General features: G+C 66.8%; 120 protein-coding genes, 1 pseudogene and 1 riboswitch (2 of these 122 running past the window's edge). Of the genes and pseudogenes, 69 read left to right on the top strand and 52 right to left on the bottom strand.

Annotated elements, in window-relative coordinates; genetic code table 11:
* Positions 1-845, bottom strand: partial view of an alpha/beta fold hydrolase gene (locus AU192_RS20240; RefSeq protein WP_207544960.1) — the 5' portion only. Its footprint begins 118 nt before the window's first position; only the first 845 of its 963 coding nucleotides appear in the window; it begins with the start codon at positions 843-845; the stop codon falls past the left edge of the window.
* 268 nt (positions 846-1,113) lie between these two features.
* Between AU192_RS20240 and ftsH the strand changes: the two genes are divergently transcribed.
* The 17 genes from ftsH to AU192_RS20155 all read left to right on the top strand — a co-directional run bounded on the left by ftsH (position 1,114) and on the right by AU192_RS20155 (position 17,368).
* The gene (gene ftsH / locus AU192_RS20235) at positions 1,114-3,423 is read left to right on the top strand and encodes an ATP-dependent zinc metalloprotease FtsH (protein WP_064399294.1); all 2,310 of its coding nucleotides are present in this window, start codon (positions 1,114-1,116) and stop codon (positions 3,421-3,423) included.
* Between the two features lie 28 nt (positions 3,424-3,451).
* A complete protein-coding gene (gene folE, locus AU192_RS20230) occupies positions 3,452-4,060 on the top strand; it encodes a GTP cyclohydrolase I FolE (protein WP_064399293.1) in 609 nt (202 codons plus the stop codon).
* Between the two features lie 20 nt (positions 4,061-4,080).
* The gene (gene folP, locus AU192_RS20225; RefSeq protein ID WP_064399381.1) at positions 4,081-4,878 is read left to right on the top strand and encodes a dihydropteroate synthase; all 798 of its coding nucleotides are present in this window, start codon (positions 4,081-4,083) and stop codon (positions 4,876-4,878) included.
* Positions 4,871-5,248, top strand: a complete 378-nt coding sequence (folB, locus tag AU192_RS20220) for a dihydroneopterin aldolase (RefSeq protein ID WP_064399292.1) — start codon at positions 4,871-4,873, stop codon at positions 5,246-5,248. The genes folP and folB overlap by 8 nt, the downstream gene beginning before the upstream one ends.
* Positions 5,245-5,757, top strand: coding sequence for a 2-amino-4-hydroxy-6-hydroxymethyldihydropteridine diphosphokinase (gene folK / locus AU192_RS20215; RefSeq protein WP_064399291.1), 513 nt, complete (start codon positions 5,245-5,247; stop codon positions 5,755-5,757). Before folB ends, folK begins: the two co-directional genes overlap by 4 nt.
* Positions 5,757-6,233, top strand: coding sequence for a DUF3180 domain-containing protein (locus tag AU192_RS20210; protein WP_064399290.1), 477 nt, complete (start codon positions 5,757-5,759; stop codon positions 6,231-6,233). Before folK ends, AU192_RS20210 begins: the two co-directional genes overlap by 1 nt.
* Before the next feature lie 77 nt (positions 6,234-6,310).
* Complete coding sequence (locus AU192_RS20205; protein ID WP_064399289.1) at positions 6,311-7,465, top strand: DUF6779 domain-containing protein; 1,155 nt, start codon at positions 6,311-6,313, stop codon at positions 7,463-7,465.
* A gap of 89 nt (positions 7,466-7,554) precedes the next feature.
* Positions 7,555-8,514, top strand: a complete 960-nt coding sequence (locus AU192_RS20200; RefSeq protein WP_064399380.1) for a Rossmann-like and DUF2520 domain-containing protein — start codon at positions 7,555-7,557, stop codon at positions 8,512-8,514.
* Positions 8,511-9,443 carry a pantoate--beta-alanine ligase gene (gene panC, locus AU192_RS20195; RefSeq protein WP_064399288.1) on the top strand — a complete coding sequence of 311 codons (933 nt, stop codon included), beginning with the start codon at positions 8,511-8,513 and terminating at the stop codon, positions 9,441-9,443. The genes AU192_RS20200 and panC overlap by 4 nt, the downstream gene beginning before the upstream one ends.
* The gene (gene panD / locus AU192_RS20190; protein ID WP_064399287.1) at positions 9,443-9,850 is read left to right on the top strand and encodes an aspartate 1-decarboxylase; all 408 of its coding nucleotides are present in this window, start codon (positions 9,443-9,445) and stop codon (positions 9,848-9,850) included. The genes panC and panD overlap by 1 nt, the downstream gene beginning before the upstream one ends.
* A 4-nt stretch (positions 9,851-9,854) precedes the next feature.
* A complete protein-coding gene (locus AU192_RS20185) occupies positions 9,855-10,670 on the top strand; it encodes a type III pantothenate kinase (protein WP_064399286.1) in 816 nt (271 codons plus the stop codon).
* 89 nt (positions 10,671-10,759) lie between these two features.
* Positions 10,760-12,298, top strand: a complete 1,539-nt coding sequence (lysS, locus tag AU192_RS20180; RefSeq protein WP_064399285.1) for a lysine--tRNA ligase — start codon at positions 10,760-10,762, stop codon at positions 12,296-12,298.
* A gap of 108 nt (positions 12,299-12,406) precedes the next feature.
* Positions 12,407-12,748, top strand: coding sequence for a histone-like nucleoid-structuring protein Lsr2 (gene lsr2 / locus AU192_RS20175; RefSeq protein WP_064347878.1), 342 nt, complete (start codon positions 12,407-12,409; stop codon positions 12,746-12,748).
* A 274-nt stretch (positions 12,749-13,022) separates the two neighbouring features.
* The gene (gene clpC1 / locus AU192_RS20170) at positions 13,023-15,566 is read left to right on the top strand and encodes an ATP-dependent protease ATP-binding subunit ClpC (RefSeq protein WP_064399284.1); all 2,544 of its coding nucleotides are present in this window, start codon (positions 13,023-13,025) and stop codon (positions 15,564-15,566) included.
* Positions 15,567-15,785: 219 nt separating this feature from the next.
* Positions 15,786-16,004 (top strand): CbtB domain-containing protein, encoded by a 219-nt coding sequence (locus AU192_RS20165; protein WP_064399283.1) that lies wholly within the window; start codon positions 15,786-15,788, stop codon positions 16,002-16,004.
* 18 nt (positions 16,005-16,022) lie between these two features.
* The gene (locus AU192_RS20160) at positions 16,023-16,820 is read left to right on the top strand and encodes a CbtA family protein (RefSeq protein WP_064399282.1); all 798 of its coding nucleotides are present in this window, start codon (positions 16,023-16,025) and stop codon (positions 16,818-16,820) included.
* Complete coding sequence (locus AU192_RS20155; RefSeq protein WP_064399281.1) at positions 16,817-17,368, top strand: histidine phosphatase family protein; 552 nt, start codon at positions 16,817-16,819, stop codon at positions 17,366-17,368. Before AU192_RS20160 ends, AU192_RS20155 begins: the two co-directional genes overlap by 4 nt.
* Here the strand turns inward: AU192_RS20155 and AU192_RS20150 are convergent, their stop codons facing one another.
* Together AU192_RS20150 and mhuD are read right to left on the bottom strand one after the other, a co-directional pair.
* Positions 17,369-18,742: a serine hydrolase gene (locus AU192_RS20150; protein WP_423202719.1), complete on the bottom strand. Its 1,374-nt coding sequence runs from the start codon at positions 18,740-18,742 to the stop codon at positions 17,369-17,371.
* Positions 18,723-19,046 carry a mycobilin-forming heme oxygenase MhuD gene (mhuD, locus tag AU192_RS20145; protein WP_064399378.1) on the bottom strand — a complete coding sequence of 108 codons (324 nt, stop codon included), beginning with the start codon at positions 19,044-19,046 and terminating at the stop codon, positions 18,723-18,725. Before mhuD ends, AU192_RS20150 begins: the two co-directional genes overlap by 20 nt.
* A gap of 54 nt (positions 19,047-19,100) precedes the next feature.
* On the opposite strand from mhuD, the gene AU192_RS20140 reads away from it, so the two are divergent.
* Complete coding sequence (locus AU192_RS20140; protein WP_064399377.1) at positions 19,101-19,886, top strand: alpha/beta fold hydrolase; 786 nt, start codon at positions 19,101-19,103, stop codon at positions 19,884-19,886.
* On the opposite strand, the gene AU192_RS20135 is transcribed toward AU192_RS20140, so the two are convergent.
* Positions 19,860-20,114: a hypothetical protein gene (locus AU192_RS20135; protein ID WP_064399280.1), complete on the bottom strand. Its 255-nt coding sequence runs from the start codon at positions 20,112-20,114 to the stop codon at positions 19,860-19,862. The genes AU192_RS20140 and AU192_RS20135 overlap by 27 nt on opposite strands.
* A 71-nt stretch (positions 20,115-20,185) precedes the next feature.
* Here AU192_RS20135 and AU192_RS20130 point away from each other — a divergent pair, with 71 nt between their 5' ends.
* Entirely contained in the window at positions 20,186-21,181 is a 996-nt protein-coding gene (locus AU192_RS20130) for a GlxA family transcriptional regulator (protein WP_064399279.1), read from the top strand.
* A gap of 17 nt (positions 21,182-21,198) precedes the next feature.
* Here the strand turns inward: AU192_RS20130 and AU192_RS20125 are convergent, their stop codons facing one another.
* Positions 21,199-22,068 (bottom strand): HhH-GPD family protein, encoded by an 870-nt coding sequence (locus AU192_RS20125; protein ID WP_064399278.1) that lies wholly within the window; start codon positions 22,066-22,068, stop codon positions 21,199-21,201.
* Here AU192_RS20125 and AU192_RS20120 point away from each other — a divergent pair.
* Both AU192_RS20120 and AU192_RS20115 read left to right on the top strand, forming a co-directional pair.
* On the top strand, positions 22,067-22,687 hold the full coding sequence (locus AU192_RS20120; protein ID WP_064399277.1) for a carbonic anhydrase: 621 nt from the start codon (positions 22,067-22,069) through the stop codon (positions 22,685-22,687). The two genes, AU192_RS20125 and AU192_RS20120, sit on opposite strands and share 2 nt — an antisense overlap.
* A gap of 58 nt (positions 22,688-22,745) precedes the next feature.
* Positions 22,746-23,507: a hypothetical protein gene (locus AU192_RS20115; protein WP_064399276.1), complete on the top strand. Its 762-nt coding sequence runs from the start codon at positions 22,746-22,748 to the stop codon at positions 23,505-23,507.
* Between the two features lie 14 nt (positions 23,508-23,521).
* On the opposite strand, the gene disA is transcribed toward AU192_RS20115, so the two are convergent.
* From disA to AU192_RS20100, 3 genes are all read right to left on the bottom strand, one after another.
* Complete coding sequence (disA, locus tag AU192_RS20110; RefSeq protein WP_064399275.1) at positions 23,522-24,640, bottom strand: DNA integrity scanning diadenylate cyclase DisA; 1,119 nt, start codon at positions 24,638-24,640, stop codon at positions 23,522-23,524.
* 30 nt (positions 24,641-24,670) lie between these two features.
* Positions 24,671-26,062, bottom strand: coding sequence for a DNA repair protein RadA (radA, locus tag AU192_RS20105; RefSeq protein WP_064399274.1), 1,392 nt, complete (start codon positions 26,060-26,062; stop codon positions 24,671-24,673).
* Positions 26,063-26,137: 75 nt separating this feature from the next.
* The gene (locus AU192_RS20100) at positions 26,138-26,704 is read right to left on the bottom strand and encodes a copper chaperone PCu(A)C domain-containing protein (RefSeq protein ID WP_064399273.1); all 567 of its coding nucleotides are present in this window, start codon (positions 26,702-26,704) and stop codon (positions 26,138-26,140) included.
* Between the two features lie 340 nt (positions 26,705-27,044).
* Between AU192_RS20100 and carD the strand changes: the two genes are divergently transcribed.
* From carD to rlmB, 4 genes are read left to right on the top strand one after another with little or no spacing between them, the layout of a single operon-like run.
* A complete protein-coding gene (gene carD / locus AU192_RS20095) occupies positions 27,045-27,533 on the top strand; it encodes an RNA polymerase-binding transcription factor CarD (protein WP_003888533.1) in 489 nt (162 codons plus the stop codon).
* Positions 27,534-27,538: 5 nt separating this feature from the next.
* Positions 27,539-28,018, top strand: a complete 480-nt coding sequence (gene ispF / locus AU192_RS20090) for a 2-C-methyl-D-erythritol 2,4-cyclodiphosphate synthase (RefSeq protein ID WP_064399272.1) — start codon at positions 27,539-27,541, stop codon at positions 28,016-28,018.
* Between the two features lie 19 nt (positions 28,019-28,037).
* Positions 28,038-29,447 (top strand): cysteine--tRNA ligase, encoded by a 1,410-nt coding sequence (cysS, locus tag AU192_RS20085; protein ID WP_278183972.1) that lies wholly within the window; start codon positions 28,038-28,040, stop codon positions 29,445-29,447.
* The gene (gene rlmB / locus AU192_RS20080) at positions 29,448-30,392 is read left to right on the top strand and encodes a 23S rRNA (guanosine(2251)-2'-O)-methyltransferase RlmB (protein ID WP_064399271.1); all 945 of its coding nucleotides are present in this window, start codon (positions 29,448-29,450) and stop codon (positions 30,390-30,392) included.
* On the opposite strand, the gene AU192_RS20075 is transcribed toward rlmB, so the two are convergent.
* The 3 genes from AU192_RS20075 to mrf form a co-directional block, all read right to left on the bottom strand.
* Positions 30,389-31,627 (bottom strand): SLC13 family permease, encoded by a 1,239-nt coding sequence (locus AU192_RS20075; RefSeq protein ID WP_064399270.1) that lies wholly within the window; start codon positions 31,625-31,627, stop codon positions 30,389-30,391. The two genes, rlmB and AU192_RS20075, sit on opposite strands and share 4 nt — an antisense overlap.
* On the bottom strand, positions 31,618-32,538 hold the full coding sequence (locus AU192_RS20070) for an MBL fold metallo-hydrolase (protein WP_064399269.1): 921 nt from the start codon (positions 32,536-32,538) through the stop codon (positions 31,618-31,620). Before AU192_RS20070 ends, AU192_RS20075 begins: the two co-directional genes overlap by 10 nt.
* A gap of 61 nt (positions 32,539-32,599) precedes the next feature.
* Positions 32,600-33,781 carry a ribosome hibernation factor-recruiting GTPase MRF gene (mrf, locus tag AU192_RS20065; protein WP_064399268.1) on the bottom strand — a complete coding sequence of 394 codons (1,182 nt, stop codon included), beginning with the start codon at positions 33,779-33,781 and terminating at the stop codon, positions 32,600-32,602.
* Positions 33,782-33,844: 63 nt separating this feature from the next.
* Between mrf and rpmB the strand changes: the two genes are divergently transcribed.
* The 7 genes from rpmB to AU192_RS20035 all read left to right on the top strand — a co-directional run bounded on the left by rpmB (position 33,845) and on the right by AU192_RS20035 (position 38,245).
* Complete coding sequence (rpmB, locus tag AU192_RS20060; protein WP_064399267.1) at positions 33,845-34,081, top strand: 50S ribosomal protein L28; 237 nt, start codon at positions 33,845-33,847, stop codon at positions 34,079-34,081.
* Positions 34,081-34,245, top strand: coding sequence for a 50S ribosomal protein L33 (gene rpmG, locus AU192_RS20055; protein ID WP_064399266.1), 165 nt, complete (start codon positions 34,081-34,083; stop codon positions 34,243-34,245). The genes rpmB and rpmG overlap by 1 nt, the downstream gene beginning before the upstream one ends.
* Entirely contained in the window at positions 34,245-34,601 is a 357-nt protein-coding gene (locus AU192_RS25210; protein ID WP_423202717.1) for a WhiB family transcriptional regulator, read from the top strand. Before rpmG ends, AU192_RS25210 begins: the two co-directional genes overlap by 1 nt.
* Positions 34,563-34,686, top strand: a riboswitch (cobalamin riboswitch). It overlaps the preceding gene by 39 nt.
* 88 nt (positions 34,687-34,774) lie before the next feature.
* On the top strand, positions 34,775-35,752 hold the full coding sequence (locus tag AU192_RS20050) for an ABC transporter substrate-binding protein (RefSeq protein ID WP_064399265.1): 978 nt from the start codon (positions 34,775-34,777) through the stop codon (positions 35,750-35,752).
* A complete protein-coding gene (locus tag AU192_RS20045; RefSeq protein ID WP_064399264.1) occupies positions 35,749-36,819 on the top strand; it encodes a FecCD family ABC transporter permease in 1,071 nt (356 codons plus the stop codon). The genes AU192_RS20050 and AU192_RS20045 overlap by 4 nt, the downstream gene beginning before the upstream one ends.
* A complete protein-coding gene (locus AU192_RS20040; RefSeq protein ID WP_064399375.1) occupies positions 36,816-37,598 on the top strand; it encodes an ABC transporter ATP-binding protein in 783 nt (260 codons plus the stop codon). The genes AU192_RS20045 and AU192_RS20040 overlap by 4 nt, the downstream gene beginning before the upstream one ends.
* Positions 37,595-38,245, top strand: coding sequence for a (2Fe-2S)-binding protein (locus tag AU192_RS20035; protein ID WP_064399374.1), 651 nt, complete (start codon positions 37,595-37,597; stop codon positions 38,243-38,245). Before AU192_RS20040 ends, AU192_RS20035 begins: the two co-directional genes overlap by 4 nt.
* A 1-nt stretch (position 38,246) precedes the next feature.
* On the opposite strand, the gene AU192_RS20030 is transcribed toward AU192_RS20035, so the two are convergent.
* The gene (locus AU192_RS20030; protein ID WP_064399263.1) at positions 38,247-39,005 is read right to left on the bottom strand and encodes a LamB/YcsF family protein; all 759 of its coding nucleotides are present in this window, start codon (positions 39,003-39,005) and stop codon (positions 38,247-38,249) included.
* The gene (bluB, locus tag AU192_RS20025; protein WP_064399262.1) at positions 39,002-39,673 is read right to left on the bottom strand and encodes a 5,6-dimethylbenzimidazole synthase; all 672 of its coding nucleotides are present in this window, start codon (positions 39,671-39,673) and stop codon (positions 39,002-39,004) included. The genes AU192_RS20030 and bluB overlap by 4 nt, the downstream gene beginning before the upstream one ends.
* A 31-nt stretch (positions 39,674-39,704) precedes the next feature.
* Here bluB and AU192_RS20020 point away from each other — a divergent pair, with 31 nt between their 5' ends.
* Genes AU192_RS20020 through AU192_RS20005 form a run of 4 tightly spaced genes read left to right on the top strand, consistent with a single transcriptional unit; the run spans position 39,705 to position 43,447 of the window.
* Entirely contained in the window at positions 39,705-40,658 is a 954-nt protein-coding gene (locus tag AU192_RS20020) for a metal ABC transporter solute-binding protein, Zn/Mn family (protein ID WP_064399261.1), read from the top strand.
* A complete protein-coding gene (locus AU192_RS20015) occupies positions 40,645-41,448 on the top strand; it encodes a metal ABC transporter ATP-binding protein (RefSeq protein WP_064399260.1) in 804 nt (267 codons plus the stop codon). The genes AU192_RS20020 and AU192_RS20015 overlap by 14 nt, the downstream gene beginning before the upstream one ends.
* Positions 41,448-42,314 (top strand): metal ABC transporter permease, encoded by an 867-nt coding sequence (locus tag AU192_RS20010; protein WP_064399259.1) that lies wholly within the window; start codon positions 41,448-41,450, stop codon positions 42,312-42,314. The genes AU192_RS20015 and AU192_RS20010 overlap by 1 nt, the downstream gene beginning before the upstream one ends.
* Before the next feature lie 32 nt (positions 42,315-42,346).
* Positions 42,347-43,447, top strand: a complete 1,101-nt coding sequence (locus AU192_RS20005) for an Rv3575c family transcriptional regulator (protein ID WP_064399258.1) — start codon at positions 42,347-42,349, stop codon at positions 43,445-43,447.
* Here the strand turns inward: AU192_RS20005 and AU192_RS20000 are convergent.
* Genes AU192_RS20000 through kstR form a run of 3 tightly spaced genes read right to left on the bottom strand, consistent with a single transcriptional unit; the run spans position 43,444 to position 45,745 of the window.
* On the bottom strand, positions 43,444-44,382 hold the full coding sequence (locus AU192_RS20000) for an aminoglycoside phosphotransferase/kinase family protein (RefSeq protein ID WP_064399257.1): 939 nt from the start codon (positions 44,380-44,382) through the stop codon (positions 43,444-43,446). The two genes, AU192_RS20005 and AU192_RS20000, sit on opposite strands and share 4 nt — an antisense overlap.
* A 2-nt stretch (positions 44,383-44,384) precedes the next feature.
* On the bottom strand, positions 44,385-45,137 hold the full coding sequence (otsB, locus tag AU192_RS19995; RefSeq protein WP_064399256.1) for a trehalose-phosphatase: 753 nt from the start codon (positions 45,135-45,137) through the stop codon (positions 44,385-44,387).
* A 2-nt stretch (positions 45,138-45,139) separates the two neighbouring features.
* Entirely contained in the window at positions 45,140-45,745 is a 606-nt protein-coding gene (gene kstR, locus AU192_RS19990; RefSeq protein ID WP_165593330.1) for a cholesterol catabolism transcriptional regulator KstR, read from the bottom strand.
* 272 nt (positions 45,746-46,017) lie between these two features.
* On the opposite strand from kstR, the gene AU192_RS19985 reads away from it, so the two are divergent.
* Positions 46,018-48,162: an acyl-CoA dehydrogenase family protein gene (locus tag AU192_RS19985; RefSeq protein WP_064399254.1), complete on the top strand. Its 2,145-nt coding sequence runs from the start codon at positions 46,018-46,020 to the stop codon at positions 48,160-48,162.
* Here AU192_RS19985 and AU192_RS19980 read toward each other — a convergent pair.
* Together AU192_RS19980 and AU192_RS19975 are read right to left on the bottom strand one after the other, a co-directional pair.
* Positions 48,159-48,647, bottom strand: coding sequence for a hypothetical protein (locus AU192_RS19980; protein WP_064399373.1), 489 nt, complete (start codon positions 48,645-48,647; stop codon positions 48,159-48,161). The two genes, AU192_RS19985 and AU192_RS19980, sit on opposite strands and share 4 nt — an antisense overlap.
* 103 nt (positions 48,648-48,750) lie before the next feature.
* Complete coding sequence (locus tag AU192_RS19975) at positions 48,751-49,809, bottom strand: ferredoxin--NADP reductase (RefSeq protein WP_064399372.1); 1,059 nt, start codon at positions 49,807-49,809, stop codon at positions 48,751-48,753.
* Between the two features lie 202 nt (positions 49,810-50,011).
* Between AU192_RS19975 and hsaA the strand changes: the two genes are divergently transcribed.
* From hsaA to hsaB, 4 genes are read left to right on the top strand one after another with little or no spacing between them, the layout of a single operon-like run.
* Positions 50,012-51,196, top strand: a complete 1,185-nt coding sequence (gene hsaA, locus AU192_RS19970) for a 3-hydroxy-9,10-secoandrosta-1,3,5(10)-triene-9,17-dione monooxygenase oxygenase subunit (protein WP_064399253.1) — start codon at positions 50,012-50,014, stop codon at positions 51,194-51,196.
* Positions 51,197-51,207: 11 nt separating this feature from the next.
* Positions 51,208-52,122, top strand: coding sequence for a 4,5:9,10-diseco-3-hydroxy-5,9,17-trioxoandrosta-1(10),2-diene-4-oate hydrolase (hsaD, locus tag AU192_RS19965; protein WP_064399252.1), 915 nt, complete (start codon positions 51,208-51,210; stop codon positions 52,120-52,122).
* A complete protein-coding gene (gene hsaC, locus AU192_RS19960) occupies positions 52,119-53,018 on the top strand; it encodes an iron-dependent extradiol dioxygenase HsaC (protein WP_064399251.1) in 900 nt (299 codons plus the stop codon). Before hsaD ends, hsaC begins: the two co-directional genes overlap by 4 nt.
* A 19-nt stretch (positions 53,019-53,037) precedes the next feature.
* Positions 53,038-53,604: a 3-hydroxy-9,10-secoandrosta-1,3,5(10)-triene-9,17-dione monooxygenase reductase subunit gene (gene hsaB / locus AU192_RS19955; protein ID WP_064399250.1), complete on the top strand. Its 567-nt coding sequence runs from the start codon at positions 53,038-53,040 to the stop codon at positions 53,602-53,604.
* 5 nt (positions 53,605-53,609) lie between these two features.
* Here hsaB and AU192_RS19950 read toward each other — a convergent pair whose 3' ends face one another.
* Both AU192_RS19950 and AU192_RS19945 read right to left on the bottom strand, forming a co-directional pair.
* Complete coding sequence (locus AU192_RS19950) at positions 53,610-54,377, bottom strand: alpha/beta fold hydrolase (protein WP_064399249.1); 768 nt, start codon at positions 54,375-54,377, stop codon at positions 53,610-53,612.
* Positions 54,378-54,387: 10 nt separating this feature from the next.
* Positions 54,388-55,344: a LysR family transcriptional regulator gene (locus AU192_RS19945; RefSeq protein WP_064399248.1), complete on the bottom strand. Its 957-nt coding sequence runs from the start codon at positions 55,342-55,344 to the stop codon at positions 54,388-54,390.
* 70 nt (positions 55,345-55,414) lie between these two features.
* On the opposite strand from AU192_RS19945, the gene AU192_RS19940 reads away from it, so the two are divergent.
* Genes AU192_RS19940 through AU192_RS19925 form a run of 4 tightly spaced genes read left to right on the top strand, consistent with a single transcriptional unit; the run spans position 55,415 to position 60,934 of the window.
* The gene (locus tag AU192_RS19940; RefSeq protein ID WP_064399247.1) at positions 55,415-56,779 is read left to right on the top strand and encodes an MFS transporter; all 1,365 of its coding nucleotides are present in this window, start codon (positions 55,415-55,417) and stop codon (positions 56,777-56,779) included.
* Complete coding sequence (locus tag AU192_RS19935) at positions 56,776-57,522, top strand: 3-hydroxybutyrate dehydrogenase (RefSeq protein ID WP_064399246.1); 747 nt, start codon at positions 56,776-56,778, stop codon at positions 57,520-57,522. The genes AU192_RS19940 and AU192_RS19935 overlap by 4 nt, the downstream gene beginning before the upstream one ends.
* Positions 57,519-59,414 carry an acetoacetate--CoA ligase gene (locus AU192_RS19930; protein ID WP_064399371.1) on the top strand — a complete coding sequence of 632 codons (1,896 nt, stop codon included), beginning with the start codon at positions 57,519-57,521 and terminating at the stop codon, positions 59,412-59,414. Before AU192_RS19935 ends, AU192_RS19930 begins: the two co-directional genes overlap by 4 nt.
* Positions 59,415-59,473: 59 nt before the next feature.
* Positions 59,474-60,934, top strand: a complete 1,461-nt coding sequence (locus AU192_RS19925) for an HNH endonuclease signature motif containing protein (protein WP_082694222.1) — start codon at positions 59,474-59,476, stop codon at positions 60,932-60,934.
* A gap of 26 nt (positions 60,935-60,960) precedes the next feature.
* On the opposite strand, the gene AU192_RS19920 is transcribed toward AU192_RS19925, so the two are convergent.
* Entirely contained in the window at positions 60,961-62,136 is a 1,176-nt protein-coding gene (locus AU192_RS19920) for a pyridoxal phosphate-dependent aminotransferase (protein WP_064399370.1), read from the bottom strand.
* On the bottom strand, positions 62,136-62,567 hold the full coding sequence (locus AU192_RS19915) for a MerR family transcriptional regulator (protein ID WP_064399244.1): 432 nt from the start codon (positions 62,565-62,567) through the stop codon (positions 62,136-62,138). Before AU192_RS19915 ends, AU192_RS19920 begins: the two co-directional genes overlap by 1 nt.
* Before the next feature lie 55 nt (positions 62,568-62,622).
* Between AU192_RS19915 and AU192_RS25205 the strand changes: the two genes are divergently transcribed.
* Together AU192_RS25205 and AU192_RS19910 are read left to right on the top strand one after the other, a co-directional pair.
* Positions 62,623-62,925: a hypothetical protein gene (locus tag AU192_RS25205; protein WP_064428177.1), complete on the top strand. Its 303-nt coding sequence runs from the start codon at positions 62,623-62,625 to the stop codon at positions 62,923-62,925.
* Entirely contained in the window at positions 62,922-63,287 is a 366-nt protein-coding gene (locus AU192_RS19910) for a SpoIIAA family protein (protein ID WP_064399243.1), read from the top strand. The genes AU192_RS25205 and AU192_RS19910 overlap by 4 nt, the downstream gene beginning before the upstream one ends.
* Before the next feature lie 3 nt (positions 63,288-63,290).
* On the opposite strand, the gene ipdE2 is transcribed toward AU192_RS19910, so the two are convergent.
* Genes ipdE2 through fadD3 form a run of 4 tightly spaced genes read right to left on the bottom strand, consistent with a single transcriptional unit; the run spans position 63,291 to position 67,870 of the window.
* Positions 63,291-64,232 carry an acyl-CoA dehydrogenase IpdE2 gene (gene ipdE2, locus AU192_RS19905; RefSeq protein WP_064399242.1) on the bottom strand — a complete coding sequence of 314 codons (942 nt, stop codon included), beginning with the start codon at positions 64,230-64,232 and terminating at the stop codon, positions 63,291-63,293.
* Positions 64,232-65,185 (bottom strand): acyl-CoA dehydrogenase family protein, encoded by a 954-nt coding sequence (locus tag AU192_RS19900; RefSeq protein WP_064399241.1) that lies wholly within the window; start codon positions 65,183-65,185, stop codon positions 64,232-64,234. Before AU192_RS19900 ends, ipdE2 begins: the two co-directional genes overlap by 1 nt.
* 4 nt (positions 65,186-65,189) lie before the next feature.
* Positions 65,190-66,326, bottom strand: coding sequence for an acyl-CoA dehydrogenase family protein (locus AU192_RS19895; protein WP_064399240.1), 1,137 nt, complete (start codon positions 66,324-66,326; stop codon positions 65,190-65,192).
* Positions 66,326-67,870, bottom strand: a complete 1,545-nt coding sequence (fadD3, locus tag AU192_RS19890; RefSeq protein ID WP_064399239.1) for a 3-((3aS,4S,7aS)-7a-methyl-1,5-dioxo-octahydro-1H-inden-4-yl)propanoate--CoA ligase FadD3 — start codon at positions 67,868-67,870, stop codon at positions 66,326-66,328. The genes AU192_RS19895 and fadD3 overlap by 1 nt, the downstream gene beginning before the upstream one ends.
* 47 nt (positions 67,871-67,917) lie before the next feature.
* Between fadD3 and ipdE1 the strand changes: the two genes are divergently transcribed.
* Positions 67,918-69,069 carry an acyl-CoA dehydrogenase IpdE1 gene (gene ipdE1, locus AU192_RS19885; RefSeq protein WP_064399238.1) on the top strand — a complete coding sequence of 384 codons (1,152 nt, stop codon included), beginning with the start codon at positions 67,918-67,920 and terminating at the stop codon, positions 69,067-69,069.
* Complete coding sequence (ipdF, locus tag AU192_RS19880; protein WP_064399237.1) at positions 69,066-69,854, top strand: (5R,7aS)-5-hydroxy-7a-methyl-1-oxo-2,3,5,6,7,7a-hexahydro-1H-indene-carboxyl-CoA reductase; 789 nt, start codon at positions 69,066-69,068, stop codon at positions 69,852-69,854. Before ipdE1 ends, ipdF begins: the two co-directional genes overlap by 4 nt.
* Here the strand turns inward: ipdF and AU192_RS19875 are convergent.
* Genes AU192_RS19875 through AU192_RS19865 form a run of 3 tightly spaced genes read right to left on the bottom strand, consistent with a single transcriptional unit; the run spans position 69,851 to position 72,297 of the window.
* Positions 69,851-70,447, bottom strand: coding sequence for a hypothetical protein (locus tag AU192_RS19875; protein ID WP_064399236.1), 597 nt, complete (start codon positions 70,445-70,447; stop codon positions 69,851-69,853). The two genes, ipdF and AU192_RS19875, sit on opposite strands and share 4 nt — an antisense overlap.
* The gene (locus AU192_RS19870) at positions 70,447-71,979 is read right to left on the bottom strand and encodes a putative alpha/beta hydrolase (RefSeq protein ID WP_064399235.1); all 1,533 of its coding nucleotides are present in this window, start codon (positions 71,977-71,979) and stop codon (positions 70,447-70,449) included. Before AU192_RS19870 ends, AU192_RS19875 begins: the two co-directional genes overlap by 1 nt.
* Positions 71,980-71,985: 6 nt before the next feature.
* A complete protein-coding gene (locus AU192_RS19865; protein ID WP_064399234.1) occupies positions 71,986-72,297 on the bottom strand; it encodes a DUF2563 family protein in 312 nt (103 codons plus the stop codon).
* 172 nt (positions 72,298-72,469) lie between these two features.
* Between AU192_RS19865 and kstR2 the strand changes: the two genes are divergently transcribed.
* On the top strand, positions 72,470-73,054 hold the full coding sequence (kstR2, locus tag AU192_RS19860; RefSeq protein ID WP_064399369.1) for a TetR family transcriptional regulator KstR2: 585 nt from the start codon (positions 72,470-72,472) through the stop codon (positions 73,052-73,054).
* Positions 73,055-73,061: 7 nt separating this feature from the next.
* Entirely contained in the window at positions 73,062-74,219 is a 1,158-nt protein-coding gene (gene fadA6, locus AU192_RS19855) for a steroid 3-ketoacyl-CoA thiolase FadA6 (protein ID WP_064399233.1), read from the top strand.
* Here fadA6 and AU192_RS19850 read toward each other — a convergent pair.
* From AU192_RS19850 to echA20, 8 genes are read right to left on the bottom strand one after another with little or no spacing between them, the layout of a single operon-like run.
* Positions 74,216-75,103: a hypothetical protein gene (locus AU192_RS19850; protein WP_064399232.1), complete on the bottom strand. Its 888-nt coding sequence runs from the start codon at positions 75,101-75,103 to the stop codon at positions 74,216-74,218. The genes fadA6 and AU192_RS19850 overlap by 4 nt on opposite strands.
* A gap of 18 nt (positions 75,104-75,121) precedes the next feature.
* Entirely contained in the window at positions 75,122-76,237 is a 1,116-nt protein-coding gene (locus tag AU192_RS19845) for an NDMA-dependent alcohol dehydrogenase (RefSeq protein ID WP_064399231.1), read from the bottom strand.
* A 57-nt stretch (positions 76,238-76,294) separates the two neighbouring features.
* Positions 76,295-77,020 carry a hypothetical protein gene (locus tag AU192_RS19840; RefSeq protein WP_064399230.1) on the bottom strand — a complete coding sequence of 242 codons (726 nt, stop codon included), beginning with the start codon at positions 77,018-77,020 and terminating at the stop codon, positions 76,295-76,297.
* Positions 77,017-77,670 (bottom strand): SatD family protein, encoded by a 654-nt coding sequence (locus AU192_RS19835; RefSeq protein ID WP_120275724.1) that lies wholly within the window; start codon positions 77,668-77,670, stop codon positions 77,017-77,019. Before AU192_RS19835 ends, AU192_RS19840 begins: the two co-directional genes overlap by 4 nt.
* A gap of 43 nt (positions 77,671-77,713) precedes the next feature.
* Positions 77,714-78,784: a (3aS,4S,5R,7aS)-5-hydroxy-7a-methyl-1-oxo-octahydro-1H-indene-4-carboxyl-CoA dehydrogenase gene (gene ipdC, locus AU192_RS19830; protein ID WP_064399367.1), complete on the bottom strand. Its 1,071-nt coding sequence runs from the start codon at positions 78,782-78,784 to the stop codon at positions 77,714-77,716.
* A 2-nt stretch (positions 78,785-78,786) separates the two neighbouring features.
* Positions 78,787-79,533 (bottom strand): cholesterol ring-cleaving hydrolase subunit IpdB, encoded by a 747-nt coding sequence (gene ipdB, locus AU192_RS19825; protein ID WP_064399229.1) that lies wholly within the window; start codon positions 79,531-79,533, stop codon positions 78,787-78,789.
* The gene (gene ipdA / locus AU192_RS19820) at positions 79,530-80,405 is read right to left on the bottom strand and encodes a cholesterol ring-cleaving hydrolase subunit IpdA (RefSeq protein WP_064399228.1); all 876 of its coding nucleotides are present in this window, start codon (positions 80,403-80,405) and stop codon (positions 79,530-79,532) included. The genes ipdB and ipdA overlap by 4 nt, the downstream gene beginning before the upstream one ends.
* Positions 80,402-81,157, bottom strand: a complete 756-nt coding sequence (gene echA20, locus AU192_RS19815; protein WP_064399227.1) for a (7aS)-7a-methyl-1,5-dioxo-2,3,5,6,7,7a-hexahydro-1H-indene-carboxyl-CoA hydrolase — start codon at positions 81,155-81,157, stop codon at positions 80,402-80,404. The genes ipdA and echA20 overlap by 4 nt, the downstream gene beginning before the upstream one ends.
* Before the next feature lie 82 nt (positions 81,158-81,239).
* Here echA20 and AU192_RS19810 point away from each other — a divergent pair, with 82 nt between their 5' ends.
* Complete coding sequence (locus tag AU192_RS19810; RefSeq protein ID WP_174522714.1) at positions 81,240-81,995, top strand: SDR family oxidoreductase; 756 nt, start codon at positions 81,240-81,242, stop codon at positions 81,993-81,995.
* Between the two features lie 18 nt (positions 81,996-82,013).
* Positions 82,014-82,919 (top strand): SDR family oxidoreductase, encoded by a 906-nt coding sequence (locus AU192_RS19805; RefSeq protein WP_064399225.1) that lies wholly within the window; start codon positions 82,014-82,016, stop codon positions 82,917-82,919.
* A gap of 16 nt (positions 82,920-82,935) precedes the next feature.
* Here the strand turns inward: AU192_RS19805 and AU192_RS19800 are convergent, their stop codons facing one another.
* Positions 82,936-83,391, bottom strand: a complete 456-nt coding sequence (locus AU192_RS19800; protein ID WP_064399366.1) for a nitroreductase family deazaflavin-dependent oxidoreductase — start codon at positions 83,389-83,391, stop codon at positions 82,936-82,938.
* A gap of 23 nt (positions 83,392-83,414) precedes the next feature.
* Between AU192_RS19800 and AU192_RS19795 the strand changes: the two genes are divergently transcribed.
* Positions 83,415-83,795, top strand: a complete 381-nt coding sequence (locus AU192_RS19795; RefSeq protein ID WP_064399224.1) for a DUF8021 domain-containing protein — start codon at positions 83,415-83,417, stop codon at positions 83,793-83,795.
* Positions 83,796-83,843: 48 nt separating this feature from the next.
* Here AU192_RS19795 and AU192_RS19790 read toward each other — a convergent pair whose 3' ends face one another.
* Positions 83,844-85,007, bottom strand: a complete 1,164-nt coding sequence (locus AU192_RS19790) for a steroid 3-ketoacyl-CoA thiolase (RefSeq protein WP_064399223.1) — start codon at positions 85,005-85,007, stop codon at positions 83,844-83,846.
* Between the two features lie 129 nt (positions 85,008-85,136).
* Here AU192_RS19790 and AU192_RS19785 point away from each other — a divergent pair, with 129 nt between their 5' ends.
* The 7 genes from AU192_RS19785 to AU192_RS19755 are packed head-to-tail and all read left to right on the top strand — an operon-like array spanning position 85,137 to position 91,928.
* Positions 85,137-86,390 (top strand): cytochrome P450, encoded by a 1,254-nt coding sequence (locus tag AU192_RS19785; RefSeq protein WP_064399222.1) that lies wholly within the window; start codon positions 85,137-85,139, stop codon positions 86,388-86,390.
* A 51-nt stretch (positions 86,391-86,441) separates the two neighbouring features.
* Positions 86,442-87,467 carry an acyl-CoA dehydrogenase family protein gene (locus AU192_RS19780; protein ID WP_064399221.1) on the top strand — a complete coding sequence of 342 codons (1,026 nt, stop codon included), beginning with the start codon at positions 86,442-86,444 and terminating at the stop codon, positions 87,465-87,467.
* Between the two features lie 2 nt (positions 87,468-87,469).
* On the top strand, positions 87,470-88,633 hold the full coding sequence (gene fadE29 / locus AU192_RS19775) for an acyl-CoA dehydrogenase FadE29 (RefSeq protein WP_064399220.1): 1,164 nt from the start codon (positions 87,470-87,472) through the stop codon (positions 88,631-88,633).
* A complete protein-coding gene (locus AU192_RS19770) occupies positions 88,630-89,613 on the top strand; it encodes a bifunctional MaoC family dehydratase N-terminal/OB-fold nucleic acid binding domain-containing protein (protein ID WP_064399219.1) in 984 nt (327 codons plus the stop codon). Before fadE29 ends, AU192_RS19770 begins: the two co-directional genes overlap by 4 nt.
* Positions 89,610-90,014 (top strand): MaoC family dehydratase, encoded by a 405-nt coding sequence (locus tag AU192_RS19765; RefSeq protein WP_064399218.1) that lies wholly within the window; start codon positions 89,610-89,612, stop codon positions 90,012-90,014. The genes AU192_RS19770 and AU192_RS19765 overlap by 4 nt, the downstream gene beginning before the upstream one ends.
* The gene (locus AU192_RS19760; RefSeq protein WP_064399217.1) at positions 90,014-91,180 is read left to right on the top strand and encodes a lipid-transfer protein; all 1,167 of its coding nucleotides are present in this window, start codon (positions 90,014-90,016) and stop codon (positions 91,178-91,180) included. Before AU192_RS19765 ends, AU192_RS19760 begins: the two co-directional genes overlap by 1 nt.
* Before the next feature lie 43 nt (positions 91,181-91,223).
* Positions 91,224-91,928, top strand: a complete 705-nt coding sequence (locus AU192_RS19755; RefSeq protein WP_064399216.1) for a hypothetical protein — start codon at positions 91,224-91,226, stop codon at positions 91,926-91,928.
* Between the two features lie 34 nt (positions 91,929-91,962).
* Here AU192_RS19755 and AU192_RS19750 read toward each other — a convergent pair whose 3' ends face one another.
* The 3 genes from AU192_RS19750 to kstD form a co-directional block, all read right to left on the bottom strand.
* Positions 91,963-92,892, bottom strand: a complete 930-nt coding sequence (locus tag AU192_RS19750) for an MPT63 family protein (protein ID WP_064399215.1) — start codon at positions 92,890-92,892, stop codon at positions 91,963-91,965.
* A gap of 294 nt (positions 92,893-93,186) precedes the next feature.
* Positions 93,187-94,047: a MaoC/PaaZ C-terminal domain-containing protein gene (locus AU192_RS19745; protein WP_064399214.1), complete on the bottom strand. Its 861-nt coding sequence runs from the start codon at positions 94,045-94,047 to the stop codon at positions 93,187-93,189.
* A gap of 3 nt (positions 94,048-94,050) precedes the next feature.
* Complete coding sequence (gene kstD / locus AU192_RS19740; RefSeq protein WP_064399365.1) at positions 94,051-95,733, bottom strand: 3-oxosteroid 1-dehydrogenase; 1,683 nt, start codon at positions 95,731-95,733, stop codon at positions 94,051-94,053.
* A gap of 73 nt (positions 95,734-95,806) precedes the next feature.
* Here kstD and AU192_RS19735 point away from each other — a divergent pair, with 73 nt between their 5' ends.
* Genes AU192_RS19735 through dmpG form a run of 3 tightly spaced genes read left to right on the top strand, consistent with a single transcriptional unit; the run spans position 95,807 to position 98,584 of the window.
* The gene (locus AU192_RS19735) at positions 95,807-96,592 is read left to right on the top strand and encodes a 2-keto-4-pentenoate hydratase (RefSeq protein WP_064399213.1); all 786 of its coding nucleotides are present in this window, start codon (positions 95,807-95,809) and stop codon (positions 96,590-96,592) included.
* Between the two features lie 7 nt (positions 96,593-96,599).
* A complete protein-coding gene (locus AU192_RS19730) occupies positions 96,600-97,529 on the top strand; it encodes an acetaldehyde dehydrogenase (acetylating) (RefSeq protein ID WP_064399212.1) in 930 nt (309 codons plus the stop codon).
* A complete protein-coding gene (gene dmpG, locus AU192_RS19725) occupies positions 97,526-98,584 on the top strand; it encodes a 4-hydroxy-2-oxovalerate aldolase (protein ID WP_064399211.1) in 1,059 nt (352 codons plus the stop codon). Before AU192_RS19730 ends, dmpG begins: the two co-directional genes overlap by 4 nt.
* A gap of 12 nt (positions 98,585-98,596) precedes the next feature.
* Here dmpG and AU192_RS19720 read toward each other — a convergent pair whose 3' ends face one another.
* From AU192_RS19720 to AU192_RS25745, 3 genes are all read right to left on the bottom strand, one after another.
* Positions 98,597-99,244, bottom strand: coding sequence for a DedA family protein (locus AU192_RS19720; RefSeq protein WP_064399210.1), 648 nt, complete (start codon positions 99,242-99,244; stop codon positions 98,597-98,599).
* 84 nt (positions 99,245-99,328) lie between these two features.
* Positions 99,329-100,582, bottom strand: coding sequence for a formamidase (fmdA, locus tag AU192_RS19715; RefSeq protein WP_064399209.1), 1,254 nt, complete (start codon positions 100,580-100,582; stop codon positions 99,329-99,331).
* A gap of 9 nt (positions 100,583-100,591) precedes the next feature.
* Positions 100,592-100,873, bottom strand: coding sequence for a zinc ribbon domain-containing protein (locus AU192_RS25745; protein ID WP_165593324.1), 282 nt, complete (start codon positions 100,871-100,873; stop codon positions 100,592-100,594).
* A gap of 106 nt (positions 100,874-100,979) precedes the next feature.
* Between AU192_RS25745 and AU192_RS19710 the strand changes: the two genes are divergently transcribed.
* Positions 100,980-103,058 carry a RecQ family ATP-dependent DNA helicase gene (locus tag AU192_RS19710; RefSeq protein ID WP_064399208.1) on the top strand — a complete coding sequence of 693 codons (2,079 nt, stop codon included), beginning with the start codon at positions 100,980-100,982 and terminating at the stop codon, positions 103,056-103,058.
* A gap of 181 nt (positions 103,059-103,239) precedes the next feature.
* The gene (locus AU192_RS19705; protein WP_064399207.1) at positions 103,240-103,650 is read left to right on the top strand and encodes a hemophore-related protein; all 411 of its coding nucleotides are present in this window, start codon (positions 103,240-103,242) and stop codon (positions 103,648-103,650) included.
* Between the two features lie 58 nt (positions 103,651-103,708).
* Here AU192_RS19705 and AU192_RS19700 read toward each other — a convergent pair whose 3' ends face one another.
* The 6 genes and pseudogenes from AU192_RS19700 to AU192_RS19680 form a co-directional block, all read right to left on the bottom strand.
* A complete protein-coding gene (locus AU192_RS19700) occupies positions 103,709-104,113 on the bottom strand; it encodes a hypothetical protein (RefSeq protein WP_064399206.1) in 405 nt (134 codons plus the stop codon).
* 124 nt (positions 104,114-104,237) lie between these two features.
* On the bottom strand, positions 104,238-106,598 hold the full coding sequence (locus AU192_RS19695; protein WP_242656981.1) for a winged helix-turn-helix domain-containing protein: 2,361 nt from the start codon (positions 106,596-106,598) through the stop codon (positions 104,238-104,240).
* A 33-nt stretch (positions 106,599-106,631) separates the two neighbouring features.
* A pseudogene (locus AU192_RS26300) lies at positions 106,632-106,892 on the bottom strand (BTAD domain-containing putative transcriptional regulator); the annotation flags it as partial.
* Between the two features lie 17 nt (positions 106,893-106,909).
* Positions 106,910-107,314 (bottom strand): AfsR/SARP family transcriptional regulator, encoded by a 405-nt coding sequence (locus AU192_RS19690; protein ID WP_064399204.1) that lies wholly within the window; start codon positions 107,312-107,314, stop codon positions 106,910-106,912.
* Between the two features lie 145 nt (positions 107,315-107,459).
* Positions 107,460-107,882, bottom strand: coding sequence for a hypothetical protein (locus tag AU192_RS19685; protein WP_064399203.1), 423 nt, complete (start codon positions 107,880-107,882; stop codon positions 107,460-107,462).
* Positions 107,883-108,053: 171 nt separating this feature from the next.
* A complete protein-coding gene (locus AU192_RS19680; protein WP_064399202.1) occupies positions 108,054-108,965 on the bottom strand; it encodes an IclR family transcriptional regulator in 912 nt (303 codons plus the stop codon).
* Between the two features lie 85 nt (positions 108,966-109,050).
* On the opposite strand from AU192_RS19680, the gene AU192_RS19675 reads away from it, so the two are divergent.
* From AU192_RS19675 to AU192_RS19665, 3 genes are read left to right on the top strand one after another with little or no spacing between them, the layout of a single operon-like run.
* Positions 109,051-110,178 carry a hypothetical protein gene (locus AU192_RS19675; RefSeq protein ID WP_064399201.1) on the top strand — a complete coding sequence of 376 codons (1,128 nt, stop codon included), beginning with the start codon at positions 109,051-109,053 and terminating at the stop codon, positions 110,176-110,178.
* A 2-nt stretch (positions 110,179-110,180) separates the two neighbouring features.
* On the top strand, positions 110,181-110,963 hold the full coding sequence (locus tag AU192_RS19670) for an SDR family oxidoreductase (RefSeq protein ID WP_064399200.1): 783 nt from the start codon (positions 110,181-110,183) through the stop codon (positions 110,961-110,963).
* Positions 110,960-112,102 carry a sulfotransferase family protein gene (locus AU192_RS19665; RefSeq protein ID WP_064399199.1) on the top strand — a complete coding sequence of 381 codons (1,143 nt, stop codon included), beginning with the start codon at positions 110,960-110,962 and terminating at the stop codon, positions 112,100-112,102. Before AU192_RS19670 ends, AU192_RS19665 begins: the two co-directional genes overlap by 4 nt.
* A 13-nt stretch (positions 112,103-112,115) precedes the next feature.
* Here the strand turns inward: AU192_RS19665 and AU192_RS19660 are convergent, their stop codons facing one another.
* On the bottom strand, positions 112,116-112,142 hold the 3' portion of the coding sequence (locus tag AU192_RS19660) for a sensor domain-containing protein (protein WP_064399198.1). Its footprint extends 618 nt past the window's final position; the window shows 27 of its 645 coding nt (coding positions 619-645); the start codon falls outside the window, past its right edge; the stop codon is at positions 112,116-112,118.

Below are 112,142 nucleotides of genomic sequence, written 5' to 3'. Positions count from 1 at the left end.
TCGCGGGCGCGGTCCCGCCGGGCGAAGGCCTGGGTCGGATCCTCTGTGGCGCCGACGAACAACGCAGGCACGCCGATGGTCGTCGCCGGGGTGTTCGCCGTCAGCTCCCAGTTGCGGTCGAAGCAGCGGTACCAGTTGAGCGCACCGGTGAAGCCCGTGCGGGTGAACTCCTCGACGTAGTGGTCGAGTTCGCGCTCGTTGATCCAGTCGGGCAGGCCGTCGGGCTCGGGGATACGGGACAGGAGCCCAGCCGGTCCCTGCGCGATCATCCGGTCGCCGACGAGCCCGCCCTTCGACGAGGCCGTCGACGCGAGCAGCTTGCGGATCGACGTGGCGGGGTCTCGGTTGAGCTCCGTGTCGGCCGGACCCGGCTCCTGAAAGTAGAGGATGTAGAAGAACTTCTCGCCGAAGATGCGGCGGAACGCCTGCGTCGTGGGCACCCGCGAGCGCGGCACCGGCGGTGTGCAGACACCGACAACGCCGGCGAAGCGGTCCGGATGCAGCAGCGGCGCAGCCCAGGCCACCACCCCGCCGAAGTCGTGCCCGACGATGACCGCGCGGTCGGCGCCGACGTCGTCGAGCAGGCCGACGATGTCGGCGCTGAGCTCGACCACCGTGTAGGCGTCGACGGCATCGGGCTTGGACGACTGCCCGTAGCCGCGCTGATCGGGAGCCAGCACGTGATAGCCGGCCTTGGCCAATGCGGGCATCTGATGGCGCCAAGAGAATGCGAGTTCGGGAAAACCGTGGGCGAGTACCACCAGCGGAGCGCCCGGTTCGCCCGCCTCGAGCACCCGCAGGCGCACGCCGTTGGTGTCGACGAACCGCTCGGTCGAGGTGATCACGATCCCCACCCAAGCACAGTCCTCGGTGCGCGAGTGTGTGGTTGAAGCACGCCGCCGCGGCCGGCAGCGTGCGGGTAACCCACGTTCGCCGGGATGTCGGGAGAACCGTCGGGAACCTTGGTTCGTTGGTCTAGCGGTAGCCTGAACTATTCCAACCGCGTACTTGTTGGAGAGGCTTCGACGGCTTGAAAAGGCATTGAAGGCAGGAGTGGTCGCTGACGGCCGGGGACAACGGCCCGCCACGCGGCCGGACGACGACGGATAGTTGATGAATCGGAAAAATGTCATCCGCACGCTGAGCGTGATAGCGGTCGTGCTGTTGCTGGGGTGGTCCTTCTACTACTTCAGCGACGACACGCGGGGTTACAAGCCCATCGACACGTCGGTGGCGGTCGCCCAAATCAACGGCGACAACGTCAAGAGCGCGCAGATCGACGACCGTGAACAGCAGCTGCGGCTCGAACTCAAGAGCGGCAACGGCGACACCGAGAACAGCGACAAGATCCTCACCAAGTACCCGACCGGGTACGGGGTCACGCTGTTCGAGGCGCTTCAGGACAAGAACGTCAAGACCAACACGGTCGTCAACCAGGGCAGCATGCTCGGCTCGCTGCTGATCTACCTGCTGCCGCTGTTGCTGCTGGTCGGCCTGTTCGTGATGTTCTCCCGCATGCAGACCGGCGGCCGGATGGGCTTCGGGTTCGGCAAGTCCAAAGCCAAGATGCTCAACAAGGACATGCCGAGCACCACCTTCGCCGACGTCGCCGGCGTCGACGAGGCCGTCGAAGAGCTCTACGAGATCAAGGACTTCCTGCAGAACCCGTCGCGGTATCAGGCGCTCGGCGCCAAAATCCCCAAGGGCGTGTTGCTGTTCGGCCCGCCCGGCACCGGTAAGACGCTGCTGGCGCGCGCCGTGGCCGGCGAGGCCGGGGTGCCGTTCTTCACGATCTCGGGCTCGGACTTCGTCGAGATGTTCGTCGGCGTCGGCGCCTCCCGCGTGCGTGACCTGTTCGAGCAGGCCAAGCAGAACAGCCCCTGCATCATCTTCGTCGACGAGATCGACGCGGTCGGCCGTCAGCGCGGCGCCGGCCTGGGCGGCGGCCACGACGAACGCGAGCAGACACTCAACCAGCTGCTGGTCGAGATGGACGGCTTCGGCGACCGTCAGGGCGTCATCCTGATCGCGGCCACGAACCGGCCCGACATCCTCGACCCGGCGTTGCTGCGGCCGGGCCGCTTCGACCGCCAGATCCCGGTCTCCAACCCCGACCTTGCCGGCCGTCGCGCCGTGCTCAAGGTGCACTCCGCGGGTAAGCCGATCGCCCCCGACGCCGACCTCGACGGGCTGGCCAAGCGCACCGTCGGCATGTCCGGCGCCGACCTGGCCAACGTCATCAACGAGGCCGCACTGCTGACCGCCCGCGAGAACGGCACGGTGATCACCGGCCCGGCGCTGGAGGAGGCCGTCGACCGCGTCGTGGGCGGGCCCCGGCGCAAGAGCCGCATCATCAGCGAGCAGGAGAAGAAGATCACCGCCTACCACGAGGGCGGGCACACGCTCGCCGCGTGGGCGATGCCGGACATCGACCCGATCTACAAGGTGACGATCCTGGCCCGCGGCCGCACCGGCGGCCACGCGATGGCGGTCCCCGAGGACGACAAGGGCCTGATGACCCGCTCGGAGATGATCGCGCGGCTGGTGTTCGCGATGGGTGGACGCGCGGCCGAGGAACTGGTGTTCCGGGAGCCGACCACCGGGGCGGTGTCCGACATCGAGCAGGCCACCAAGATCGCCCGCGCGATGGTCACCGAGTACGGCATGAGCTCCAAGCTCGGCGCGGTGCGCTACGGCACCGAGCACGGCGATCCGTTCCTGGGCCGCACCATGGGCACCCAGGCCGACTACAGCCACGAGGTCGCCCAAATCATCGACGACGAGATCCGCAAGCTCATCGAGGCCGCCCACACCGAGGCCTGGGAGATCCTGACCGAGTACCGCGACGTGCTCGACACCCTCGCCGGCGAGCTGCTGGAGAAGGAGACCCTGCACCGCCGTGAGCTCGAGGAGATCTTCGGCGACGTGAAGAAGCGTCCGCGGCTGACCATGTTCGACGACTTCGGCGGGCGGGTGCCATCCGACAAGCCGCCGATCAAGACCCCCGGCGAGCTCGCGATCGAGCGCGGCGAGGAATGGCCGAAACCGGTGCCCGAACCCGCTTTCAAGGCCGCGATCGCCGCGGCCACCAAGGCCGCCGAAGCCACCAAGGTGGCCGAGGGCGGGCCCAACGGCGCCAACGGCAGCGGCAACGGTTCGGCCGGTCCGACACAGCCGGACTACGGCGCCCCCGCGGGATGGCACGCACCGGGCTGGCCGCCGCCGCCACAGCAGCAGCAGCAACAGCCCCCCGTCCAGCAGCCGCACGGCTACTGGTATCCGCCGCCGCACCAGGGTTGGCAACAGCAGCAGCCCTATCCGCCGTATCAGCCGTATCCGCAGCAGGGGCCACCGCAGCAACAGGGTGCGCCACCCCAACCGCACGAGGACAAGGGTCAGGACAACAGCCGGCGTAACGGCTGACAGGCCGACCGGCTCACAGGAGGCTCCATTGGCGCAGTCGCAGCACAACTCTGTCACCTTCAGTCCCGCGAACTTCGACCAGCCGCGCGCTGAGGCGGCGGTCCGCGAACTGCTGCTCGCGGTGGGCGAGGACCCGGACCGCCACGGCCTGGAGTCCACGCCCGCGCGGGTCGCGCGGGCGTACAAGGAGCTGTTCGCCGGCCTCTACATCGATCCGGATTCGGTGCTGGACACCACGTTCGACGAGCAGCACGACGAACTGGTGTTGGTCAAGCAGATCCCGATGTACTCGACATGCGAGCACCACCTGGTGTCGTTCCACGGCGTCGCGCACGTCGGCTACATCCCCGGCGAGGACGGCCGCGTCACCGGGTTGTCCAAGATCGCCCGGCTGGTCGATCTCTACGCCAAGCGACCGCAGGTGCAGGAACGGCTCACCGGTCAGATCGCGGACGCGATGATGCGCAAACTCGATCCGCGGGGTGTGATCGTCGTGGTCGAGGCCGAGCACCTGTGCATGGCGATGCGCGGGGTGCGCAAGCCGGGCGCGGTGACGACCACATCGGCCGTGCGCGGGCAGTTCAAGGTCGACGCGGCATCGAGGGCCGAGGCGCTGGACCTGATATTGCGCAAGTGAACTCGACACGGGTGCGAGTCATGGGAGTCGTGAACGTCACCGACGACTCCTTCTCCGACGGAGGGCTGTTCCTCGACCGCGACCGCGCCGTCGAGCACGGGCTCGAGCTGGTGAGCCAAGGCGCGGCGATCGTCGACGTGGGCGGTGAGTCCACTCGCCCCGGCGCGACGCGCATCGAGCCTGACGTCGAGAAATCGCGGGTGTGCCCGGTCATCAGGGAGCTCGCCGCCCACGGCGTCACCGTCAGCATCGACACCATGCACGCCGACGTCGCGCGCGCCGCGCTCGAGAACGGCGCCCAGATCGTCAACGACGTCTCCGGCGGGCGTGCGGACCCGGACATGGCGCCGTTGCTCGCCGACGCGAAAGTGCCTTGGGTGCTGATGCATTGGCGATCGGTGGGCGCGGACCGGCCGCACGCGGTGCCCGCATATCGGAACGTGGTCGACGAGGTCCGGACCGAACTGCTCGCCAGTGTGGACGCCGCGGTGGCCACCGGCGTCGACCCGGCCAACCTGATCATCGATCCGGGGCTGGGCTTCGCCAAGACGGGCGACCACAACTGGATGCTGTTGCGGGCGCTGCCCGAATTCGTCGCCACCGGCATTCCGGTGTTGGTCGGCGCGTCGCGGAAACGCTTCCTCGGAACGCTGCTCGCGGACTCCGAGGGACAACCGCGGCCGCCGGACGGGCGGGAGACCGCGACGGCGGTGATCTCGGCGCTGGCAGGTCTGCACGGCGCCTGGGGCGTGCGGGTGCACGATGTGCGCGCCTCGGTCGACGCGGTGAAGGTGTTGGAGGCCTGGTCGCATGGCTGACCGAATCGAGTTGCGGGGCTTGCGAGTTCGCGGCCATCACGGCGTGTACGAGCACGAGCGTCGCGACGGCCAGGACTTCATCGTCGACATCACGGTCTGGATCGACCTCGCGGCCGCGGCGGCCAGTGACGACCTCGCCGACACCTTGGACTACGGCGGGTTGGCCCAGCGGGCGGCCGACATCATCGCCGGACCACCGCGGGACCTGATCGAGACGGTGGCCGCAGAGATCGCCGACGGCGTCATGGAAGACGAGCGAGTGCACGCCGTCGAGGTGGTCCTGCACAAGCCCGCCGCACCGATCCCGCTGACGTTCTCCGACGTCGCGGTCGTCGCGCGTCGTTCGCGGCGCGGTCGGGGTGGCCCGTGACCACCGCGGTTCTGTCGATCGGATCGAATCTCGGCGACCGGCTGGCGATGCTTCGGTCGGTCGCCGACGGGCTCGGCGGTGCGCTGCGCGCGGCGTCGCCGGTGTACGAGACCGCGCCGTGGGGCGGTGTCGAGCAGGGACCGTTCCTCAACGCCGTCCTCATCGCCGACGATCCCGCGCTCGACGGCCACGGTTGGCTACGGCGCGCCCACGACTTCGAACGAGCCGCCGAGCGGGTGCGCGAACAGCGATGGGGCCCCCGCACGCTCGACGTCGACATCGTGACCTGCCGAACCGGGGGTCGTGAGCTGATCTCACAGGACGCCGAGCTGACTCTGCCGCATCCGCGTGCCCATGAACGCGCCTTCGTGCTGGTGCCGTGGCTGGCGGTGGATCCGGACGCGGTGCTGACGGTCGCAGGCGAGCCGCGCCGGGTCGACGAACTGCTCGGGGCACTCGAAACGGCCGAACGCGAAGGCGTCCACCGCACCGGATTGGTGTTGCGCTGATGGGACCGACGCGCAAGCGCGACCTCGCGGCCGCTGCGCTGCTCACCGCTGTCGTCGGCTATTTGCTCGTGCTCGCGTCGTATCGGTGGTTCCCGCCGATAACCCTGTGGACGGGTGTCTCGCTGCTGGCCGTCGCCATCGCCGAAGCGGGCTGGGCGTTCCATGTGCGAGCCAAGATCAACGACGGCGAGATCGGCGTGGGATCCGGGCGGCTGAACCCCCTCGCGGTGGCGAGGTCCGTGGTGATCGCCAAGGCCTCGGCATGGGTCGGCGCGCTGGTCTTCGGTTGGTGGGTGGCCGTCCTGGTCTACCTGTTGCCGCGTCGCTCCACTCTGCGCGTCGCCGCCGAGGACACCGCGGGCGCCGCGGTGGCAGCCGGGTGCGGACTGGCTCTGGTGGTTGCTGCGCTGTGGTTGCAGCATTGCTGCAAGTCGCCGGGCGAGCCGCCGGAGAACCCCAATGGGGCAACGGATTAACGAAGTTCGGCCGACGCGAGAACGAATCGCCGACGAGGCGACACGCGGAGTGACCTGTGACAGGTACAGTCGCCCCCATGACCGATCCGACCCGCAGCGCACGCTATCGGCGTGCCGGCCGCAGGCCGGGTTGGATGCTGTTGACCGCGTTGCTGGTGCTGGCGATCGCGGCCAGCTCCGCCCTGGTGTTCACCGATCGGGTGGAGCTGCTCAAGCTGGCGGTCATCCTGGCGTTGTGGGCCGCGGTGGTCGCTGCGTTCGTATCGGTCATCTACCGACGCCAGAGCGACGTCGATCAGGCCAAGGTGCGCGACCTCAAGCTCGTCTACGACCTGCAGCTGGACCGCGAGATCTCGGCGCGGCGCGAATACGAGCTGTCGTTGGAGACGCAACTGCGCCGCGAACTTGAAGCCGAGGTGCGCGCCCAGGCCGCCGACGAGATGGCCACCCTGCGGGCCGAACTGTCCGCGCTGCGCGCCAACCTGGAGATCCTCTTCGACGCGGACCTGTCGCACCGGCCCGCCATCGAGCCCGAGCGCACGACGGTGCGCGCCTACAGCGATTGGGCGCGGGATTCGGAGACCACGGGGCGCGTCAGCAGCAGCCGCATCGACGAGTACCGGCCCGACATCGAGGAGCGGACCGAGGAAAGCCCGATCATCGATGTGCCCGCCGAACCCCAACCGCCGGAGTTCGACTGGCAGCAGCCGGCCGCCGAGCGCGGTGGGGCGCACCGCAGAGCCGCCGACGCAGACTGGGGCCGCCAGCCGGCCGAGGAGCCGAGCTCGTGGTCGCCGCCGCCACCACCTCACCAGCCGCCGCCGACGAGCGACTGGCAGCCCGCACCCGCGGACGGGCGCTGGCTTCCGCCGGGCGCCCCGGGCAGCAACTGGGTCTCGCGCGGCAACGGATCGACGACCGAGTACGTCGGTAGGCGCCGGGCCCCAGAACCCGAGGACGATGTGGCCGGCCCGGCCGCCGAGCCCGACGCCTCGACACCGTCGCCCGAACCGCGACGTGGCAGGCATTCGGCGTCGCCGGCCAGCGGCGATCCGGGGAGCCCCGCGCAGCAGACCGTGCCCCCAGAACCGCCGGAACCACCGCCTCCCACAGGGCGGCGGCACCGCAGCGCCGACGACCCCGACACCGCCGGACAGTCCGTCGCCGAACTGTTGGCCCGGCTTCAGGCGAGCCCCACACCGGGCGGGCGTCGCAGACACCGCGAGGAGTGAGTTAATCTCGTAGCGACCGTCCGGTACCCGCACCGCGGGACTGGAACGTACACACATCAACTCGCAGCGAGGTCGACTTCATGGTCGCCATGGGGACCCCACCTGGCGGATTCCGCCCGGCGCGGCTCACTGTCGGCATCGTTTCAGCAGGTCGTGTCGGCTCCGCGCTGGGTGTCGCCCTCGAGCGCGCCGAGCACGTCGTGGTGGCGTGCAGCGGGGTCTCGCGTGCGTCGCGCGACCGCGCCCAGCGTCGGCTGCCCGACACCGCGGTGCTTCCGGTCGACGAGGTGGCGAGCCGTTGCGAACTGCTGATCCTCGCGGTGCCCGACGCCGAGCTCGAGAAGTTGGTGTCCGGTCTGGCCGCGACCGGGTCGGTGCGGTCGGGCACGATCGTCGCGCACACCTCCGGTGCGAACGGAATCGCCGTGCTGACACCGCTGACGTCGCAGGGCTGCATACCGCTGGCGATCCATCCGGCGATGACCTTCACCGGCACCGACGAGGACATCGACCGCCTAGCCGACACCTGCTTCGGGGTGACGGCAGCCGACGAGGTCGGATACGCCATCGCCCAATCGCTTGTGCTCGAGATCGGCGGGGAGCCGTTCCGGGTCCGCGAGGACGCGCGCACGCTCTATCACGCGGCACTGGCGCATGCCAGCAATCACCTGGTGACGGTGCTGCTCGACGCGGTCGAGGGATTGCGGTCGGCGCTGTGGGGCCAGGAGCTGCTCGGCCAGGAACTGGTCGGCGATACGCCTGGAGGTCTGCCCGAGCGGGTCGTCGGCCCGCTGGCGCGCGCGTCACTGGAGAACGCGCTCCAACGCGGTCAGGCGGCATTGACCGGCCCGGTGGCACGCGGGGACGCCGCCGCTGTGGCGCGTCATCTCGAAGCCCTGACGGAGGTGAATCCCGAATTGGCGCAGGCATATCGGGCGAACTCATTGCGCACCGCCCAGCGCGCGCACGCCCCAGACGAGGTGGTCGCCGTGCTCACCGCCGATCCGGACCGCGGCGGGAGCTCGCGACGGACGGAGCCGGGCCGATGACCGCCCGCAAACCGCAGTTCACGGCGGGCGAACTGAACGTCTACTCGAAACCCGGTGACGTCGCGGCAGTCACCAGGGCGCTGCGTGCCACCGGTCGACGCGTGATGCTGGTGCCCACGATGGGCGCTCTGCACGAGGGTCACCGCATGCTCATCCGCTCCGCCAAGCGTGTCCAGGGCGCCGTCGTGGTGGTGTCGATCTTCGTCAACCCGCTGCAGTTCGGGGCCGGTGAGGACCTCGATGCGTATCCGCGCACGCTCGACGACGACCTCGCCGCCCTGGGCGAGGAAGGGGTCGAGATCGCGTTCACTCCGACCGTCGCCGACATGTACCCCGACGGCACCCGCACGTCGGTGCATCCCGGTCCGCTCGGTGCCGACCTCGAAGGCAACTCTCGGCCAACGCATTTCGCGGGTGTGCTGACGGTGGTGCTCAAGCTGCTCAACATCGTCCGGCCCGACCAGGCGTTCTTCGGGGAGAAGGACTACCAGCAGTTGGCGCTGATCCGGCAGATGGTCGACGACCTCAACGTCGACACCAGGATCGTGGGTGTGCCGATCGTGCGGGAGGCCGACGGGCTGGCGATGTCGTCGCGCAACCGGTACCTGGACCCCGAGCAGCGCGAACACGCAGGCGCGCTGTCGGCCGCGCTGCTGGCCGGGATGTACGCCGCTGGGGAGGGGGCCGCGGCAGCGTTGGACGCCGCACGCGCGGTGCTCGACTCGGTGCCGGCCATCGAGGTCGATTATCTCGACGTGCGCGACCCGATGCTCGGGCCCGCACCGGAGGTCGGGGCGGCGCGCATGTTGGTGGCCGGCCGGCTGGGGCCCACCAGGCTGCTGGACAACATCGCCATAGATATCGGGGTGCCGTCGGGGCCTGGCCCGGACGTCGCGTTTGACGAGCACGAACTTCCTTGGAGGAACTGATGTTACGGACAATGCTGAAATCGAAGATCCACCGCGCGACGGTCACGAAGGCCGACCTGCACTACGTCGGATCGGTGACCATCGACGCCGACCTCATGGAGGCCGCCGACCTGCTCGAGGGTGAGCAGGTGACGATCGTCGACATCGACAACGGCGCCCGGCTGGTGACGTATGCCATCACCGGTGAGCGTGGCAGCGGTGTGATCGGGATCAACGGTGCGGCAGCGCATCTCGTTCATCCCGGGGATCTGGTGATCCTGATCGCCTACGGCACCATGGAGGAGGCCGAAGCCAGGGCGTACCAACCGCGGATCGTGTTCGTCGACGCCGACAACAGGCAGGTCGACCTCGGTCACGATCCGGCGTTCGTACCGGCCGACGCGGCCGAGTTGATGTCGCCACGGTGAGACCGTGTTACTAGCCATCGACGTCCGTAACACCCACACCGTCGTGGGTTTGGTGTCGGGTTCCGGAGAGCACGCCAAAGTCGTGCAGCAGTGGCGGATTCGCACCGAATCGGAAGTCACCGCCGATGAACTCGCCCTGACCATCGACGGGCTGATCGGCGACGACTCCGAACGCCTGACCGGGGCGGCCGGGCTGTCGACCGTCCCGTCGGTGATGCACGAACTGCGCGAGATGTTGCGCCAGTACTGGCCGTCGGTGCCGCATGTGTTGATCGAGCCCGGTGTCCGCACGGGGATCCCGCTGCTGGTGGACAACCCGAAGGAAGTCGGCGCCGACCGCATCGTGAACTGCCTGGCGGCCTACCACAAGTACGGCACCGCGGCCATCGTCGTTGACTTCGGCTCGTCGATCTGCGTCGACGTGGTCTCGGCGAAGGGCGAGTTCCTCGGCGGCGCGATCGCTCCCGGTGTCGAGGTGTCGTCTGACGCGGCCGCGGCGCGATCGGCGGCGTTGCGTCGCGTCGAGCTGACCCGACCGCGTTCGGTCATCGGGAAGAACACCGTCGAGTGCATGCAGGCCGGTGCGGTGTTCGGGTTCGCGGGCCTGGTCGACGGCCTGGTGCAGCGCATCCGCGACGACGTCGACGGCTTCGGTGGAACCGACATCGCCGTGGTCGCCACCGGGCACACCGCGCCGCTGCTGCTGCCGGATATGCGCACGGTTCAGCATTACGACGAGCACCTCACCCTCGACGGCTTGCGGCTGGTGTTCGAGCGCAACCGCGACAACCAGCGCGGCCGCCTCAAACAGGCCCGCTGAAAAATGATTTCGGTGCCCAACTGGTTGCCAGGTCAGCGTCGACGCACCGAAATTCCTCGTCGGTACCCGTTCATTTAGGCTGGCACGACGTGACCGAACCCGACCCGTCCCGCACCACACCGGCCGCGGACGCCACATCCGAGCCTGACCTTCCGGAGCAGTACCGGATCCGTCAGGCCAAGCGTGAGCGGCTGCTCGCCGAGGGGCGCGAGCCGTATCCGGTGGAGATCGCGCGCACCCATTCCCTGGCCGAGATCCGCGCGGCCTATCCCGATCTGACCGCCGGTGACGAGACGGGCCAGATCGTGGGTGTGGCCGGACGGGTGATGTTCGCCCGCAACTCCGGAAAGCTGTGCTTTGCCACGCTGCAGGAGGGGGACGGCACACAGCTGCAGGCGATGATCAGCCTCAACAAGGTCGGACAGGAATCGCTGGACGCGTGGAAGGCCGACGTAGACCTCGGCGACATCGTGTTCGTGCGAGGAGAGGTGATCAGCTCCCGGCGCGGCGAACTCTCGGTGCTTGCCGACTCGTGGCAAATGGCTTCGAAGGCCCTCCGGCCGCTGCCGGTGGCGCACAAGGAGATGAGCGAAGAGGCCCGGGTTCGGCAGCGCTACGTCGACCTCATCGTGCGTCCCGAAGCCAGGACCGTCGCTCGCCAGCGGGTCGCGGTGGTGCGCGCGGTGCGGACGGCGCTGGAACGGCGCGGATTCCTGGAAGTCGAAACTCCGATGCTGCAGACACTCGCGGGCGGCGCCGCGGCGCGGCCGTTCGTGACGCACTCCAATGCGCTCGATGCCGACCTATATCTGCGTATCGCACCCGAACTGTTTCTCAAGCGCGCACTGGTCGGTGGATTCGAGCGCGTCTTCGAGTTGAATCGGGTGTTCAGAAACGAAGGCGCCGATTCCACGCATTCCCCGGAATTCGCGATGCTCGAGACATATCAGGCATACGGGACCTACGACGATTCCGCCGTCGTGACCCGAGAGATTATTCAAGAAGTCGCGGACGAGGCGATCGGAACACGCGAGGTGCCATTGCCCGATGGCACTGTCTATGATCTTGATGGCGAATGGCAGTCCGTCGAAATGTATCCATCACTGTCTGAAGCTCTGGGCGAAGAGATCACACCGGAAACACCGGCCGAGAAGTTATGGGCGATCGCCGATCGCCTCGGAGTCGAGATCCCTCGCGACCGGGGTTACGGTCACGGGAAATTGGTCGAGGAACTGTGGGAGCACACCGTCGGGAACACTTTGTGGGCGCCCACGTTCGTCCGTGATTTCCCCGTCGAGACGACCCCCCTTACGCGGCCACACCGCAGTATTGAGGGTGTCACCGAGAAATGGGATCTCTATATCCGGCGTTTCGAACTGGCAACCGGCTATTCGGAGTTGATCGATCCCGTAATCCAACGCGAAAGGTTCGAAGCCCAGGCGAGGGCGGCGGCCGCAGGTGATGACGAGGCGATGGTCCTTGACGAGGATTTTCTGGCAGCCCTGGAGTATGCCATGCCGCCGTCCACAGGGACCGGAATGGGTATCGACAGATTGATGATGGCCCTGACGGGACTGTCGATTAGAGAGACGGTTTTGTTCCCGATTGTTCGGCGCCACGGCAACTGAACGCGGCGGCGTATGATCTTTGTTGTATAGCGCACACAGATATGGCACATTGGTGCCGGGTTCGATACTTTACTGCGGTCCTGTGATCGCGCAGAAGGGCGTGTTTAAATGGCGAAGAAAGTTACCGTCACCTTGGTCGATGATTTCGACGGCGAAGGTGCGGCCGACGAGACTGTTGAATTCGGCCTCGACGGGGTCACCTATGAGATCGACCTTTCTTCGAAGAATGCCGCAAAGCTGCGCGACGCCCTGAAGCCGTGGGTCGATTCCGGTCGTCGGGTCGGCGGCCGTCGGCGCGGACGTGCCGCCGGGTCGGGTCGCGGGCGGGCGGCGATCGATCGCGAGCAAAGCGCGGCGATCCGCGAGTGGGCCCGGCGTAACGGACACAATGTGTCGACGCGTGGGCGCATTCCCGCCGATGTGATCGACGCCTTCCACGCCGCTACGTAGCGGCGATCCTCACGTGCGCCGTGGCGGTTGTTCGCTAGCCGCGAAGCCATCGGGGCTCGATTGGGAAACGAATTGGCCGACCGATGCGTTGCTCTCCCATAGCGGCGGGTATTCGATCCCGTGCGCGTCGAGGCCCCGGGTGTCCGCTTAGAGCAGACCGGCGGGCGGGACGTGCCGCCCTACTGCCCACTAGAGTGGACGGTGGTGTGGTGCGTACTCGAGACCGTTGGGCGCGCGTGGCACCGACCAATTGATGGAGAGCAGGTAACCACCGATGTTTGAGAGATTCACCGACCGTGCCCGCAGGGTCGTCGTCCTGGCTCAAGAAGAGGCCCGGATGCTCAACCACAACTACATCGGCACCGAGCACATCCTGTTGGGACTTATTCACGAGGGTGAGGGCGTAGCGGCCAAGTCGCTGGAGTCGCTGGGCATCTCGCTCGAGGGCGTGCGCAGCCAGGTCGAGGAGATCATCGGCCAGGGCCAGCAGGCGCCGTCGGGCCATATCCCGTTCACCCCGCGCGCCAAGAAGGTGCTGGAGCTCAGCCTCCGCGAGGCGCTGCAACTCGGCCACAACTACATCGGCACCGAGCACATCCTGCTCGGCCTCATCCGTGAGGGCGAGGGCGTCGCAGCCCAGGTGCTCGTGAAGCTGGGCGCCGAGCTCACCCGCGTGCGTCAGCAGGTCATCCAGCTGCTTTCGGGCTACCAGGGCAAGGAGACCGCGGAAGCCGGCACAGGCGGCCGCGGCGGCGAGGCGGGCAATCCGTCCACCTCGCTGGTGCTCGACCAGTTCGGCCGCAACCTGACCGCGGCCGCGATGGAGGGCAAGCTCGACCCGGTCATCGGCCGCGAGAAGGAAATCGAGCGGGTGATGCAGGTGCTGAGCCGTCGCACCAAGAACAACCCGGTGCTGATCGGCGAGCCCGGCGTCGGCAAGACCGCCGTCGTCGAGGGCCTGGCGCAGGCCATCGTGCACGGCGACGTGCCCGAGACGCTGAAGGACAAGCAGCTCTACACGCTGGACCTGGGGTCCCTTGTGGCAGGCAGCCGGTACCGCGGTGACTTCGAAGAGCGCCTGAAGAAGGTCCTCAAGGAGATCAACACCCGCGGCGACATCATCCTGTTCATCGACGAGCTGCACACGCTGGTCGGTGCGGGTGCCGCCGAGGGCGCGATCGACGCCGCTTCAATCCTTAAGCCGAAGCTGGCCCGCGGCGAGCTGCAGACGATCGGCGCCACCACGCTCGACGAGTACCGCAAGTACATCGAGAAGGACGCCGCGCTGGAGCGTCGTTTCCAACCGGTGCAGGTCGGTGAGCCGACCGTTGCGCACACCATCGAGATCCTCAAGGGGCTGCGCGACCGCTACGAGGCGCACCACCGCGTCTCGATCACCGACGGTGCCATCGCCGCGGCGGCCACCCTGGCCGACCGCTACATCAACGACCGGTTCCTGCCGGACAAGGCGATCGACCTGATCGACGAGGCCGGCGCCCGGATGCGGATCCGACGTATGACCGCGCCGCCAGACCTGCGCGAGTTCGACGAGAAGATCGCCGATGCGCGCCGGGAGAAGGAGTCCGCGATCGACGCGCAGGACTTCGAGAAGGCGGCCAGCCTGCGCGATAAGGAGAAGCAGCTCGTCGCGCAGCGTGCCGAGCGCGAGAAGCAGTGGCGCTCAGGTGATCTCGACGTTGTCGCCGAGGTCGACGACGAGCAGATCGCCGAGGTGCTCGGCAACTGGACCGGCATCCCCGTGTTCAAGCTGACCGAGGAGGAGACCACCCGGCTGCTGCGCATGGAGGAGGAGCTGCACAAGCGGATCATCGGCCAGGAGGACGCCGTCAAGGCGGTCAGCAAGGCGATCCGGCGTACCCGTGCAGGCCTGAAGGACCCGAAGCGTCCGTCCGGTTCGTTCATCTTCGCCGGCCCGTCCGGTGTCGGTAAGACGGAGCTGTCCAAGGCGCTGGCCAACTTCCTGTTCGGCGACGACGACGCGCTCATCCAGATCGACATGGGCGAATTCCACGACCGGTTCACCGCCTCGCGGCTGTTCGGCGCCCCTCCGGGCTACGTCGGCTACGAGGAGGGTGGCCAGCTCACCGAGAAGGTGCGGCGCAAGCCGTTCTCGGTGGTGCTGTTCGACGAGATCGAGAAGGCCCACCAGGAGATCTACAACAGCCTGTTGCAGGTCCTCGAGGACGGCCGCCTGACCGACGGCCAGGGCCGCACGGTCGACTTCAAGAACACCGTGCTGATCTTCACGTCGAACCTGGGCACGTCCGACATCTCCAAGGCGGTCGGGCTGGGCTTCTCCCAGGGCGGCGGAGACAACAACTACGAGCGGATGAAGCAGAAGGTCAACGACGAGCTGAAGAAGCACTTCCGCCCGGAGTTCCTCAACCGTATCGACGACATCATCGTGTTCCACCAGCTGACCCGCGACGAGATCATCAAGATGGTCGACCTGATGATCGGCCGCGTGTCCGCCCAGCTGAAGGCCAAGGACATGACGATGGAGCTGACGGACCGGGCCAAGGAGTTGCTGGCCAAGCGCGGGTTCGATCCCGTGCTCGGCGCGCGGCCGCTGCGGCGCACCATCCAGCGCGAGATCGAGGACCAGCTGTCGGAAAAGATCTTGTTCGAGGAGATCGGCCCCGGCCAGCTCATCACGGTCGACGTCGACAACTGGGACGGCGAAAGCGCCGGAGAGGACGCGGTGTTCACCTTCAAGGGCACCAAGCGGCCGGCTCCGGTGGCCGAGCCGGACCTGGCCCAGGCCGGTGCGGCAGGCGCTGTAGGCCCAACCGAATAGCGGCATCACGCAGAGAGAACGGGCGGTACCCACACGGGTGCCGCCCGTTTTCCGTCCGATCCCGCTACCGCTGGACCGAGTGGTTAGGATGTGCGATGTTATCGGCGGGCGAAGGAATCTGGTGAGAATCCAGAACGGTCGCGCCACTGTGTCAAGTCAGACCCGACGCTCGCCGTCACCTTAGAACTCGGGACGCGAAATCCCGGAAAGGACACCGACATGACCTCACCCGACACCCGCAAAAGCGTTGCACCCGCACTCGACCTGTCCGCCACCGGAGCGGCCGTGTGGCTGTCGGCAACCACCTTCCTGGCGCTGTTGGTGCTCTACTTCATCGGCCTGGACCAGGGCGCGACGTCGGTGTTCGGTGCGGACAACACCGCGATCCACGAGTTCGTGCACGACGCCCGGCACCTGCTCGGCTTCCCCTGCCACTGACGGCCGAGGTAACCGAACATGGAAAAGCAGATCATCTGGCGTGGCCTGCTCGCAGGTGCCGTCGCCGGCGTACTCGCGTTCGTCTTCGCGCGCATCTTCGTCGAACCGCAGATCGACCTGGCCATCGCCTATGAGGACGGTGTCGGGGCCGCGCACGAGGCGCTGGAACACGCCGAAGGCGCGGGTCATAGCCACGGCGAGGGCGGCGGATTCGAGCGCGCCGTTCAGATGAACATCGGTATGGGACTGGGCGTATTGCTGTTCAGCCTGGCGATCGGCGCGATCTTCGCGGTGATCTTCGCCGTGGCCTACGGCCGCGTCGGCAATATCTCGGCACGGCTGCTGTCGGTATATGTGGCCGGCGGAATGCTGTTGAGCCTGTACGTCGTTCCCGCCCTGAAGTATCCCCCGAGCCCGCCGGCTCTGAGCCTGGACGAGACCATCCGCCAGCGCACGCTGCTGTACCTGCTGACGGTGGTTTTGTCGGCGGCGCTTCTGGTCGGCGCGGTGTATCTGGGCCGACGGCTGGCCGAACGCCTGGGGACATGGAATGCGGCGCTGGCCGCTGCGGGGTCCTACATCGTCGCGGTGGCGGTCGTGATGCTGGTGCTGCCGAGCATCAACGAGACACCGGGACCGTTGACCGACGACGCCGGAAACATTGTCTACGAGGGCTTCCCGGCGGATGTGCTCTACGAGTTCCGGCTGTACTCGTTGGGCACCCAGATCGTCATGTACACGACGATCGCATTGGTCTTCGGTGCGATGGCCGCGCGGCTGCTCGAACAGAACCGCCGGGAGAGCATCCCTGCGTGAGTGAGGTCGTCCGGCTGACGCTGGTATCGCACGCGCTGACCGATGCGATGTCGGCCGGACGATTTCCCAACGACGAGCCGTTGAACCCGACCGGCCACCGGCAGGTCGACGCGTCGATCAACCTAGGGGTCGTCGACGCGGCTCTGTGCGGTCCCGAGAAGCGCACCAGGCAGACCGCCGAACTGCTCGGCCTGCAAGCCGATGTGGACGGTCGGTTGGCGGACCTGGACTGCGGCCGATGGCGCGGCGACGTGCTGAGCGGGGTGCGACCGGCCGACTTGGCGATCTGGCTGACCGACCCGACCCGGGCGCCGCACGGCGGCGAATCGGTTGTCGAGCTGGTCGACCGGGTTCGCGACTGGATGGACTCGTTGACCGACCGTCGAAGCAGGCTGGTCGCGGTGACACATCCGGCGGTGGTCCGCGCCGCCATCCTCATCGCGTTGGATGCTCCGCCGAAGTCGTTCTGGCGCATCGACATTGCGCCGGTGAGCCGGACGGTGATGCATTTCCGTGGCCACGCCTGGACGCTCCGGTCGAACCGCTGATCAGCCGATCGGCACCAGGTCGAAGGTCTGGCGCACGATCGACAACAACCACCCCGCGGCGGTGGGGCTGCGGTAGCGGGGCCAGTTCAACTGGAAGCTGACCACCCACGGCTGCCCCGTGTGGTCGACGGCATACCAGCTGAACGTGAGGTCACCAGGCAGGTTTCCGCCTTTGGCGCCGATGTAGCCCCACTTGGACCCGTCGAGATCGATGCCGGGTATCGCCGACAGGATGTCCTTCACCGGCGCGGCCTCACCCACGGCGGCGGCCTGTAGCGCGATGTGCACGCGGCAGATGTCGGCGGCGCTGCCGTACCACTCCGCCCCGAAGTTCGACGCCGGGGTATGCGTGCGCTGCGGATCCGGTTCGTACGGGCGCGAATTGGTCTGTGCGAGCAGTTGCGCCCGAACTTGCGGGCTACCCGTCTCGACCGCCTGGCGCCACTGCTCGCGAAGATCGGGCCGCCCCCAGCCGACCGAGAACATCTCGTGCATGGTCGGAAACGGCGTCATGCTGGCCGGGTCGTGATGGCGTGCCATAACCAGTGCCCGCTCAACGGCGCCCGTCCCCAGACGATCGATGAGAAGGTCGGTGGCCATGTTGTCGCTGGCCGAGATCATCTGCTGCGCAGCGGTTCTCACTGACACCCGGGAGCCGGGCGGAAGTTCTTCCAGGCCCGCGGAGCCGACCGCTTTGGCCCGCTTCGTAACGGTCAGCGGGTCGGTCCACTTGAGGGTGCCCGCCTTGACCGCTTCGGCGACCGCGAGCAGCACGTAGAGCTTGAAGATCGATGCCAACGGCAACGACAGTTCGGTGTTGGTCCCGGCCACCACATCGCACTTCGACTGGTCGGCAACGACCTTCGAGACCTGGTAGGAGTAGCGGGCCCCGGACTTCGTGATCTCGGTGTCGATATCGGACCATTCGTCGATCTCCGGCGGGCGCAGCGTCACATCGAACCGGTCGACCATGCCGGCGTCGTTGGTGCGAAGGTCGATCTCCTGGGCGACACCGTACGACGTCAGCACTCCGACTTCGGCTTGTCCGGCCCGGATGTCGACGTCGGTCACCTTGAACGGCCGGTCCCACCAGATCCGGTCGAGCTTGGCGACGATCTCGTCGACCTTCTCGGGCTCCGCCATCGTGCGCACTCCCACGGGCCCGATCGGCCAGTCGGAGTTGAGCATGTCCAGCGTCTGCTTGGCCCGCAGCCCCTGGGGCGTGTTGATCTCGATGGGCGTGCCGTACGCGGCGTCGGCCGGTGCAGGCCCGACTTTCGCGCAGCCGCCGACGGCGACGACCAACGAGGCCGCGACCGTCAGCGCGAGCGCCCGGCACGCGATGAGCGAGCCTCTACTTGTCAGCACCCGCAACGTCGAGGACGACCTCGAACTCGAGCAGAGACGCGCCGGTGGCCACCGGGTTGGCCTGCTGACCCTTGTGGGCTTCGATGGCCGGGCCCGTCGCCCAGGCCTGGAAAGCCTCCTCGGACTCCCACTGCGTCACCACGAAGTAGCGGTCCTCGCCCTTGATGGGGCGCAGCAGCTGAAAGCCGAGGAAGCCGGGCTGGTTGTCGACGGCGTGGGCCCGGTGCGCGAAGCGCTTCTCCAGTTCGGGACCGGCGTCGGGCGGTACCTCGATCGCGTTGATCTTCACGACGGGATTCTGGCTTGCCATGCGCATCAGGCTACCGAATGCATCGGGGTCACCCGGAGGCACGATGATGTCGGGATGCAGTCACCAGGCGGTACGCGGGCCCCGCTCACCCACCGCGGCGGCAGGGGACGACCGCTCGTCCTGGTGCACGGGCTGATGGGGCGCGGCAGCACGTGGTCGCGCCAGTTGCCGTGGTTGACCCGGCTGGGTGAGGTCTACACCTACGACGCGCCCTGGCACCGCGGCCGCGACGCCGATGATGTCCGCCCCATCAGCACCGAACGGTTCGTCGCGGATCTCGGCGACGCGGTGGCGAGCATCGGCCAGCCCGCCGTCATGATCGGTCACTCGATGGGCGGCTTGCATTCATGGTGCCTGGCCGCGACGCGACCCGATCTCGTGGAGGCGTTGGTGGTCGAGGACATGGCGCCGGATTTCCGCGGCCGCACGACCGGGCCCTGGGAGCCGTGGCTGCATGCGTTACCGGTCGAATTCGATGCCGCCCAAAGGGTTTACGACGAGTTCGGTCCGGCGGCGGGTCAGTATTTCCTCGAGGCGTTCGATCGCATTCCGGGCGGCTGGCGCTTGCACGGCCGAACGGATGTCTGGATCGAGATCGCCGCGGAATGGGGCACCCGCGACTACTGGCGCGAGTGGCAGGCCGTCCGCGTGCCGGCATTGTTGATCGAGGCGGGCAACTCGGTCACCCCGCCGGGACAGATGGCCCGAATGGCGGAGTCCGGCCCGCACACGACGTATCTGCGGGTGCCCGAGGCCGGTCACCTCGTCCACGACGATGCGCCGCAGGCCTATCGGCAGGCGGTCGAGTCGTTTCTAGCGACGCTCTCCGAGCGCACCTGAGGAAGGCCAGACGGGGTGGCGCTCGAAACGGGTGCGGATCGCGTCGATGTCGCGCTCGAGACGCAACAGGTCGCGGTCGTCTTCGAACACCCGGCCTGCCATCGGCGCGGCCATGCGGAACTGATCGCGGTGCAACCGCAGGTACCCGGAGCGGCTGGCGGCCCAGGCGAACGCGGCTGCGACCGCGACCGGGAAAACGAGAACCAGAAGTGCCAGTAAAGTGCTCATGGCAGTAACTATTCGTCAGACAAAATCCAGCCAACAGTGGCAGCAATGACACTTTGCGATAAAATGCTGCCATGTCTATCAGGAGCGTATCGACGCTCGTCCTGGACGATCTGGCGATATTCGAGTTTGGCGTCATCTGCGAAGTCTTCGGCATCGACCGCTCCGGCGACGGAGTCCCCAACTTCGACTTCAAAGTGTGCGGTCCGGTTCCCGGCAAACCGCTTCGCACGTCGGTCGGCGCGACGCTGACCCCCGACCACGGCCTGGACGACCTGACCGGCGCCGACCTGGTCGCCATCCCGGCGATCGGAGGGTCCCAGTACCTGCCCGAGGCGTTGGCCGCCGTCCGGGCCGCCGCCGAGTCGGGATCGATCATCCTCACCGTGTGTTCGGGAGCGTTCGTCGCAGGCGCCGCCGGTCTCCTCGACGAAAGGAAGTGCACGACGCACTGGATGCACGCCGACGAACTCGCGCGCAGGTACCCGACGGCCAAGGTCGACCGCAACGTGCTGTTCGTCGACGACGGAAACCTGATCACCAGCGCGGGCACGGCGGCCGGTATCGACGCGTGCCTGCACCTGGTCCGGCGTGAGCTGGGCAGCGAGGTCACCAACAAGATCGCGCGCCGCATGGTGGTGCCGCCGCAACGAGACGGCGGTCAACGCCAGTACATCGACCAGCCGATCCCGGTGCGGTGTTCGGAACGCTTTGCACCGCACCTGGATTGGATACTGAGCAACCTCGACAAGCCGCACACGGTCGCCACCCTGGCCGCCCGCGCGCACATGTCGGCGCGTACTTTCGCCCGCCGGTTCGTGGAGGAGACGGGCCGTACCCCGATGCAGTGGGTGACCGACCAACGCGTGTTGTACGCACGAACCCTGTTGGAGGAGACCGATCTCGACGTCGACCGGATCGCCGAGCGCAGCGGTTTCGGGACAGCGACGCTGTTGCGGCACCACTTCCGCAGGATCATCGGGGTGACACCATCGGACTACCGTCGCCGGTTCTCATGCAGCACATGTGAACCCGAGCCCAACACCGATACGGAAATGGCCTCGGCCTGACCTCGTGCCGTGCGCGCTCAGCCGCCCTCACCGGCGAGCGCGAAGCGGCCATCGGCGGTCTGTTCGACGAGGCCGTCGACCAGAAGCGAGTCCAGCGCGCGGTCGCGTTGTGCGGTGTCGGACAGCCACGCGACGTCCAGCTGGGCCCGGGTCACGGGAGAGGCGTTGTCCCGCAGGACATCGAGCAGTCTGCCGCGGACCTGCCGGTCGGTGCCCGCATAGCGTTGAACGCGCCGCGCCGGCGAGGTCGGCGCAGGGAAGCCCCGAGACCGCCACGCGCACGTACTCAGCGGGCACAGCCCGCACCGGGGCGCCCGCGCGGTACACACCGTCGCGCCCAACTCCATCAAAGCGATCGAGAACTTGGGCGCCAGAGCGGTTTCGGGCAGAAGGGCCTCGACGTCGGCAAGGTCGCGCGTTGACGACGCCGCGTCGGCGCGACCGTGCACGACCCGGGTCACCACCCGCCGGACGTTGGTGTCGACCACCGGTACCCGGTCGCGGTATGCGAAGCAGGCGATCGCCCGCGCGGTGTAGGCCCCGACGCCCGGCAGCGACAGCAGCGTCTCGACGTCCGACGGTACGACGTCGCCGTACTGCTCGGCGATCACCGTCGCGCATTCGTGTAACCGCTTGGCGCGGCGCGGATAGCCGAGCTTGCCCCACGCCCGCAGGATGTCTGCTGCGCTTGCCGCCGCGGTCGCCGATGGTGTCGGCCACCGCTGTACCCACGCGAGCCAGACCGGTTCGACGCGTGCGACCGGCGTCTGCTGCAGCATGAATTCGCTGACCAGGATCTGCCACGGGGTGACCCCCGGCCGACGCCACGGTAGATCTCGGTGTTCGCGGTCATACCAATCGACCAACTGGGGCACAATGTCGGTCATGCCCAACACCAGCCCAGTGACCGCGTGGAAAGCACTCAAGGAGGGTAACGAGCGCTTCGTCGCCGGCAAGCCCCTGCATCCCAGCCAAGGAATTGAGCACCGCGCCAGCTTGGCCACCTCGCAGAAACCCACGGCCGTCGTGTTCGGCTGCGGGGACAGCCGGGTGGCCGCCGAACTGATCTTCGACCAGGGGCTCGGGGACATGTTCGTGGTGCGCACCGCAGGGCACGTGATCGATGCGGCGGTGCTGGGCTCCATCGAGTACGCGGTCGCGGTGCTCGACGTGCCGCTGGTCGTCGTGCTCGGCCACGACAGCTGCGGGGCGGTGAAGGCGACGCTGGGGGCGCTCGACGAGGGCGTGGTGCCCGGCGGTTATGTCCGCGACATCGTCGAGCGCGTGATGCCGTCGATCCTGTTGGGCCGTCGCGACGGCCTGACCCGCGTGGACGAGTTCGAGGCCCGTCACGTCAGCGAGACCGGCTCCCAACTGCTGGCCCGCTCGACGACGGTGTCCGAGCGTGTGGCCGCGGGCGAGCTGGCGATCGTCGGCGTCACCTATCACCTCGCCGACGGCCGGGTGGTGTTGCGGGACCACCTCGGCGACATCGGCGAAAGCTGAGGGCGACACGCCGAGCGACCTCGACCGATAAGGCGTGACCTGGCCTTACCGTGAGCTTGTGCTGGATCTGGAACCGCATGGCCCGCTACCGACGCAGATTTACTGGCGTCGCAGGGCACTGGCGTTGGGCATAGCGGTCCTCGTGATCGGCGTGATCGCGGCCATCGTGGTCGTGGTCGTGAAGAACACCGGGGGCTCCGAGACGAAGGGCGCCGAGGCGTCCGCCCCCGCTGCGGCAGGCGAACCGACGCCGCTGCCGGGGGAGAACCCCGAGGTGAAGACGCCGGTGATGCCGCCGGCGCAGGACGCACCGCCCCCCACCCCGACACCCACCGCGGCCGTCACACCGCCGCCGATCCTCAACGAGGGCGACGACTGCCCCGACTCGACGCTGGCGGTCAAGGGCATCACCAACCAACCGCAGTACGTCGTCGGTGAGCAGCCGAAGTTCACGATGGTCGTCACCAACATCGGGCTCGTCGGCTGCAAGCGTGACGTCGGCGCGGCGGTGCTGGCCGCCTACGTCTACTCGCTGGACAACGCCCGGCTCTGGTCCAACCTCGATTGTGCGCCGTCGAGCGAGACGCTGGTCAAGGCGTTCCAGCCCGGTGAGCAGGTGACCACCGAGGTCACCTGGACGGGCATGGGATCGGCTCCGGGCTGCCCGCTGCCGCGTCAGCCGATCGGGCCGGGCACCTACAACCTCGTCGTCCAGCTGGGCAATCTGCGGTCGGCCACGGTGCCGTTCATCCTCGCCGCGCCGCAGTCGCCGGAGCACGGCCAGGGCGTCGCCCCGCCGCCGGGACCCGTCCCCAACTGAGGTTTGGCGCGGATTCAGGCCAGCCGGTCGGCGATCGTCGACTCAGCCAACTGCGAAAGGCCTTCCCGGATGTGGCGCGCCCACATCGAGCCGATGCCCTCGACCGACTGGAGGTCGCCCGCGCTGGCCGCCAGCAGGCCCTGTAGCGAGCCGAACGAGCGAACCAGCAGGTCGACGTGCGCGAACTGCAGCCGGGGTATGCCGGCCATCGCGCGGTAGCCGCGCGAGCTCATCGCCGAATCTTGCGCCTCGATCGTCGACGGGTAACCGAAAACCCTTGCCAGCGTCGTGAAGTCGAGGAGCTCGCTGTCGGAAAGCCCGTCGAGCTCCTCGAGGGTGGCGCTCACCTGCGCTGCCGATGGAGGGTCCGGGTTGGCGTGATAGTCGCGCACGAGGAGCTCGCGGGCGGTGTCGTTGTCGCCGACGAGCTCGTCGAGCTGCAGTTTGAGCTGGCGGCCGTCTGTGCCGAGTTCGACCACGTACGAGTCGATTTCGAGGCTGATGCGGCGGACCATCTCGAGCCGCTGCACCACGGTCATCACGTCGCGCAGCGTGACGAAGTCTTCGATCTCGGCGGTCGAGAGCTGCCTGCTGACCTCGTCGAGACGCGTCTTGTACCGCTCGAGGGTGTCGATCGTCTGGTTCGCGCGCGACAGGATCGTCGCCGAGTCGGGGATGACGTGCCGCTCACCGGCGACGTACACGGTCACGATGCTCATCGAATGACTCACCGAGATCACCGGATAGCCGGTCTGGATCGCCGTGCGCTCGGCGGAGCGGTGCCGGGTTCCGGATTCCTCGGTCGGGATCGACGGATCGGGCACCAGTTGCACGTTGGCCCGCAGGATGTGGGCGCCGTCGCTGGACAGCACCACCGCGCCGTCCATCTTCGACAGCTCCCGCAAGCGTGTCGGCGCATAGCGGACGTCGAGGGAGAAGCCGCCGTCGCAGATGGCCTCGACGCTCTCGTCGTAGCCGATCACGATCAGGGCGCCGGTGCGGCCGCGCAGGATGCGCTCCAGGCCGTCGCGCAGCGCCGTTCCCGGGGCCAAGCGGGCGATCGTCTCGCGCATGGTGGGCCGCGCCAACGGCACCACCGTGCGTCCCGATCTGCCACCCGACTTCACGGCCATCGTCCCTCCCTAGGATCGGCCGTCATTGCTCTATCTTTGCTGATCTTTGCTGATATCGCGCAAAACTCGCAACGCAGAGCCGATGTCGTGGGCGGTGATCGCCCGCAATCCGGCGGGCACCGATGTCACGCCGGGTGGTACGACCGCCGATGCGAAGCCGAGCCGGGCCGCCTCGGCCAGGCGGCGGTCCATGCCGGTGACCCGCCGTAGATCGCCCGCCAGGCCCACTTCGCCGATTGCCACCGCGGCGGCCGGCACGGGCAGGTCCATCTTCGAAGACGCGATGGCCACCGCGATCGCCAGGTCCGCCGACGGATCGGTCAGCCTCATACCGCCCACGGTCGACAGGTAGATGTCGTGGGCGCCCACCGACAGGCCCGCGTGCTTGTCCAGGACCGCGGTGATCATCGCGGCACGCGAGGAGTCGATTCCGCTGACGGCGCGCCGGGCGGTCCCGTTCGCAGGCGGCCCGATCAGCGCCTGCACCTCTCCGATCAGCGGACGCTTACCGTCCAGGGTGACCGTGATCGCCGTTCCCGCAACGGGTTTGGGTCGTTGGTCGCGAAACAGGCCGGATGGGTCGGCCACGCCTTCGATCCCGTTGTCGTGCAGAAGGAAACAGCCGACTTCGTCCGCGGCGCCGAAGCGGTTCTTGATGCCGCGGACCATCCGAAGCGACGATGCGCGGTCGCCCTCGAAGTGCAGCACGACGTCGACGAGATGTTCGAGCGAGCGCGGCCCGGCGATCGCACCGTCCTTGGTCACGTGGCCGACGAGGATCAGCGCGACGCCGGATGTCTTGGCCGCCATCGTCAAAGCGGTGGTCACCGCGCGTACCTGGGTGACGCCGCCGGTGACGCCGTCCGCCTCGGTGGTGGACATGGTTTGCACCGAGTCGACCACCACCAGGCTGGGCTGCACCTCGTCGATGTGTGCAAGTGCTGTGCCCAGATCCGACTCCGCGGCCAGGTACACCTCGTCGTGAGTGCAGCGCGTGCGTTCCGCCCGCATCCGGATCTGGCCTGCCGACTCCTCACCCGAGAGGTACAGCGCCCGTTTCCCCGCCGCCGCCCACCGGTGCGCGACCTCCAACAACAGCGTCGACTTGCCCACGCCGGGATCACCGGCGAGCAGCGTCACCGATCCGGGCACCAGGCCGCCGCCGAGCACTCGGTCCAACTCGGTGACACCGGTGTGGCAGTGACGGGTGCGCCCGGGATCGATCGAGCTGATCGGCACGGCCGCTGAGGAGGGGGCGACTGAACGTCGCGCTCCGGCTCCGGCCACCGCGGACAACACGGCCACCTCGTCGACGGTGCCCCAGGTGCCGCATTCGGGGCAGCGGCCGACCCATTTGAGGGTTACGTGGTGGCACTCCGAGCAGCGGTACTGCGAGCGCGCTTTGGCGCCACTTTTGGCCACGCGTTGACGGTAGCCGTCGCCTCCGACAGACAGCGACAGAAACTCAGCGCCGAGCGGTCGTGTCGCGGACTTCGCTCAGTGCCCGCCGCCGTGTCCGCCCGCTTCGGCGGCTTCGCCTCGACGCGGCGCCTCACCGGCGGAGATCGGCACCCGCACGGTCGCCTCGCCTGCCTTCTGGAACTTGAACGTGAAGTCGTAGAGCAGGCCGTTGGTGATCGGCTTGCTCAAGGTGACCATGGCTTCGGCGGCTTCTGCGGCCTCGACGCTCTCCAATGGGGTGATCTGCCCGTCCGGTGCGCCAACCGTGAGCATCCCGCCCGCGGGCACAGTGGTGTCACCGGTCAGGGTCACGGTGCCGACCTCGGAAGTGACCGACTCCAACTTGTCGGCCTCTTCAGGCGAGGTGTTGGCCGCCACGAAGATCAGCTCGACCTCTTTGCCCGGCCGGACGAAGTCGGTCACTTGCTCGGCCCGCAGGTGAACGTTGCGCAACGCGATCTCGCCGAGGTTCGCGCTGGTGCCGTTGACGGCCGGCTCCTGCGTGGTCATCTGGGAGACCTGTCCCGAACTGCAGCCGACGAGCGCCCCGCCCACGACAAAGGCAGCAGCCAACCCGCAGGCGGCCAGTTTGAAGCGGTCCACTCTTGCCTCCTGCTCGGCCCGTCGAAGCGACCGATCCGGTCGGTCGCGGGATTCGACTATGCAGAGTAGTAGGTGCGTGCGGGCGGCGGTAGCTGAGGTCCGGCACGTCGTCGGGAATCCGCGGGCGGCGCCGCGAAAGTGGCACCGGAAGTGCCACTGCCCCATGCGCGATGCCCTGCCCCAGCTACTGGATGGACGTCTCGAGGACCCCTGAGCCATGCACGTATTCGTCGGCGTGTCAACCCCTAACGTTCACCCGAGGTGCCCCTGACCTGCACCGTTGGTCCACCCCTGTCTGGGCACCGTGCTAGCATTGAGGTGTGAAAGGGGCTCGAAACTGATGATTTTCAAGGTCGGAGACACCGTTGTTTATCCCCACCACGGTGCTGCGTTGATTGAGGCGATCGAAACCCGGACCATCAAAGGCGAACAGAAGGAATACCTCGTCTTGAAGGTCGCTCAGGGGGACCTCACGGTTCGAGTGCCAGCCGAGAACGCAGAGTATGTCGGGGTGCGCGACGTCGTCGGACAGGAGGGCCTGGACAAGGTTTTCCAGGTGCTCCGTGCCCCCCATACCGAGGAACCGACCAACTGGTCGCGGCGGTACAAGGCCAACCTCGAGAAGTTGGCCTCGGGTGACGTGAACAAGGTCGCCGAAGTGGTCCGCGACTTGTGGCGACGCGATCAGGAGCGTGGCCTGTCGGCGGGTGAGAAGCGGATGCTGGCCAAGGCGCGACAGATCCTGGTGGGCGAGCTTGCTCTCGCCGAGAACACCGATGACGAGAAGGCCGCGACCATCCTCGACGAGGCACTCGCCGCCGCTTCCTGAAGCCGATGACGAGCCTGCCAAGGGTCGGGCTCGGCACCGACGTACACCCCATCCAGGCGGGGCGGCCGTGTTGGCTGCTGTGCCTGCTGTTCGACGGGGCAGACGGCTGCGAAGGCCATTCCGACGGTGATGTCGCGGCGCACGCGCTCTGCGACGCGCTGCTTTCCGCGGCCGGTCTCGGCGACCTCGGCGAGGTCTTCGGCACCGGTCGCGACGAGTGGCGCGGCGCCGGCGGCGCCGACATGCTTCGGCACGTCCATTGGCTAGTCACCGATCAGGGCTTTCGAATCATCAACGCGGCAGTGCAGGTGATCGGTAACCGGCCGAAGGTCGGTCCGCGCCGCGCCGAGGCGCAGAAGCTCCTGTCCGAACTGCTCGACGCCCCCGTGTCCGTCAGTGCGACCACCACCGACGGCCTGGGCCTGACCGGTCGTGGTGAGGGTCTCGCGGCGATCGCGACCGCGTTGGTGGTTGAGGGCGATTAGCCTTGTAAGCTGGCCCGTCGTGAGCGGAGCGGATAACCTGCGGCTGTACGACACCATGAGCGGTGCCGTCCGCGACTTCGTTCCCGTGCGCACCGGGCACGCCTCGGTCTACCTCTGCGGAGCCACAGTTCAGGGTCTGCCCCACATCGGGCACGTGCGAAGCGGAGTCGCATTCGACGTGCTTCGGCGCTGGCTGATGGCCAAGGGCTACGACGTCGCCTTCATCCGCAACGTCACCGACATCGACGACAAGATCCTCAACAAGGCCGCCGATGCGGGACGGCCGTGGTGGGAGTGGGCCGCCACCTATGAACGCGCGTTCTCGGCCGCCTATGACGCGCTCGGGGTGATGCCGCCGTCGGCCGAACCCCGCGCCACCGGCCACATCACCCAGATGATCGAACTGATCGAGCGGCTGATCGAGCGGGACCACGCGTATGTCGGTAACGGTGACGTCTACTTCGACGTGCTCAGCCAGCCGGGCTACGGCAAGCTGTCCGGTCACAAGATCGACGATGTGCACCAGGGTGAGGGCGTAGCGACCGGCAAGCGCGACGAACGCGATTTCACCTTGTGGAAGGGCGCCAAACCCGGTGAACCGTCCTGGCCGACGCCATGGGGCCGCGGAAGACCGGGCTGGCACACCGAATGCGTCGCGATGTGCCAGGCGTATCTCGGCGCGGAGTTCGACATCCACGCCGGCGGCATGGACCTGGTGTTCCCTCATCACGAGAACGAGATCGCGCAGGCGGAGGCGGCGGGCGACCCGTTCGCCAGGTACTGGCTGCACAACGGCTGGGTGACCATGGGCGGCGAGAAGATGAGCAAGTCGTTGGGCAACGTGCTCGCGATTCCCGCTGTGCTGCAACGTGTCCGGGCCGCGGAGTTGCGCTATTACCTGGGCAGCGCGCACTACCGGTCGATGCTGGAGTTCTCGGAGACGGCGCTGCAGGACGCGGCGCGGGCCTACAGCGGTATCGAGGACTTCCTGCATCGCGTGCGCAACCGGGTGGGCGCCGTCGTGCCCGGCGAGTGGACACCGAAGTTCGCCGAGGCGCTCGACGACGACCTGTCCGTTCCGATTGCGCTGGCCGAGGTGCACGCCGCGCGTGCCGAGGGCAATCGCGCGCTGGACGCCGGTGACCACGAAACGGCCCTGACGCAGGCGATGTCGATCCGCGCGATGATGGGCATCCTCGGCGCGGACCCGCTCGACGAGCGCTGGGAATCCAAAGACGAGACGTCGGCCGCACTGGCCGCGGTCGATGTGTTGGTGCGCGCTGAGGTCGAACGGCGCGAGGACGCACGGGCGCGGCGGGACTGGGCCGAGGCCGACGCGATCCGTGATCGCCTCAAGGAAGCCGGGATCGAGGTCACCGACACCGGCGATGGTCCGCAGTGGACGCTGCTCGACGGGCACACGAAGTAGATGGCCGGAAACTCCAAGCGCAGAGGCGCGGTACGCAAGCCGGGAACGAAGAAGGGCCCGACGGTCGGGTCCGGCGGCGTTAGGCGGCGCGGTCTGGAAGGCCGCGGCGCCACTCCGCCCGCGCATATGCGTCCGCACCATCCGGCGGCGAAGCGGGCGGCCAAGGCCGCGAAATCCCAGCCGCGTCGGCAGGGCAAGAAAACCGACGACACCGAGGTGGTGCTGGGACGCAATCCGGTCCTGGAGTGTCTGCGCGCAGGGGTGCCCGCGACGGCGCTGTACGTCGCGCTGGGTGCGGACGCCGACGAGCGGTTGACCGAGTCAGTGCAGATCGCCGCGGACGCGGGAATCTCGATCCTCGAGGTCCCGCGCCACGACCTCGACCGCATCGCCGCCAACGGTCTGCATCAGGGTGTGGCGCTTCAGGTTCCGCCGTACTCGTACGCGCATCCAGACGATCTGCTCGCAGCCGTGACGGCCGACGGCGCCTCGGCGCTGCTGGTCGCATTGGATAACATCTCCGACCCGCGCAACCTCGGTGCGATCGTGCGTTCGGTCGCCGCGTTCGGCGGTCATGGCGTCCTGATCCCGCAGCGCCGGTCGGCCTCTGTGACCGCGGTCGCGTGGCGTACCAGTGCGGGTGCCGCCGCGCGGCTTCCGGTCGCGCGGGCCACGAATCTCACCCGCACACTGAAGAACTGGGCCGACGAGGGCCTGCAGATCGTCGGCTTGGACGCCGATGGCGACATCACGGTCGACGAACTTGACGGTTCGGGACCGATCGTCGTCGTGGTCGGCTCCGAGGGTAAGGGGCTTTCGCGCCTGGTGCGGGAGACCTGCGACGCCGTGGTCTCGATCCCGATGGCCGGCCCCACAGAGTCGTTGAACGCCTCGGTGGCCGCGGGCGTCGTGCTCGCCGAGATCGCCCGTCAGCGCCGAGGCTAGAGGCCGAACAACCGCAGCGCCACCCACAGGCCGGCGACCGCGGCCACCAGCGTGGCGGGTACTGTGCACAGTCCGATGCGGCTGAACTCACCTGCGGTGGTTGTCATTTCGCGGCGTACGACGCTACGCCAGAGCAAGTTGGCCAGCGAGCCGACGTAGGTGAGGTTCGGTCCGATGTTCACTCCGATCAACACCGCCAGCACGGCGCCCGGTCCCGATGCCGACACCAGCGGCAGCAGCACCAGCACCGCGGGCAGGTTGTTGACGACGTTCGACAGCAGCGCCGCGACGGCCGCGATCCCAAGCAGCGCGAGCAGTCCGTGACCGCTGGGCAGCAGGCCGCGCATCGCGTTGTCGAGACCGTTGACCATGACGGCGTCGACCACGATGCCGAGGCACAGCACGAAAAGCAGAAACGGCACATCGGCTGCGGCTGCCATCCGGGCGACGGTCGTGTGGCGTCGCGTCAGGCTCCACCCACCGAGCACGACGACTCCGCCGAGTGCCGCCCAGGCCGGCGAGACTCCGAGCATCGAGGTGACGACGAATCCGGCCAGCGTCAAGCCCAGTACGACAAGGGGAAACACGGGGACGTGCACCGTATCGTCGGGCACCGGCCGGGGCGCGATCGAGAGCTGCTTCCTGAAAAGCCAACGCAGCACGACGAATTCGACGACGATGGCCAACAGCCAGGGCAGTGTCATGAGCGCGGCGAAGTGCAGGAAGGTAATGCCCGCCGCGGTGAACGCCAGCAGATTGGTCAGGTTCGACACCGGTATCAGCAGCGACGCGCTGTTGGCCAGGTGCGCGGTCGCATAGGCATGCGGGGTGGCCGGCACCGACAGCATGCGAGCAGTGGCAAGCACGACGGGGGTCAGCAACAGCACGGTGGCATCCAGGCTCAGGACCGCCGTCGTCGCCGCGGCGATCGCGAACACCCCTGCCAGCAAGCGGTTCTGGCTGCCGTCGGCGGCACGCGCCAACGCCGCACCCGCTGCGCGGAACACTCCCTCGTCGGCGCACAGCCGCGCCAACACCAGAACGACCGCCAAAAAGCCCACCACCGGCACCAGGCGACCGACCTCCGCGGCGGCCTCGTCCAGCGAGATGATGCCGGCGCCGATCAGCAGCGCGGCCACGGGTACCGCCACGACGGCTTCCGGCCACTTGTGCGGGCGGGCCACCGCGAAACCCAGTATGACCGCCAGGGCGGCCACCGCCAGGATCAGATCCACGGATCGGCAGGCTGCCACAGCGTGGGCAGGTGCAATGCGACGCCATCGTCGTAGGCCAGCCGCGACAACACCCGCATCGAGACGTCGAGGTCGTCGGCTGCGTAGGGAAGCGCGCGCAGTGGTTCGTGCAGGGGACGGAAGAAGTCATCCCAGTGGATGAGCACCACGCGGCGCGCGCCCACGGTCCGCACGCTTTCGCGCCAGTAATCACGCAGGTAGCGCTCCGGCTGCAGTCCGAGCTGGCCGACTCCGAGGTACACGACATCGGCGCGGTGTCCGGCCAGTGCGCCGGCAACGAATCCCGCACTGCCGACGATCAGCAGACGACGATCCGACGGACGGTGACGAACCAGCGTGGACCACGCCTCACCGCACCGGTACGCCGACACCCTGACCGGCGGCACGACCGGACCAGTGATGACACCCGGAAACCGGTCGGGCGGGCAGTGATCCCCCTCGATGAGCGTGACCTCGTAAGCGCCCAGCGCGACGGGGTCGCCGGGACTGACCACCACGATGCGGTCCTCGGGCAGCCGGTGGCCGCGGCCCACGTGGGCGGCGGATAGGCCGCCGACAAGTCGCGCGCCGGTCCGCTCGGCGACAGCCGCACTGTCCATCGCGTGGTCGTAGTGGGTGTGTACGGGAAGGACGGCCTCCAGCCGGTCGATCCGCAGGCGGGTGAGGCAGCCGTCGATGCGCGGTTCCGCCGGTGACAGCTGCCGCAGCCCGACTTCGGCCAGGCTCGGGCGTGAGAAGAAGCCGTCGGTCAGCAGCGCCGATTCGCCGTCGTCGATCAGCAGCGTCGTGACGCCCGCCCAGGTGATCGTCAGCGGCGTATCCGCACCCGCCGGCGGGACGTCGAAATAGCGCTCGTAATCCGCCAGGTTCGGCCTGCCGAGCTTGAGACGCATAGCGCCAACTCTAAGTGGCCCACGCGATGGTGCGCTCGATCGTGACTGTCGACCGCGTCCTTCACCGGTCCTCCCCTTCGTGCCTGCTGCTGATTTCGCCGGCATGTTCGGCCCTGTCGTCACACGGATCCTCGTGCCAGTCGCCGAAAGGGTCTGCGTATGCGGACCATTCGTTTGGGCGCGTCCATTCCTCGTCGGTCAGCAGTGCTGCGCGCAACGCGCCGACGATGTCCTCTGGTTCCGCTCCGCGCACCAATACGGTGATCGAAACGTGACGGTCGCCGAGTCGGTCGTCCCAGTCGGCGGCAGCGAGCACAACACGTTGCGGGTCTGCGTAGGTCCGTTCGGTATCGCTCATGGCGGCCAGCCATCGACCGGCATATTCGAACCGCATACCTCCGCCGGCTGATTCGAGCCACATGACATCGTCGAACCGGTTGGCCAACCACAGCCGTCCCCTCGTGCGCACCACGCCGTCGAGAAGCACCTCCAGCGCGTCGTGCAGTCGCTGGGGATGAAATGGCCGACGGGCGGAGAAAAGCAACAACCCGACTTCGCCGTCGGCATCCAGTGACGGCTGTCCGGCGAGCAGCGGGTCGTGCGGGTGGTCGCTGCGTCCGCGCCTGCTGTCAGGCTCGAGGTTGGCCAGCGCCGTCTCGATGCGTTCGGAACCGACCGTCAGGCGCGCACGAGGTGCCAACCGTCGCAGCACTTTCAGCGTCTGCCCATGAGCTTGGTCGACTACGAGCGTGTCGGCGAACTCAGCCTGCCCGACAGCCACCTGCGCCACGGTCCGTCCGTCGTCGAGGTCGTGGTCGCCGGTCGCCTTAGACAGCCACACGGCAGAGTCGACGCAGGTCACCACCGCCTCGATGCGCACGTCACGAGCCGCTGGTCCGTCGATGTAGCCAGGACCCACGTGCACCCGCACGTTGTTGATTGCCCAGCACACCGGTTCGGGCTCGAGCCATGGCATGAGTTGCACCGCAATGCGATTGACATCACCGCGGCGGTGTAGTCGTCGCAGTAGCACCAGCAGGTCCTCGCGCACGGTGCAGGTCACGCATCCGCGGACCAACTCGATCGGCCAAGCCGTGGTGCCCGAAGACGTCGTGACGGTACGCACCACGACTTGACCGTCGTATCCATGTCTGACGACCACCGTGCCGGTCGCCCGGGCCAGCACGGTGGCGACGCCTTCTGTGTCGCCTTGCCCGCAGATCAGCACCAGTGGAGTGCGCACAGCAACCCCTTCCTCAGTTGAAAATGATTTTCATTAACGTTAGGTTACCGCCGAAGGAGGAATATGTCCGCGCACTGTCAGGTCACCGGCCGAGCACCAAGTTTCGGCAACTCGGTATCGCACTCGCACCGACGCACGCGTCGTCGCTGGAACCCCAATATCCAGACGAAGACGTATTACCTGCCGTCCGAATCGCGCCGGATCAAACTGCGGGTGAGCGCGAAGGGCATCAAGGTCATCGACCGAGACGGCATCGAGGCCGTCGTGGCGCGGTTGCGAAAAGAGGGGCAGAAGATCTGATGGCGCGCACCGATATCAGGCCCACCGTGAAACTGCGTTCGACGGCCGGTACGGGCTACACCTATGTCACACGCAAGAATCGGCGCAACGACCCGGATCGATTAGTGCTGCGCAAGTATGACCCCATCGTCCGCCGCCACGTCGACTTCCGAGAGGAACGCTGATGGTGGCCTGTCCTCGTCCTCCGCACAGCCCCGCAGACGATCGGCAGTGGCTGTTGCACGCACGGTGCCGTGGGCTGCCGACAGAGATCTTCTTCGCGGCCGAAGGGGAGCGCGGACAACGTCGAGTAGCACGCGAAGAACAGGCGAAAAGAGTTTGTCGGCCGTGTCCCGTGCAGCCCGACTGCCTGCGGTATGCACTCACAGCCGTGGAGCCATGGGGCATCTGGGGCGCAACGACGCCAACAGAACGACAGCGGCTCACCGAGCCGGCCGAGCCGTCGGGACGAGCGCCCACTGACGCCCGTGTGGCAGGATCGTGCCCGACAGGCGATCGCGACTCGAGGAAGCCGGTGTGAATCCGGCGCGGTCCCGCCACTGTGACCGGCGAGGTCTTTGCGATCTTGCTGGGAGCCAGATACTCACCGCGGTCGCCTCCTCATAAGGCTGGGGCGGATTTCCCCGGTGAGGCTGACCTCGGCGTACCGAGAGCGCTTCCCGTGGCATCCGCGCACGACGGAAGGCACGGCATATGGCGCGTCGACATCTTGCGGCGGCGGTGATCTCGGCGCTGCTGCTCACGGCGTGCGGCACGGCGACCCCGCCGACCGGCGCCACCGCTGCCGAAGCCGTGGCGGGATTCCCGGTGAGCGTCACCAACTGCGGCGTCACCACGACCTACGACCGCCCACCGCGCCGGGCCGTGGCCTTGAACCAGCACTCGGGCGAGACGATGTTGGCGCTGGAACTTCAGAAGTCCATGGTGGGCACCGCATTCCTCGACGATCAGGTGCTGCCCGAATACCGCGACGCCTATGAGGCCATACCGGTGATCGCCGAAGAATATCCGTCGTACGAGACACTGCTTGCCGCTGAACCCGACTTCGTCTACGGCGGTTGGGAAAGCGCATTCGACGAGAAGGAGGGGCGCGGGCGCGAGCGGTTGCGTGATGTCGGCATCGACACCCACCTCAATCCCGAGAACTGCTCTTCTGAGCCGATGACGTTATCTGCGGTGGACGACGAAATACGCACCATCGGACGGATATTCGGTGTCACCGACCGAGCCGAGTGGGTGGTCGAACGCCAGCAGCGGATTCTGCAGGACACCCGCAGGCGCGTGCGCGACCTGGCACCGGTCGAGGTGGCTGTCTACGACAGCGGTGAGACCACCGTGTTCACCTCCGGCGGGCAGGGCATCGGCAACCAGATCATCGAATCCGCGGGCGGGCGCAACCTGTTCGCCGACGTACCGAAGGTGTGGGCCGACGTCTCGTTCGAACAGTTCGCCGAACGGGCGCCCGAGGTCATCCTGATCTACGATTACGGCGACCAATCGGTCGAGCAGAAGAAGCGGTTCCTGCTGGACAATCCGCTGCTGCAGCGGGTACCTGCCGTCCGCGACCAACGCTTCGCGGTGTTGCCGCTGTCCGAGATCACCGCAGGCGTGCGTGTCGGGCGCGCGGTCAAATCGCTTGCTGAGCAGTTGCATCCGGAGCCATCCGGATGACGACCGCCGCCCTGGACAAGCCGGTACGGTCCGTCACCCCGGGTCCGCAACGCGTTCCGTACGGCCTCGTGCTGACCATGCTCGCGGGACTGCTTCTGGTGTGCGCGACCGCAGGGGTCACCATCGGGTCGGTGGCCCTTCCGCCCGGGCAGGTGTGGCAGATCCTGCTCCACCAGCTCAATCCGATGTTGGTCGACCCGACATGGCCGCCGGTGCGTGCCTCGATCGTGCTCGACGCGCGGCTTCCCCGTGTTGCGCTGGCGGCGGTCATCGGGGCCGGCCTGGCGTGCTGCGGGATGGTGCTGCAGGCCGTCGTGCGCAACCCGTTGGCCGACCCGATGCTCTTGGGTGTGTCGTCGGGTGCGTCGGTGGGTGCGGTCGCGGTGCTGGTGGCCGGCGCAGGGCTCGGCTTGTTCGTGCTGCCGCTGGCGGCGTTTCTCGGAGCGTTGATCGCGTTGGTCGCCGTCTACTTTCTCGCTCGTACGGGCGGACGGATGACCACGCTGCGACTGATACTCGCCGGTGTCGCGGTCGCGGAGGTGCTGTCGGCCGTCGCCAGTCTGCTGATCGTCACCTCTGACGATCCGCACAAGGCCCAGTCCGCGGTGCGCTGGATGCTCGGCGGCCTCGGTGGGGCCGCCTGGTCGACAGTGTGGATCCCGGCTGTGGCCGTTGCTATCGGTATCGCTGTGCTGCTCGCCGTCACTCGGCCGCTGAATCTGCTGTACAGCGGTGAAGAGGCCGCTGCGGCACTGGGTTTGGACGTCCATCGCTTCCGCGGGGCGATGTTCGTCGTGGTCGCGTTGATGGTGGGTGCCATGGTCGCGGTCAGCGGTGCGATCGGCTTCGTCGGCCTGATCATGCCGCATATCGTGCGGATGCTCGTCGGCGCCGACCACCGTCGCGCCTTGCCGGCGGTCGCGCTGCTCGGGGCCTCGTTCCTCATCGTGTGCGACATCGCCGCGCGAACCGTCGCGGCACCGGAGGAACTGCCGGTCGGCGTCCTGACCGCCCTCGTCGGCGGCCCGTACTTTCTGTGGCTGATGCGGCGCAGGGTGTCGGCGTGACTGGCGGAGTCCTCATCGACGAAGTGACGGTGACGAAGGGGCGAAAGACGTTGGTCCGCAACGTGTCCATGCGGGTGGAGCGCGGCGAGATGGTGGCCGTCGTCGGACCCAACGGCGCCGGTAAGACCACGCTGTTGCGCACTCTCTACCGTGCTCAGCGGCCGACATCGGGGCGCGTGCTGGTTGGCGGCGAAGACGTCTGGCAGATGCCGGCCAAGCGCGCGGCGCGCCGCATTGCGGCCGTGTTGCAGGACGCGCCGGGCGATTTCGCGCTCACGGTGTTCGACGTGGTCGCGATGGGCCGGACCCCGTACAAGCGCGCGTTCGACGGCGACAACGCCGACGATCGCCGCATCATTGCCGAGGCGCTCGAATCAGTGGATGTATCCGGTCTGGCGAACGAGCCGTTCGACCGGCTCTCGGGCGGTCAGAAGCAGCGCGTGATGATCGCTCGTGCGCTGACACAGAGCACCGACACGATCGTGTTGGACGAGCCGACCAACCACCTGGATCTGCGCCACCAGCACGATGCCCTGCACCTGCTACGGACCACCGGCGCCACCGTCGTCGCGGCCTTGCACGATCTCAATCTCGCTGCGGCATACTGCGACCGGATCTGCGTTCTCGATACCGGCCGCGTGGTGTCGATCGGCACTCCCGCACAGGTCCTGACCGAGGACATGCTCGCCGAGGTCTACGGCGTCGCAGCCAGGGTCGGCCTCGATGCGGGCACCGATCGAATCCGGGTCGACGTGACACCCAAGGAGTGGACCCGGTGAGGATCGACGCTCAACTCACCGAGATCGCCCGCTTCGGAGGGTTCTTCGCCATCGCTCAAGGGAGCGCCGAAGCGGGTTGGCGGCCGGTTAACGCGTACTACACCGAGGGATACCAGGACCTGATCTTGGCGACGGCTACGCGCTACCGCACCCGCGACCTTCGCATCAGTGCGTCGGCGGTGCAGTTGAGCCACGCGTCGAGGCTGTGGTCCCCGGTGCTCGCGTGCGCCGTCGCATACGGTGTGGTCCCCGACCTCACGAGCCTGCAGCGTGCGGAGGACAGCCCAGCACTGAGAGTATCTGTCCCCGAAGGTGATCAGCTCGTCGGAGACCCGTCGGCCACGCTGTACCGCATCGTCGTCGAGGAGCACATGGAGCGGTTGGCCGACGGGTTGCGTGTCAAGGTCGCACCGGGCCTGCTCTACGGCAACATCGCCTCGGCGTTGGTGGCCGCGACCCGAGCGCTCTACTCGGTGCGGCCGCAGCTACGCGATTCCGCGACCGCCCTGGCGCGGTCTCTGTTGGAGACCGGCAAGCTCACCGGAACCGGAACGGTCAAACACAACTTGGCTTTTCGTCGCCGAAGCTGCTGTCTGTACTATCGCGTGAGCGACGGATCCAAGTGCGGAGACTGTGCGTTGCGCTGAATCAGGTGAAGGGGGCGATCTTTACGCGCTCGGCCAACAGCCTGTCGCGTACCGCCGTCGCGATCTGCACGGCGCCCGGTGAATCACCGTGCACGCAAATCGAATCGACGGTGATCGGAATCGTCGAGCCGTCGACCGCGTCGACGCGCCCGTCCGACACCATCGACGCGATCCGGTCGGCGATGACGTCGGTGTCGTGCAGGACGGCACCGCGCTGGCGTCGGTCCACCAACCGGCCGTCGGGACGATAGGCCCTGTCGGCGAACGCCTCGGGCACCGTGCGTAATCCGAGCTGTTCGGCCTCGCGGAAGAACGCCGAGCCGGTGAGCCCGAGCACCGGAAGGGCGGGATCGACGTCGTGCACGGCCTCTGCGACCGCTCGGGCCTGATCGTTGTTGGTCACGATCGAGAAGTACAGCGCCCCATGAGGTTTGACGTAGGTGACGGTGGATCCGGCGGCGTGCGCGATCGCCTGTAGCGCGCCGATCTGATAGATCACGTCGGCCTTGAGATCCTCGGGTGTCGCGTCGATGAACCGGCGGCCGAATCCGGGCAGATCGCGATAGCTCACCTGCGCGCCGATCCGCACGTCGCGCTCGGCCGCCGCCCGGCATGCCCGCAAGAGCAGTGCCGGGTCGCCGGCGTGGAAGCCGCAGGCGACGTTGGCGCTGGTGACGATGTCGAGCATGGCATCGTCGTCGCCGAGGCGCCAGACCCCGAAGCCCTCACCGAGGTCGGCATTCATGTCGACGGTTCTCATGTCGGTAACTCCGCGGATGTCGATGATGGCCACCGGTTTTCGGCGACGAACTCGGTCAACGGACGTCCAGTCGTCCATTCGTCGATCTCGAGCTGGGGACGGTCCGGAAACTCGGGGACCGGGCCAAGGCACAGGATCGCTACGGGCTCAGCGCCGTTCGGCATGTAGAGCAACTCGGCGAGGCTGTCCGGTTCGAAGATCGACACCCAACCCATGCCGAGCCCCTCTGCGCGCGCGGCGAGCCACAGGTTCTGTATCGCGCAGGAGACCGAGGCCAGGTCCATGTGTGGAAGGGTGCGACGCCCGAACACATGCTCGTGTCTGCCTTCGCCCAGCGCGACGACGAGGAGTTCGGCGCACTCCAGGATCCCCTCGACCTTGAGAGCCAGGAACTCCTCGCCACGTGGCCCCAACGCCTCGGCGGTTCGCACGCGCTCCTCGTCGACGAGGTCGTGGATGCGTGCCCGCAGCCGGTCGTCGGTGATCCGGACGAATCGCCATGGCTGCATCAAGCCGACGCTCGGTGCGGCGTGCGCGGCCTGCAGCAGCCGCACCAACATGTCTTCGGGTATCTGCGTGCCGGGCAGGAACCGGCGCATGTCGCGGCGTTCGGCGATCACCCGATAAACCGCGCGGCGTTCTTCGACGTCGAACGCGTGCTGGTTCACGCGGCCAGCTTAGTCCGGGCAGCGCTCACTAATGGAAACGGTTATCGTTATCGGTGTGATCACCCCCCGCATTGTCCGCACGATCCTCGCCAGCGCGGTGCTGGCCGCGCCGTTCGGTGTGGCGGCGTGCGCCGGCGGTGACGAGGCGGCCCAGGAGACGAGTACCGCTCCCTGTCCGGTCCGGCCGGTCGACGTGGTCGTCAGCGTGGATCAGTGGGGTGACATCGTCTCCCAGTTGGGCGGTGCCTGCGCGGAGGTCTCCACGGTGCTGGCCGGCTCGGCGGCCGACCCCCATGACTTCGAGCCCGCACCGTCGGATGCGGCGAAGTTCGACGGCGCGCAGCTCGTAGTCCTCAACGGTGGTCACTACGACGAGTGGGCGGTCAAGCTCGCCGCCAGCACGGCCCCTGATGCGCCGGTCGTGGAGGCGATGGCCGTCGACCACGAAGACGGGGCCAACCCCCATGCCTGGTACGACCCCGCCGCGGTGACGGCGCTGGCCGACGCGGTCACCGCGCGACTGCGTCAACTCGCACCGGAGGCGGCGGGCTACTTCGACGAACGCCGCGTCGCGCTCGCGGACAACCTCAAGCCGTACCATGAGCTCATTGATTCCCTGAGGGCCAAAGCGTCCGGCAAGAGCTATGCGGCGACCGAGACGTCATTCGATGACATGGGTGCGGCGCTCGGTCTGGCCAACCGCACCCCGCGCGGCTATCAGGTCGCGTCGTCCAACGACTCCGAACCGTCCCCGGCCGACCTGGACGCCTTCTTACAACTGCTGTCCGATCGCGGCGTTGACGTCTTGATCTACAACGTGCAGACCGAAGGCTCTGTCCCGCAACAGCTTCGGGTAGCGGCCGAACAGTCGGGGGTTCCGGTGGTCGAGATCACCGAGACGCTGCCCCCGGACGCTGATTCGTTCCAGAGCTGGCAGATCGACCAGTTGATCGCACTGGGCGAGGCGCTCGGTGTCGCCACCTAGTTCCGAACCTGAGGCCGAATCCGTCGTCGAGCAGACGGCGCTGACCTTTGAGGACGTCAGCGCGGCGCGCGGCGGGCGGCTGATCTGGTCGGAGGCGACGTTCGAGGTCCCCGCAGGCGGCATCGTGGCCGTCATCGGGTCGAACGGCGCCGGAAAGACGACGCTGCTGCAGATCGTGCTCGGCCTGGTGCCGCCGGCGTCCGGACACGTCCGCGTTTTCGGCCAACCGGCCGGTGCGCTCAACAAGTCGATCGGTTACGTCCCGCAGAACTACGCGTCGGCCTCCGGCGAGGCGATCCGGGCGCGCGACGCCGTGATGCTCGGCCTCGTCGGGCACCGGTGGGGTTTAGGGTGGCCGAGTCGTGCAGACAACCGTCGCGTGGACGAGGTGCTCGCCGCCGTCGATGCGACCGCGGTGGCGGACAAACGGCTCTCCCAACTCTCGGGCGGCCAGCGCCAGCGGGTCGCGCTGGCCGAGGCGCTGGTCTCCAAGCCCCGCATGTTGATCCTCGACGAGCCGTTGGCCGCACTCGATCTGCGCAGCCAGCGCGAGATCGTCGCCGTGCTCGAGCGGATCAGCAAGGAGTTCGGCGTGACGATCCTGGTCGTCGCACATGACCTCAACCCACTGCTGGGCGTGTTGACCAGCGCCATCTACCTACTCGACGGACACGCGCACTTCGACACCTTCGACGGCCCCGTCGACGAGACACTGCTGAGCCACCTCTACGGCACCCGAGTCGAAGTCGTGCATACGCCGCAGGGCGATCTCTACGTGCGGAGGCCGTGATGAACACGACCATCGTCGCGCTTGGCTACCAAGACAATTGGTGGCCGATCCTCACGTCGTCCTTCATGCGCAACGCGCTGATCGGCGGCACGATCGTCGCCTTGGCCGCCGGCCTGATCGGTTACTTCGTCGTCGTGCGCAACACCGCCTTCGCCGCCCACGCGCTCGCTCACATCGGGCTGCCGGGCGCAACGGGAGCGGTACTCGTCGGCGTCCCCGTCGGGGTGGGACTCGGCGTGTTCTGCATCGGCGGCGCTCTGGTGATCGGAGCGCTGGGTCGCCGGGCGGCCGACCGCGAGGTGGCCACCGGGACCGTACTGGCCATGGCGACCGGTCTCGGGTTGTTCTTCAACTCGCTGGCGACCAAGAGTTCGAGCACGCTGACCAACGTCCTGTTCGGCAACCTGCTGGCGATCTCGCGGCAGCAGATCATCACGTTCGCGGTGCTGGTCGCGGTGCTGGGGGTGTGCATCGCGCTGATCTACCGGCCGCTGCTGTTCACGTCCGTCAACGCCCAGGTGGCCGACGCCAGGGGAGTGCCGGTGCGCGCGCTTTCGGTGGCGTTCATGGCGCTGCTCGGCCTGGCGGTGACGATGGCCGTGCAGGCAGTCGGCACGCTGCTGCTGTTCGCGCTCGTGGTCAGTCCCGCTGCGGCGGCGATCATGCTGACACCGCGACCGGGCAAGGCGATCGCCCTGTCCACGGCGTTCAGCCTCGCAGCGGTGTGGGTGGGTCTCGGGCTCTCGGCGATGTTCAACGCGCCGCCCAGCTTCGTGATCGTGACGGTCGCGTGCAGCGTCTGGGCGGTGGTGTGGGCCGGGCAGCGCGGGCTGCGACGAACCGCCGATCAGGTGCTGGTCACCTGAGCTCGAGGCGTGGTCGGCTACCCTCACGGAGCATGCCGAGGAGTCCCACGCCGCGACGGCGTGCCACGCTGGCTTCTCTGGCCGCCGAACTGAAGGTCTCCCGCACCACGATCTCCAACGCCTACAACCGGCCGGACCAGTTGTCGGCCGAACTCCGCGATCGCGTACTGGCCACCGCGAAGCGGCTGGGATACCCCGGCCCCGACCCGGTGGCGCGTTCGCTGCGCACCCGCAAGGCCGGTGCGGTCGGTCTGATGATCACCGAACCGCTCAACTATTCCTTCAGTGATCCAGCCGCACTCGACTTCGTGGCCGGCTTGGCCGAGTCGTGTGAAGAGGCCGGGCAGGGACTGCTGCTCGTCGCGATCGGCCCCAACCGCAGCGTCAGCGACGGGACGGCGGCGATCCTCGCTGCCGGGGTGGACGGTTTCGCCGTCTATTCGGCCTCCGACGACGACCCGTATCTCGCGACCGTCCAGCAGCGGCACCTGCCGATGGTGGTGATCGACCAGCCCAAGGACGTGCCCGGTGCCTCGCGCGTGTCCATCGACGACCGTGGCGCCATGTGCCAACTCGCCGAACACGTTGTGCAGCTGGGTCATCGGGAAATCGGCCTCCTGACGATGCGGCTGGGCCGGGATCGGCCGAAGGGCGGGGCAGGGCCCACGGTGGCCGACCCCCAACGACTGCAGACTCCGCACTTTCACGTACAGCGCGAACGCATCGCAGGGGTTCGTGACGCGATGACTGCAGCCGGGCTCGACCCCGAATCGCTGACCGTGGTGGAGAGCTACGAGCACCTGCCGACGTCGGGCGGGGCGGCCGCGGCAGTCGCCTTGGCAGCCAATCCCCGGCTCACCGCGTTGATGTGCACTGCGGACGTACTGGCCCTGTCGGCGATGGATTACCTACGGGCGCGGGGCATCTACGTTCCCGGCGAGATGACGGTCACCGGATTCGACGGAGTGCCCGAGGCGCTGCGGCGCGGTCTGGCCACGGTCGCACAGCCCAGCATCGAGAAGGGTCGCCGGGCGGGACGGCTGCTGCACCACCCGCCACGATCGGGTCTGCCGGTCGTGGAAGTCCTCGACACCGAGCTGGTCCGGGGCCGCACCGCGGGACCGCCCTCCTAGAGCGCGGTGACCGGTGGGGACGCCCGCCACTGCTCGACCATCGGTGCGATACCCGAGGTGAGCATCGGCAGCTCGGGAGCCATCGCCAGCGCCGCGACCATCGCGAGTCTGCCGGCCGCCTCGGTGATCCGCAGAACACGTTCATCGGTCGGGCGTAGCCCCATGGAGACCGCCGCCGCGTCGTAGGCGGCGAGCGCGTCGGCGCCCACCAACGCGAGATCCGATTCGACCGCACCGAGCGTCACGAGTTCGAAGTCCGACCACAGCTCGCCGTCCGGTGTGGTGATCATGTTGTGGTATGGCGCGTCACCGTGGATGGGCTGAACGTCGACATCCGGGAAGGCGGTCTGGAAGGCCGCGCGCGACGTCAACACTGGGCCGATGACGTCCCATTCACGTTGCGCCCGTTCGAGATCGGGCGTCGCGATGAGTTCCGGCAGGTCCCTCAATACTGCCAGCCCCTCCGGTATGTAGGAGCCGAACGGCGCCCAGAAATCCAGCTCCCCGTCGTAGTCGCGCAACGCGGCGTGTAGCTGCGCGGTCTGCTCCATGCGGCGACCCAAATCCGGGTTCGAATCGGGGACCTGCTCGACGAACTGCCAGAACGTCATCGACAACCCGTCGCGGCGAACGGGTTCGGCGGGCACCAGCGGGGTCGGTGCCACTACCGGATACCCGCGCTCGGCGAGCCAGCTGGTGACTTCGAGCTCTGCGCGCTGTTGTCGGGTCTGCACATCCGGATTTCGGGTGTACGACGGCGGTAGGACCGTGGGCACCCGGACGACGACCGGCTCGGGATGAAGGTGGACGATCACGGAGAACACGTCGTAGAGCACGCGGGGATCGTCGCTGCGCAGGCCGAGGTCGGCCCCGGCGGCGACGGCCGCGGCGACTGCGGAAGCGGTCCGCTCGGCGATCTCGGCGTCGGTCAGCACCGTCAACCCGATTGCGAGCGGCGCGCGTCGAGCAGGTAAACCAACGCTGCCGCAACGTCTTGCGGCGATTCGACACGGTAGGCCGCCAACGTGTCGCCCGGTCCTACCTTCACCCCGACGTCGTCACCGCGAAGACGGCGGAACGCCTTCTCATCGGTGACATCGTCGCCGAAGAACACCACGGCGTCCGCGTTCTCCTGCTCTCGCAGGATGTCGATCGCCTCGCCCTTGTCCGTCTGGATCACCGCAAACTCCAGCACTTCCTTGCCTTCGGTCAGCTGGGCATTCCAGTCGGTCGACGCCTCGCGAGCCGCGGAGAGCGCGGCCGCGCCGTCGTCTGCCGAGGCGTTGCGCACGTGCAGCGCGACGCTGGCCGGTTTGGTCTCGACCGTGACACCCGGCTTACCGGAGGCGATGTCGCGCAGCTCCGACGTGATGCGCTGCAGCGCAACGTCGTCGACCTCGTGCGTGAATCCCGTGTTGAACTCGGCGCCGTGGCTGCCGACGAGATGCACCGCAGGCGGCATGCCCGACAGCTCGCGCAGCACCTCGAGCGCGCGTCCGGAGATCAGTGCGGAAGCCGTGTCGGGCAGGTCGGCGAGCGCGACCAACGCGTCCGCGGCCTCGGCGAGTGGCCGGGCGTCGCCCGGGTTACTGACGATCGGCGCCAGCGTCCCGTCGAAATCGGTGGTGATCAGCAGCCGTGGCGCCGCAGCGGCCGAAGTGAGCGCGCGCTGCAGATCGGCTGGAAGCACGCCTAGATCTTAGGATGCTCTCCGTCGCCGATCAGCAGCCGCACCGCGAGGTCCAGCCGCTTGCTGACGTCGGTCGCCGACGCCCGCCTGGTCAGCCAGGCGAGCAGGTTGGACAGCCAGACATCGGAGATGACGCGCGCGATGTGGTACTGGTCCTCGGTCGGCTCACCATCGCTCATGGCGCGGGCGAACATCGAGTCCATCAGCTTGCCGACGTGGTCGACCTCACCGGCCGCCGACGCGTCGGCGAACACGAACGCCCGCGTCATCGCCTCGGTCAACAGCGGGTTGCGCTGCATCGCGCGGTTGAGCTTGCCCACCATGATGTTCAGCCGCTGATACGGCGTGCCACCGGCCAGCGAGGCGCGGTCGGTCTTGGCGTCGATGCGCTCGAACTCGCGACCCAGTGCGGACACCAGCAGGTGCACTTTGGACGGGAAGTACCGGTAGAGGGTGCCGACCGCGACATCGGCCCGTTCGGCAACGGCACGCATCTGGACGGCTTCGTAGCCGCCCTTGGAGGCGATGGCCAGCGTCGCGTCGAGGATGCGCTTGCGGCGCTCGCGCTGGGCTTCCGAGCCGAGCTCTGACTCGGACAGGACCGCCACGTTCATCACCTGGCGCGGTCGAGATTCCGACCCCGAGGCCGGGCTGGCGGCTGCTGGCTGAGACGGGCCGGACATGCGGCGGCTTTCTCCTTCGCTATGCGTTCTCGTGGAAACGATACGCATGCCGATGCATTTTTTCTCACCCCGATATCCCCGATGGCACCGACGTGTCCTGCTGTAATGGCGGTCGACTTGACGGTCGGTCGCTGGCACTATTAGAACACGTTCTAGTGAGGAGCACCGCCTTCTCACCCAATAGCTAGGAGTGGACGGTGTCGCTCGCATCCCCGGGGACCATTGCCGACGACCAGGCAGCCGTAAGGGAGCTGGTGCGTGACTGGGCAACAGCTTCTGACGTCGTCACCGCCGCGCGAGACGTCGAGCGGGGGCAGGCGGACGCCTGGCGCCGGGCCTATGCGGGGATGGCCGAACTGGGGATCTTCGGGGTGGCGTTACCGGAGGCGCACGGCGGCGCCGACGGCACGGTCGACGACCTGTGCGCGATGGTCGACGAGGCGGCGGCCTCGCTGGTGCCCGGCCCGGTAGCGACGACCGCACTGGCCACGGTCGTGCTCGAATCGCCGGAAGTGCTGCGGGCGCTGGCTTCGGGTGAGCGGGTTGCAGGGGTGGCGTTGACCGCCGACCTGCGCTTCGCCGACGGCCGCGCCTCGGGCACCGCGGACTACGTGCTCGGCGCCGATGAGGCGGGGGTGCTGCTGCTCCCGGCCGGTGACGTCTTCCTCACGGTCGATGCCGGCGCGGACGGCGTGACCGTCGAGCCGCGCAACGCGACCGACTTCTCCCGGCCGCTTGGGCGCGTCGTGCTCGAGTCCGCGCCTGCCGAGGCGGTCCGCGCTCCGGCGCAGCGAGTGATCGACGTCGCCGCGGCCGTGATGGCGGCCGAGGCCGCGGGTCTGGCCCGCTGGGCGCTGCAGACCGCGACCGAGTACGCGAAGGTGCGCGAGCAGTTCGGCAAGCCCATCGGCAGCTTCCAGGCCATCAAGCACATGTGCGCGGAGATGCTTCTGCGGTCCGAGCAGGCCTCGGTGGCCGCCATGGATGCGGCTAGAGCGGTTTCGGAAGGCGACGAGAACCAGCTCTCGATCGCCGCTGCGGTGGCCGCTGCCGTCGGGATCGAGGCCGCCAAGGCCAACGCCAAGGACTGCATCCAGGTGCTGGGCGGTATCGGGATCACCTGGGAGCACGACGCGCACCTGTATCTGCGCCGCGCCTACGGTATTTCGCACTTCCTCGGCGGGGCGCCGCGCTGGCTGCGCCGGGTCGCGGCGTTGACGCAACAGGGTGTGCGCCGGGATCTGCGCATCGACCTCGAATCGGTCGAGGGTCTGCGACCCGAGATCGCCGCTGCCGTCGCGGAAGTCGCTGCCCTGCCCGTCGAGAAGCAGCAGGCCGCACTCGCCGACGCGGGCCTGCAGGCGCCGCACTGGCCCAAGCCGTACGGCCGCGGGGCCGGGCCCGCCGAACAGCTGCTGATCGACCAGGAGTTGGCGGCCGCCGGTGTCACCCGGCCCGACCTGGTGATCGGATGGTGGGCCGCGCCAACGATTCTCGAACACGGCACCCCCGAACAGATCGAACAGTTCGTGCCCGCGACGCTGCGCGGCGAACTGCTGTGGTGTCAGCTGTTCTCCGAGCCGGGCGCCGGATCGGATCTTGCGGCGCTGCGCACCAAAGCCGTACGCGTCGACGGCGCGACCGCGGGCGGCGCAACGGGCCCGGGTTGGAAGTTGACCGGCCAGAAGGTGTGGACCTCCGCGGCGCACAAGGCCGCGTGGGGTGTCTGCCTGGCGCGCACCGACCCGGACGCGCCGAAACACAAGGGGATCACGTACTTTCTGGTCGACATGAAGTCGCCGGGCATCGACATCCGCCCGCTGCGCGAGATCACCGGCGACAACCTGTTCAACGAGGTGTTCTTCGACGAGGTGTTCGTGCCCGACGAGATGGTCGTCGGTCAGGTCAACGACGGATGGCGGCTGGCCCGCACCACACTGGCCAACGAGCGGGTCGCGATGGCTCACGGCACCGCGCTCGGCAACCCGATGGAGGAGTTGCTCAAGCAGGTCGCCACGCTGGACTTCGACGTGGCCGGTCAGGACCGCTTGGGTTCGTTGATCGTGGCGGCTCAGGTCGGCTCACTGCTGGATCAGAAGATCGCCGAACTCGCTGTGGGAGGGCAGGATCCGGGCCCGCAGGCCAGCGCGCGCAAGCTGATCGGCGTGCGCTACCGGCAGGCGCTGGCCGAACTGCGGATGGAACTGTCCGAAGGTGGCGGCGTCGTCGAGAACTCGACGGTGTTCGACTTCCTCAACACGCGCTGCCTGACCATCGCGGGCGGCACCGAGCAGATCCTGCTCACCCTCGCGGGCGAACGGCTCCTGGGCCTACCCCGCTAACTGAACGAGGCCTGCGCGCAGGCGTCCGGCGAGGTGATGTTGACCCCGCTGTAGACCACCTGGATGTGCGAGCACACGATCAAGGGGACGTCGGTGCGCGGCGCTCCCGTGCGCTGATCGACCGGCCAGGCGATCCCGCGGAGCTGGAACTTCTCGGGCGGTCCTCCCCCGAAGTAGATGGTCGTGAACTCCACGTCGGTGAGCGATTTGAACGACCGGGTGTTCGGGGCGTCGAAGTTGAAGTTTCCGACGTACACGCCCCGGTCCATGGTTCGCAGCGTGGTGGTCTGGCGGGCCCACAGGTCGCCGGGGAAGCCGAGAACGTCCGGGCCGCGGCGCAGATTGGCCCTGGCGTCGAACAAGCACTTGGCCTCGGCCGCGATGCAGTTCGCGGTCGCGTGCATCTCGAGGTTGGTGCCGGGGTCGACCGGGATCGACGAGTCCGCGGTGTCGACGGCCGCGTCCGCCGTCGGGGTGGGTGCCATGAGCGTCAGCGCCAGCAGCACCGCCGAGATCGCCGCAGCGACGCCGGTCAACCGGTTCGTCACGTTGCTCCCCTTCCACGTGCGGCGAATGCTAGCCCGCGCGCTATTCGTCATAGGTGACTTCGACCGAATCCGAGCGGGGTAGGGCCTGGCAGCCCAGGATCAGACCCTCATCGAGGTCGGACTGCTCGAGGACGTCGTTGACGTCCATCTCGACGTCGCCGCTCTTCTTCAGCACGGCGCACGCGCCGCAATGGCCCTCGCGGCAGGAGAACGGCGCGTCGAGTCCCTTGTCGAGCAGCACGTCGAGCAGTTTGGCGTTGCGGGGCCAGCGCACCTCGTGGGTTTCGCCGTCGAGCGTGACGATCGCCGTGGCCGGCCCCTCGTCGCTGTCGTCCTCCTCGATGACCACCGCCGCGAACGGGTCGGAGTCCAGCGACTTGAACACCTCGATGTGCACCCGTTCGGCGGGCAGTCCTGCGCCCTTGACCGCCTCCTCGGCCGCGGCCATGAACGGCCCGGGGCCGCAGATGTAGGCGTCGTGGCTCGTGTAGGGAGCGGTCAACGCGGCCAGCGCCGCCGCGCTCGGCAGACCCTGCACCGTTTCCAGCCAGTGCACGACGACCAACCGTTCCGGGTACTTCTCACTCAGCTCACGCAGCGCCGAGCCGAAGATCACCGACTTTTCGTCGCGGTTGGCATAGATGAGCACGACCTTGCCGCTGCCCTCGGCCAGCGCCGACTTGCAGATCGACATCATCGGCGTGATCCCGGAACCGGCGGCCAGCAGCAGGAAGTCGGTATCCAGCGTCTTGGGCACGAAGGTGCCCGAGGGCGCGAGGACGTGGATCTTCATGCCGGCGTGCGCGTGGTCGCACAACCAGTTCGACGCGTACCCGTCGGCGGTGCGCTTGACGGTGACGGTCAGCCGGTCGTCGGTGAACGGGGAACTGCACAACGAGTAGCACCGCGCCACCGAACCCGTGCGGTCGCTGGGCACGCGCAGGGTCAGGAACTGTCCCGGCGCATACCGCAACCGTTCGGCGGGGATGTCGGCACCGGAGGGCACGCTGAACACCAGCGAGCGCGCATCGTCGGTCTCAGTGACGACATCGGCAAGTTCCAACTCGAGCACGTGGCTGCCGAGTGGCTCGTCGGTCACTTTCGCGTCCACCTCTCACGTCCGCCGGCCCTGCGATCCAGGGCAATAACTAGAACAGGTTACAGAAATGTATGTGTGCAGGTCCAGGTCCTACAGGTATGCCCTACTCGACATGAATCGTAACGTGTTCTAATCTGACGGCTAAGCGGTTCGCGCTTCGCGTGCGTGCTCATCGCAGTCCGTCCTATCGGGAGGCACATCAGTGACGTCCATTCAACAGCGTGACGTGCAGTCGGTCCTAGCCGGGATCGACGACCTCCGGCCGCTGATCGCCAAACGCGCACAGGCGACCGAAGACCTGCGCCGCCTCCCCGACGACACGGTCAACGAATTGAACGAGGTCGGCTTCTTCAAGCTGCTTCAGCCCGAGCAGTGGGGCGGGATGCAGTGCGATCCGACGCTCTTCTACGAGGCGGTACGCCGCCTGGCCAGTGCCTGCGGTTCGACCGGTTGGGTCAGCTCGATCATCGGCGTCCACAACTGGCACCTCGCGCTGTTCGACCAGAAGGCGCAGGAAGAGGTATGGGGCGAGGACCCGGCCGTGCGGATCTCCTCGTCGTATGCCCCGATGGGTGCGGGCACCGTCGTCGACGGCGGTTACATCGTCAACGGCTCGTGGAACTGGTCGTCCGGTTGTGACCACGCCACGTGGACGTTCGTCGGCGGCCCGGTGATCAAGGACGGCAAGCCGGTCGACTTCGGCAGCTTTTTGATCCCGCGCTCCGAATACGAGATCGACGACGTGTGGCACGTGGTCGGCCTCAAGGGCACGGGGAGCAACACGCTCAAGGTCAAAGACGTGTTCGTGCCGCGGCACCGCTTCCTGTCGTACAAGGCGATGAACGACCGCACGGCGGGCGGACTCCAGACCAACACCGCCCCGGTCTACAAGATGCCCTGGGGCACAGTGCATCCCACCACCATCTCCGCTCCGATCGTCGGTATGGCGTACGGCGCGTACGACGCGCACGTCGAACATCAGGGCAAGCGTGTGCGCGCGGCGTTCGCGGGGGAGAAGGCCAAGGACGACCCCTTCGCGAAGATCCGCATCGCGGAGGCCGCCAGTGATATCGACGCGGCCTGGCGCCAGCTGATCGGCAATGTCGGCGACGAGTACGCCCTGCTGAAAGCGGGCGAGGAGATCCCGTTCGAGCTGCGCGCCCGCGCCCGCCGCGACCAGGTCCGCGCGACCGGCCGCGCGATCGCTTCGATCGACCGACTGTTCGAGGCCTCCGGCGCCACCGCGCTCAGCAACGACGCACCGGTGCAACGGTTCTGGCGCGACGCCCATGCCGGGCGCGTGCACGCCGCCAACGATCCCGAACGCGCCTACCTGATCTTCGGCAACAACGAGTTCGGGCTGCCGCCGCAAGACACGATGGTTTAACGGAAGGCCAGATGACCTCATACATCCAGGAGACCGAGCAGCAGGTCGAGGTCACCTTCGAATCGACGTCTCGGTACGCGCAGGTCCGCGCAGGCGAACGAGACATGCGGCTGCACTACCATGAGGCCGGTGTCGGCCACTCCGAGACGGTGGTGCTGCTGCACGGCGGCGGGCCTGGCGCGTCGAGTTGGTCGAACTTCTCCAAGAACATCGCGGTGCTCGCCAGGCATTTTCACGTCATCGCCGTTGACCAGCCCGGGTACGGCCACTCCGACAAGCACACCGAGCACGAACAGTACAACCGCTACAGCGCGAACGCTGTGCTCGCACTGTTCGACCACCTGGGCATCGAACGTGCTGCGCTGGTCGGAAACTCGCTCGGTGGCGGGACCGCGGTGCGGTTCGCGCTCGACAACCCCAAGCGGGCGGGCCGGCTGGTTCTGATGGGTCCCGGCGGGCTGTCGGTCAACCTCTTCGCCCCCGACCCCACCGAGGGCGTCAAGCTGCTGGGCAAGTTCACCGCCGAGCCCACGCGCGAGAACATGGAGAAGTTCCTGCGCATCATGGTTCACGACCAGAACCTGATCACTCCCGAACTGATCGACGAACGGTTCGAGATCGCCAGCCAACCCGAGTCGCTGGCCGCGGCCAAGGCGATGGGAATGTCGTTCGCGGGTGCGGACTTCGAGCTCGGCATGATGTGGCGCGAGGTGTACAAGCTGCGTCAACCGGTGCTGCTGATCTGGGGTCGCGAAGATCGCGTCAACCCGCTCGACGGCGCGCTGGTGGCGCTCAAACAGATTCCGCGGGTTCAGCTGCATGTCTTCGGGCGGTGCGGACACTGGGCTCAGCTGGAGAAGTTCGACGAATTCAACAAGCTCACCATCGACTTTCTGACGGTCAAACCCAAGGAGGTTGCGCGATGACCATCAAATCGCTTGGCTACCTTCGGATCGAGGCCACGGACGTCGCGGCGTGGCGCGAGTACGGCCTGAAGGTACTCGGCATGGTCGAGGGCTCCGGCCAGACCGACGGTGCGCTCTACCTTCGGATGGACGAGTTTCCGGCCCGGCTGGTGATCGTGCCGGGAGAACACGACCGGTTGCTGCAGTCCGGCTGGGAAACCGCCAACGCCACTGAGCTGCAGGACATCCGGAACCGGCTCGACATCGAAGGCGTGCCGTACAAGGAGGCCTCGGCCGCCGAGCTGGCCGAACGCCGCGTCGACGAGATGATCCGCTTCGACGACCCGTCCGGTAACACGCTCGAGGTTTTCCACGGCGTCGCGCTCGAGCACCGTCGCGTCGTCAGCCCGTACGGCCACAAGTTCGTCACCGAGCAGCAGGGCCTGGGCCACGTGGTGCTGACCACCCGTGACGACGCCGAGACGCTGCACTTCTACCGCGACGTGCTGGGGTTCTACCTGCGTGACTCGATGCGGCTACCACCCCAGCTCGTCGGGCGGCCCGCCGACGGCGCGCCCGCGTGGCTGCGCTTCCTCGGGGTCAACCCGCGCCACCACAGCCTCGCGTTCATGCCGGGTGAGACGCCGAGCGGCATCGTGCACCTGATGGTCGAGGTCGAAAGCGCCGACGATGTCGGGCTCTGCCTCGACCGCGCGTTGCGGCGCAAGGTGCCGATGTCGGCGACGCTGGGTCGTCACGTCAACGACAAGATGCTGTCGTTCTACATGAAGACGCCGGGCGGCTTCGACGTCGAGTTCGGTTGTGAGGGTTTGCAAGTCGACAACGAAGACTGGGTCGCGCGGGAAAGCACCGCAGTCAGCCTATGGGGCCACGACTTCAGCGTCGGCTTCAAGTGACGGTGAAGATCACTCGATAATGGCGGCCGAACCGATCGATCCGCGCACATTCCGCAGCGTGCTCGGACAGTTCTGTACGGGCATCACGGTGATCACGACGATCCACGACGGCGTACCGGTCGGGTTCGCGTGCCAGTCGTTCGCCGCGCTGAGCCTGGATCCCCCGCTGGTGCTGTTCTGCCCGACGAAGATGTCCCGGTCGTGGCAGGCGATCGAGGCCAGCGGTAATTTCTGCGTGAACGTGCTGCACGAGAACCAAAAGGACGTCTCGGCGCGGTTCGGCTCCAAGGAACCCGACAAGTTCGCCGAAATCGAGTGGTACCAGTCCAAACTCGGCTCTCCGGTCATCGAAGGCACGCTCGCGCACATCGACTGCTCGGTGCATTCGGTGCACGACGGAGGCGACCACTACGTCGTGTTCGGCGCGGTGCATTCGCTGTCGGACGTCCCGCACCGCAAGCCGCGGCCGCTGCTTTTCTACCGCGGGCAGTACACCGGTATCGAGCCGGAGAAGAACACGCCCGCCCAATGGCGTGACGACCTCGAGGCCTTCCTCACCGCGACCACCGACGACACCTGGTTGTAGGCGCGCTACAACAACCCGTCGATGAAGTCGACGATCGCGGCCGCGACTTCTTGATGCATGGTCTCGTTCAGAACGTCGTGACGAGCCCCCTCGAACTCGGCGAGGCGCAGCGCGTCTATCTGCTCGACGTAGGCACGTACCGCCCCGACCTGGGCGAGGGGGTCGTTCGAACCGTGGACGGCCAGTGTCGGCACCGTCAGCTTCGGCAGCACCGCGCCGAACCGGTCCCAGGCCCTATCGAGCTCCCGCGCCAGCGCCACACCGTCGGCGTCGACGAACGTCAACGGATCGTTCTCCAGCAGATCGAGGTAGAACGGGTCCTCGGACAGCCAACTCGGCTCCAGGGCCAGTGAGGTGTCGTTGTCGAGCATCGCCGCCATCGGCACCAGCGGAGCGCCGGAGACGACGCCGCCGGCGTAACGGTCGGGCTGGTCGAGCAGCCGGAACAACGTGACGATCGAGCCGAACGAATGTCCTTGTGCGATCAACGGTATTCCGGGCGTGGCGCTTTCGGCGAGCGAGATCAGATCGTCGGCCAGTGAGTAGCTGTCCTCGGTCGATCCGAAGTCGCCGCGGGTGCCCGGGCTCAGCCCGTGGCCGAACTGGTCGACCGCCCACAGGTCGAAGCCCGCGGCGTTGAGTGCGTAGCCGTAGCGGTGGTAGAGACCGGTGTGCTCGCCGAAGCCGTGCAGGAAGATCACCGCCGCGCGTGGCTGCGGCGAGGCCCAGTGGCGGTAGTAGGCCCGACCCTTCGGGTGGTCGATGAACGGCATACCGACGACGTTAGCCCGTGCCCAATAACACGTCGTGCTGGTCGCTCATCCGATCGCGAATCGCGTCGACGACGGCCGCCACCTCCGGCCGCCGCAGTGTTTCTCCGCGGGTGACAAGCCAGTACGTCAGCCGCACCGACACCTCGGTGTGCAGGACGCGTACGAGATCGGCGTGGCGGTCGGCCATGAAGCAGGGCAGCAGCCCGAGGCCGGCGGCCGCGCGGGTCGCCTCGACGTGGACGAAAACATTCGTGGACGTGACGGATTCGCGCATGGCGGGCGCGAAGCTCGTCGCCGCATCGAGGTCGTCGACCTGCAACATCGAGTCGATGAAGTACACCAGCGGATAACGGTTCAGGTCGGCGACGGTCCTCGGCGTACCGTGCTCGCCCAGGTAGTCGCGGGAACCGTAGAGGCCGAGGCAATAGTCGCCGAGCCTGATCGCCCTGGCCCGATGGACTCGGGGTTCGCCGACGACGACCTCGACGTCCAGCCCGGACCTCTGCTGGGTCGCGCGGCGGGTGGCGGCGACGATCTCGACCGCCACATTCGGATGCTGCCGTTGTACGCGCGCGGCGGCGGGTGCCGCGATGTAGGCCGAGAAGCCGTCGGTGGCCGAGATCCGGACGACACCCTCGAGCGCGCGCTCGCCTGCGGGATCGAGGGCAAGTGAACGCACGGCCGACTCGATGGCCTCCGCGGCGGCCAGGGCGTCGCGTCCGAGTTCGGTGAGTTCCCATCCGCCCGCGCCGCGGACCAGCACCCGTCCACCCACCGATTCCTCGAGCGCGGCGATACGCCTGGAGATCGTGGTGTGGTTGAGGCCGAGTTCCTCGGCGGCCGCGTTGTACCGCCCCGACCGGCCGACGGCCAGCAGCACCAGGAGGTCATCGGCGCTCGGTCGTCGCCGAGCCGATGGCTGGGTCATGTGTGCATTTTTGCAGATACTCCCTGCGCCTTTCGCCATTGCCCGGGGAGGTATCTGCGGGAATACTCACAGGCGACTTGTCTGCCATCACAACCCGAAGGAGTGTGCGATGGGTGTCACCAATGCCGACAGCGGCGCCGCGCCGGTCCCGACCGGGCTCAAACGCGTCGTGGTCGCCTCGATGGCAGGCACCGTCGTCGAGTGGTACGAATTCTTCCTCTACGCCACCGCCGCCACCCTGGTCTTCAACAAGGTGTTCTTCGCAGAAGGCACCAGTGAGGCCAGCGGCCTGATCGCCGCACTGTTGACCTACGCCGTCGGATTCGTGGCGCGGCCGCTGGGCGGCATCGTCTTCGGTCACTTCGGCGACAAGTACGGACGCAAGAAGCTGCTGCAGTTCGCGATCCTTCTCGTCGGCGCCGTCACCTTCCTCATGGGCTGCCTGCCGACCTACGCGCAGATCGGGGTGTGGGCGCCGATCCTGCTGGTGGTCCTGCGGTTCATGCAGGGGTTCGCGGTCGGAGGTGAATGGGGCGGAGCGGTCCTACTCGTCGCCGAACACAGCCCCAACGACAAACGCGGCTTCTGGGCCAGCTGGCCGCAGGCGGCGGTGCCGGTGGGCAACATGCTCGCCACCGTCGTCTTGCTGGTGCTGACCGCCGCGCTGCCGGAGACGGCGTTCCTGTCCTGGGGATGGCGGGTCGCGTTCTGGCTGTCGGCCGTGGTGGTGCTGATCGGGTACTACATCCGGACCAAGGTCACCGATGCCCCGATCTTCGTGGCCGCACAAGAGGAGGTCGAGCGCGCCAAGGCCGTCTCGTACGGCGTGGTCGAGGTGCTGAAGCGTTATCCGCGTGGCGTTTTCACCGCAATGGGCCTGCGGTTCGCCGAGAACATCATGTACTACCTGGTGGTCACCTTCTCGATCGTGTACCTCAAGACGCACGTCGGCGCCGACACCAGCGACATCCTCTGGTGGTTGCTGGTCGCGCACGCCGTGCACTTCGTGGTGATCCCCCAAGTGGGGCGCTTGTCTGATCGGTTCGGTAGGCGGCCGGTGTACATCGTCGGGGCGATCCTCGGAGGCACGTGGGGCTTCTTCGCGTTCCCGATGATGAACAGCGGTTCCTATGCGTTGATCATGGCAGCCATCATCCTCGGGCTCGTCATCCACGCGCTGATGTACTCACCGCAGCCGGCGATCATGGCCGAGATGTTCCCGACTCGTATGCGGTATTCCGGTGTCTCCCTTGGCTATCAGGTGACATCCATCGTCGCCGGATCGCTCGCTCCTGCCATCGCCACCTGGCTGCTGGACAGGTTCGACTCAGCAGTTCCCATCGCTCTCTACCTCGCGGGCGCGTCGGCGATCACCCTGGTGGCCGCGTTGTTCAACCGTGAGACCAAAGGCCTCGACCTCGGGACGCTCGACGCCGCCGATCGCGATCAACTCGCCAAGGCGGGTGTCGTATGAGCGATCTCGACGGGCGCACCGCGTTGGTCACCGGTGGCGCAAGCGGGATCGGCGCGGCTTGTGCGCATGCCCTCGCCGAGCGCGGGGCGATGGTCACCGTCGCGGATCTGGACGAGGAAGGCGCCAAGAAGGTTGCCGACGAGATCGGTGGAAGGCCATGGGCTGTCGACCTTTCCGACGTGTCGGCGCTCGAGGACCTTCGGCTGCAGACCGACGTCCTCGTCAACAACGCCGGGGTGCAGCACGTCAGCCCGATCCACGAGTTTCCGCCCGAGCGATTCCGCTTAATCCTCGCGTTGATGCTGGAAGCGCCGTTCCTGTTGATCCGCGCGGCGTTGCCGCACATGTACGAGCAGGAGTTCGGACGCGTCATCAACATCTCCTCGGTGCACGGCCTACGCGCCTCGGAGTACAAGAGCGGCTACGTCACCGCCAAGCACGGTTTGGAGGGGCTGTCGAAGGTGACCGCTCTGGAGGGCGCGCCGCACGGCGTCACAAGCAACTGTGTAGACCCCGGCTATGTGCGTACCCCGCTGGTGACCAAGCAGATCGCCGATCAGGCCCGCACCCACGGGATCGACGAGGATAAGGTGGTCGCCGACATTCTGTTGAAGGAGAGCGCGATCAAGCGACTTGTCGAACCCGAAGAAGTTGCCTCCCTGGTTACCTGGCTCGCCTCGCCGGCCGCAGTGATGGTGACCGGAGCGTCGTACACGATGGACGGTGGGTGGAGCGCCCGATGACCGCAACTCCGCAATGGACACCCACCGAGGACGATGTGGCCGGAGCGCGCGTCACCGACTTCGCACAGTTCGTGCAGCGCCGCACCGGCCGAAATCACCCCGACTACGAGACGCTGTGGCAGTGGTCGACCGACGAGCCGGATGAGTTCTGGGCCGCGTTATGGGACTACTTCGACCTTGGCGATCGCCCGGAGCAAGTGCTCACCTCTGCTGAAATGCCTGGAGCGCAGTGGTTTCCGGGCGTGCAGCTCAACTATGTGGATCAGGTGATTCGCAACGCCCGGTCGGACCGGCCCGCCATCCTGTACCTGCGCGAGGGTGGGGATCCCGTCGAGGTGTCGTGGGCCGAGTTGTTGGGACGCACGGCGGCGTTCGCGCAGACGCTGCGCGACCTCGGTGTGAGCGCCGGCGACCGGGTCGTCGGATATCTGCCCAACATCCCCGAGGCCGTGATCGCGTTCCTGGCGACGGCCAGCATCGGCGCGATTTGGAGCGCATGCGGCCAGGACTATTCGGCCAAGGCCGCACTCGACCGTCTCGGTCAGCTCGAACCCACCGTGCTGGTGACCACCGACGGCTATACCTACGGCGGCAAGTTCCATGACAAGGCCGCCGAAATCACCGCGCTGCAGAAGGGATTACCAACGCTGCGTGCGACGGTGATGGCACCCGACATGGCGGGCAGCAGTAGCAAGGAGTTGACCACGACGCCGGTCGACTTCGCCCACCCGCTGTGGATCCTGTTTTCCTCGGGCACCACCGGGTTGCCCAAGGGCATCATTCACGGCCACGGCGGTGTGCTGGTCGAACACCTCAAAGCCGTGAGCCTGCAGTCCGATATCGGACCGGACGACATCTTCTTCTGGTACACCAGTCCCAGCTGGATGATGTGGAACTTCCAGGTGGCGGGCCTGCTGGTCGGATCGACGATCGTCTGCTACGACGGCAGCCCCAATGTGCCGCGTCCGGATGTGCTCTGGGAGATCGCGGCGCGGGTCAAGGCGACGGTGCTGGGGACGAGTCCGGGCTATGTGCTGGGCTGCGTGAAGGCCGGTGCGGTGCCGCGCAAGGAGCATGACCTGTCGGCGCTGCGCACGGTCGGCATCACCGGCTCGTCGTTGCCCCCGTCGTCGTCACTGTGGTTGCGCGACAACGTCGGTGAGCACGTGCAGGTGTCCTCGATCAGTGGCGGCACCGACGTGGTGTCCGCTTTCATCGGCGGGGTCCGCACGGTCCCGGTGTGGCCGGGTGAGCTGTCGGCGCCGTACCTCGGATGCGCCCTGGACTCGTGGGACGAGTCCGGAAAGCCGGTGCGCAACGAGGTCGGCGAGCTGGTGGTGATCAAGCCAATGCCGTCGATGCCGGTCGGCTTCTGGAACGATCCCGACGGGTCACGTTACCGCGCAGCGTATTTCGAGATGTATCCCGGGGTGTGGCGGCACGGGGACTGGATCACGATCACCGATCACGGCAGTGTCATCGTGCACGGCCGTTCGGACTCGACGTTGAACCGGCACGGTATCCGGATGGGCAGCGCCGACATCTACCAGGCGGTCGAACGGCTGCCCGAGGTGGCCGAAGCCCTGATCATCGGCGTCGACCAGCCCGACGGCGGATACTGGATGCCGCTGTTCGTGGTCCTCGCCGAGGGGGCCGAACTGACCGACGAGGTGCGCGACCGCATCAAGAACGCCGTCCGCGAAGAGGTCTCGCCGCGGCATGTGCCCGACGAGATCATCGCCGCGCCGGGTGTTCCGCACACCCGCACGGGCAAGAAGCTCGAGGTGCCGATCAAGAAGCTGTTCCAGGGCGCCGACGCCGCGAAGGTGGTCGAGCGCAGCGCCGTCGACGACCCGGACCTGTTGGACTGGTACGTCACACAGAAGCGCTGAGTTATCCCGACTCATTCGGGTGTTCATTCTTGTCGCCCGGGCGTGGCATAATCGAACACGTGTTCGAAGGCGTGGATGAAGTGGGGTTGGTGGCCACCATCGAGGAGGCCACCCGCGCCGAAGCGTCCGCGAGCGCATTGCGCACGGCGGCGATCGGGGAGCTGATGTCGCGCCGCGGTGTCGGCGACGACGAGCATCCGCGTGCGTTGTGGGCGTGTGATCCGTGGGCTTCGACCGCTGCCGAGGTCACCGCTGCCATGAACATCAGCCACGGCAGGGCCTGCGGGCAGATGCGCATCGCCGAAACCCTGCGCGATCGCCTGCCCAAGGTCGGTGCGCTGTTCGGCGCGGGCCGGCTCTCGGCGCGCGTGATCGGGATACTCACGTGGCGTACCCGGTTGATCGCCGACGACGCGGTTTGGGCGCAGGTCGATGCGGCGCTGGCCGAACGGGCGGACGAGTGGGGACCGCTGTCGGAAGACGATCTGCGCATCGGCGTGGACGCATTGGTGCTGCAGTACGATCCCGACGCGGTGATCGCCAGCCAGGCCCGCGCCCGTGGCCGCGATTTCAAAGTCGGGTCCTACGAAGACGAGCACGGGGCCACATCGGTGTGGGGCAAATTGCAACCCGCCGATGCCGCGGTTCTCGACCGCAAGGTCGCCGCGATGGTGGCCACCGTGTGCCCTGACGATCCGCGTTCGGCCGGTGAGCGTCGCAGCGACGCAGTCGGGGCGCTTGCGAACGGCAACGACCACCTACCGTGCGAATGCGGCTCCCCGGCCTGCCCGGCGCGGGCGGCCCAGCCCGCCCCTTCATCGTCGGTGGTGGTGAATGTTTACGCCGACCAGACCGCGGTCGATGCCACCCAAGCGACACCGGAATCCGTCCGGCGCACCGCGGCCTGCCGACGGGACCCGGGCACCGCAGTGATATCCGGAGCCGGGGGTCCCGAGGTGCTGACCACCCCGATGCTGGCCGCGCTGCTGCGCAACGGTGCCACACTGCGGCCGCTGGGCGAACCGGACGAACAGCCCGAGCACGGATATCGGCCGTCGGCCAAGCTGGCCCGTCGCATCCGCGCCCGTGATCTGCGCTGCCGCTTTCCGGGATGCCATCGGCGCGCGGAGTTCTGCGATATCGACCACGTCACGGCCCACCCGAACGGGGCAACGCATCAGTCGAATCTGGCTTGCCTCTGCCGTCTTCACCACCTACTGAAAACCTTCTGGGACGGTGACTGGTCGTATCTGCTGCGCGCAGACGGCGCCGCGGTCTGGACGTCACCGACAGGCCGTACATATACGACGTATCCGGGGTCTCGAAGTCTGTTCCCCGGATGGGACACCAAGGCAGCCGAGCTGCCGCCGCGGGCTAGCGGCCCACCGCATGGTGCCGGCCCGCCGCCCGGCAACCGCGGTTTGAAGATGCCGATGCGCAAGAACGCCCGATCGGTCGAACGTGCCCAGCGCATCAAAGCCGAACGGGCACAGAACGCCTCGGAGTCGCCGTCGTTTTGACTGCGGTCGACGTGCGCACCGGATTGCTAATGGTGCTGCAGCTGACCCAGCCAGCTGCCGATTCGCCGGAGCGCCTCGGTGATGTCGCTCGCGGGCCCGGCGAATGACAGCCGGACGAACGTATGGCCGCGGGCCGGGTCGAAGTCGATGCCCGGTGCGATCGCAACTCCGGTGTCGGCGAGCAGCTTCGAACAGAACGACAGCGAATCCGATGTCAGATGTGACACGTCGGCGTACACGTAGAACGCTCCGTCAGTCGGGGCCAGGCGATCGATGCCGAGGCCGCGCAGACCGTCGAGCAGCATCTGCCGGTTGGCGGCGTAGTGGTGCAGCAGCGCGTCGGCCTCCGCGATCGACTCCGGGGTGAACGCCGCGATCGCGGCGTACTGCGGCAGAGTCGGCGGGCAGATGGTGAAGTTTCCGGTGAGACGGTCGACCGCCCGCTGCAGTTCCTTCGGAACCAGAAGCCAGCCGAGCCGCCAACCTGTCATCGCAAAGTATTTCGAGAAGCTGTTCACCACAATCGAATCCCGTGATGTCGCCCAGGCGCAGCTGACGGCGGGAGCACCTTCGTAGACCAGCCCGTGATACACCTCGTCGCTGATCAACCGGACACCGCGCGACGCGCACCACGAAGCGATCGCAGCGAGCTCGTCCGGCGGGATCACCGTGCCTGTCGGGTTGGCGGGGCTCGCCACGATGACACCCTGCACGGGCGGGTCGAGTTCCTCGAGCATCTGCACCGTCGGCTGAAAACGGGTTTCGGCGCCGCAGGGGATCTCCACGACGTCACAACCCAGTGCGGAGAGGATGTTTCGATAACAGGGGTAACCCGGGCTGGCGATCGCGACCCGGTCGCCGACGTCGAAGCAGGCCAGGAACGCCAGTAGGAAGCCACCCGACGAGCCCGTGGTGATGACCACGTCATCCGGATCCACCTGCAGGCCATGCTGTTCCAGGTACGAATGCGCGATTGCTGCGCGCAGTTCCGGGATCCCGAGCGCGACGGTATATCCGAGGACGGTCGTCTCCAGCGCCTCCTTGGCGGCTGCCCGCACGGCTGCGGGAGCGCCCGCGCTGGGTTGGCCCGCGGACAGGTTGACCAGGTCACCGTGGCTGCGCTGCCGCTCGGCGGCGGCCAGCCATACGTCCATGACGTAGAACGGGGGGATCCCTGCGCGCAGCGAGATCTTCCCGGTCATCATCCGTGATCCTCGCACGCCGGCTCGGCGAGGCCGCGCAGCACGGCACAGTCCGCGCCCGGGCCGCCGTCGCAGTCGACACTGGCCACATCGAGAAGCCTCGCGATGTCGCGCTCGAGCGCATGTAGCTCCGCGAGCTTATCGCGGATGGAAGCAAGATGCGTCTCGGCCACCTCGCGCGCCTCAATGCAGGACCGGTCGGTGTCCTGCAGCAGGCACGCCAGGGTTCGCACCTGGGCGACCGCAAAACCGAACTCCCGGCAGTGCCTGATGAACGTCAATCGCCCGATGTCGTCGCGGCGGTAGCGTCGTTGACCGCCCACACGGCCCGGCGGTGGCAACAGGCCGATTTCCTCGTAGTAGCGGATGGTGGACGGCGTTGTCCCAGCTGCCCGTGCCAGTTGCCCGATCTTCAGTTCCGTCCGAGCCATCGAAACATCCCGCTCTCTTGAACCTCAAGCTACGTGAAGGGTCATCCTCGAGGATATGGAACCACCCCCAGCATGTAACCTGCCTGCGGCCGACCATCGGAAGCGCCTCGCGTGGATCCATGAGCTGAACTCCACAGCCCTCCGTGACTTCCGTCGAGAACGCCGAGCGATCGAGCTCAGATATGACGCGAGCGCCGTTGACCTGGTGCGGGCATTCGTGCGCGGCGAGCGGAATTGCTGCCCATTTCTCGGCTTCACCATGGAGGAGAACGGTGATGCGGTCGTGGTGCGGATCGAGCTCCCCGACGACTTGCGCCATACCGCTGACGAGCTGTTCGCGCCCTACACCGCGTCATGATCGAACTCGAGGCCGACCGCGCCGCCAATGTTCTCGTCATTCATGCGCGGGGAAAGTTGACACGGGAGGATTACCGCGACATCCTCGCGCCGCAGGTTCGGTCGCTGCTCGATCGATCCGGCACGCTGAGGGTGATGTTCGTGATGGACGACAGCTTCGAGGGTTGGACTCTCGGCGCCGCGTGGGAGAACACGCTTTTCGATTTGAAGCACCGCCGAGACCTCGAGAAGGTGGCGATGGTGGGGGCACCGAGATGGGAGGAGTGGTGCGTCAACGTGGCGGCCGCACTGCTGATGAGAGGCCAGCTGGCGACGTTCTCGCTCGATCAACGCCCAGAGGCGTGGAAGTGGCTGTGCGCCTGAGCTTTAGAACACTTCGGATTCGAGGCGGCGCAAGTGATCGCGCGGAGGTCCGAGCAGCTGGGCACTGCCGTGCGCGCGCTTGAAGTAGAGCTGGATGTCGTGCTCCCAGGTGATGGCGATGCCGCCGTGCATCTGGACGGCTTCGGCGGCGACGTTGGTGAACGCCTCGCTCGCCGAGAACCGGGCCAGCGCAGCCGAGGTCGGTGACGGCGCGGCGATCGCCTCGTCGACGACCGCACGCGCGGCCTGAACCGCGACGTACATGTCGGCCATGCGGTGCTTGAGCGCCTGGAAACTGCCGATGGGCCTGCCGAACTGCACCCGGTCCTTCGTGTATTGCACCGTCAGGTCGAGGCACCGCGACGCCGCGCCGATCTGCTCGGCGGCCAGCAGCAACGCGGCGGTGTCGGCCAGTCCCGGATCCGAGCCGATGTCGGTGCTCTGCTGGACTTCGACGCGCGCAAGCCGGCGGGTCAGGTCCATCGCGTCCAGGCGGTTCGCGGTGAACTCGGTCCACCGGGCCATGCGGTCGCCGTCTGCCCCGATCACCACGTCGGCGATGTCGCCGTTGATCACATAGTCGGGGTCGAAGACCACCGTGCCGACGCTGGTGCCCTCGGCCATCCCCTCGAGCGCTTCGGTGTCCGGCTCGTCGCCGGCCAGTAGTGCCAACTCCGCGAGAGTGGTTCCCAACAGCGGAGTCGGCACCAGTGCCTTGCCGAGTTCCTCGAGCACGACCGCCGCATCGGCGAGCTCACCTCCGGCGCCGCCCAGCTCCTCGGGCACCACAAGCGCCGCCGCACCGACCTGCTCGCACAGCAGCGTCCACAGCGATTCGTCGTATCCGCGTTCGGATTCCATCGCCTCTCGCACCGCGGCAGGTGAGGCGTGCTTGTCCACCAGCGCGGCGACGGTCTCCCGCAGCAGTTGGCGTTCTTCACTCATCAGAGGGCCTCCAGTACGCGCCGACGGTGGACCGCGGGATCCCCCCACGCTGAGCGCAGCGCCTGCGCACGCAGCAGCCACAACGACAGGTCGTGCTCCTGGGTGAATCCGATCGCGCCGTGTGTCTGCAGCGCCGAGCGGGCCGCCAGCAGTGCGGCGTCGCTGGCCGCGGCCTTGGCGGCGCTGACATCGCGCGCCGTGTCGGCGGATCCGTCGGCAAGCGACAGGGCCGCGCCGTACACCAGCGGTCGGGCCAACTCGACGGCGATGTGCACGTCGGCGAGTTTGTGCTTGATCGCCTGGTAGGTGCCGATGACCTTGCCGAACTGGCTGCGCTGCTTGGCGTATTCGACCGACATGTCCAGCATCGCCTGGCTCGCACCCACCAGCTGGGCCGCGGTGGCGAGCGCGCCGAACTCATAGGCGCGGGCCACGTCGGCTGGTCTGCCGTCGCCTGACGCGTTGACGTCGAACAGCTTTCGGCTCGGGTCGACCGATTCGTGCTCGGCTCCTGCGGCGCCGTCACGTACTTCACCGTCGACGGCCACGAGGATGATCCCCGCGGTGTCGGCGTTGACAGCCCTTGGCACCTGTGGCGGCAGGGCGACGGTCGCGATCAGCTCGCCGGAAGCCAAGCCGGCGCAACGCTCGTCATCGGCGAGCAGGATCGGCGCGACCGCGATGGATTCGACCACCGGGCCGGGAACGCACCACCGGCCGAGTCGCTCGGCGGCGACCACCAGGTCGACCGGATGAGCCTCGATGCCGTCGTACTTCTCCGGCACGAGGAGCGCCGTTACGCCGAGGTCGGTCAGCTGAGCCCACACCTTGCGCCCCGGTGACGTGTCCCCGGCGGCCCACGCGCGAACCGCGCCGGGCAGGTCGGCTGCGCCGAGTGCGGCGTCGATGCTGGCGGCGAAATCGCGCTGCTGTTCGTCCAATTCGAAGTTCATGTGGTTACTTTCGCGGCAGGCCCAGCAGGCGCTCGGCGATGATGTTGCGCTGAATCTCGTTGGTTCCCGCGTAGATCGGGCCGCCGAGCGAGAACAGCAACCCTTCGGTCCAGTTGTCGGCGAGCTCGGCGTCGGGACCGCGCATGTCCAGGGCGGTCTGGTGGATGGCTACGTCGAGGTCGGACCAGAACACTTTGGTCACACTCGACTCGGCGCCCAATTCGCCGCCTGCGGCGACGCGCGTCACCGTGCCGAACGTGTGCAGGCGGTAGGCCTGGGCCTTGATCCAGGCGTCGGCCACGCGGTCGGCGCAAGCTTCCTTCAGTTCGATGTCGGGGTTCTCTTTCCATTGAGCGACAAGCCGTTCGGCGGGGGCAATGAAGCGCCCGGGGCTTCGCAGCGACATGCCGCGCTCATTGCTCGACGTGCTCATCGCTGCGCGCCAGCCCTGGTGGACATCGCCGATGACGTCGTTGTCGGGCACGAACACGTCGTCGAGGAAGATCTCGCCGAAACCGGTGTCACCGCCGAGTTGCGCGATGGGGCGGACCGTGACGCCGTCGGCCTTCAGGTCGAACATGAAGTACGTGAGGCCGCGGTGACGTTCGGCTTCGGGGTCGGAGCGGAACAGCCCGAAGGCGCGTTCCCCGAACGGCGCGCGCGAACTCCAGATCTTCTGCCCGTTGAGCAGCCAGCCACCGTCGGTCCTGGTGGCCGTCGACCGCAGCGACGCCAGGTCGCTGCCCGACTCGGGTTCCGACCAGGCCTGCGCCCAGATCTCCTCACCGCTAGCCATTTTCGGCAGGATACGGTCGAGCTGTTCGGTGGTGCCGTGGGCGAACAGAGTCGGCGCCAGCATCGACGTGCCGTTGGCGCTGGCGCGGCCGGGAGCCCCGGCGCGGAAGTACTCTTCTTCGTACACCACCCACTGCAGCAGGCTGGCGTCGCGGCCCCCGTATTTCTCCGGCCAGGTGATCACGGACAGCCCGGCGTCGTAGAGCACCTTGTCCCAGCGTCGGTGCTGTTCGAAACCTTCGGCGGTGTCGTACGACTTCGTCGGGAAGCGGTCCTTGTTCTCGGCCAGGAACTCGCGCACCTCGGCCTGGAACTCTCGCGTCGCGTCGTCGATATTCAGGTCCATCAGGAAGATCCAGCCCTCTCACGCAGCTGCGGTTTGACTACCTTGCCCCCGGGGTTTCGCGGCAGCGCATCGAGAAACTCGACCGAGCGGGGGGTCTTGAAGTTCGCCAGATGCTCCCGGGTGTAAGCGATTACGGTGTCCTCGTCGAGTTCGGCGCCGGGCTTGACCACGATGTAGGCCTTGCCCACCTCACCGAGCCGTTCGTCGGGCACACCGATCACCGCGGATTCCGCGACGCCATCCAGTCGCGCGAGCACCTGCTCAATCTCGGCGGGATAGACGTTGAAACCGCCGCAGATGTACATGTCCTTGAGGCGGTCGGTGATGCGCAGGTTGCCGTTGTCGTCGACGGTGCCCACGTCGCCGGTGTGCAGCCAGCCGTCGGAATCGATGGCCGCTGCGGTGGCTTCGGGGTCGTCGAGGTAGCCCAGCATCACGTTCGGCCCACGCAGCAGCACCTCGCCCGCGTCGTCCTCGCCCGGGTTGTCGATGCGCAGTTCGAAATCCGCGATCGGGCGGCCCGATGTGGTGGCCACGGTGACGGCGTCGTCGTCGGGACGGCACATCGTCCCGAACCCGCTCGCCTCGGTCAGGCCGTAGGCGGTCAGCACGATGTCGATGTCCAGTTCGGTTTGCATCCGCTCGATCAACACCACCGGGATGGTCGCCGCGCCGGTGACCGCGAACCGCAGCGAGCTCAGGTCGAAGTCGGCGCGCTTGGGATGGTCGAGCAGCGTCTGATAGATCGTCGGCGGCCCCGGCAACACGGTGATGCGGTGCTCCTGCACGGCGGACATCGTCTTCTCGGGATCGAACGTCAGCTGCGGGATCAGCGTGGCGCCGGTCTGCAGGCAGGCCAGGATGCCCGCTTTGTAGCCGAAGTTGTGGAAGAACGGGTTGATGCACAGGTAACGGTCGTCGCTCGTGAGTCGGCCGCACTCGGCCCACGCCGCCGGGGCGTCGAGCGACTGGCGGTGCGCGCACAGCACGCCCTTGCTGCGGCCGGTGGTGCCGGAGGTGAACAGGATGTCGGAGACGTCGTCGGGTTCCACCGCGTCGGCGCGCGCATCCACCGCGCCGAGGTCGGTGCCGCGGGCGATGAACTCGTCCCAGGTGCCATCGTTCTTCTCGATCGGCACCCGGACCACGTGGTGTAGCTGCGGCAGGGCGTCGCGGTCGATGGAGGCGGCTTTGTCGGCGCCGAGGAACTCGCCCGATGCGAACAGCAGCGGGGCGCCGGTGCGCGAGAGGATGTCGGTGGCCTCGCTGGCGGTGTATCGGGTGTTGAGAGGTACGACGACGCCGCCCGCGTAGTGGGTGGCCAGGCAGGCGACCACCCAGTGCCAGGTGTTGGGGGACCAGATCGCGACGCGGTCACCGGCGTTGATGCCAAGGTCGATCATGGCTGCGGCCGCCCGGCGGACCTCGTCGCGCAGCTGGGCGAACGTGAACGTCCGGTCCTCAGTCATCAGGGCCGGGTGGTCGGCGAATCGGTCGGCAATGTGGTCCAAGACCTGGGGAATGGTCCTTGGATCCGAACTCATCGCTGCTCCTCTAACAAAGCAAGTGCTTGGTAGGTTAGCCTACAAGGGTGATTGAGGTCGAGGAGTTCCGGGCCGAGGTCCGCGACTGGCTCGCCGACAACCTCGTCGGGGAGTACGCCGCACTCAAGGGCCTTGGCGGGCCGGGCCGAGAACACGAAGCTTTCGAGGAACGCCGAGCGTGGAACCAGCATCTGGCGGCGGCCGGATTGACGTGCCTGGGCTGGCCCGAAGAGCACGGCGGTCGCGGTCTGTCGGTGGCGCACCGGGTGGCGTTCTACCAGGAGTACGCGATCGCGAACGCTCCTGCGAAGGTCAACCACTTCGGCGAGGAGTTGCTGGGACCGACGTTGATCGCGTACGGCACCCCCGAGCAGCAGAAGCGCTTCCTGCCGAAGATCCTCGACGTGACCGAGTTGTGGTGCCAGGGCTACTCCGAACCGGGTGCCGGCAGCGACCTCGCCAACGTGTCCACGACCGCCGAACTCGACGGCGACCAGTGGGTGGTCAACGGGCAGAAGGTGTGGACCTCGCTCGCGCACTGGGCGCAGTGGTGCTTCGTCGTCGCCCGCACAGAGAAGGGCTCCAAGCGGCACACCGGTCTGTCGTATCTGCTGGTGCCGCTGGATCAACCGGGCGTGGAGATTCGCCCCATCGTGCAGCTGACCGGCGACTCGGAGTTCAACGAGGTTTTCTTCGACGACGCCCGCACGGATGCGTCGCTGGTCGTCGGCGAACCGGGTGACGGCTGGCGGGTCGCGATGGGCACGCTGACGTTCGAGCGCGGGGTGTCGACGCTGGGCCAGCAGATCGAGTACGCCCGCGAGCTCTCGGGTGTGGCGGAGTTGGCGAAACGCACTGGCGCAGCGGATGATCCGTTGGTCAGGGAGCGTTTGGCGCGTTCGTGGGCTGGGCTGCGGACGATGCGGTCGTATGCGCTGGCGACCATGGACGTCGAGCAGCCGGGTCAAGATAACGTTTCGAAGCTGTTGTGGGCCAACTGGCATCGCGAGCTCGGCGAGATCGCGATGGACGTGCTCGGCCGCGAGGGTCTAACGCTGACCGACGGCGACTTCAGTGAGTGGCAGCGGCTGTACCTGTTCTCGCGGGCGGACACGATCTACGGCGGGTCCAACGAGGTGCAGCGCAACATCATCGCCGAGCGGGTGCTCGGCCTACCCCGAGAGGTCAGGCCTTCGTGAACCTGTCAGAAGCCCCGAAAGAGATTGAGGGACACGGCCTGCTGACCGGCAAGGTGGTCGTCGTGACGGCGGCCGCGGGCACCGGTATCGGATCCGCGGTGGCACGCCGGGCGCTGCTCGAGGGTGCCGACGTGGTTATCTCCGACCACCACGAGCGGCGCCTCGGAGAGGCACGCGACCAGTTGCTCGAACTCGGGTTGGGGCGGGTCGAAAGTGTCGTATGCGACGTGACCTCCACCGCGCAGGTGGATGCGTTGATCGCATCTACGACGGCGCGGATGGGCCGACTGGACGTCATGGTCAACAATGCCGGCCTCGGCGGGCAGACCCCCGTCGTCGACATGACAGACGAAGAGTGGGACCGCGTCCTCAACGTCACGCTGACGTCGGTGATGCGTGCGACGCGGGCGGCGTTGCGGTACTTCCGCGACGCCGACCATGGCGGCGTAATCGTCAACAACGCCAGCGTGTTGGGTTGGCGCGCACAGCATTCACAGTCGCACTACGCCGCAGCCAAGGCCGGGGTGATGGCGCTGACTCGGTGCAGTGCGATCGAGGCCGTCGAGTACGGGGTGCGAATCAACGCGGTGTCGCCGAGCATCGCGAGGCACAAGTTCTTGGAGAAGACCAGCAGCGCGGATCTGTTGGATCGGTTGTCGGAGGGCGAGGCGTTCGGCCGCGCGGCCGAGCCATGGGAGGTCGCCGCCACCATCGCGTTCTTGGCCAGTGAGTACTCCAGTTACCTGACGGGAGAAGTCATCTCCGTGTCGAGTCAACGGGCCTAACCGGTAGTGCGCCTCTCGGCGGTTCGGCGCGCGCCGGCTTTGTAGGCTCCCAGATACACGATCGCGAAGACGCCCAGGGTCAGCACGGTCACCAGGGTGAGCTGCACTTTCTGTCCGGCCGCGATGGGTCGGTGGGCCAACGCATCGCGATATCCGAGGGAGAAGGCGCTGAATAAGATGATGGAGCCCATACCAACCGGGACCCAGAACGCAGCGCCGTCGGCGACGAAGGAAGCACCGCCTCCGACAAGTATTACCACTGCGAAAACCGTTAACCACCAAGTCTTTGCGGGGGTCAAGCCAAGGCCGTAGTCATCGATGGTGTCTGGATCCGCGAACAGCGAATAGGTCTTGCCGCGGATCGAAATGAACCGGGTCCAAAAGTAAGCCACGAAGGTGATGGCGCCCAGAGCAAAGAGCGCCATCAGGAGGCCTTCCTGCCAGTCCGGCGGATAGGCCATGAGGAACACGGAGACGGTCGTGACGACGGCGCCAGTCCAGTAGACGATGCGTCCGATATCTGGCGGCAGCCATCCCGCGAGGATCGCAGCGGCAAGGCCGCCGAACGCGGTAAGCATGAAGAAGTCCTTCATCAGTTCCCAGCCACCTTCTGATAGATACCCTTGCCGATTTGCTCTCCGGCGAGAGAGCCGATGGAGCCGAGGATGAACGCGCCCGCGAAGACTCCGACCGGGCCTGCCGGGGCCCCGAGCCACGCGCCGATGGCGGCCATTCCCGAGGCGCCGACCATGCCGCCGCCGGTCTTGGCGGCAACCTCGCCGAGCGGAGCGCCGTTTCGCCATTCGTACATTCCGACACCGAAGTCGACGAGGTTCCCGGCTACCCCAAGGTTGCCTCCAACCTTCTTGAGCACATCTACGTCGCTCGCCGAGAACCCCGGCATACCTTGCACTGGATGGTCTTTCAGAGGTAGAGAATCGGCGAAGTAGCCGAACGCTTTCGCTCCAGCCGCGATCGGCTTGTTCGCAGCGGACGCCGCCTCCACCAACTCTTTCGGGACGACCCCCTGCGCCATGCTGCTGGTAGCGGCCGCGGCGCCTTCGGGTGACATACCGGCCCGAGTCAGCTGTTCCTGTACGCGTGAGACGACCAATTCCCTTGTCAGCACCTCAGTTCGGTTGATCATCGCCGTGGCCCGATCCGGTGATATCGGCGGCTCCCCCACCAGTCCCCGCTCGAGCATCGCCTGCATCTCCAGTCGTGTGCGCGCCCGGGACCGGGCGTCACCGCCGAGAACCGGATCGGTCGGCAGCGGGCCCTGAGCGATCGAGGTGTGGTGATCGTCGAGCCGCTGGCCCGCGTAGCGCACTTGTTCCAAGCTGGCTGTCGGGTCGTTGATGATGTCGAAATCTCGTAACCGTGCCGCGGCGGCCTGCTTCTCCGGCGTCGATTCGCCAAGAGAGTTCACCAACGCCTCGTCGCGCTCGCGTTGACCGCTGCCGTACTGACCTGCTTCGGCTTTGGCCTCCTGATCTGCCAGCGAGTTTTGTTCACCTTCAACGTGTTGCATTGCTTCCGGGGAGTAGCCCTCGGCAGCCATCTCGTGACGAGACTTGGTCAGCTGCTCGGAATAACCATCGCGCACCGCCTGAACCGATTCCAGTGCTTCGCGGGTCCGGTCGACAGCCGCCTGCCTAAAACCCTCGACATCGGCCTTTTCACCGTTAGCCGCGGCGACGGCGAGTTCATGCTCGATCAGATTGTCGATCCACTTCAGTGATGCGTCGAGGTTCGAGACCACAACGTCACCGCTGCGCTGCGCTTCGGCCAGTGACGCCGACACGTTCTGCAGGTCTACGGCGATCCGGCGGATCTGCTCGTCGTTGAGTTTCAGGGACTCGGTGGCGCGCTTCACCTCCGCCGAGTCGTTGATCGGGTGGCCGCCACCGTCCTGCCGATCCCATGCCGCAGCGAAACGCTGCTGGGCTACGGCGAATTCATTGCTCGTTTCGGTGGTGCACGCTGCGGCGTTGTAGAACGCCGTCGCGAGCTCGCTGATCTGGCCCGGAGACCCGCTCTGCATAGTGCGGTTGACCTGCCACGGATCTCCCCCGGCGGAGCCGGTGAGCAGCCCGACATCGAGGTGCTTGAGGTCGACCGTCACGTCGGCTCAGGCAATCGGCTCGCCCGCCGCGCGCACCGCGGCCGCCCCGACCCGATCGCGTTCGTCGAACAGCGTGGCGCCGTCGGTCGCCTTTGCGGCGAAGCCCTCGAGGTCGGAATGGTGCAGGCGCATCGTCGTCGCATGTGCCTCGTGCGCGCGGCCCAATGCGCTGTGGAAATCATTCGCGCTGTCGAAGTCGCCGAAGATTCCGGAAGGCAGTGCTGTGGCGGTGAACTCGTCCGCACCACGTTTCACGATCTCACCGGCGCTCTTCGCGAAGCCGGCTCCCATCCGAAGCAGGTCGGTATCGACGAACATGGCTCAACTCTAAGGGGATTCCGAGGTCGCTCTGTGCGCGGATTTCGCTCCAGAACGCTCGTCGGTCACCGCTCGTAAGTACAAAACCGGCTCGCCAACCGGGACGCAAGTAGGCAAGCAAGCGCTTGGTTGATATCCTGTGTCGGTGGATCAGGTGCCACAGAAGCAGCCGGTGAGCCAGCCGCCGACGCGCCGCGCCGAGCTACTCGAGCTCGCCGCGACGATGTTCGCCGAGCGAGGCCTGCGCGCGACGACGGTGCGCGATATCGCCGACTCCGCGGGCATCCTCTCAGGCAGCCTGTATCACCACTTCTCATCGAAGGAAGAAATGGTCGACGAAGTCCTGCGGGGCTTCCTCGACTGGTTGTTCACGCGTTACCAGGAGATCGTCGACACCGAACCCAACCCGCTGGAGCGCCTCAAGGGTCTGTTCATGACCTCGTTCGAGGCGATCGAGCACCGGCACGCGCAGGTCGTCATCTATCAGGACGAAGCCAAGCGGCTGTCCGGGCAGGAGCGGTTCTCCTATGTAGAGCAGCGCAACAAAGAGCAACGCAAGATGTGGCTGGACCTGCTCAACCAGGGTGTCGAAGAGGGCTACTTCCGGCCCGACATCGACGTTGATCTGGTGTACCGGTTCATCCGCGACACCACCTGGGTTTCAGTCCGCTGGTACCAGCCGGGCGGACCGCTCACGGCCGAAGAGGTCGGCCGTCAGTATCTCGCTATCGTTCTTGGTGGCATCACGAAAAAATGAGGAAACCATGACTCCAACATCGCAGGCTTACGTCATCGACGCGGTTCGCACCGCAGTCGGCAAGCGCAACGGATCGCTGGCCGGTGTGCATCCCGTGGATCTGGGCGCTGCCGCATGGCGTGGCCTGTTCGACCGCGTCGACGTGGATCCCGGCGCGGTCGACGATGTCATCGCCGGTTGCGTCGATGCGATCGGTCCGCAGGCCGGCAACATCGCTCGCCTCTCGTGGCTGGCGGCCGGCTACCCGGAAGAGGTGCCGGGCGTCACCGTCGACCGCCAGTGCGGGTCCAGCCAGCAGGCCGTTTCCTTTGGCGCACAAGCGATCATGTCCGGAACAGCCGACCTCATCGTCGCCGGCGGCATGCAGAACATGAGCCAGATCCCGATCTCGTCGGCGATGACCGTCGCCGAGCAGTTCGGCTTCACCTCGCCCACGAACGAATCCAAGAGCTGGCTGCACCGCTACGGCGATCAGGAGATCTCACAGTTCCGCGGCGCCGAGCTGATCGCGGAGAAGTGGGACATTTCGCGCGAGGAGATGGAGCAGTACTCGCTGACGAGCCACGAACGGGCACAAGAGGCGATCCGCTCCGGTCACTTCGAGAACGAGATCATTCCGGTCGACGGGTTCGTCACCGACGAGGGCCCCCGTGACACCTCGCTGGAGAAGATGGCCGGCCTCAAGACCTTGGTCGACGGCGGCCGGCTGACCGCCGCGATGGCCAGCCAGATCTCCGACGGCGCCAGTGCGGTGCTACTGGCCTCCGAGCAGGCCGTCAAGGACCACGGACTCAAGCCCCGCGCCCGCATCCACCACATCAGCGCCCGCGGCGCCGACCCGGTGTTCATGTTGACCGGGCCGATTCCGGCAACGGAGTACGCGTTGAAGAAGACCGGCCTGTCGATCGAGGACATCGACACCGTCGAGATCAACGAAGCCTTCGCGCCGGTTGTGATGGCGTGGCTCAAGGAGACCGGCGCAGACCCGGCCAAGGTCAACCCCAGCGGCGGCGCGATCGCGCTCGGTCATCCGCTGGGTGCGACGGGTGCGAAGTTGTTTGCGACGATGCTGAACACGTTGGAGCGCACCGGCGGTCGCTACGGCCTACAGACGATGTGCGAAGGCGGCGGTACCGCCAACGTCACGATCATCGAGCTCCTCTAGGCCTCCCGCGGCCCCGCACTGTCGCCCTCGACGAGCTCTCGCATCGTCGCGAACCCGTCATGGCGGTGCGCTCCGAGCGCCCACACCACGGCGATCACAGGCAACAGTGCGAAGGCCGCCCACCAGTTCGCACCGGCCGGAAGGAGGTCGGCGATCACTTCCGTTCGCGGAGTCCCGTTCACGGTGGCCGGAAGCCACTCGTTGAGCAGGACCGCCAGCATGCGCGAGGTCTGGAACGGCCCGACGCTGGTCGCGATAATCCAGCTGACACAAGAGATCCCAAGCGACCACGGCCATGCCAGCAACAGCGACTGCCTGTCGACCAGTTCGGCGGCGCAGCGCACGGTCTCGGCAAGGTAGGCAATGCCGAGCGCAGCCAGGAGCACTCCGATCTGCGCGGTGAGCAGGTCGTTGACCACGGGATGCGCCAGCTCGTCGTCGGGCCGCGTCGGCAGCCCGATCGCCAGGGCGACGAGGCCGGCCACCAACGCGAGTGTTGCCAGGCGCGCGGCCGTATCGCTGACGCGGTCGAACGAGTCGACGACGGTACGAATCACCAACCGCGACGCCGTAGCCGGCGCGGTTCGATACACGATCACCAGAACGAGACCGGACACCACGATGGCGATCAACCACGTCATCACAGCGGTGCCCACAGCCGTCAGGGCCAGCGATCCCAACAGCGGGACCAGCACGTCATCAGTGCTGACGCTGCTGCGAATGACAATCAGCGGCACGGCGCCGAACGCCACCGCACCCGCCAAACCGAAGACCAACGGAACCGTGAATCGCGTGAGATCGGCGGGATTGAGGTCCAGCTTGCGATTGCGGACGGCGTGAATCTCGGTGCTCAGCACCGACCGCACATGCGACAGCCAGCGCACTATGCCTCCGGCATCACGTCAGTGGTCGTGGATGATCACGCCGCGGATGTTGCGCCCCGCCAGCATGTCGTCGTAACCCTCGTTGATGTCGTTGAGTTTGTATTCGGCAGTGACGGTTTCGTCGAGCAGAAGCTTGCCGTCGCGGTAGAGGTTGAGGAGCCGCGGGATGTCGGCGCGCGGGTTGGCCTCGCCGTAGAGGCTGCCCAGCAGGCGCTTCTGGAACAGCGTCATCATCGCCATCGACAGCGTCGGCGTGACGTCGGCCATCGACGCGATCGCCGTCATCACGACAGCACCGCCCTTGCGGATGATGTTGAGCGCCTCGTCGATCATCCGCCCTTCGAGCACGCCCATGGTCAACAGCGCGGAGTCAGCCATCACGCCGCGGGTGAGTTCGCCGACCAGTTCCATGGCCTCGGGCATGGAGGTCACGAAGTGGGTGGCCCCGAACTCGAAAGCCTTCTCCCGCTTGCTCTCTACGAGGTCGACGACCACGATGTGCTCCGCGCCGGCCAGCCGCGCACCTTGAATCGCGCCGCTGCCGATGCCGCCGCACCCGATGATCACGACTGTATCCCCGGGTGTGACGTCGGCGGTGTTGACGGCTGAACCCCATCCCGTCATCACCCCGCAGCCCAGCAGGCACGCACGGGCCAGTGGCAGATCGTCGTCGATCTTGACGACCGATGCCTCCGACAGCGTGCCGAACTGCGAGAAGCTGCCGATGCCCGACAAGACCCCGACGTCCTGACCGCGGACCTTCCGCCGGTATGTGCCGTCGGCCTGCAAACCGACCAGGATCAGAGCGCCGAGGTCGCACAGGTTCTGATGCCCGCTTGCGCACCAGCGGCAGCGTCCGCACGCGGGCAGGAAGGACGTGACGACGTGGTCGCCGACTTCGAGGCCGCGCACGCCCGGTCCGAGTTCGACGACGATGCCCGCCCCCTCGTGTCCGCCGATGATCGGCAGCGGCACTCCGGCGAAGTCACCCGTGACGGCGTGGTGGTCCGAGTGGCACAGGCCGGTGGCCTCGAACGAGATGAGGACCTCGCCCTCCTTTGGGCCATCGAGGTCGATCTCCTCGATGCTCCACGGCTCGTTGAGTCCCCACAGAACGGCGGCGTTGGTCTTCATGGGCGCGAGTGTAGGAAACCTGGGGCCGGATTACGGGCGAATGGAAAGGCTTACCGTTCAGTGCGCGAGAGCCAGTCCGCCGAGTGCGACGATCCAGCTGGCGAAGCTTCCGACAAGAAAGTACTCGGTCACTTCGTCGATTCCGATTCCTCCGTTTTCCCGCGCCTTCTGGGCGTTGATCTCCGGGAATCGGATGATGCTCTTGGCGGCGACGACGGCCGTGGCCGCGGCGAGCTGGCCTGCCAGGCCCAGCCCGAGGATGAGCACCCGCTCCATCGGACCGAGGAGCCGCCCGCCTTTCAACCGGTCCGAGGCCTGCGGCTCGCCCACCGGTTTGACCGCACCGACGGAGCCAAGCACCAAGCGCACCAACTGATTCCCGGTCACCAGTTGCATGAGCATCACGCCGACGATCATCAAGAGCCGGTCGGGGGACACCGCGATGCCGACCCATGCCGGCCACCGTGCCGCCACACCTGCCACCTCCGAGCTGAGGCCCGAGAGCAGGATCAGCACCCCGAGCGCACCGCCGAAGACGACCAGCGGCGCGATCTGTCGGCGGCCGGTGCGTTCGGCTCGCGCACTGAGCACCACCCAGCCGACCGCGGCTACCGCCGCCACGACGAGCAGCACGATGTCGCCCCACCGCCACAACCCGGCCACCGCTGCGCAACCGGTCACGACAAGGGGTGCCGCCGCGGCGGACAGCCAGACACGATCGACGAGCCGCCGAAGGACATCGGCGATACCGACCGCGATCAGCAGCACCGCGGCCGCGCTCATGGCACGTTCCGCAGATACTGCGCCACGAGCAGGATGAGGTCCAACCCGTCGCGGCCCGCGCGTTGGGACACCGCCGACGCGCTGATGCCCTCGTCCGCCGCGATGTCCTTTTTGGTCTTGCCGGTCAACAGTCCCTTCACAATCCTCAATGAGCGGTCATCGAGCGATCCAATCAGATGGTCCCGACACAGCAGCGCGGCGTTGATCGCGTCGAGGTCGCGGCGGCTCTCGCCTTCGGCCCGAAACGACGTGCGCACCGAGGCCAGTCCCGGTTGGCGTTGTGCGGAGGCGGTCCACTCGATCGCTTCGCGGGCGGCCCACCACCCCGGCCCGTCCTGGATGCCGGACTCGGAATCCAAGATCGTCACGGAACCCCAGCCGATACCGAAGCGGACATCGATGTCGGGCGCGACGGCCAGACCAATGACGAACGCCGCTTCGATCGCCGCGCCGACCGTCCGATAGCTGCCCTGGAACTCGTCACCGACCGTGAACGCGGGTGCGTCGACGGCGTCGCCGCCCGCGTCGGCGAGCGCTTTGTTGAGTGCGCGATGCGTGGCGGCGCGATCGGCCACGTGGCGTGAGCCGATCACATCGCCGATCAGCGTGGCGCGCGGACTCGATGAAGGGGATCGCTTCAGTGTTGCCACATGAAGATTATAGCTTCACTACTACAGAATTAAGTGATATCCTTCACTCGATATAGCCGCTGGCCTGCTGCAGGTGCTTGACCGCGTCGGCCACGATGGTCTCGATCAGCTCGGCGCACGACGGCAGGTCATCCAGAATGCCCGCGACCTGACCGGATGCCAGCACCCCTGCGTCCGTATTGCCCTCGACCAGACCGGCTTTGAGCAACATCGGGGTGTTAGCGGCCATCACCACCTGCGACCAGGTCAACTCCTTGCCGTGCCGCATCTCCAGGCCGTCGCGGATCATCGACCGCCACGTCATGCCCGACATCTTCTTGAACTTCTGCGCGTTTCGGACGGCCGCGGAGAAACCCCGAAGTCGCGATCCGCTCTCCAGCTTCTCGACCAAGCCGGTGCGCAGCACGCGGTGCGGCATCCCGTCGACACGGGTCGATACGACGGTGCCGTCCAAGCCCGATTCGAGGTAGCGGCGCTTGACCGCATCCGGCACCGTGGAGTCCGACGTCAGCAGGAATCGGGTGCCCATCGCGACTCCGGCCGCGCCGTAGGACAGCGCCGCCGCCAGCCCGCGGCCGTCGAAGAAGCCACCGGCCGCAATGACCGGGATCTCGACAGCGTCGAGCACCGACGGCAACAACAATGTCGTTGCGATCGGCCCCGTGTGGCCGCCGCCCTCACCGCCCTGCACGATCACCGCGTCGGCGCCCCAGCCCGCCACCTTCTTGGCGTGCTTGGCCAGGCCGACCGACGGAATCACCACGACGCCGGCGTCTTTGAGCTTGGCGATCAGATCCGGTTTGGGCGCCAGGGCGAATGAGGCGACCTTGACCCCCTCGCGGATCAACAGGTCGATGCGTTCTCCGGCGTCTCCCGCGTCGGCGCGGATGTTGATGCCGAAGGGCTTGTCCGTGGTGCTCTTGACCTTGGTGACCGCCGCCTGCAGTTCCTCGAGCGTCATGGTCGCCGACGCCAGGATTCCCAGGCCGCCGGCGTTCGACGTCGCCGAGACCAGCCGCGCACCCGCGACCCAGCCCATGCCGGTCTGGACCACCGGATGCTCGATACCGATGAGCTCGGTCAGCGGTGTGCGCAGTGTCGGCTTACCCGGCATGCTCACCGAATTTCCTTGTCCCGCAGTCCCCTGGGGTCGATCACCTCACGGATCAGCCTCTGCTCGTCGTCGGTGGGGAGCCGGGTCTGCTCGGCGGAGTCCAGGCCGTGCACCTCGAACGAGGTGTTCTCGGCGACCTGTTCGGGCTCGATACCGGGATGCAGTGACACGGCCCGCATCTGATGATCGGGGCCGTTGAAGTCGAACACGCCGAGGTTCGTGATCACCCGGTACACGTTGACGAACCGGTACGCCGGATTGTCGGGATCGATTTTGTCCCAACCGATACCGGAGACGATGTCGACGGATTCACCGAACACCCGCGTCGAATGGTTGCCCACCCAGTAACTCGTCGCGTGGTTGATGGTGTTGCCCGGTGCCCCGCGCACACCGAACATCTGGCGGGTCGGATGCTGCAGCGGCCCGAATGCCGACAGGTTCTGGTTGCCGTAGCGGTCGATCTGGTTGGCGCCCATGACCACATGGCGCCGCCCCCAGGCCAGCGTCTCGAAGACCCGACCGAACGGCATCCAACCTTCGATCGCCCCTGCGGCGCCGAGTGCGGGCGTGTCGGCGAGCAGGCGCGCCTCGCCGTCGGTCAGCAGGATGTCGGGGGAGAAGGTCAGCCGGGCCAGTCGGGCGCCGATCGAGACCATGGTCGTCATCGGGCTGACCATGATCTCACCGGCGTCGCGGAACAACTCGGCGCACGCGACGGCGCACACTTCGGCACGGGACACCGACATCATTGATCCTCCTGCAGCTTGCGCACCGCGGCCTGATAGTCGGTTTCGGTGCCCGACAGATAGGTCTGCACGAACTCTCGCCACGACTCGTCGGATTTCGCCGCTTCGGCGTAGTGGCGCTGGAACTTCTCGTCGCGACGGTAGTCAGGCTCGGCCGTCGTGAAGTGCGCACCGTTGGGCGCCTCGACGACGGTGTCGACCATCATCCGATTGATCAGAAGCGCCTGCGGCGGAACGGCCTTGACCAGTTCGTCGGTCGGCACCACTTGCTCAACCGACAGGAACCGGCGTTCGGCCGCCATCAGGTACAGATCGTCGAAGTAGGGGTCGATGCCGGTGTAAGCCGCATTGCCCGCAGCGTCACCGAGATTCATGTGAACGAACGCGGCGTCCAGCGTGAGCGCGGGCATCGCGACGAGTTCTTCGTAGGCCTCGCCGGTGGGGTATGGGGACCGCACGGTCTTCAGCTCGTCGCCCCAGAACGCGCGGACATCGCTGCCCAGCCCGGCCCGGATCGGGAGAAACGGCAGTCGCTGGGCCGCGGCCTGCAGTCCGCACCGAAGCATGCCCTCGTCCATCTCGCGGGCCTCGATCGCACCGGTGGTGCGCGCCTTGGCGAACCACGGGTCGTAGAACGGCGGCGAGTCGAGCGACACGAAGCCGTAGTAGGCACGTTTCACCTTGCCCGCAGAGCACAGCAGCCCGAGGTCGGGCCCGCCGTAGGTGACGACCGTGAGGTCGGTTATGTCGGTGCGCAGCAGCGCCCGCACGAACGCCATCGGCTTGCGCCGAGAACCCCAGCCGCCGATTCCGATGGTCATTCCACTGCGAATCTGCGAGACGGCGTCGTCGAGAGTTGTTCTCTTGTCGCTCATTTGGCTCCCTTGTCGGTGCCAGCGAACGCGTCGCGGTGCTCGTCTGACACGCCTGCCAGGTTCAGCTCGAACGTGAAGCCCTGCTCCATGCGGTAGCTGGAGTTCACCTTCTGCACGTCGATGAGGTTCAGCGCCTCCTTGGCCGCCCGGATCACCCGGGTGTCCTTGGCGGCGATGTCGCGCGCCACGCGCAGCGCGGCCTCGTCGAGTTGATCGCGGGGAACCACCTCATGCACCGAGCCGAAGTGGTGCAGCGTCGCCGCATCGACCGTGGCGGCGGTGAAGAACAACCGGCGCATCATGTGCTGGGGCACCAAACGCGACAGGTGCGTCGCCGCGCCGAGCGCGCCACGCTCGACCTCGGGCAGGCCGAAGGTCGCGTCGTCCGAGGCGACGATGACGTCGGCGTTGCCGACCAAACCGATGCCGCCCCCGACGCAGAATCCGTTGACGGCGGCGACCACAGGGACCGCACACTCGTAGACCGCCTTGAACGCCGCATAGCAGCCGCGGTTGGCATCGATCAGCGCGGTGAAGCCTTCCGTGCGCTGCATCTCCTTGATGTCGACACCGGCGTTGAAGCCTCGGCCGGTGGCGCGCAGGATCACGACATGCGTTTCCGGATCGGCTCCCGCCTTGGTGATCTCGTCGGCGAGTTCGAACCAGCCGCGCGACGGAATCGCGTTGACGGGCGGGTAGTCGACGGTGACCGAGACGATTCCCGGTTCGGTGATGGTCGAGTTGATAGTCATCTGAGCTCCCGAGCACTTCCTGGGTCCGGTAGGAAAGCAAGCACTTGCTTGGTACGCTAGCACAGTGACCGACCTGCAAGACATGAACCTCGGCCTCGAAGGCAGGGTGGTGCTGGTGACCGGCGGTGTGCGCGGGGTCGGCGCCGGCATCAGCGCCGTGTTCGCCGATCAGGGCGCCACCGTCGTCACGTGCGCCCGCCGGCCAGTCGAGGGCCTGCCGTACGAGTTCCACGCCTGCGATGTGCGTGACGACGACGCGGTCGCCTCGCTGGTCGAGACCGTCGCCGAGCGTCACGGTCGTATCGACGTGGTTATCAACAATGCCGGCGGATCGCCGTACGTGCTCGCCGCGGAGTCGTCGGCCAAGTTCAGCCGCAAGATCGTCGAACTCAATCTTCTGGGGCCGCTTTCGGTGTCCACCCACGCGAATGCGCGGATGCAGAAGCAGGAACGTGGCGGGTCGATCATCAACATCGCCAGCGTGAGCGGGCGCAGGCCCACGCCGGGCACCGCACCCTACGGGGCGGCCAAAGCCGGCATGGAAAGCCTCACCTCCACGTTGGCGGTCGAGTGGGCGCCGAAGGTTCGCGTCAACTCGGTCGTGGTCGGGATGGTCGAGACCGAACAGTCCGAACTCTTCTACGGCGATGCGGATTCCATCGCGGCGATCTCGCGCAACGTCCCGCTGGGCCGGCTCGCCAAACCGGCGGACGTGGGTTGGGCGGCGGCATTCCTGGCCTCCGACGCGGCGTCATACATCAGCGGCGCATCGCTTGAAGTGCACGGCGGCGGCGAGCCGCCGCACTACCTCGCAACCACCACTGCCGATATCAAATAGTCAAGGGAGACAACGAATATGGGATTGCTCGACGGCCGCGTGGTCATCGTGACGGGGTCCGGCGGCGGCATCGGTCGCGCACACGCTCTCGCGTTCGCCGCCGAGGGCGCCCGCGTGGTGGTCAACGACATCGGTGTGGGACTCGACGGGTCACCCGCCGGCGGTGGTAGCGCCGCGCAAAGCGTCGTCGACGAAATCACCGCAGCCGGAGGGGAAGCCGTCGCCAACGGTGCCAACGTCGCCGACTGGACCCAGGCCGAAGGCCTGATCCAGACCGCGGTGGACACGTTCGGTGGGCTCGATGTCTTGGTGAACAACGCCGGCATCGTGCGCGACCGGATGTTTGCGAACACCAGCGAAGAGGAGTTCGACGCCGTCATCGCCGTGCACCTCAAGGGACACTTCGCCACTATGCGGCACGCCGGGGCGTACTGGCGCGCGCAGTCCAAGGCCGGCAATCCCGTCGATGCCCGGATCATCAACACGAGCTCGGGCGCCGGCTTGCAAGGCAGTGTGGGACAGGCGAATTACAGCGCCGCGAAGGCGGGAATCGCGGCCCTGACCCTGGTGGCCGCTGCGGAGATGGGTCGCTACGGCGTCACGGTCAACGCGATCGCGCCGTCGGCACGCACCCGGATGACCGAGACCGTGTTCGCCGACATGATGGCCACCCAAGGTCAGGACTTCGACGCGATGGCGCCCGAGAACGTCTCGCCGCTGGTGGTCTGGCTGGGAAGCGTCGAATCCAAAGATGTCACCGGCCGCATGTTCGAGGTCGAAGGCGGGATCGTCCGGGTCGCCGAGGGCTGGGCGCACGGGCCCCAGGTCGACAAGGGCGCGCGGTGGGATCCGGCCGAACTCGGTCCGGTGGTCGCCGATCTGCTGACGAAAGCGCGTCCCCCCGTGCCGGTCTACGGCGCGTGAGCGGCCGGTTCGTCGGTCAGGGTTCGCACACCACCAACGGGATCACCCGGTCGGTCCAGGACTGGTAATCCTCGTACGTTGGGTACATCTCGACCAGTCGTGGCCAGTATGTCGCACGTTCCTCTTCGGTCGCGTCGCGCGCGGCCAGATCGAGTACCTCGCTTTTGATCTGCACCTGGACGCGGGGATCGGCCTTGAGGTTCAGGTACCACATCGGGTGCTTGTCGCTGCCGCCCTTCGACGCGGCGACGATGACCTTGTCGCCGTCGCGGTGGAAGTACAGCGGGCTGACCCGCGGTTGGCCACTCTTGCGCCCGGTCGTCGTCAGCAGGGCCACCGGGATGCCCTGGAACTCGCCGCCGAGCCCTTCACCGTTGTTGCGGCGATACATGAAGGTGTTGAGCCTGGACATCTGTTTGACGAAGAAGTCCGAAGCCTTCGTATCCATGAAGCGTGGCCGCGACTTTGGCATGGCCGCCATCCTATGCTCGGTCGATGGGCACAGTCTCTGACATCGATCGCATCGCCGCCGCGGAGTCCTATATCGATGCGCTGGTCAGCCATCGCGGTGACGACGTCCCCTTCGCGCCGGACTGCATCAGGATCGAGAACGGTCTCAAGACCGGCTTCTCGGGTGCGCATCTGCGGCGCAGCCTGAATGGCGGGCCACAGTTCCGGATCATCTCGGCGATCGTCGATCGCGACTTCCGCGTCGACGGCGACGAAGTGCACGCGACGTTCACCGTCGTCACGAAGCCGCGAATCGCGGGTCGGCGCGTAGGTGCCCGCACCGAGGAGACGTTCCTCATTCCGGCTGACGACGGACAGATCCACCACATCCACGCGCGCGTGCGACCGGTACTGCTGCGCGACTGAGCGCGCGCAAACTGCCACTTTGTCCGACGGCTTCGGGCAGAGGTGCGACTAGATCCGTTCGATGATCGTGCCTGTGGACAGCGCACCTCCAGCACACATCGTGATCAACGCAGTGCTCTTGTCGGTGCGCTCCAACTCGTGCAGGGCGGTGGTGATCAGCCGGCTGCCGGTGCTGCCGACGGGGTGGCCGAGCGCGATCGCGCCGCCGTTGACGTTGACGCGGTCCATGTCGGGTTCGTGCACCCGGGCCCACGACAGAACGACCGAAGCGAAAGCCTCGTTGATCTCGACGATGTCGATGTCGCCCATCTTCATACCGGCCTTTTCGAGCACCTTCGCCGTCGACTGAACCGGCCCGTCGAGGTGGTAGTACGGTTCGGCGCCGACCAGCGCCTGGCTAACGATGCGCGCCCGCGGACGCAACCCGAGTGCGCGGGCCTTATCCTCGTCCATCCACAGCACGGCGGCCGCACCGTCGGAGATCTGCGACGAGGTACCGGCGGTGTGGATGCCGTCCTCGAGTACCGGCTTCAGCGATGCCAAACCTTCGAGTGTGGTGTCGCGCAGGCCTTGGTCGCGCGTCACGACGTGGCGCTCACTGGTGGGCTGTTTCTGCTCGTCGAGCACGGGAGCCTCGATGCCGCTGATTTCGCGGTCGAACCGGCCCTCGGCCCATGCCTGCTTGGCCTTGAGCTGGGACTCGAAGCCGAACTGGTCGATGTCCTCACGGGTGATCCCGCGCCGTTTGGCGATCCGCTCGGCGGCGGTGAACTGGTCGGGCAGGTCGATGTCCCACGACGCCGGCCGCAGGATGCTGCGGTCGGGGCCGGCGTTGGCGCCGAGGCCGACGCGGCTCATCGCCTCGATACCGCAGGCGATGCCGATGTCGATGGCGCCCGCTGCGATCAATCCGGCAATGAGCCCGTTGGCCTGCTGGCCGCTGCCGCACTGGCAGTCCACGGTCATCGCGCCGACGTGCTCGGGCAGGCCGGCCACCAGCCAGCTCACCCGGGTGATGTTGTTGGACTGTTCGCCGTACTGGGTGACACAGCCCCCGACGACCTGCTCGACATCAGCGGCGTCGATCCCAGCCTTTTCCACAAGGGCCTTCTGGGTGGCGCCGAGCAACTCGGTGGCGTGTAGACCGGACAGCCAGCCGTTGCGCTTACCGATGGGGCTACGGGTGGCTTCGACGATTACAGGGTTACCCATTCCGTCAGGCTAGAACACGTTTCATTACTCTGACAAGCGGCGTTGATGACCTGCCTTTTATCTGCGCAGAAGGCATGTTTTACTGGCACTAGAACATGTTGCAATAACTGTTGCGGAGGAGCTTCCCCCATGCCTTGCCCGAATATCCCAGCCGACTTCGACTTCCTCGACGCGAGCCTGAACCTGGAGCGCCTGCCCGTCGAAGAGCTGGCCGAGTTGCGCAAGTCCGAGCCGATCCACTGGGTCGACGTGCCGGGTGGCACCGGCGGCTTCGGCGACAAGGGTTACTGGCTGGTGACCAAGCACGCCGACGTCAAAGAGGTCTCCAAGCGCAACGACGTCTTCGGCAGCTCACCGGACGGCGCCATCCCGGTCTGGCCGCAGGACATGACGCGCGATGCCATCGACCTGCAGAAGGCCGTCCTGCTGAACATGGACGCGCCGCAGCACACCCGTCTTCGCAAGATCATCTCGCGCGGCTTCACGCCCCGCGCCGTGGGACGGCTCGAAGACGAACTGCGTTCTCGGGCGCAGAAGATCGCCGAGACCGCCGCGGCCGAGGGCTCCGGCGACTTCGTCGAACAGGTCTCGTGCGAACTTCCGCTGCAGGCCATCGCCGAACTGCTCGGCGTCCCGCAGGACGACCGCGACAAGATCTTCCGTTGGTCCAACGAGATGACCGCCGGCGAAGACCCCGAGTACGCCGACGTCGATCCTGCGGTGTCGTCGTTCGAGTTGATCCAGTACGCGATGAAGATGGCCGAGGAGCGGGCCAAGAACCCGACCGAAGACATCGTCACCAAGCTGATCGAGGCCGACATCGAAGGCGAGAAGCTCTCCGATGACGAGTTCGGCTTCTTCGTCGTGATGCTCGCGGTCGCCGGTAACGAGACCACCCGCAACTCCATCACCCACGGGATGATCGCGTTCTCGCAGAATCCCGACCAGTGGGAGCTCTACAAGCGCGAACGCCCCGAGACCGCCGCCGACGAGATCGTCCGTTGGGCCACCCCGGTTTCGGCCTTCCAGCGCACCGCGTTGGAGGATGTCGAGCTGGGTGGCGTGCAGATCAAGAAGGGGCAGCGGGTCGTGATGTCCTACCGCTCGGCCAACTTCGACGAAGAGGTCTTCGAGAACCCGCACAAGTTCGACATCCTGCGCGATCCCAATCCGCACGTCGGCTTCGGTGGCACCGGCGCGCACTACTGCATCGGCGCGAACCTGGCGAAGATGACCATCAACCTGATCTTCAACGCGGTCGCCGACCACATGCCCGATCTCAAGCCGATCGGCGAGCCCGAGCGGCTCAAATCGGGCTGGCTCAACGGTATCAAGCACTGGCAGGTGGATTACACCGGAAAGTGCCCGGTCACCAACAGCTGACGACGTAAGTTGTAGCGACCGCGAAATTTCCCGGTATCAAGGAGGATTCGGGTGGACTTCAGTCCAGACGAAGGGCAGCAGGCTGTCGCCGACGTGGTGACCTCGGTGCTGACCCGGGACAACAGCTGGGACGCACTGGTGTCCGGCGGCGTGACAGCCCTGGCGGTTCCCGAGCGTCTCGGCGGCGACGGCGTCGGCCTGCCCGAGGTGGCCACCGCACTCACCGAGATCGGCAGGCACGCCACGATCAGCCCCGCGTTGGCCACGCTGGGTCTGGGGTTGTTGCCACTTCTCGAGTCGGCGACCGACGAGCAGCAGGACCGCTATCTGTCCGGTGTCGCCAAAGGCGCAGTCCTCACGGCCGCGCTCAACGAGCCGGGGGCGCCGCTGCCGGATCGGCCCGCAGTCACGTTCGCCGATGGCCGGCTCAACGGTACGAAGGTCGCCGTTCCCTATGCGGAACAGGCGGATTGGCTCGTCGTCACCGCCGACACCGCCGTGGTGGTGGTGTCGCCGAAGGCCGACGGCGTGGTGGTGACCAAGACGCCGACCTCCAACCACGGTGACGAGTATTCGGTGACGTTCACCGACGCCGCCGTCGACGGCACGCTCGAGGGCGCGCAGCCGCGACGGATCAATCAGCTGGCCCTCGCCGCGATCGGCGCGTTGGCTTCGGGGCTGGTCGCCGGAGCGCTGCGGCTCACCGCCGACTACGTGGCCAACCGCGAGCAGTTCGGCAAGCCGCTGTCGACCTTCCAGACCGTCGCTGCGCAGCTCGCCGAGGTCTACATCGCCTCGCGCACACTGACATTGGCGTCCAACTCGGTGACCTGGCGACTGTCCGAGGGCCGCGACGCTGACGACGATATCGACATCCTCGGATATTGGCTGGCCTCGCAGGCGCCTCCGGTGATGCAGCTCTGCCATCACCTGCACGGCGGCATGGGTATGGACATCGCCTACCCGATGGACCGCTACTACTCCTCGATCAAGGACCTCGCCCGCCTCGTGGGTGGTCCGTCACACCGGCTCGACTTGGTGGGAGCCGCACTGGGCGAGCGAGGGGACGGGAAATAGGAATGTTCATCGAACTGACGCCCGAACAGAAGCAGCTGCAGGCCGAACTACGCGAGTACTTCTCCAGTCTCATCTCTCCGGAAGAGGCCAAGGAGATGGAGAAAGATCGCCACGGCAAGGCGTACCGCACGGTCATCAAACGGATGGGCTCAGACGGCAAGCTCGGCGTCGGCTGGCCGAAGGAATTCGGCGGCTTGGGTTTTGGGCCCATCGAACAGTCGATCTTCGTCAACGAGGCGCAGCGGGCCGACGTACCGCTGCCGGCCGTCACCCTGCAGACCGTCGGGCCCACGCTGCAGCAGTACGGCACCGAAGAGCAGAAGAAGAAGTTCCTGCCAGCGATCCTCGCGGGCGAGGTTCACTTCGCGATCGGCTACACCGAGCCCGAAGCGGGCACCGACCTGGCCTCGCTGCGCACCACGGCCGTGCGCCAGGACGACGAGTACATCGTCAACGGGCAGAAGGTATTCACCACCGGCGGGCACGACGCCGACTACATCTGGCTGGCGTGTCGCACCGACCCGGAAGCGGTGAAGCACAAGGGGATATCGATCCTCATCGTCGACACCAAGGACCCCGGATACTCGTGGACGCCGATGATCCTGTCCGACGGCGCCCACCACACCAACGCGACGTACTACAACGACGTTCGGGTGCCGGCCGACATGCTCGTCGGGGAGGAGAACGCCGGGTGGAAGCTGATCACCACCCAGCTGAACAACGAGCGCGTGATGCTGGGACCCGCCGGCCGATTCGCCAGCCTGTATGACCATGTGCACGCGTGGGCGTCGAAACCCGGTGGCAACGGCGACATTCCGATCAATCACGACGATGTCAAGCGCTCACTCGGCGAGCTCAAGGCGATGTGGCGTATCAACGAACTGCTCAACTGGCAGGTCGCCGCGGCGGGGGAGACCATCGATGTCGCCGACGCCGCAGCCACCAAGGTGTTCGGCACCGAGCGGATCCAGTACGCCGGGCGCCTGGCCGAGGAGATCGTCGGCAAGTACGGTAACCCCGCCGAGCCGGAGACCGCCGAACTGCTGGAATGGCTTGACTCGCAGACAAAACGGAACCTGGTGATCACGTTCGGTGGAGGTGTCAACGAGGTGATGCGGGAGATGATCGCGGCCGCAGGCTTGAAGGTGCCGAGGGTTCCGCGGTGAGCGTCGACCTGAGGGCGGACATCGAGAAGATCAAGGCGGACGGCAAGAGCGAGCCGCGCACCGGCCGAGATCCGGTCAATCAGCCAATGATCCACCATTGGGTCGACGCCATCGGTGACCGGAACCCCATCTACACCGACGAGGCAGCGGCCAAGGCCGCGGGCCACCCCGGCATCGTGGCGCCGCCGGCGATGATCCAGGTGTGGACGATGGGCGGGCTCGGTCAGGGCCGCTCGGACGATGATCCGCTGACCAAGATGATGCAACTCTTCGACGATGCCGGCTACGTTGGCGTGGTCGCCACCAATTGCGAACAGACATACCGCCGGTATCTGCGCCCGGGCGAAGAGGTCAGCATCCACGCTGAGATCACAGACGTCGTGGGTCCGAAGCGGACTGCGTTGGGTGAGGGATTCTTCATCAACCAACTCATCACCTGGCAGGTGGGCGACGAGGGCGTCGCCGAAATGGTGTGGCGCATCATGAAATTCAAGCCCGCCGAGAAAGACGCGGGCGCGCCGGTGCCCGACGATCTGGACGCGGACATGATGATGCGGCCGGCCTCGTCCCGCGACACCAAGTTCTTCTGGGACGGCGTCAATGCCCACGAGTTGCGCATCCAGAAGCGCGACGACGGCACGCTTGTGCATCCTCCGATACCCGCGATCTGGCAGGACAAAGACCTGCCGACCGACTACGTCGTCGCCAGCGGTAAGGGCACGGTGTTCAGTTTCGTCGTGCACCACGCGCCGAAGGTGCCCGGTCGCACGTTGCCGTTCGTCATCGCCCTCGTCGAGCTCGAGGAAGGTGTTCGGATGCTCGGGCAGCTCCGAAACGTCGACCCGGCCACCGTGGAGATCGGAATGCCGGTTCGCGCAACGTATATCGACTTCCCCGAAGGTGACTCCGGTCCGGCGTGGACGCTGTACGCGTGGGAGCCTGACGAGGAGGGCGCCGTAGTTGAGGAGGGCACAGCGTGAGCGCACCCGCAGTCGAAGTAGGGACGAAGCTTCCCGAACTCGCCCTGTACGGCGACCCGACATTCATCGTGTCGACGGCCATCGCCACCCGTGACTATCAGGATGTCCATCACGACAGGGACAAGGCACAGGCCAAGGGCAGCAAGGACATCTTCGTCAACATCCTCACCGACACCGGCCTCGTGCAGCGCTACATCACCGACTGGGCGGGCCCGACCGCGGTCATCAAATCCATCTCGCTTCGGCTGGGCGTGCCGTGGTACGCCTACGACACGGTGACGTTCTCCGGTGAGGTGACTTCCATCGACGACGGCCTGATCACGCTGAAGATCGTCGGCGCCAACAGCCTGGGCGACCACGTGATCGCCACCGCCACACTCGTTATCGGAGGGAACGCCTGATGTCGAGTGGACTGTCGGGGAAGGCGGCGATCGTCGGCATCGGCGCCACCGACTTCTCGAAAGACTCCGGACGCAGCGAACTTCGGCTCGCGTCCGAAGCGGTGCTGGATGCGCTCGACGATGCGGGCCTGACACCTGCCGACGTCGACGGCATGGTCACCTTCACGATGGACTCCAACACCGAGGTCGCGATCGCGCGGGCGACGGGCATCGGCGAGTTGAAGTTCTTCTCCAAGATCCATCACGGAGGTGGCGCTGCGTGCGCGACCATCCAGCAGGCGGCGATCGCGGTGGCAACCGGTGTCGCGGATTGCGTTGTGGCATACCGGGCGTTCAACGAGAGATCCGGCGTCCGGTTCGGCCAGGTGCAGATGCGCTTGGTCGAGAACGCCGACTCGACCGGCGTCGACAACTCCTTTTCCTATCCGCACGGCTTGTCGACCCCCGCCGCGCAGGTCGCGATGATCGCCAGGCGCTATATGCACCAATCCGGTGCGACCAGCAGAGACTTCGGCATGATCTCGGTCGCGGACCGCAAACACGCCGCAAAGAACCCCAAGGCGTACTTCTACGAGAAGCCGATCACCATCGAAGATCACCAGAATTCGCGGTGGATCGCCGAACCCCTGCGGCTTCTCGACTGCTGCCAGGAAACCGACGGCGGCGTCGCGTTGGTCGTGACGTCCGCCGGCCGGGCCAAGGACCTCAAACACCGCCCGGCGCTCATCGAGGCGGCCTCGCAGGGTTCCAGCCCGGACCAGTACTCGATGACGAGCTACTACCGACCGGAGCTGGGACTGCCCGAAATGGGTCTCGTCGGCAGGCAGTTGTGGTCGCAGTCGGGGCTCAAACCGCAGGACATCCAGACCGCGATCCTCTACGACCACTTCACCCCGTTCACCCTGATCCAGTTGGAAGAGCTCGGATTCTGCGACAAGGGCGACGCCAAAGACTTCATCAAGGACGGGGCGATCGAGGTCGGCGGGCGGCTTCCGATCAACACCCACGGCGGTCAGCTGGGCGAGGCGTACATCCACGGTATGAACGGGATCGCCGAGGGCGTTCGCCAGCTGCGGGGGACGTCGGTCAATCCGGTTCCGAATGTCGAGCATGTCCTCGTCACCGCGGGTACCGGTGTACCGACATCAGGGCTGATCCTGGGCTGATCGCCGTGCGGCTGGGGTCGCTCCGCCTATTACCCTCTGAGGTGTGAACTCGCCGAGGACGCCTCAGTCGGACGACCCTGATCCGGATTTCTCTGCCGGTCAGGGCAATTGGGGCCGCCGGTTCGACGAGCCGCTGACGGTGTCTCCGCGCCAGGTGCAGCGACGGTCCAGCGCAAAGACCGTGGCTCTCGGTGCCGCCGTGGCGGGTGCCGCCGCGCTCGCCGGGCTGCTCTTCTGGTTGACACGGCCCTCTGAGGACAACGCCCAACCCGCCGCACCCGAGGAACTCACGGTGACCAGCGGGCCACAGCCGACAACCACGTCCGAGGACGATGCGCGGCTGCTGCGGCTGCTGCCGAAGGGCTACCGCGCCGGCGCGTGTGAACCGACGCAGGCGCCCGAAGGTGTTCTGTCGCAGGTGAAATGCGCCCAGAACGACGATCCCGACGGCCCTGTGTCGGCGACATTCAGCCTCGTCGGCGACAGTCTGTCACTCGAAAGGGTCTTCACCGAGACGATCTCGGCCGCCAACAGGGTTGATTGCCCGGGCAATATCCAGTCGCCGGGACCGTGGCGGCGCAACGCCACGCCGGACAGCGTCAGCGGACAGCTCTACTGCGGCCTCGTGGACGGTCAACCCACCGTGGTCTGGACCGACGAGGAGAGAAAGACGGTCAGCGCCGTCCGAGCGGGGCCGGATGGCCCGACCTTTCCACGGCTGTACGCGTGGTGGTCATCGCACTCGTGACGACGCTGACCGTATGACCGGTTAGGCGATCCGCTTACGGAGTCGGGACCGGGGTGTAGGTGGTCGGGGTCTGCACCTGGTCACCCGCGGGCAGCGGGGTGCCCTGGCTTCCTGCGGGCTGCGGAATTCCCTCGGTGCCGGCCGGAGCCGGGGTGCCCTGCGCGGGTTGTGCCGGGGTGCCCTCCGCGGGTTGGGCGGGGACGCTCTGCGCGGGTTGTGCCGGGGTGCTCTCCGCGGGTTGTGCGGGAGCGCCCTCAGCCGGTGCGATCGGAGTGCCCTGGCTGCCCTCGGCGATCGGGGTGCCCTGGCTGCCCTCGGGTGCCTCCGCGCCCGTCGCGGCCGGTGCGGCGGTGGTGCCCTCCGGTGCGGCGGTGGTGCCCTCCGGAGCCTCGGTCGCCGGTGCCTCCGCGGGTGCGCTGCTGCCGGTGCCGTACGAGGTCGACGGCGAGGACGTGCTCGCGCTCGAGCTTGTGGCCGGCTTGGTCCACACCAACAGATCCTGTCCGCCGGCGTTGTAGACCACGCTGTCGGGCGTTGCGCCGGTGACGTCGAAGTAGACCTTGCCGGAGGTCTCCTGTCCCTGAGCCAACGTCGAGGGGTTCACGCCCTGCGGTGTGGCCACTTCGAACAGCGAGCGGTACGTCTGGCCGTCAGCGGCCCGGGCAACCAGATTTGCCACGATCGGCGTCACCGATCCCTGGATCGCCTGGTCTGTCGCCGTTGCCTCCCACAGCGTGCCGGTCACCGGGAAGGGGATGACGTCGCTGCTGGGCTGGAGGTTGGTGATCGTCCAGCCCTGGATGACGGCCCCGTCGACCAACTTGCCCTGGGTTCCGAGTGTCTGGGTCTGAACGGTCGGCCCGGCCGGCGGCGTGGCCTCGGGCTCGGCGGCTGCAAAAGGTGCCGCGATGAATCCCGCCGTCGCGGTTGCTGCCAACATGCTGCTGATCTTGCTGATCTTCATGATGTGCTCCTGACTCGTCCGACAATTGGGATGGTCAACGCAGAAAACTATCAGGCCGCGAATTGTTTGGGTAATCCGGATCGGTTGAAGCAGTTCGTAATACGACCCGAACTAATCGCCGACAGCAATCGAACTTTCGTGTACGTAAGGCGTTTGGCGTTGTGTTTGAGCAACATCCAATCCAAGCGGCAAACACGCTATTTCATCGCCGACGCGTGGTGGATTCGACCGTGAGAAATTAAGTCCACCATGGTGCAAAGTGCACTGCACCACGCGGCGATTGAAAGCGTCGCGCTAGGCCGGAGTCAGCTCCACACCGGCGAGAGCCACCGCATCGTCGCGCTCAGGTGCGGTCACCGTGGCGACGAAGCCGTCGCCTTCCTTCCACACGCTGGCCTTGAGCGTCTCGCCGGGGAACACCACACCGGCGAACCGCGCACCATAGCTGCCCACCCGCCCGGTGTCGCCGTCGAGCAGGGTGTCGACCATCGCCTTGCACGTCATGCCGTACGTGCACAACCCGTGCAGGATCGGGCGCGGAAATCCCGCCGCGGCCGCGAAGTCGGGGTCGGAGTGCAACGGGTTGCGATCCCCGCACATTCGGTACAGCAGCGCCTGCTGGGGCGAGGTGGAGATCGCGATCTCGAAGTCCGGTGCGCGCTGCGGAGGCTCCGAAGACCCCGACGGTCCCCGGTCGCCGCCGAAGCCGCCTTCGCCGCGCGCGAAAATCGAGCGCTTCTGGGTCCACAGCAGCGTGCCGTCGGGTGCCGTCACCGTGGTCTCCGACCAGATGACCGCGGCCTTGCCCTTGTCCCAGATGTCGGTGAAGCGCGTGACAGCGATCCCGGTGCCGGACGGCGGAATAGGACCGGGAACCGACACCGCCTCGCTGGCGTGCAGCACCTTGGCAAGCTCGATGTCGATACCGGGAAACTGCACCGTCGGCGGCTCGGTCATGTGGAAGCTCTGCGCCACATTGCCGAACGTCGGTAGCACCTGCGGCGTTTCGTCGGTCAGGTAGCGCAGCTCGCGCTTGTCCATCGGATCGGCACCTGCGCCGAGCCCGAGGTGGTAGAGCTGAATGTCGCTGCTGGTCCAGGAAAACTCGGCGGCAGGAAGCTCGGCGCCGAGCGCCTCGTCGAGATTGATGGGCATGCGTCAAGCCTTTCCGGCGATGTGTAGCGCTGCGAGGTATCCGAACGTCATCGCCGGGCCGATGGTCCCACCCGGGCCCGGGTAGGTGTGGCCCATCACCGGAGCGCTGACATTGCCCGCAGCATAGAGCCCCTCGATCACCGAGCCGTCATCGCGCAGAGCACGGCCCTGCACGTCGGTCACCACGCCGCCCTTGGTGCCAAGGTCGCCGGGCACCATCTTGGCCGCGTAGTACGGCGGATGCGTGATCTCGCCGAGGTTGGGATTGGGCTTGTTGGTCGGATCGCCGTAATACCGGTCGTAAGCGCTTTCGCCGCGCCTGAAGTCCTCGTCCACGCCCGAGCGCGCGAAGCCGTTGAAACGCTCGACCGTGGCCTTGAACGCGTCCACCGGCAGGCCGGTCTTCTCGGCCAGTTCCTCGAGCGTGTCCGCCGTGACGATCACGCCCGACTCCAGCCACTTCTTCGGAATCCGCTGTCCCGGTTGCAAACCGGCGAAGATATAACGGTCGCGGTACTGCTGGTCGAACACCAGCCAAGCCGGGATGTTCTCGCCGGGCCCCGGACCCTGGCCGTACTGTCCGCCGTACATGTGGTGGCACGCCTCGACGTAGGGCATCGACTCGTTCATGAACCGTTTGCCCGCCATGTTGACGATGATCGAACCCGGCGAGTTGCGTTCCGACAGCGCGAACCACGGGGCCCCGACCAGCGGCACCGTCGGCCCCCACCAGGCGTCCTCCATGACATCGAGTGCAGCGCCCAACTTCTCGGCGGCGATGATGCCGTCGCCGGTGTTGGCCTTGGCGCCGACCGTCCACTCGGTGGTGATCGGGGCACGCTGATACTTGACCCGCATCTGCTCGTTGTGTTCGAAGCCGCCCGAGCCGAGGATGACGCCGCGGCGGGCTCGGATCAGTTCGGGCTCACTGGACTCCGGTGCGCTGGCATCGCGTACATAGATGCCCCGCACGACCCCGTCCTCGACATAGAGGTCGGTCAGCGCGGTGTTCAGCCGAACCGGCACACCGGCTTCGCGTAGGCCGATGCGCAGGGGCGCAATCAACGCGCGGCCCATCCCGACCAGGTTCTTGCCGGTGGCCTTGGCCCACATCGTGCGCGCGCCGACCTTGAGGCTGCGCAGCACACCGCGCGGGTGCCGCTTGAGCTGGTTGAGCCGGACGTAATCCTGCTGCATGACAACCACGTTCAACGGAACCTTGCCGTAGGGCGGTTCCAGCCCCGGAAGGTCTGGACCCAGCTTCTTGGCGTCGAAAGGCTTCGGTTCGACGGAACGGCCCGTCGGCTTGCCGCCCGGGGTTTCGGGGTAGTAGTCGGAGTAGCCCGGCACCCAGCACAGCTTGAGCGGTGAGTGCTTGAGCACGAAGGACAGCATCTCCGGGCCGCGATCGAGATAGGTGTCTATTTTCTCGGCGGGCACGACGTCGCCGATGATGTGGTGCAGGTATGTGCGGGCGGCGTCGGGGGTGTCCTTGACGCCGTCGCGCTTGAGCACCTCGTTGTTCGGGATCCAGACGCCACCACCTGACCGCGCAGTGGAACCACCGTAGTGCGGAGCCTTCTCGACGACTACTGTGGAAAGTCCCTGGTGGGCTGCGGTGAGCGCGGCGACCATGCCGGCAGCGCCGCTCCCCACCACGACGACGTCGTACTCCTGACCAGTCATGTAGAACACGTTATAGAATTGCCCGGCCGACCCACAACCGCGCCGGTCAACAGAACAAGGGGACTTCATAAGGATGCTCAGTGATCAGGTGCGGCAGAAGCTGGCCGCCGATCTCGCACAGGCCGAGCGCAGCAAGGTCCCCGTCCCGCCGTTGACCGACGCCCATCCGGACATCGACGTCGTTGATGCGTACGAGATCCAGCTGATCAACATCCGCCAGCGCGTCGCCGAGGGCGCCAAGGTCATCGGCCACAAGGTCGGCCTGTCGTCGAAGGCCATGCAGCAGATGATGAACGTCGATGAACCCGACTACGGGCATCTGCTCGACGAGATGGCCGTGCACGAGGACACGCCCGTCAAGTCGGCCGACTACCTCTATCCCCGCGTCGAGGTGGAGGTTGGATTCATCCTGGCCGACGACCTGCCCGGTGAGGGCTGCACCGAGGACGACGTGCTGGCGGCGACGGCCGCGTTCGCGCCCGCCATCGAGTTGATCGACACCCGCATCACGGACTGGAAGATCAAACTCTGCGACACCATCGCCGACAACGCGTCCTCGGCGGGCTGGGTGCTCGGCGAGAACCGGGTGTCGCCGAAGGACATCGATATCACCGCGATCGACGCCGTGCTCACGCGCAACGGCGAGGTGGTGGCCAAGGGCCGCAGCGACGCGGTGCTGGGCAACCCGGTGACCGCGGTGGCGTGGCTGGCGCGCAAGGTCGACAGCTTCGGTGTCCGCCTCAAGGCCGGTGACATCGTGTTACCCGGCTCGTGCACCAAGGCGTTCGACGCCACCCCCGGCGCCGATTACGTCGCAGACTTCGCCGGGCTCGGCTCGGTCCATCTGAGTTTCGAATAGGAGCGTCATGCCTAAAGCAAGCGTCGCGATCGTCGGGTCGGGCAACATCAGCACCGATCTGCTGTACAAACTGCTGCGTTCGGAGTGGCTGGAACCGCGCTGGATGATCGGCATCGACCCGGAGAGCGAGGGCCTGGCACGCGCCCGCAAACTCGGGCTGGAGACCTCGCACGAGGGTGTGGACTGGCTGCTGGCGCAGAGCGAAAAGCCAGACATGGTCTTCGAGGCCACCAGCGCCTACGTGCACCGCGACGCCGCCCCGAAGTACGCCGAAGCGGGGATCCGCGCGATCGACCTGACACCCGCGGCGATCGGACCGGGCGTGATTCCGCCGGCCAACCTTCACGAGCACCTCGATGCGCCCAACGTCAACATGGTCACCTGCGGCGGGCAGGCCACCATCCCGATCGTGTACGCGGTTTCTCGCGCGCTGGCCGATGAGGGCGGTGCGCCCTACGCCGAGATCGTGGCGTCGGTGTCGTCGGCGTCGGCCGGTCCGGGCACCCGCGCCAACATCGACGAGTTCACCAAGACCACCAGCAAGGGTGTCGAGGTGATTGGTGGTGCCAAGCGAGGCAAGGCGATCATCATCCTCAACCCCGCCGAGCCGCCGATGATCATGCGCGACACCATCTTCTGTGCGATCCCCGAGTACGCGGACCACGACGCCATCACCCAGTCGATCCGCGATGTCGTCGCCGAGGTACAGACTTACGTACCGGGATACCGGTTGCTCAACGACCCGCAGTACGACGAACCGTCGGTGGTCAACGGTGGTAACCACGTCGTCACCACGTTCATCGAAGTGGAGGGTGCGGGAGACTACCTACCGCCTTACGCTGGAAACCTGGACATCATGACCGCCGCGGCCACGAAGGTGGGCGAGGAGATCGCCAAGGAGTCCATGGCCACGAGCAGTGCAGGAGGCCAAGCATGAGCGGCACCGACAGCATCTACTTCAATCCCATCTGGGACGTCCGGATGACGGACACGTCGCTGCGCGACGGCAGCCACCACAAACGGCATCAGTTCACCAAAGACGAGGTGGGTGCGATCGTCGCCGCCCTGGATGCCGCCGGCGTGCCGGTCATCGAGGTCACCCACGGCGACGGTCTCGGCGGGTCGAGCTTCAACTACGGCTTCTCCAAGACGCCTGAGCAGGAACTGATCAAGCTGGCCGCCGAAACGGCCAAAGAGTCGAAGATCGCGTTCCTGATGCTGCCGGGTGTCGGCACCAAGGAGGACATCAGGGAGGCGCAGGACAACGGCGGCTCGATCTGTCGGATCGCCACCCACTGCACCGAGGCCGACGTGTCGATCCAGCACTTCGGGCTGGCCCGTGAACTCGGCCTGGAGACCGTGGGCTTCCTAATGATGAGCCACACGATTCCGCCGGAGAAGCTCGCCAAACAAGCGCGCATCATGGCCGACGCCGGCTGTCAGTGCGTGTACGTCGTCGACTCGGCGGGCGCGTTGGTGCTCGAAGGCGTCCGGGACCGGGTCGCGGCGCTCGTGGCGGAGTTGGGCGACGATGCGCAAGTCGGTTTTCATGGCCACGAGAACTTAGGCCTCGGTGTCGCGAACTCGATCGAGGCCGTGCGTGCGGGCGCCAAGCAGATCGACGGTTCGTGCCGCCGGTTCGGCGCGGGTGCGGGCAACGCTCCGGTCGAGGCGTTGATCGGGGTGTTCGACAAGATCGGCGTCAAGACCGGCATCGATTTCTTCGACATCGCCGACGCGGCCGAGGAGGTCGTCGCACCCGCGATGCCAGCCGAGTGCCTGTTGGACCGCAACGCGCTGATCATGGGCTATTCCGGTGTGTACTCGAGCTTCCTCAAGCACGCGATCCGCCAGTCCGAGCGCTACGGGGTTCCCGCCCACCAGCTGCTGCACCGTGCGGGCCAGCGCAAGCTGATCGGCGGCCAGGAGGACCAGCTGATCGACATCGCGCTGGAGATCAAACGCGAACAGGACAGCGCCAAGACCGGTTAGCGACGGCTTGACTTAACCGGCTCGGCTACGCCGCTTTCTTACCAGCCACGCCGCGATCAGGACGGCGGCTACGGCCAGGACCCCGTACTGGTAACGCGATGTCCAGGTGGACACGGTTTCCCAGTTGTCACCCAACTTGAAGCCGGCCACCACCAGCAGGCTGTTCCATACGGCGCTGCCCGCGGCCGTCAGCGCGACGAAACGGACGAAGGGCATGCAGTACATCCCGGCGGGAACCGAGACGAGGCTGCGGACGACGGGGATCATCCGACCGACCAACACCGCCACGGATCCGTAGCGACGAAACCATGCCTCGCTTTTCGCGAGATCGTCGGCGGAGAAGAACGGAAGCCGCTCGACCAATCGGTGCACCCGGTCACGTCCGAGGCGGGCACCCACCACATACAGCACCATCGCACCCACCACGGAGCCCACCGTCGTCCAGACGATGGCTTCCCACAGCGACATCTCGCCGCGGGCGGCCGTTAAGCCCGCGAGCGGCAAGATGATCTCGCTCGGCAGGGGAGGGAAGATGTTCTCCGCGGCGATCGCCGCGCCTGCACCCACGCCGCCGAGCCGGTCCATCAACGAGACCGCCCATCCCGCCACACCTCCGATGTCTGGCGATGTGCTCGCGAGCACGGTGGCATCGACGGTCACGGAGCCGTCCCCATTGGCGCGAACGTGGGTTACCCGCACGTCTGACCGCGATTTGGCGTGCGGGTAACCCACGTTCGGCGACTCCTACGCCGCAGCGCGCGGGGCGCCGATTCCGGGATCGATCTTCGTCGGCTTGCCCGCGGTCGGGGCGATCGGAATGTCGAAGATCGCCGTCGGGAGATACACCGTCGCACAGGAATTCGGGATATCCACGACGCCCGAGAACCGGCCTTCGATGGGAGCTGCACCGAGCAACAGGTACGCCTGCTCGGGGCTGTAGCCGAACTTCGTCAGGTAGTTGATCGCGTGCAGGCAGGCCCGTTGGTAGGCGAGCTGCGAATCCAGATACCGCTGCTCGCCGTCGAGGGTGACCGAGGTGCCCGAGAACGTCAGCCATTCCGAATACTGCGGTTGGGTGTTGCCCGGGATGAAGATCGGATGCTCGCTGACTCCGTAGGTCTCCATCCCGCCGGAGATCACGTCGACGTGCAGGTCGATGAAACCGCCCATCTCGATGCCACCGCAGAAGGTGATCTCGCCGTCGCCTTGGGAGAAGTGCAGATCACCGACCGACAGGTTGGCCCCGTCGACGAACACCGGATAGAAGACCCGGCTGCCCCTGGTCAGATTCTTGATGTCCATGTTGCCGCCGTTCTCGCGGGGCGGCGCGGTGCGAGCCCCCTCGGACGCGACCTTGTCGAACGCATCGCCGGTGAGAGTGCCGAGGATGGCGTCGGCGGGCTCGGGCGGCAGCGCCAACGGCGGTTCGCGATCCGGGTCGGTCGCGATCAGCGCGGCCTCACGAGAATTCCAATTGTTGAGCAGCTCGGTCGACGGCGCGGTACCCATCAGGCCGGGGTGGGTGATACCGGTGAACTCGACCCCGGGCACATGCCGCGAGGTCGCCTTTTCTCCGGAGAAGTCCCAGACCGCCTTGTAGGCGTCCGGGAACTGGTCGACCAGGAAGCTACCGCCGTTGCTCTTGGCGAAGATTCCGGTGTACCCCCAGCCCTGGCCGGCCAGCGGACCGGAATCCTCCTGGGGCAGGGGGCCGACGTCGAGGATGTCCACGATGAGCAGATCGCCGGGGCGGACGCCTTCGACGGCGATCGGTCCCGACAGCGCGTGCACCTTGGACATCGGAGCGTTGAGGATGTCGTCGGCTGAGTCGTCGTTGTGGATGTCGCCGTCGAACCACTCCCGGCAGTGCACCCGGAACGAGTCGCCCGGCTTGACCGTGACCGCCGCGGGGATGTCGGGATGCCAGCGGTTGTGTCCGACTATCTGCTGGTCGGGGAACGCCTTCGTGGAGTCGAGCGGAAAGATGAGTTCGGGCATGGGATTCCTTCACGGTCTTGGGAGTTTGCGGTGCAGCGGGTTGGTGGTCGTTGGTCGGCGACGAGCCGTGGGCGGTGGTGCGGTGACGACCCCGGGACGATCAGCGCTGGCGCGGGTCGCATCCTGGAGTTTCATCGCGATGTCGGAGCGGCCCACGTGTGGCATCGACATCATCTTCAGCGCGCGCCCCGCGCACCGCGGGCAGTCGACGACGTCCGGGCAGCCGTGCATGGAGAACGCCTGCTCGGTTATTCCGCAGCCGGATTCGCATCGAAACCGGTAGAGCACCATGATCAGCTCCGTACAGCTCGAGATTGCGGGGGCACGTCAGCCGCATACCCCGCCGCTTCCGAGGTAACCCTGCTCGGCCGTCGGAGTCGACGGGCACGATGGGGCCATGGCGACCCGCGAACAGGCTCAGGCGATACTCGAGCAGCTGGCCGGGCCGACAGCGAGATTGCGCGACGACCAGTGGTCCGCCATCGAGGCGCTGGTCGTACACCGCCGCCGTGCGTTGGTCGTGCAGCGCACGGGGTGGGGAAAGTCGGCGGTCTACTTCATCGCGGCCAAGCTGCTGCGCGCCGAAGGACACGGGCCGACGGTGATCGTGTCGCCGCTGCTGGCGCTGATGCGCAACCAGGTCGCCGCCGCCGAGCGGGCTGGTGTCCATGCCGCGACCATCAACTCGAGCAATGTCGCCGAGTGGGCTGAGATCCATGAGCGGGTGCGGGCGGGAGAACTCGACGTGCTGCTCGTCAGCCCAGAGCGGTTGAACAATCCCGACTTTCGCGACTCCGTGCTGCCCGCACTGGCGCACGACGCCGGTTTGGTGGTCGTCGACGAGGCGCACTGTGTGTCTGATTGGGGCCACGACTTCCGGCCCGACTACCGCCGGATCCGCACCCTGATCGCCGAACTCGGCGCCGATATCCCGGTGCTGGCGACCACCGCCACCGCCAATAACCGGGTGGTCGACGATGTCGCGGCGCAGTTGGGTGTCGGCGGCGGCGACACGTTGGTGTTGAGGGGCGGACTGGACCGCGAATCATTGCGGCTCTCAGTGGTCAGAGCCGGCAATCCCGCACAACGCGCGGCTTGGCTTGCCGCACATATTGATTCGCTGCCCGGGTCGGGCATCGTGTACACGTTGACCGTCGCCCAGGCGCACGACATCGCGACGCTGCTGCGCGAACAGGGGCATCCGGTGGCGGCGTACACCGGTTCGACCGAAGCCGCCGAACGTGAACAGCTCGAGGCCGACCTGCTGGCCAACCGGGTCAAGGCGCTGATCGCGACGTCGGCGCTCGGCATGGGATTCGACAAACCCGACCTCGGATTCGTCGTGCACCTCGGTGCACCGTCCTCGCCGATCGCGTACTACCAGCAGGTCGGCCGCGCCGGCCGGTCGACGGCCAGCGCGGAGGTGATCCTGTTGCCGGGCCGCGAGGATCAGGATGTCTGGCGGTACTTTTCGTCGGTGGCGTTTCCGTCGGAAGCGATGGTGCGCAATGTGATTCGTGTTCTGGACCCAGACCGTCCGCAGTCGACGGCTGCGTTGGAGCCGATGGTCGACCTCAACCGGACGCGGTTGGAGATGGTGCTGAAGGTGCTCGACGTCGACGGTGCGGTGCGGCGGGTGAAGGGCGGCTGGATCGGCACGGGTCAGGACTGGGTGTACGACGAGGCTCGTTACCGCAAGCTCGACGAGGCGCGCAGACGCGAGCAGCAGGCGATGCTCGACTATCAAGCGACCGACCGCTGCCGGATGGCCTTCCTGCGCGCTCAGCTCGACGACCCCGAACTCGTAGAAGGTGAGCGGTGCGGTCGCTGCGACAACTGCGCGGGTTCGCGCTACGACGCTGCTGTCGACGCCGTGACCGTGGAGGACACGCGAGCGAGGCTCATGCGGCCCGGGGTCGAGCTGACGCCACGCAAGCAGTGGCCATCGGGTCTGGGCGTTCTCGGGTTGGACCTCAAGGGCAAGATCACCGACGGTCCGGAACCCGGCCGCGCGATCGGACGGCTGACCGATCTCGGTTGGGGCGCCCGCCTGCGGCGGCTGCTCGACGAACCGGATGCGGAGGTGTCCGACGACGTGGTGCAGGCCGCCGTGCAGGTGCTGGCCGCATGGGACTGGGCGAACCGCCCGGCCGCGCTGATGGCGCTGGACTCGAACACGCATCCGCTGCTGATCACCTCGCTGGCCCGTGAATTGTCCCGGCTGGGCCGGCTCACGGATCTGGGTGTGATGCAATACGCGCCCGGGCGCAGACCGGTGACCGCGGCGAACTCGGCGTATCGGGTCGCCGCGCTGAACGGTGCGTGGGAAACACCGGAGCTGCCTCGGCTCGACGGTCCAGTGCTGCTTGTTGATGACATCACCGACACGGGGTGGACGCTCACTATGGCCTCGCGGCTACTCCGAGCTGCTGGTGCGCCGGCCGTCCTGCCGTTTGCGCTGGCCAGCATCGGCTAGGGCCACCACGAGCGCTTAACCGGTTGATCCCACGCACCAGCTGCGTGCGATCAACCCGATAGAGCGCTGGGACTTCCTGACACCCGAAAACGCCGTCTGTACTGGCGCTGTTTAGTCCGCCCCCCGGGCCGGTTACGCATTACGGAGCGGCCACCGTGTCGCAGACCAAAGGAGTGATTCGATGAACCTGTCCGCAACGACCGTTCGACGCGGCCTGTACGGAATGTTCGCCGGCGGCCTGCTTGCTTTCGGTTCCGCCGCGATCGTGGCACCGGTTGCCAATGCGCAGCCGGCTCCGGCGCCGACGCAGGACAACACCTGCAGCGTGAGCGCGATTGCCAACACCTCGAGCACGGTGTCGGCATCGACGAGCACCTACCTCGCCTCGAACCCCGAGGCCAACGAGGCGTTGACGGAGATCGCCACGAAGCCTCAGGATCAGGCCACGCAGGACTTCCGCGCCTACTTCGCGCAGAACCCGCAGGTCGAGTCCGAGCTGAAGGCCATCAACCAGCCGGTCGCCCAGATCTCGAGCCAGTGTGGTGTCGAGGTGACACCGACGCCGATCTCGGCCGCGTTGACTGATGCGTAAACCGTAACGACCTTGTGGCGCCGGCCCTGCGCCGGCGCCACAAGTGTCTTCGGGGTCGCTACGGATTGAAGAGCACGGGCCCGCCGGGACCGATCGGCACCACCTCGTATGTGCCGTCGCCCGTGCGTTCGGCGTTCTGGCCGGGATCTGCCGTTCCCGGTCGGGGAGCCCGGCCCGCCTCCCATGGGGCTTGCGGAGCACTCTGTGCGGTCGCAGGCGGCGCTCCACATAGACCGCCGCTCCATACTCCGCCGCTCATCTCACAACAGAACCTCTGCTCTTCGAAATGTTCCGCGGATGTGGTCTTGTCCGCCATGTACCTGTCCGCAGCTGCATCCATGCACGTGTCGAACGCACCGATGTCCCACTCATCCTTGGCCTGGGACACCGCGGGCGGGACGAGCGCCCCGATCGCCACGGCGATCACAGCGGGGCCGAACACCCACAACGAATACTTCTTCATCTTGGTTCTCCTTCAGTCGATCACTTGCTCATCGGCTGATTCCCCCGCGAATGCAGTGATGAGATGACAGAGCCACCGTCGCGAACCGGTGTTGCAGTTGCGTTGCAGCGCGGTTGTGGGCGGTTCAAGCTGGGTCGTGAGCTGCGAGAATCTGCCCGGGTTCTTCGGTTCTGTTCGCCGCGGCCATTGCCTCTGCCAATAGGGTTCTAGCCTGACGCAGAGCGCGCGGACGACCTTGCGGCGCCAGCCGTTCCACCCACTGCTGGGCGCGTTGACAGGCGAGGTCTGGCTGGTCGACGAACAACGCGCGGATGAGGGTTTCGTCGCGAATCTGGGCGGTGGCCTCACCCAGCCCCCCGTCGGGCAGAGCGTCGCCGTGGTCGTCTCGCCCTGGTCGGTCGACGATCGGCAGCCCCAGCCGCGTGATTTCGTTGTCGGCGTGCGCGCGCAACCGCGGCAGCTTCAGCGTCGTCGCGACGCTTACTCCCTCATTCAAGCGCGCCGCTGCGGTGTCGAGGTCGCCGCGCGCGGCCCTGACGCGCGCGCTCACGACATGCCGCAGGATCAGGAACTCGACTGTGCCGCCTGATGACCCGAACTCGTAGCATTCATCCAGCAGTCGTCCGGCCTCGTCGATATCGCCGCGCTCGAACAACAATTCGCCGAGAAGTGCGCCGGCGAGTAGCGCCGCATCCGAATGCCTGATCCCCCCGTAGCTTTCGGCCAGCTGCAGCGCCTCGCGAAGACACCGCTCGGCGGCGGCGTCGTCGAGCTGTTCGCGCGCGGCCATACCCGCCAGGCAAAGCTCGTAGATCCTGCTGAACGGATTGTCGTCGTCCTGGTATGGCGCGGCCCACTGCTGCCACCCGCGAGCAGCGTCGAAATCGAACCGCCAGAGCGCGGCGAACGCGGCGACGTTCGCCGCAACGCTGACGAGAAACGGCGGTGTCGTTTCAGGACTTGAAAGGCACTCGGCCACCAGTTCTTCTACCCCGGCGGTGCGATCGGCCCAACTATCGAGCATCGCGCGCAGCACGTTCGCTTCCAGTCGCCAGCCGCGAATATCAGTATCCGGCAGAGCGTCCCCCAATACGGTGGACTCAAAGGCATCTAGCGCGGCGCGAGCCGCTACAGGTTGCTGCAGCATCGCGCTGGCCCAGCCGACCGCAAGATGCAACCGAGGGCGATGCGCGACGACGTGCGGCGGCAACTTGGACACCAGTCCGCGGAAGGTCGACACCTTGGCCTGACGAATCAGGTCCACCCCGAAGAGTTCGATCAGTTCGACTGCCCGCTCGGCCTCATCGGCCGCGATCGCGTGATCAACGGCCTCCCTCAACATTCCGCGCTCTGCAAACCAGCGAGACGCCTTGGCTTGTAGGGGCGCAACGCGCTCGGGATGATCGCGCTCGAGTCGGCGATGCAGATGCTCGGCGAACAGTTGGTGGTAACGAAACCATTCCCCATCGGGGTCTAAACGACGCAGGAACAAGTCGCGGCTCTCGACCTCCTCGAGGAGCGCCTGCCCGTGCACTCTGCCGGTAAGTGTCGAGGCCAGCTCGCTACTGATCCGCTCCGTCACCGACGTGACCATGAGGAAATCGAGCAGTTCGGGTTCGAGTGCGTCGAGCACGTTCTCAGTCAGGTATTCACCGATTGCCTGATGACGCCCAGACATTCGGTTGATCACCTTGCCGGGGTCGTCGCAATCTCGCAATGACAGCGATGCGAGTTGCAGGCCGACGACCCAACCGTCGGTCGTTTGTTCCAAGCTTGCGACGTGCGTGTCGTCCAAATCCAGACCGCACGTTTCCAACAGGAAGGCGCGCGACTCCGAGACGTCGAATCGCATGTCCTGCGAATCTATTTCAGTGAGCTCATCGCGCGCTCGCATACGGCTGACGGGCAGATGCGACCGAACCCGGCTCGTGATGATCAGTCGCAGGTGCCGACCGCCGTAGTCGAGTAGGTACGCAAGTGCTGCGACAGTATCTGCGTCGGTGATGCGATGCCAGTCGTCGATCACCACGACGACGGGTGCACCAGTGCTCTCGATCTCGTTGATCAAGGAGGACAGTACGGAACGAAGCACCGCCGGACCGCGCTCTTCCAGCGTCTGCCGCAGTTGACGGGCCAGCGTGGGCCGCACCGTGCGCACCGCCTCGATGAGGTCGGTGACGAACCAGACGGTGTTGTTGTCGTCCTCGTCGATCGTGAGCCATGCGACGGTCGTGCCCTCGGCGGCGAGAACAGCGTGCCACTGCGCGGCCAGCGTCGTCTTACCGAAGCCCGCCGGGCCGTGGATCACGACCAATCGACGCGCGTCACCACCGCGCAACTTCTCGATCAGGCGGGCACGTGAGACAAGCTGACGCGATGACGTCGGCGGTTGATACTTGGTCGCCACGGTGACCGGATACCGGTCGCGGTCGACCAGCTGAAGCGATGGATCCTGTTGGAGGATAGCTGCTTCCAGGCCGCGCACGTCAGGGCCTGGATCGACACCGAGCTCAGCGCGGAGCCGGCGACGCAATCCTGCGCCGACGCTGAGCGCATCGGCCTGCCGACCCGACCGGTACAACGCCAACATGAGCTGAGCGTGCAGCTGCTCCCGAAACGGGTGCTTTGCAGCCAGATTCTCGAGTTCGGCGATGAGTGACTGGTGTCGGCCCATCTCGAGATCCGCGTCGATCCGGTCACCCAGTGCCATAAGTCGAAGCTCGGCCAGCCGCGCCGTCTCCGCAGCGGCGAACTCCGGCTGTCCCAAGTCCTCGAGCACGTCTCCGCGCCACAGGCTCAGCGCTTCGCGCAAATTTTTGCGGCGCGTTCAGCGTCACCGGCTCGCAAAGCTTCGTGTCCTCGGGCCAGCATGTCTTCGAACCGGACGCTGTCGACCTGGTCGCGGCTCACAAAGAGTCCATAGCCGGTCTTCTGGGTGACCAGCACATCGTGGACTCCCGCCGCCGCCAGGTGCGATCGAAGCCGCGACACGTGAGCCCGCAGCGTGCCGTTCGCACTCGCCGGCGGTGCGCCACACCAGATGGCGTCGGCTATACGGTCCGCAGGCAGGCAGCGGCCGGGATGGAGCAACAACATCGCAAGCAGTTCCCGCTGCTTGGGGCCGCCCAGATCGACCGGTTGACCGCCAACCGGACTGACAGTGAGCGGGCCTAGAACCCCGAACACCGGCGTCGCCGTCACGGCGAAGCTCCACCGAGTTTCACCAGGTCAGCGTAGCCGGTCGGCGCATCACGGGTCCCAGTTACGCGGTGTGCCTCAACGACTCCGAAGGTGGAACAGCCGCCCTGCCGTAGGACAGGGCGGCTGCTGTGTGGAGCCTGTGGCGTTACCGGTAAGCGATGAAAACGCCGTTCTCGAGGAAGACGCCGAATGCGTTCGCCTCGGCGTTCCACTCGACCTTCAGCGGCTCAAGATCCGGAAAGTCCGGCCTCAGTTCGACCGGCGGCAGCCAGACGTCGGGGATGTTGAGACGTGCCGGGTCATCCCAGTGTCCCGGCGGAACGCCATAGAACGGGTTCGGAAGCACGCCTATCGTCGGGTCCTTCTTCACCTGTCCGGGCGGGCCGAACGGGTTGTGCCCGGGCGGGTCGCCCGGCGCCCAATTCGAGATGACCGGCCCGGGCGGATTCGGCGGACCGGGGATTTTCGGCCCCGGGTCTGCCTGCGCGAGCCCGCTACCCAGTGCGAATGCCGATAAGCCCAGCGCACCCGCCATTGCGGTGGTGGCGGCAAACTTCTTGATCTCCACGTTGAACTCCTTGTTCGTGGTGGCGCCGTCGGTGCGGCGTCACATCGACTTGTTGTTCACGCCGCCCCGTCCGATCGTCGGCGGTGCGGCTCGAAGACCCCCTGACGCGATTCGGACTACCCCTGAACGGCTCGGGAAAAACGCATCGCAAAAGATTCTAAGTTTGCTGAGCTAAGTGATGTCGCGACGCTTGACCCCGCCCAGCTGGCCGGTCACCGCGTCGGCCGTCGCCACCGATGCTCGCGCTCGTTCGGTGATCTCGTTGTCGGTCAATGCCTTTCCGATGTGGACCGAGACCACCATGATCTGTCGCTGGTAGTGGTCGTACACCGGTGCCGAGATCACGCTGATGTCATGGCGTTTGCGGCCAGTGTCGTTCTCGTTGCGCAGGTAAACCCGTTCGCCGATATCGGAGACCAGTTCACCGAGCAGCGCGCGCAACTCGTCAGGCAACTGTGCCGACATCCCCGCCATCAACGAATACAGTCGGCGTCCGCCGGGCGTCAGCCGTTCGACCAGGTAACCGTCCGTGCGGCATTCGGCGATCACCCGGTTCAACCGTTCGGTGTCGGTTCGCAACGACACTGTGGGCTCTTTCGCCAACCAGTCGCGCTGCGCCTCCTCGTCCCAGAGCACGAACATCAAGCCGACCGGGGGTGCGAACGGATAGCTCTGGCCGACCTCGACGCCGGCACTGACGCCCGACGGGGATACGAGGTCGAGCACCGTGATGCGGTCGTCGACCACCGCCGACAGGGCTGCCGTGACGCCGAAGCGCGACGACAGCCGACGCAGTTCCTCGCGAGCGGCGGGGCTGACGCGCAACGCCTCTTGGGCCCGATGCCCGAGCGTGATGAGGGACGGGCCCAACCTGTAGGTCTTGTCCCTCGGGTCGCGCACCAGATATCCGGCGTCGGCGAGCGTACTGACCAGCCCGAGGCAGGTCGGCTTGCTCAAGCCGGTGCGCCGAGCCAACTCTGAGACACCGAACCGCTGGTCGGGATGACCGGCCATGAAGTCGAGGACGCGCACCACGCGCTCGGTGGGCGGCGACGCGCGACCGGGGATTTCGGCTGAGCTCACGCGGGCTAGGCTACTTTCCGTTCCATATTTGGACCATAGCGGTCGGTATATTGACTAGCCTTAGAACGCGTTCTAGTTTCGCAGTGTGTACTCACAGCCGCTGATCGATGCGATCGCCGAAGCCGAGCACCTCGTGTCCACCGCGCCGTTCATCGAATCCGAAGCCGACTTACTCGAAGGTCTGCAGTACCTGGCCGGGTGTGTAGCCGCCTGCACTCACCTGGCGTTCGACTACGACCGCGACCATCCGTTCATGCAGTCCGGGACGGGGCCGTTCACCAAGATGGGCCTCGACAATCCCGACGCGCTGTACTTCGGCACCCGGGTGCAGGCCGGTCACGAATACGTCGTCACGGGTAAGCGGGGCACCACGACCGACCTTGCCTTCCAGCTGCTCGGCGGCGAGTACACCGACGACAACGTTCCGCCCAGCCAAGCCGCCTTCGACGACCGCGAACTCGACATCGCCGAGGACGGGACGTTCGAATGGCGCGTCACCCCCACCAGTCCGTCGCAGTTGGTCATCCGCGAGGTCTACAACGACTGGTCAGCACAGCGCGGCTACGTCAGCATCGCGCGCACCGACACCGCCGGAACCGCCCCGCCACCGCTGACCAAGGCGACCATCGAGAAGCGCTACGCCGTTGCAGGCAAGCAACTGGTCCAGCGGGTCAAGACCTGGCTGCAGTTTCCGCACTGGTTCTACAACAACCTGCCGGTCAACACGATGGTGGCGCCCCGGCTCACACCGGGCGGCCTGGCCACGCAGTACTCGTCGGTCGGTCACTTCGACCTGGCGCCGGATCAGGCCATGGTCATCACACTGCCGGTCAGCGACGCACCGTATCTCGGGTTCCAGCTCGGCAGCCTGTGGTACATCTCGCTCGACTACATCAACCACCAGACATCGCTGAACGGCACTCAGGCACAAGCCGATCCGGACGACAAGATTCGCATCGTCGTATCCGACGCCAACCCCGGCGTCACCAACTGGTGCGAGACGCTCGGCCACCGCCGGGGGTATCTGCAGTTCCGCTGGCAGCGCCTGTCACGTGCGCTGACCGAGGCGGACGGTCCGACGGTCGAGGTCCTCGACGTCGACAGGGTCGCCGACGCGCTGCCGTACTACGACAGCAACAAGATCTCCGACGACGACTGGCGTACCAGGATCGCGTTGCGTCAACAGCAGATTCAGAACAGGATGGTGGGCTGACCATGGTCGGGATGCTCGATGGAAAAGTCGTCGTCATCAGCGGCGTCGGACCCGCACTGGGCACGACGCTCGCGCGCCGATGCGCCCAGGAAGGCGCGGACCTCGTGCTGGCCGCCCGCACGGTCGAACGCCTGGAGGACGTCGCCAAGCAGGTCACCGATCTGGGTAGGCGGGCGCTGTCGGTTGGCACCGACATCACCGACGACGCGCAGGTGAACAACCTCGTCGACGAGACGATGAAGGCGTACGGCAAGGTCGACGTGCTCATCAACAACGCGTTTCGGGTGCCGTCGATGAAGCCGTTGGCCAACACCACTTTCGAGCACATGCGTGACGCGATCGAATTGACCGTCTTCGGTGCGCTGCGGCTGATTCAGGGGTTCACCCCTGCGCTGGCGGCATCCACCGGATCCGTCGTCAACGTGAACTCCATGGTGGTGCGTCACTCGCAGGCCAAGTACGGCGCCTACAAGATGGCCAAGTCGGCGCTGCTGGCGATGTCGCAGTCGTTGGCCACCGAACTCGGCGAGCAGGGTATCCGGGTGAATTCCATTCTGCCGGGCTATATCTGGGGCGGGACGTTGGAAAGCTACTTCAACCATCAGGCCGGCAAGTACGGCACCACCGTCGACGAGATCTACAAGGCGACCGCGGCCGCATCCGATCTCAAACGGCTGCCCACCGAGGACGAGGTGGCCTCGGCGATCCTGTTCATGGCCAGCGACCTGTCGAGTGGAATCACCGGCCAGGCGCTGGATGTCAACTGCGGGGAGTACAAGGCGTGACGCGCACGGACGTCGGTACGGTCGAGGATCTGCACGCTTCGGCGACCAAGGCCTGCGGCCTCGACGACTTCGGCAGCGACGACGACAACTACCGCGAGGCCCTCGGGGTGCTGCTCGAGTCCTACCGCCGGGACGCGGATCTCACCGAATTCGGCAGCAAGATGCAACGGTTCTTCGTACGCAACGCGCTGGTCGCCCGCTTGGTGTCAGAAGCGGCGTGGAAGCAGCACCCGCAGCACGTCGACGTCTCGATCGAGAAGCCGATCTTCGTGACGGGCCTGCCCCGCACCGGCACCACCGCGATTCATCGGCTGCTGGCCGCCGACCCCCGCCACCAAGGGCTGGAGTTGTGGCTCGCAGAATTTCCCCAACCTCGGCCACCTCGCGAAACCTGGTCCGACAACCCGGTTTTCGCCCAACTCGACGCCCAGTTCAGCAAGGCCCACGCGGAGAACCCGGACTACACCGGCCTGCATTACATGACCGCCGACGAGGTCGAGGAATGCTGGCAGTTGCTCCGCCAGTCGCTGCATTCGGTGTCCTACGAGACGCTCGCCCACATCCCGACGTATTCGCAGTGGCTGGCCAAACAGGACTGGACGAAGCCCTATCGGCGGCACCGCAAGAACCTTCAGTTGATCGGTCTCAACGAACCCGAGAAGCGGTGGGTCCTGAAGAACCCGAGCCACCTGTTCGCGCTCGACGCGCTGTTCAAGACGTATCCGGACGCGCTGGTCATCCAGTGTCACCGGCCGCCGGAGACGATCATGGCGTCGATGTGCTCGCTGGCCCAGCACACCACCGAGGGCTGGTCGAACACGTTCGTCGGGGAGACGATCGGACGCGATTCGCTGGAGACCTGGTCGCGGGGACTGGAACTGTTCACCGCCGAACGGGCCAAACACGATCCGGCCCAGTTCTACGATCTCGACTACTTCGAGCTGATCAAGGATCCCGTCGGCGCTGTGGCCGACATCTACCGTGCGTTCGGAATCGAGTTCACCGACGCCGCGCGTGACGCGGCGACCGCGACTCACGAAGAGAGCAAGAAGGGCCCACGGGCACCCAAGCACACCTACTCCCTGGCCGATTACGGCTTGACCGACGACGAGGTCAAGGAGCGTTTCAGGGGGCTGTGACTTCGTGCCCGGTTCAAGCGGCGGTGTTGGCCAACTTCTC

Origin of the sequence: Mycobacterium lehmannii, from assembly GCF_001499925.1 — a bacterium.
GTDB classification, from domain to species: domain Bacteria; phylum Actinomycetota; class Actinomycetes; order Mycobacteriales; family Mycobacteriaceae; genus Mycobacterium; species Mycobacterium lehmannii.
This window is presented reverse-complemented; position numbering and strand designations above follow the sequence as displayed.

Coding starts and splice junctions, on each gene's coding strand:
- ftsH (WP_064399294.1), top strand. CDS start 1,114: ATGAATCGGAAAAATGTCATCCGCACGCTGAGCGTGATAGCGGTCGTG.
- folP (WP_064399381.1), top strand. CDS start 4,081: ATGGGAGTCGTGAACGTCACCGACGACTCCTTCTCCGACGGAGGGCTG.
- folB (WP_064399292.1), top strand. CDS start 4,871: ATGGCTGACCGAATCGAGTTGCGGGGCTTGCGAGTTCGCGGCCATCAC.
- AU192_RS20210 (WP_064399290.1), top strand. CDS start 5,757: ATGGGACCGACGCGCAAGCGCGACCTCGCGGCCGCTGCGCTGCTCACC.
- AU192_RS20205 (WP_064399289.1), top strand. CDS start 6,311: ATGACCGATCCGACCCGCAGCGCACGCTATCGGCGTGCCGGCCGCAGG.
- AU192_RS20200 (WP_064399380.1), top strand. CDS start 7,555: ATGGGGACCCCACCTGGCGGATTCCGCCCGGCGCGGCTCACTGTCGGC.
- panC (WP_064399288.1), top strand. CDS start 8,511: ATGACCGCCCGCAAACCGCAGTTCACGGCGGGCGAACTGAACGTCTAC.
- panD (WP_064399287.1), top strand. CDS start 9,443: ATGTTACGGACAATGCTGAAATCGAAGATCCACCGCGCGACGGTCACG.
- lsr2 (WP_064347878.1), top strand. CDS start 12,407: ATGGCGAAGAAAGTTACCGTCACCTTGGTCGATGATTTCGACGGCGAA.
- clpC1 (WP_064399284.1), top strand. CDS start 13,023: ATGTTTGAGAGATTCACCGACCGTGCCCGCAGGGTCGTCGTCCTGGCT.
- AU192_RS20165 (WP_064399283.1), top strand. CDS start 15,786: ATGACCTCACCCGACACCCGCAAAAGCGTTGCACCCGCACTCGACCTG.
- AU192_RS20160 (WP_064399282.1), top strand. CDS start 16,023: ATGGAAAAGCAGATCATCTGGCGTGGCCTGCTCGCAGGTGCCGTCGCC.
- mhuD (WP_064399378.1), bottom strand. CDS start 19,046: ATGGCAAGCCAGAATCCCGTCGTGAAGATCAACGCGATCGAGGTACCG.
- AU192_RS20140 (WP_064399377.1), top strand. CDS start 19,101: ATGCAGTCACCAGGCGGTACGCGGGCCCCGCTCACCCACCGCGGCGGC.
- AU192_RS20135 (WP_064399280.1), bottom strand. CDS start 20,114: ATGAGCACTTTACTGGCACTTCTGGTTCTCGTTTTCCCGGTCGCGGTC.
- AU192_RS20130 (WP_064399279.1), top strand. CDS start 20,186: ATGTCTATCAGGAGCGTATCGACGCTCGTCCTGGACGATCTGGCGATA.
- AU192_RS20120 (WP_064399277.1), top strand. CDS start 22,067: ATGCCCAACACCAGCCCAGTGACCGCGTGGAAAGCACTCAAGGAGGGT.
- AU192_RS20125 (WP_064399278.1), bottom strand. CDS start 22,068: ATGACCGACATTGTGCCCCAGTTGGTCGATTGGTATGACCGCGAACAC.
- disA (WP_064399275.1), bottom strand. CDS start 24,640: ATGGCCGTGAAGTCGGGTGGCAGATCGGGACGCACGGTGGTGCCGTTG.
- carD (WP_003888533.1), top strand. CDS start 27,045: ATGATTTTCAAGGTCGGAGACACCGTTGTTTATCCCCACCACGGTGCT.
- ispF (WP_064399272.1), top strand. CDS start 27,539: ATGACGAGCCTGCCAAGGGTCGGGCTCGGCACCGACGTACACCCCATC.
- rlmB (WP_064399271.1), top strand. CDS start 29,448: ATGGCCGGAAACTCCAAGCGCAGAGGCGCGGTACGCAAGCCGGGAACG.
- AU192_RS20070 (WP_064399269.1), bottom strand. CDS start 32,538: ATGCGTCTCAAGCTCGGCAGGCCGAACCTGGCGGATTACGAGCGCTAT.
- rpmB (WP_064399267.1), top strand. CDS start 33,845: ATGTCCGCGCACTGTCAGGTCACCGGCCGAGCACCAAGTTTCGGCAAC.
- rpmG (WP_064399266.1), top strand. CDS start 34,081: ATGGCGCGCACCGATATCAGGCCCACCGTGAAACTGCGTTCGACGGCC.
- AU192_RS25210 (WP_423202717.1), top strand. CDS start 34,245: ATGGTGGCCTGTCCTCGTCCTCCGCACAGCCCCGCAGACGATCGGCAG.
- AU192_RS20050 (WP_064399265.1), top strand. CDS start 34,775: ATGGCGCGTCGACATCTTGCGGCGGCGGTGATCTCGGCGCTGCTGCTC.
- AU192_RS20045 (WP_064399264.1), top strand. CDS start 35,749: ATGACGACCGCCGCCCTGGACAAGCCGGTACGGTCCGTCACCCCGGGT.
- AU192_RS20030 (WP_064399263.1), bottom strand. CDS start 39,005: ATGAGAACCGTCGACATGAATGCCGACCTCGGTGAGGGCTTCGGGGTC.
- AU192_RS20020 (WP_064399261.1), top strand. CDS start 39,705: ATGGAAACGGTTATCGTTATCGGTGTGATCACCCCCCGCATTGTCCGC.
- AU192_RS20010 (WP_064399259.1), top strand. CDS start 41,448: ATGAACACGACCATCGTCGCGCTTGGCTACCAAGACAATTGGTGGCCG.
- AU192_RS20005 (WP_064399258.1), top strand. CDS start 42,347: ATGCCGAGGAGTCCCACGCCGCGACGGCGTGCCACGCTGGCTTCTCTG.
- AU192_RS19980 (WP_064399373.1), bottom strand. CDS start 48,647: ATGGCACCCACCCCGACGGCGGACGCGGCCGTCGACACCGCGGACTCG.
- hsaD (WP_064399252.1), top strand. CDS start 51,208: ATGACCTCATACATCCAGGAGACCGAGCAGCAGGTCGAGGTCACCTTC.
- hsaC (WP_064399251.1), top strand. CDS start 52,119: ATGACCATCAAATCGCTTGGCTACCTTCGGATCGAGGCCACGGACGTC.
- hsaB (WP_064399250.1), top strand. CDS start 53,038: ATGGCGGCCGAACCGATCGATCCGCGCACATTCCGCAGCGTGCTCGGA.
- AU192_RS19950 (WP_064399249.1), bottom strand. CDS start 54,377: ATGCCGTTCATCGACCACCCGAAGGGTCGGGCCTACTACCGCCACTGG.
- AU192_RS19945 (WP_064399248.1), bottom strand. CDS start 55,344: ATGGCGAAAGGCGCAGGGAGTATCTGCAAAAATGCACACATGACCCAG.
- AU192_RS19940 (WP_064399247.1), top strand. CDS start 55,415: ATGGGTGTCACCAATGCCGACAGCGGCGCCGCGCCGGTCCCGACCGGG.
- AU192_RS19935 (WP_064399246.1), top strand. CDS start 56,776: ATGAGCGATCTCGACGGGCGCACCGCGTTGGTCACCGGTGGCGCAAGC.
- AU192_RS19930 (WP_064399371.1), top strand. CDS start 57,519: ATGACCGCAACTCCGCAATGGACACCCACCGAGGACGATGTGGCCGGA.
- AU192_RS19920 (WP_064399370.1), bottom strand. CDS start 62,136: ATGACCGGGAAGATCTCGCTGCGCGCAGGGATCCCCCCGTTCTACGTC.
- AU192_RS19915 (WP_064399244.1), bottom strand. CDS start 62,567: ATGGCTCGGACGGAACTGAAGATCGGGCAACTGGCACGGGCAGCTGGG.
- AU192_RS25205 (WP_064428177.1), top strand. CDS start 62,623: ATGGAACCACCCCCAGCATGTAACCTGCCTGCGGCCGACCATCGGAAG.
- AU192_RS19910 (WP_064399243.1), top strand. CDS start 62,922: ATGATCGAACTCGAGGCCGACCGCGCCGCCAATGTTCTCGTCATTCAT.
- ipdE2 (WP_064399242.1), bottom strand. CDS start 64,232: ATGAGTGAAGAACGCCAACTGCTGCGGGAGACCGTCGCCGCGCTGGTG.
- AU192_RS19900 (WP_064399241.1), bottom strand. CDS start 65,185: ATGAACTTCGAATTGGACGAACAGCAGCGCGATTTCGCCGCCAGCATC.
- AU192_RS19895 (WP_064399240.1), bottom strand. CDS start 66,326: ATGGACCTGAATATCGACGACGCGACGCGAGAGTTCCAGGCCGAGGTG.
- fadD3 (WP_064399239.1), bottom strand. CDS start 67,870: ATGAGTTCGGATCCAAGGACCATTCCCCAGGTCTTGGACCACATTGCC.
- AU192_RS19875 (WP_064399236.1), bottom strand. CDS start 70,447: ATGAAGGACTTCTTCATGCTTACCGCGTTCGGCGGCCTTGCCGCTGCG.
- AU192_RS19865 (WP_064399234.1), bottom strand. CDS start 72,297: ATGTTCGTCGATACCGACCTGCTTCGGATGGGAGCCGGCTTCGCGAAG.
- fadA6 (WP_064399233.1), top strand. CDS start 73,062: ATGACTCCAACATCGCAGGCTTACGTCATCGACGCGGTTCGCACCGCA.
- AU192_RS19845 (WP_064399231.1), bottom strand. CDS start 76,237: ATGAAGACCAACGCCGCCGTTCTGTGGGGACTCAACGAGCCGTGGAGC.
- AU192_RS19840 (WP_064399230.1), bottom strand. CDS start 77,020: ATGAGCGCGGCCGCGGTGCTGCTGATCGCGGTCGGTATCGCCGATGTC.
- ipdC (WP_064399367.1), bottom strand. CDS start 78,784: ATGCCGGGTAAGCCGACACTGCGCACACCGCTGACCGAGCTCATCGGT.
- ipdB (WP_064399229.1), bottom strand. CDS start 79,533: ATGATGTCGGTGTCCCGTGCCGAAGTGTGCGCCGTCGCGTGCGCCGAG.
- ipdA (WP_064399228.1), bottom strand. CDS start 80,405: ATGAGCGACAAGAGAACAACTCTCGACGACGCCGTCTCGCAGATTCGC.
- echA20 (WP_064399227.1), bottom strand. CDS start 81,157: ATGACTATCAACTCGACCATCACCGAACCGGGAATCGTCTCGGTCACC.
- AU192_RS19810 (WP_174522714.1), top strand. CDS start 81,240: ATGAACCTCGGCCTCGAAGGCAGGGTGGTGCTGGTGACCGGCGGTGTG.
- AU192_RS19805 (WP_064399225.1), top strand. CDS start 82,014: ATGGGATTGCTCGACGGCCGCGTGGTCATCGTGACGGGGTCCGGCGGC.
- AU192_RS19800 (WP_064399366.1), bottom strand. CDS start 83,391: ATGCCAAAGTCGCGGCCACGCTTCATGGATACGAAGGCTTCGGACTTC.
- AU192_RS19795 (WP_064399224.1), top strand. CDS start 83,415: ATGGGCACAGTCTCTGACATCGATCGCATCGCCGCCGCGGAGTCCTAT.
- AU192_RS19790 (WP_064399223.1), bottom strand. CDS start 85,007: ATGGGTAACCCTGTAATCGTCGAAGCCACCCGTAGCCCCATCGGTAAG.
- AU192_RS19785 (WP_064399222.1), top strand. CDS start 85,137: ATGCCTTGCCCGAATATCCCAGCCGACTTCGACTTCCTCGACGCGAGC.
- fadE29 (WP_064399220.1), top strand. CDS start 87,470: ATGTTCATCGAACTGACGCCCGAACAGAAGCAGCTGCAGGCCGAACTA.
- AU192_RS19760 (WP_064399217.1), top strand. CDS start 90,014: ATGTCGAGTGGACTGTCGGGGAAGGCGGCGATCGTCGGCATCGGCGCC.
- AU192_RS19750 (WP_064399215.1), bottom strand. CDS start 92,892: ATGAAGATCAGCAAGATCAGCAGCATGTTGGCAGCAACCGCGACGGCG.
- AU192_RS19745 (WP_064399214.1), bottom strand. CDS start 94,047: ATGCCCATCAATCTCGACGAGGCGCTCGGCGCCGAGCTTCCTGCCGCC.
- kstD (WP_064399365.1), bottom strand. CDS start 95,733: ATGACTGGTCAGGAGTACGACGTCGTCGTGGTGGGGAGCGGCGCTGCC.
- AU192_RS19735 (WP_064399213.1), top strand. CDS start 95,807: ATGCTCAGTGATCAGGTGCGGCAGAAGCTGGCCGCCGATCTCGCACAG.
- AU192_RS19730 (WP_064399212.1), top strand. CDS start 96,600: ATGCCTAAAGCAAGCGTCGCGATCGTCGGGTCGGGCAACATCAGCACC.
- dmpG (WP_064399211.1), top strand. CDS start 97,526: ATGAGCGGCACCGACAGCATCTACTTCAATCCCATCTGGGACGTCCGG.
- fmdA (WP_064399209.1), bottom strand. CDS start 100,582: ATGCCCGAACTCATCTTTCCGCTCGACTCCACGAAGGCGTTCCCCGAC.
- AU192_RS25745 (WP_165593324.1), bottom strand. CDS start 100,873: ATGGTGCTCTACCGGTTTCGATGCGAATCCGGCTGCGGAATAACCGAG.
- AU192_RS19710 (WP_064399208.1), top strand. CDS start 100,980: ATGGCGACCCGCGAACAGGCTCAGGCGATACTCGAGCAGCTGGCCGGG.
- AU192_RS19705 (WP_064399207.1), top strand. CDS start 103,240: ATGAACCTGTCCGCAACGACCGTTCGACGCGGCCTGTACGGAATGTTC.
- AU192_RS19700 (WP_064399206.1), bottom strand. CDS start 104,113: ATGAAGAAGTATTCGTTGTGGGTGTTCGGCCCCGCTGTGATCGCCGTG.
- AU192_RS19670 (WP_064399200.1), top strand. CDS start 110,181: ATGGTCGGGATGCTCGATGGAAAAGTCGTCGTCATCAGCGGCGTCGGA.